At 61.8% G+C, this 112,796-nt stretch carries 113 protein-coding genes, 1 tRNA gene and 1 pseudogene (2 of these 115 cut by a window edge); 57 read left to right on the forward strand and 58 right to left on the reverse strand.

What is annotated here, in order from left to right:
• The 12 genes from VW35_RS14105 to VW35_RS14160 form a co-directional block, all read right to left on the reverse strand.
• A protein-coding gene (locus tag VW35_RS14105) for a coiled-coil domain-containing protein (protein WP_046143705.1) crosses the window boundary here: on the reverse strand, positions 1-621 show its beginning. The gene continues 1,080 nt to the left of window position 1, outside the view; only the first 621 of its 1,701 coding nucleotides appear in the window; the start codon lies at positions 619-621; the stop codon falls past the left edge of the window.
• A complete protein-coding gene (locus VW35_RS14110; RefSeq protein WP_046143706.1) occupies positions 618-1,736 on the reverse strand; it encodes a protein-glutamate methylesterase/protein-glutamine glutaminase in 1,119 nt (372 codons plus the stop codon). Before VW35_RS14110 ends, VW35_RS14105 begins: the two co-directional genes overlap by 4 nt.
• 10 nt (positions 1,737-1,746) lie before the next feature.
• Positions 1,747-2,625: a CheR family methyltransferase gene (locus VW35_RS14115; RefSeq protein ID WP_046143707.1), complete on the reverse strand. Its 879-nt coding sequence runs from the start codon at positions 2,623-2,625 to the stop codon at positions 1,747-1,749.
• Between the two features lie 60 nt (positions 2,626-2,685).
• On the reverse strand, positions 2,686-3,147 hold the full coding sequence (locus VW35_RS14120) for a chemotaxis protein CheW (RefSeq protein ID WP_046143708.1): 462 nt from the start codon (positions 3,145-3,147) through the stop codon (positions 2,686-2,688).
• 10 nt (positions 3,148-3,157) lie between these two features.
• Positions 3,158-4,957, reverse strand: coding sequence for a methyl-accepting chemotaxis protein (locus VW35_RS14125; RefSeq protein ID WP_046143709.1), 1,800 nt, complete (start codon positions 4,955-4,957; stop codon positions 3,158-3,160).
• 165 nt (positions 4,958-5,122) lie between these two features.
• Positions 5,123-7,444 (reverse strand): HAMP domain-containing methyl-accepting chemotaxis protein, encoded by a 2,322-nt coding sequence (locus VW35_RS14130; RefSeq protein WP_083982801.1) that lies wholly within the window; start codon positions 7,442-7,444, stop codon positions 5,123-5,125.
• Between the two features lie 98 nt (positions 7,445-7,542).
• Positions 7,543-9,621 carry a HAMP domain-containing methyl-accepting chemotaxis protein gene (locus tag VW35_RS14135; RefSeq protein ID WP_152662597.1) on the reverse strand — a complete coding sequence of 693 codons (2,079 nt, stop codon included), beginning with the start codon at positions 9,619-9,621 and terminating at the stop codon, positions 7,543-7,545.
• Positions 9,618-10,115 (reverse strand): chemotaxis protein CheW, encoded by a 498-nt coding sequence (locus VW35_RS14140; protein WP_046143710.1) that lies wholly within the window; start codon positions 10,113-10,115, stop codon positions 9,618-9,620. The genes VW35_RS14135 and VW35_RS14140 overlap by 4 nt, the downstream gene beginning before the upstream one ends.
• Positions 10,112-12,199, reverse strand: a complete 2,088-nt coding sequence (locus tag VW35_RS14145) for a chemotaxis protein CheA (RefSeq protein ID WP_046143711.1) — start codon at positions 12,197-12,199, stop codon at positions 10,112-10,114. Before VW35_RS14145 ends, VW35_RS14140 begins: the two co-directional genes overlap by 4 nt.
• On the reverse strand, positions 12,196-12,564 hold the full coding sequence (locus VW35_RS14150) for a response regulator (protein WP_046143712.1): 369 nt from the start codon (positions 12,562-12,564) through the stop codon (positions 12,196-12,198). The genes VW35_RS14145 and VW35_RS14150 overlap by 4 nt, the downstream gene beginning before the upstream one ends.
• Before the next feature lie 19 nt (positions 12,565-12,583).
• On the reverse strand, positions 12,584-12,895 hold the full coding sequence (locus VW35_RS14155; RefSeq protein WP_046143713.1) for an STAS domain-containing protein: 312 nt from the start codon (positions 12,893-12,895) through the stop codon (positions 12,584-12,586).
• 647 nt (positions 12,896-13,542) lie between these two features.
• Positions 13,543-14,601 (reverse strand): LacI family transcriptional regulator, encoded by a 1,059-nt coding sequence (locus tag VW35_RS14160; RefSeq protein WP_046143833.1) that lies wholly within the window; start codon positions 14,599-14,601, stop codon positions 13,543-13,545.
• Between the two features lie 316 nt (positions 14,602-14,917).
• Here VW35_RS14160 and VW35_RS14165 point away from each other — a divergent pair, with 316 nt between their 5' ends.
• The gene (locus tag VW35_RS14165; RefSeq protein ID WP_046143714.1) at positions 14,918-16,018 is read left to right on the forward strand and encodes a Gfo/Idh/MocA family protein; all 1,101 of its coding nucleotides are present in this window, start codon (positions 14,918-14,920) and stop codon (positions 16,016-16,018) included.
• Positions 16,019-16,170: 152 nt separating this feature from the next.
• Here VW35_RS14165 and VW35_RS14170 read toward each other — a convergent pair whose 3' ends face one another.
• Genes VW35_RS14170 through VW35_RS21025 form a run of 5 tightly spaced genes read right to left on the reverse strand, consistent with a single transcriptional unit; the run spans position 16,171 to position 20,211 of the window.
• Positions 16,171-16,983 carry a heme ABC transporter ATP-binding protein gene (locus VW35_RS14170; RefSeq protein WP_046143715.1) on the reverse strand — a complete coding sequence of 271 codons (813 nt, stop codon included), beginning with the start codon at positions 16,981-16,983 and terminating at the stop codon, positions 16,171-16,173.
• Between the two features lie 4 nt (positions 16,984-16,987).
• Positions 16,988-18,079: a FecCD family ABC transporter permease gene (locus VW35_RS14175; RefSeq protein WP_046143716.1), complete on the reverse strand. Its 1,092-nt coding sequence runs from the start codon at positions 18,077-18,079 to the stop codon at positions 16,988-16,990.
• 11 nt (positions 18,080-18,090) lie between these two features.
• Complete coding sequence (locus VW35_RS14180) at positions 18,091-18,966, reverse strand: heme/hemin ABC transporter substrate-binding protein (RefSeq protein WP_046143717.1); 876 nt, start codon at positions 18,964-18,966, stop codon at positions 18,091-18,093.
• 12 nt (positions 18,967-18,978) lie between these two features.
• Positions 18,979-20,046 carry a hemin-degrading factor gene (locus VW35_RS14185; protein ID WP_046143718.1) on the reverse strand — a complete coding sequence of 356 codons (1,068 nt, stop codon included), beginning with the start codon at positions 20,044-20,046 and terminating at the stop codon, positions 18,979-18,981.
• Between the two features lie 9 nt (positions 20,047-20,055).
• Positions 20,056-20,211, reverse strand: a complete 156-nt coding sequence (locus VW35_RS21025; RefSeq protein WP_083982803.1) for a hemin uptake protein HemP — start codon at positions 20,209-20,211, stop codon at positions 20,056-20,058.
• Positions 20,212-20,408: 197 nt separating this feature from the next.
• Between VW35_RS21025 and VW35_RS14190 the strand changes: the two genes are divergently transcribed.
• The 6 genes from VW35_RS14190 (at position 20,409) to VW35_RS14215 (ending at position 28,070) form a co-directional block, all read left to right on the forward strand.
• Complete coding sequence (locus VW35_RS14190; protein ID WP_046143719.1) at positions 20,409-22,562, forward strand: TonB-dependent receptor domain-containing protein; 2,154 nt, start codon at positions 20,409-20,411, stop codon at positions 22,560-22,562.
• A gap of 157 nt (positions 22,563-22,719) precedes the next feature.
• Positions 22,720-23,691 (forward strand): galactofuranose ABC transporter, galactofuranose-binding protein YtfQ, encoded by a 972-nt coding sequence (gene ytfQ, locus VW35_RS14195; RefSeq protein WP_046143720.1) that lies wholly within the window; start codon positions 22,720-22,722, stop codon positions 23,689-23,691.
• 139 nt (positions 23,692-23,830) lie between these two features.
• Positions 23,831-25,348, forward strand: a complete 1,518-nt coding sequence (locus tag VW35_RS14200; RefSeq protein ID WP_046143721.1) for a sugar ABC transporter ATP-binding protein — start codon at positions 23,831-23,833, stop codon at positions 25,346-25,348.
• A complete protein-coding gene (locus tag VW35_RS14205) occupies positions 25,345-26,349 on the forward strand; it encodes an ABC transporter permease (RefSeq protein ID WP_046143722.1) in 1,005 nt (334 codons plus the stop codon). Before VW35_RS14200 ends, VW35_RS14205 begins: the two co-directional genes overlap by 4 nt.
• Positions 26,346-27,320, forward strand: a complete 975-nt coding sequence (gene yjfF / locus VW35_RS14210) for a galactofuranose ABC transporter, permease protein YjfF (protein WP_046143723.1) — start codon at positions 26,346-26,348, stop codon at positions 27,318-27,320. The genes VW35_RS14205 and yjfF overlap by 4 nt, the downstream gene beginning before the upstream one ends.
• A gap of 15 nt (positions 27,321-27,335) precedes the next feature.
• Entirely contained in the window at positions 27,336-28,070 is a 735-nt protein-coding gene (locus VW35_RS14215) for a FadR/GntR family transcriptional regulator (RefSeq protein WP_046143724.1), read from the forward strand.
• Between the two features lie 65 nt (positions 28,071-28,135).
• Here the strand turns inward: VW35_RS14215 and VW35_RS14220 are convergent, their stop codons facing one another.
• From VW35_RS14220 to VW35_RS14230, 3 genes and pseudogenes are all read right to left on the reverse strand, one after another.
• Positions 28,136-29,074 (reverse strand): Gfo/Idh/MocA family protein, encoded by a 939-nt coding sequence (locus VW35_RS14220; protein WP_046143725.1) that lies wholly within the window; start codon positions 29,072-29,074, stop codon positions 28,136-28,138.
• Between the two features lie 89 nt (positions 29,075-29,163).
• A pseudogene (locus VW35_RS14225) lies at positions 29,164-29,516 on the reverse strand (VOC family protein).
• A 111-nt stretch (positions 29,517-29,627) separates the two neighbouring features.
• On the reverse strand, positions 29,628-30,884 hold the full coding sequence (locus tag VW35_RS14230) for a glycerate kinase type-2 family protein (RefSeq protein ID WP_046143726.1): 1,257 nt from the start codon (positions 30,882-30,884) through the stop codon (positions 29,628-29,630).
• Between the two features lie 121 nt (positions 30,885-31,005).
• On the opposite strand from VW35_RS14230, the gene VW35_RS14235 reads away from it, so the two are divergent.
• From VW35_RS14235 to VW35_RS14260, 6 genes are all read left to right on the forward strand, one after another.
• Positions 31,006-31,695 carry a DUF1045 domain-containing protein gene (locus VW35_RS14235; protein WP_046143727.1) on the forward strand — a complete coding sequence of 230 codons (690 nt, stop codon included), beginning with the start codon at positions 31,006-31,008 and terminating at the stop codon, positions 31,693-31,695.
• A 1-nt stretch (position 31,696) separates the two neighbouring features.
• Positions 31,697-32,833 carry an alpha-D-ribose 1-methylphosphonate 5-triphosphate diphosphatase gene (locus tag VW35_RS14240; protein WP_046143728.1) on the forward strand — a complete coding sequence of 379 codons (1,137 nt, stop codon included), beginning with the start codon at positions 31,697-31,699 and terminating at the stop codon, positions 32,831-32,833.
• Complete coding sequence (gene phnN / locus VW35_RS14245) at positions 32,830-33,396, forward strand: phosphonate metabolism protein/1,5-bisphosphokinase (PRPP-forming) PhnN (protein WP_046143729.1); 567 nt, start codon at positions 32,830-32,832, stop codon at positions 33,394-33,396. Before VW35_RS14240 ends, phnN begins: the two co-directional genes overlap by 4 nt.
• A gap of 58 nt (positions 33,397-33,454) precedes the next feature.
• On the forward strand, positions 33,455-33,604 hold the full coding sequence (locus VW35_RS21785) for a hypothetical protein (protein ID WP_046143730.1): 150 nt from the start codon (positions 33,455-33,457) through the stop codon (positions 33,602-33,604).
• Complete coding sequence (locus VW35_RS14255) at positions 33,591-33,788, forward strand: hypothetical protein (protein ID WP_046143731.1); 198 nt, start codon at positions 33,591-33,593, stop codon at positions 33,786-33,788. The genes VW35_RS21785 and VW35_RS14255 overlap by 14 nt, the downstream gene beginning before the upstream one ends.
• 144 nt (positions 33,789-33,932) lie before the next feature.
• A complete protein-coding gene (locus tag VW35_RS14260) occupies positions 33,933-34,211 on the forward strand; it encodes a hypothetical protein (protein ID WP_046143732.1) in 279 nt (92 codons plus the stop codon).
• Between the two features lie 32 nt (positions 34,212-34,243).
• Here the strand turns inward: VW35_RS14260 and VW35_RS21340 are convergent, their stop codons facing one another.
• Positions 34,244-34,525: a hypothetical protein gene (locus VW35_RS21340; protein WP_152662598.1), complete on the reverse strand. Its 282-nt coding sequence runs from the start codon at positions 34,523-34,525 to the stop codon at positions 34,244-34,246.
• On the opposite strand from VW35_RS21340, the gene VW35_RS21585 reads away from it, so the two are divergent.
• On the forward strand, positions 34,512-35,285 hold the full coding sequence (locus VW35_RS21585; protein ID WP_161796914.1) for a hypothetical protein: 774 nt from the start codon (positions 34,512-34,514) through the stop codon (positions 35,283-35,285). The two genes, VW35_RS21340 and VW35_RS21585, sit on opposite strands and share 14 nt — an antisense overlap.
• Before the next feature lie 172 nt (positions 35,286-35,457).
• Here the strand turns inward: VW35_RS21585 and VW35_RS14270 are convergent, their stop codons facing one another.
• The 6 genes from VW35_RS14270 to VW35_RS14295 form a co-directional block, all read right to left on the reverse strand.
• Positions 35,458-35,673 carry a hypothetical protein gene (locus VW35_RS14270; RefSeq protein ID WP_152662599.1) on the reverse strand — a complete coding sequence of 72 codons (216 nt, stop codon included), beginning with the start codon at positions 35,671-35,673 and terminating at the stop codon, positions 35,458-35,460.
• Between the two features lie 425 nt (positions 35,674-36,098).
• Positions 36,099-36,842 (reverse strand): FAD-binding oxidoreductase, encoded by a 744-nt coding sequence (locus tag VW35_RS14275; RefSeq protein WP_046143735.1) that lies wholly within the window; start codon positions 36,840-36,842, stop codon positions 36,099-36,101.
• Positions 36,835-37,440: a sulfite oxidase-like oxidoreductase gene (locus tag VW35_RS14280; RefSeq protein ID WP_046143736.1), complete on the reverse strand. Its 606-nt coding sequence runs from the start codon at positions 37,438-37,440 to the stop codon at positions 36,835-36,837. The genes VW35_RS14275 and VW35_RS14280 overlap by 8 nt, the downstream gene beginning before the upstream one ends.
• A gap of 82 nt (positions 37,441-37,522) precedes the next feature.
• Entirely contained in the window at positions 37,523-39,835 is a 2,313-nt protein-coding gene (locus VW35_RS14285) for a Tex family protein (protein ID WP_046143737.1), read from the reverse strand.
• A 140-nt stretch (positions 39,836-39,975) separates the two neighbouring features.
• On the reverse strand, positions 39,976-42,531 hold the full coding sequence (locus VW35_RS14290; RefSeq protein ID WP_046143738.1) for an ABC transporter permease: 2,556 nt from the start codon (positions 42,529-42,531) through the stop codon (positions 39,976-39,978).
• Positions 42,531-43,286 carry an ABC transporter ATP-binding protein gene (locus tag VW35_RS14295; protein WP_244465909.1) on the reverse strand — a complete coding sequence of 252 codons (756 nt, stop codon included), beginning with the start codon at positions 43,284-43,286 and terminating at the stop codon, positions 42,531-42,533. Before VW35_RS14295 ends, VW35_RS14290 begins: the two co-directional genes overlap by 1 nt.
• Before the next feature lie 138 nt (positions 43,287-43,424).
• Here VW35_RS14295 and VW35_RS14300 point away from each other — a divergent pair, with 138 nt between their 5' ends.
• Positions 43,425-43,943 (forward strand): lipocalin/fatty acid-binding family protein, encoded by a 519-nt coding sequence (locus tag VW35_RS14300; RefSeq protein WP_046143740.1) that lies wholly within the window; start codon positions 43,425-43,427, stop codon positions 43,941-43,943.
• Between the two features lie 72 nt (positions 43,944-44,015).
• Here the strand turns inward: VW35_RS14300 and VW35_RS14305 are convergent, their stop codons facing one another.
• The 5 genes from VW35_RS14305 to VW35_RS14325 form a co-directional block, all read right to left on the reverse strand.
• Positions 44,016-45,071, reverse strand: a complete 1,056-nt coding sequence (locus tag VW35_RS14305; protein ID WP_046143741.1) for an ABC transporter ATP-binding protein — start codon at positions 45,069-45,071, stop codon at positions 44,016-44,018.
• 10 nt (positions 45,072-45,081) lie between these two features.
• Positions 45,082-48,276: an alpha-mannosidase gene (locus tag VW35_RS14310; RefSeq protein ID WP_046143742.1), complete on the reverse strand. Its 3,195-nt coding sequence runs from the start codon at positions 48,274-48,276 to the stop codon at positions 45,082-45,084.
• A complete protein-coding gene (locus VW35_RS14315) occupies positions 48,273-49,085 on the reverse strand; it encodes a carbohydrate ABC transporter permease (protein ID WP_046143743.1) in 813 nt (270 codons plus the stop codon). Before VW35_RS14315 ends, VW35_RS14310 begins: the two co-directional genes overlap by 4 nt.
• Positions 49,085-49,975, reverse strand: a complete 891-nt coding sequence (locus VW35_RS14320; protein WP_046143744.1) for a carbohydrate ABC transporter permease — start codon at positions 49,973-49,975, stop codon at positions 49,085-49,087. The genes VW35_RS14315 and VW35_RS14320 overlap by 1 nt, the downstream gene beginning before the upstream one ends.
• A gap of 128 nt (positions 49,976-50,103) precedes the next feature.
• Complete coding sequence (locus VW35_RS14325) at positions 50,104-51,420, reverse strand: extracellular solute-binding protein (protein ID WP_046143745.1); 1,317 nt, start codon at positions 51,418-51,420, stop codon at positions 50,104-50,106.
• A gap of 276 nt (positions 51,421-51,696) precedes the next feature.
• On the opposite strand from VW35_RS14325, the gene VW35_RS14330 reads away from it, so the two are divergent.
• Positions 51,697-52,725: a LacI family transcriptional regulator gene (locus VW35_RS14330; RefSeq protein WP_046143746.1), complete on the forward strand. Its 1,029-nt coding sequence runs from the start codon at positions 51,697-51,699 to the stop codon at positions 52,723-52,725.
• Here the strand turns inward: VW35_RS14330 and VW35_RS14335 are convergent.
• The 5 genes from VW35_RS14335 to VW35_RS14355 form a co-directional block, all read right to left on the reverse strand.
• Positions 52,722-53,888 carry an OpgC family protein gene (locus VW35_RS14335; RefSeq protein ID WP_046143834.1) on the reverse strand — a complete coding sequence of 389 codons (1,167 nt, stop codon included), beginning with the start codon at positions 53,886-53,888 and terminating at the stop codon, positions 52,722-52,724. The genes VW35_RS14330 and VW35_RS14335 overlap by 4 nt on opposite strands.
• A 28-nt stretch (positions 53,889-53,916) precedes the next feature.
• On the reverse strand, positions 53,917-55,674 hold the full coding sequence (gene mdoH, locus VW35_RS14340) for a glucans biosynthesis glucosyltransferase MdoH (protein WP_046143747.1): 1,758 nt from the start codon (positions 55,672-55,674) through the stop codon (positions 53,917-53,919).
• Positions 55,675-55,817: 143 nt separating this feature from the next.
• Entirely contained in the window at positions 55,818-57,305 is a 1,488-nt protein-coding gene (locus tag VW35_RS14345) for an OpgD/OpgG family glucan biosynthesis protein (protein ID WP_210165916.1), read from the reverse strand.
• Between the two features lie 340 nt (positions 57,306-57,645).
• Complete coding sequence (gene gabD, locus VW35_RS14350; RefSeq protein WP_046143748.1) at positions 57,646-59,097, reverse strand: NADP-dependent succinate-semialdehyde dehydrogenase; 1,452 nt, start codon at positions 59,095-59,097, stop codon at positions 57,646-57,648.
• An 83-nt stretch (positions 59,098-59,180) separates the two neighbouring features.
• A tRNA-Ser gene (locus VW35_RS14355) sits at positions 59,181-59,270 on the reverse strand.
• Positions 59,271-59,489: 219 nt separating this feature from the next.
• Between VW35_RS14355 and VW35_RS14360 the strand changes: the two genes are divergently transcribed.
• From VW35_RS14360 to VW35_RS14370, 3 genes are read left to right on the forward strand one after another with little or no spacing between them, the layout of a single operon-like run.
• Positions 59,490-59,813, forward strand: coding sequence for a hypothetical protein (locus VW35_RS14360; protein ID WP_152662601.1), 324 nt, complete (start codon positions 59,490-59,492; stop codon positions 59,811-59,813).
• Positions 59,814-59,865: 52 nt separating this feature from the next.
• Positions 59,866-60,522, forward strand: a complete 657-nt coding sequence (gene msrA / locus VW35_RS14365) for a peptide-methionine (S)-S-oxide reductase MsrA (RefSeq protein WP_046143750.1) — start codon at positions 59,866-59,868, stop codon at positions 60,520-60,522.
• 58 nt (positions 60,523-60,580) lie between these two features.
• Positions 60,581-60,973 (forward strand): MmcQ/YjbR family DNA-binding protein, encoded by a 393-nt coding sequence (locus VW35_RS14370; RefSeq protein WP_052951746.1) that lies wholly within the window; start codon positions 60,581-60,583, stop codon positions 60,971-60,973.
• A gap of 3 nt (positions 60,974-60,976) precedes the next feature.
• Here VW35_RS14370 and VW35_RS14375 read toward each other — a convergent pair whose 3' ends face one another.
• Complete coding sequence (locus VW35_RS14375; RefSeq protein ID WP_046143751.1) at positions 60,977-61,879, reverse strand: S1C family serine protease; 903 nt, start codon at positions 61,877-61,879, stop codon at positions 60,977-60,979.
• Between the two features lie 193 nt (positions 61,880-62,072).
• Here VW35_RS14375 and VW35_RS14380 point away from each other — a divergent pair, with 193 nt between their 5' ends.
• Together VW35_RS14380 and VW35_RS14385 are read left to right on the forward strand one after the other, a co-directional pair.
• Positions 62,073-62,477 (forward strand): DUF4260 domain-containing protein, encoded by a 405-nt coding sequence (locus VW35_RS14380; RefSeq protein WP_052951758.1) that lies wholly within the window; start codon positions 62,073-62,075, stop codon positions 62,475-62,477.
• A 45-nt stretch (positions 62,478-62,522) separates the two neighbouring features.
• Positions 62,523-63,230, forward strand: coding sequence for a glutathione S-transferase (locus tag VW35_RS14385; protein ID WP_046143753.1), 708 nt, complete (start codon positions 62,523-62,525; stop codon positions 63,228-63,230).
• Positions 63,231-63,340: 110 nt separating this feature from the next.
• On the opposite strand, the gene VW35_RS14390 is transcribed toward VW35_RS14385, so the two are convergent.
• Entirely contained in the window at positions 63,341-64,060 is a 720-nt protein-coding gene (locus tag VW35_RS14390) for a TetR family transcriptional regulator C-terminal domain-containing protein (RefSeq protein ID WP_083982809.1), read from the reverse strand.
• Positions 64,061-64,186: 126 nt separating this feature from the next.
• Between VW35_RS14390 and aptA the strand changes: the two genes are divergently transcribed.
• The 10 genes from aptA to VW35_RS14440 all read left to right on the forward strand — a co-directional run bounded on the left by aptA (position 64,187) and on the right by VW35_RS14440 (position 75,425).
• Positions 64,187-65,512, forward strand: a complete 1,326-nt coding sequence (gene aptA / locus VW35_RS14395; RefSeq protein WP_483088783.1) for an omega-aminotransferase AptA — start codon at positions 64,187-64,189, stop codon at positions 65,510-65,512.
• 60 nt (positions 65,513-65,572) lie between these two features.
• Positions 65,573-67,069 (forward strand): CoA-acylating methylmalonate-semialdehyde dehydrogenase, encoded by a 1,497-nt coding sequence (locus VW35_RS14400; protein WP_046143754.1) that lies wholly within the window; start codon positions 65,573-65,575, stop codon positions 67,067-67,069.
• Positions 67,070-67,140: 71 nt separating this feature from the next.
• A complete protein-coding gene (locus VW35_RS14405; RefSeq protein WP_046143755.1) occupies positions 67,141-68,391 on the forward strand; it encodes a Zn-dependent hydrolase in 1,251 nt (416 codons plus the stop codon).
• A gap of 71 nt (positions 68,392-68,462) precedes the next feature.
• The gene (hydA, locus tag VW35_RS14410; protein WP_046143756.1) at positions 68,463-69,914 is read left to right on the forward strand and encodes a dihydropyrimidinase; all 1,452 of its coding nucleotides are present in this window, start codon (positions 68,463-68,465) and stop codon (positions 69,912-69,914) included.
• 137 nt (positions 69,915-70,051) lie between these two features.
• On the forward strand, positions 70,052-70,879 hold the full coding sequence (locus VW35_RS14415) for an ABC transporter ATP-binding protein (RefSeq protein WP_046143757.1): 828 nt from the start codon (positions 70,052-70,054) through the stop codon (positions 70,877-70,879).
• A 145-nt stretch (positions 70,880-71,024) separates the two neighbouring features.
• Positions 71,025-71,891: an ABC transporter permease gene (locus VW35_RS14420; RefSeq protein ID WP_046143758.1), complete on the forward strand. Its 867-nt coding sequence runs from the start codon at positions 71,025-71,027 to the stop codon at positions 71,889-71,891.
• Positions 71,888-73,021 (forward strand): ABC transporter permease, encoded by a 1,134-nt coding sequence (locus tag VW35_RS14425; RefSeq protein ID WP_046143759.1) that lies wholly within the window; start codon positions 71,888-71,890, stop codon positions 73,019-73,021. The genes VW35_RS14420 and VW35_RS14425 overlap by 4 nt, the downstream gene beginning before the upstream one ends.
• A gap of 27 nt (positions 73,022-73,048) precedes the next feature.
• A complete protein-coding gene (locus VW35_RS14430) occupies positions 73,049-74,029 on the forward strand; it encodes an ABC transporter substrate-binding protein (protein WP_046143760.1) in 981 nt (326 codons plus the stop codon).
• A 144-nt stretch (positions 74,030-74,173) separates the two neighbouring features.
• Positions 74,174-74,368: a hypothetical protein gene (locus VW35_RS14435; RefSeq protein ID WP_152662602.1), complete on the forward strand. Its 195-nt coding sequence runs from the start codon at positions 74,174-74,176 to the stop codon at positions 74,366-74,368.
• 160 nt (positions 74,369-74,528) lie between these two features.
• Positions 74,529-75,425 carry a hypothetical protein gene (locus VW35_RS14440; protein WP_052951747.1) on the forward strand — a complete coding sequence of 299 codons (897 nt, stop codon included), beginning with the start codon at positions 74,529-74,531 and terminating at the stop codon, positions 75,423-75,425.
• Positions 75,426-75,686: 261 nt separating this feature from the next.
• On the opposite strand, the gene fabB is transcribed toward VW35_RS14440, so the two are convergent.
• Both fabB and fabA read right to left on the reverse strand, forming a co-directional pair.
• Positions 75,687-76,913, reverse strand: coding sequence for a beta-ketoacyl-ACP synthase I (gene fabB, locus VW35_RS14445; RefSeq protein WP_046143762.1), 1,227 nt, complete (start codon positions 76,911-76,913; stop codon positions 75,687-75,689).
• Positions 76,914-76,999: 86 nt separating this feature from the next.
• Positions 77,000-77,530, reverse strand: a complete 531-nt coding sequence (gene fabA / locus VW35_RS14450) for a 3-hydroxyacyl-[acyl-carrier-protein] dehydratase FabA (protein WP_046143763.1) — start codon at positions 77,528-77,530, stop codon at positions 77,000-77,002.
• Between the two features lie 189 nt (positions 77,531-77,719).
• On the opposite strand from fabA, the gene irrA reads away from it, so the two are divergent.
• From irrA to VW35_RS14465, 3 genes are all read left to right on the forward strand, one after another.
• Positions 77,720-78,166 (forward strand): iron response transcriptional regulator IrrA, encoded by a 447-nt coding sequence (gene irrA, locus VW35_RS14455; RefSeq protein WP_046143764.1) that lies wholly within the window; start codon positions 77,720-77,722, stop codon positions 78,164-78,166.
• A gap of 209 nt (positions 78,167-78,375) precedes the next feature.
• Positions 78,376-79,206 carry an arylamine N-acetyltransferase family protein gene (locus VW35_RS14460; RefSeq protein WP_046143765.1) on the forward strand — a complete coding sequence of 277 codons (831 nt, stop codon included), beginning with the start codon at positions 78,376-78,378 and terminating at the stop codon, positions 79,204-79,206.
• 2 nt (positions 79,207-79,208) lie between these two features.
• Positions 79,209-79,796: a YdeI/OmpD-associated family protein gene (locus tag VW35_RS14465; RefSeq protein ID WP_046143766.1), complete on the forward strand. Its 588-nt coding sequence runs from the start codon at positions 79,209-79,211 to the stop codon at positions 79,794-79,796.
• A gap of 21 nt (positions 79,797-79,817) precedes the next feature.
• Here VW35_RS14465 and VW35_RS14470 read toward each other — a convergent pair whose 3' ends face one another.
• Positions 79,818-80,285, reverse strand: a complete 468-nt coding sequence (locus VW35_RS14470; RefSeq protein ID WP_161796915.1) for a MarR family winged helix-turn-helix transcriptional regulator — start codon at positions 80,283-80,285, stop codon at positions 79,818-79,820.
• 107 nt (positions 80,286-80,392) lie between these two features.
• Here VW35_RS14470 and VW35_RS14475 point away from each other — a divergent pair, with 107 nt between their 5' ends.
• The 4 genes from VW35_RS14475 to VW35_RS14490 are packed head-to-tail and all read left to right on the forward strand — an operon-like array spanning position 80,393 to position 84,120.
• Entirely contained in the window at positions 80,393-81,598 is a 1,206-nt protein-coding gene (locus tag VW35_RS14475; protein WP_083982811.1) for an HlyD family secretion protein, read from the forward strand.
• 1 nt (position 81,599) lies between these two features.
• Entirely contained in the window at positions 81,600-82,637 is a 1,038-nt protein-coding gene (locus VW35_RS14480) for an FUSC family protein (protein WP_046143768.1), read from the forward strand.
• A gap of 56 nt (positions 82,638-82,693) precedes the next feature.
• Entirely contained in the window at positions 82,694-83,233 is a 540-nt protein-coding gene (locus VW35_RS20690) for a DUF1697 domain-containing protein (protein ID WP_052951749.1), read from the forward strand.
• Positions 83,230-84,120 carry a ribokinase gene (locus VW35_RS14490; RefSeq protein WP_046143769.1) on the forward strand — a complete coding sequence of 297 codons (891 nt, stop codon included), beginning with the start codon at positions 83,230-83,232 and terminating at the stop codon, positions 84,118-84,120. The genes VW35_RS20690 and VW35_RS14490 overlap by 4 nt, the downstream gene beginning before the upstream one ends.
• Positions 84,121-84,238: 118 nt before the next feature.
• On the opposite strand, the gene truB is transcribed toward VW35_RS14490, so the two are convergent.
• The 4 genes from truB to VW35_RS14510 form a co-directional block, all read right to left on the reverse strand.
• Positions 84,239-85,147, reverse strand: coding sequence for a tRNA pseudouridine(55) synthase TruB (truB, locus tag VW35_RS14495; RefSeq protein WP_046143770.1), 909 nt, complete (start codon positions 85,145-85,147; stop codon positions 84,239-84,241).
• 2 nt (positions 85,148-85,149) lie between these two features.
• Complete coding sequence (gene rbfA / locus VW35_RS14500) at positions 85,150-85,557, reverse strand: 30S ribosome-binding factor RbfA (RefSeq protein ID WP_046143771.1); 408 nt, start codon at positions 85,555-85,557, stop codon at positions 85,150-85,152.
• A gap of 33 nt (positions 85,558-85,590) precedes the next feature.
• Positions 85,591-86,253, reverse strand: a complete 663-nt coding sequence (locus tag VW35_RS14505; protein WP_046143772.1) for a hypothetical protein — start codon at positions 86,251-86,253, stop codon at positions 85,591-85,593.
• A 400-nt stretch (positions 86,254-86,653) separates the two neighbouring features.
• Complete coding sequence (locus VW35_RS14510; protein ID WP_046143773.1) at positions 86,654-87,670, reverse strand: 2-hydroxyacid dehydrogenase; 1,017 nt, start codon at positions 87,668-87,670, stop codon at positions 86,654-86,656.
• Positions 87,671-87,775: 105 nt separating this feature from the next.
• Between VW35_RS14510 and VW35_RS14515 the strand changes: the two genes are divergently transcribed.
• Positions 87,776-88,348 (forward strand): SH3 domain-containing protein, encoded by a 573-nt coding sequence (locus VW35_RS14515; protein WP_052951750.1) that lies wholly within the window; start codon positions 87,776-87,778, stop codon positions 88,346-88,348.
• Between the two features lie 3 nt (positions 88,349-88,351).
• On the opposite strand, the gene VW35_RS14520 is transcribed toward VW35_RS14515, so the two are convergent.
• Positions 88,352-89,155 carry a siderophore ferric iron reductase gene (locus VW35_RS14520; protein ID WP_046143774.1) on the reverse strand — a complete coding sequence of 268 codons (804 nt, stop codon included), beginning with the start codon at positions 89,153-89,155 and terminating at the stop codon, positions 88,352-88,354.
• A gap of 170 nt (positions 89,156-89,325) precedes the next feature.
• Between VW35_RS14520 and VW35_RS14525 the strand changes: the two genes are divergently transcribed.
• The 7 genes from VW35_RS14525 to VW35_RS14555 all read left to right on the forward strand — a co-directional run bounded on the left by VW35_RS14525 (position 89,326) and on the right by VW35_RS14555 (position 95,104).
• Entirely contained in the window at positions 89,326-89,751 is a 426-nt protein-coding gene (locus VW35_RS14525) for a TadE/TadG family type IV pilus assembly protein (protein ID WP_244465910.1), read from the forward strand.
• Positions 89,748-91,379: a TadG family pilus assembly protein gene (locus tag VW35_RS14530; RefSeq protein WP_046143776.1), complete on the forward strand. Its 1,632-nt coding sequence runs from the start codon at positions 89,748-89,750 to the stop codon at positions 91,377-91,379. Before VW35_RS14525 ends, VW35_RS14530 begins: the two co-directional genes overlap by 4 nt.
• Positions 91,380-91,448: 69 nt before the next feature.
• Positions 91,449-91,814 (forward strand): GntR family transcriptional regulator, encoded by a 366-nt coding sequence (locus VW35_RS14535; RefSeq protein WP_046143777.1) that lies wholly within the window; start codon positions 91,449-91,451, stop codon positions 91,812-91,814.
• Entirely contained in the window at positions 91,811-92,704 is an 894-nt protein-coding gene (locus VW35_RS14540; protein WP_046143778.1) for an ABC transporter ATP-binding protein, read from the forward strand. The genes VW35_RS14535 and VW35_RS14540 overlap by 4 nt, the downstream gene beginning before the upstream one ends.
• On the forward strand, positions 92,701-93,600 hold the full coding sequence (locus VW35_RS14545) for a hypothetical protein (RefSeq protein WP_046143779.1): 900 nt from the start codon (positions 92,701-92,703) through the stop codon (positions 93,598-93,600). The genes VW35_RS14540 and VW35_RS14545 overlap by 4 nt, the downstream gene beginning before the upstream one ends.
• A gap of 75 nt (positions 93,601-93,675) precedes the next feature.
• Positions 93,676-94,269, forward strand: coding sequence for an NAD(P)H-dependent oxidoreductase (locus VW35_RS14550; protein WP_046143780.1), 594 nt, complete (start codon positions 93,676-93,678; stop codon positions 94,267-94,269).
• A gap of 25 nt (positions 94,270-94,294) precedes the next feature.
• On the forward strand, positions 94,295-95,104 hold the full coding sequence (locus VW35_RS14555; protein WP_046143781.1) for a glycosyltransferase family 32 protein: 810 nt from the start codon (positions 94,295-94,297) through the stop codon (positions 95,102-95,104).
• A 41-nt stretch (positions 95,105-95,145) separates the two neighbouring features.
• On the opposite strand, the gene VW35_RS14560 is transcribed toward VW35_RS14555, so the two are convergent.
• Both VW35_RS14560 and VW35_RS14565 read right to left on the reverse strand, forming a co-directional pair.
• Positions 95,146-96,048 (reverse strand): glycosyltransferase family 8 protein, encoded by a 903-nt coding sequence (locus tag VW35_RS14560; RefSeq protein ID WP_046143782.1) that lies wholly within the window; start codon positions 96,046-96,048, stop codon positions 95,146-95,148.
• Complete coding sequence (locus VW35_RS14565; protein ID WP_046143783.1) at positions 96,018-96,896, reverse strand: glycosyltransferase family 8 protein; 879 nt, start codon at positions 96,894-96,896, stop codon at positions 96,018-96,020. The genes VW35_RS14560 and VW35_RS14565 overlap by 31 nt, the downstream gene beginning before the upstream one ends.
• Before the next feature lie 138 nt (positions 96,897-97,034).
• Between VW35_RS14565 and VW35_RS20695 the strand changes: the two genes are divergently transcribed.
• Positions 97,035-98,084, forward strand: a complete 1,050-nt coding sequence (locus VW35_RS20695) for a DUF2793 domain-containing protein (protein WP_052951751.1) — start codon at positions 97,035-97,037, stop codon at positions 98,082-98,084.
• 4 nt (positions 98,085-98,088) lie between these two features.
• Here the strand turns inward: VW35_RS20695 and VW35_RS14575 are convergent, their stop codons facing one another.
• Positions 98,089-98,691: a hypothetical protein gene (locus VW35_RS14575; RefSeq protein WP_046143784.1), complete on the reverse strand. Its 603-nt coding sequence runs from the start codon at positions 98,689-98,691 to the stop codon at positions 98,089-98,091.
• Between the two features lie 127 nt (positions 98,692-98,818).
• On the opposite strand from VW35_RS14575, the gene VW35_RS14580 reads away from it, so the two are divergent.
• The gene (locus tag VW35_RS14580; RefSeq protein WP_046143785.1) at positions 98,819-99,709 is read left to right on the forward strand and encodes an NAD(P)/FAD-dependent oxidoreductase; all 891 of its coding nucleotides are present in this window, start codon (positions 98,819-98,821) and stop codon (positions 99,707-99,709) included.
• On the opposite strand, the gene VW35_RS14585 is transcribed toward VW35_RS14580, so the two are convergent.
• Positions 99,706-100,743, reverse strand: a complete 1,038-nt coding sequence (locus tag VW35_RS14585; protein ID WP_046143786.1) for an aldo/keto reductase — start codon at positions 100,741-100,743, stop codon at positions 99,706-99,708. The genes VW35_RS14580 and VW35_RS14585 overlap by 4 nt on opposite strands.
• Before the next feature lie 73 nt (positions 100,744-100,816).
• Between VW35_RS14585 and trhO the strand changes: the two genes are divergently transcribed.
• Positions 100,817-101,857 (forward strand): oxygen-dependent tRNA uridine(34) hydroxylase TrhO, encoded by a 1,041-nt coding sequence (gene trhO / locus VW35_RS14590; protein ID WP_200896901.1) that lies wholly within the window; start codon positions 100,817-100,819, stop codon positions 101,855-101,857.
• On the opposite strand, the gene VW35_RS14595 is transcribed toward trhO, so the two are convergent.
• On the reverse strand, positions 101,854-102,168 hold the full coding sequence (locus tag VW35_RS14595) for a HigA family addiction module antitoxin (RefSeq protein ID WP_046143787.1): 315 nt from the start codon (positions 102,166-102,168) through the stop codon (positions 101,854-101,856). The two genes, trhO and VW35_RS14595, sit on opposite strands and share 4 nt — an antisense overlap.
• Positions 102,140-102,424 carry a type II toxin-antitoxin system RelE/ParE family toxin gene (locus tag VW35_RS14600; protein ID WP_046143788.1) on the reverse strand — a complete coding sequence of 95 codons (285 nt, stop codon included), beginning with the start codon at positions 102,422-102,424 and terminating at the stop codon, positions 102,140-102,142. The genes VW35_RS14595 and VW35_RS14600 overlap by 29 nt, the downstream gene beginning before the upstream one ends.
• 138 nt (positions 102,425-102,562) lie before the next feature.
• Here VW35_RS14600 and VW35_RS14605 point away from each other — a divergent pair, with 138 nt between their 5' ends.
• Positions 102,563-103,492: a LysR family transcriptional regulator gene (locus VW35_RS14605; protein ID WP_046143789.1), complete on the forward strand. Its 930-nt coding sequence runs from the start codon at positions 102,563-102,565 to the stop codon at positions 103,490-103,492.
• Between the two features lie 22 nt (positions 103,493-103,514).
• Positions 103,515-105,128 carry a GMC family oxidoreductase gene (locus VW35_RS14610; protein ID WP_046143790.1) on the forward strand — a complete coding sequence of 538 codons (1,614 nt, stop codon included), beginning with the start codon at positions 103,515-103,517 and terminating at the stop codon, positions 105,126-105,128.
• Here VW35_RS14610 and VW35_RS20700 read toward each other — a convergent pair.
• Complete coding sequence (locus VW35_RS20700; RefSeq protein WP_052951752.1) at positions 105,125-105,937, reverse strand: LytTR family DNA-binding domain-containing protein; 813 nt, start codon at positions 105,935-105,937, stop codon at positions 105,125-105,127. The genes VW35_RS14610 and VW35_RS20700 overlap by 4 nt on opposite strands.
• 59 nt (positions 105,938-105,996) lie before the next feature.
• On the opposite strand from VW35_RS20700, the gene VW35_RS14620 reads away from it, so the two are divergent.
• Positions 105,997-106,491 (forward strand): DUF2306 domain-containing protein, encoded by a 495-nt coding sequence (locus VW35_RS14620; RefSeq protein ID WP_046143791.1) that lies wholly within the window; start codon positions 105,997-105,999, stop codon positions 106,489-106,491.
• Here the strand turns inward: VW35_RS14620 and mbfA are convergent.
• Positions 106,488-107,468 carry an iron exporter MbfA gene (gene mbfA / locus VW35_RS14625; RefSeq protein WP_046143792.1) on the reverse strand — a complete coding sequence of 327 codons (981 nt, stop codon included), beginning with the start codon at positions 107,466-107,468 and terminating at the stop codon, positions 106,488-106,490. The two genes, VW35_RS14620 and mbfA, sit on opposite strands and share 4 nt — an antisense overlap.
• A 147-nt stretch (positions 107,469-107,615) precedes the next feature.
• On the opposite strand from mbfA, the gene VW35_RS14630 reads away from it, so the two are divergent.
• Positions 107,616-107,843, forward strand: coding sequence for a hypothetical protein (locus VW35_RS14630; RefSeq protein ID WP_046143793.1), 228 nt, complete (start codon positions 107,616-107,618; stop codon positions 107,841-107,843).
• A gap of 2 nt (positions 107,844-107,845) precedes the next feature.
• On the opposite strand, the gene VW35_RS14635 is transcribed toward VW35_RS14630, so the two are convergent.
• Both VW35_RS14635 and VW35_RS14640 read right to left on the reverse strand, forming a co-directional pair.
• Positions 107,846-109,099, reverse strand: a complete 1,254-nt coding sequence (locus tag VW35_RS14635; RefSeq protein ID WP_046143794.1) for an NAD(P)/FAD-dependent oxidoreductase — start codon at positions 109,097-109,099, stop codon at positions 107,846-107,848.
• A gap of 16 nt (positions 109,100-109,115) precedes the next feature.
• On the reverse strand, positions 109,116-110,045 hold the full coding sequence (locus tag VW35_RS14640) for a LysR substrate-binding domain-containing protein (protein ID WP_046143795.1): 930 nt from the start codon (positions 110,043-110,045) through the stop codon (positions 109,116-109,118).
• Positions 110,046-110,156: 111 nt separating this feature from the next.
• On the opposite strand from VW35_RS14640, the gene VW35_RS21590 reads away from it, so the two are divergent.
• The 4 genes from VW35_RS21590 (at position 110,157) to VW35_RS14655 (ending at position 112,296) form a co-directional block, all read left to right on the forward strand.
• Positions 110,157-110,303, forward strand: a complete 147-nt coding sequence (locus tag VW35_RS21590; protein ID WP_161796917.1) for a hypothetical protein — start codon at positions 110,157-110,159, stop codon at positions 110,301-110,303.
• 55 nt (positions 110,304-110,358) lie between these two features.
• Positions 110,359-110,832 (forward strand): hypothetical protein, encoded by a 474-nt coding sequence (locus VW35_RS14645; protein WP_046143796.1) that lies wholly within the window; start codon positions 110,359-110,361, stop codon positions 110,830-110,832.
• A 273-nt stretch (positions 110,833-111,105) separates the two neighbouring features.
• Complete coding sequence (locus VW35_RS14650; RefSeq protein ID WP_046143797.1) at positions 111,106-111,708, forward strand: LysE family translocator; 603 nt, start codon at positions 111,106-111,108, stop codon at positions 111,706-111,708.
• 276 nt (positions 111,709-111,984) lie between these two features.
• Positions 111,985-112,296 carry a hypothetical protein gene (locus VW35_RS14655; RefSeq protein WP_152662606.1) on the forward strand — a complete coding sequence of 104 codons (312 nt, stop codon included), beginning with the start codon at positions 111,985-111,987 and terminating at the stop codon, positions 112,294-112,296.
• A 92-nt stretch (positions 112,297-112,388) separates the two neighbouring features.
• Here VW35_RS14655 and VW35_RS14660 read toward each other — a convergent pair whose 3' ends face one another.
• Positions 112,389-112,796, reverse strand: partial view of an extensin-like domain-containing protein gene (locus tag VW35_RS14660; RefSeq protein WP_052951753.1) — the final stretch only. Its footprint extends 507 nt past the window's final position; only the last 408 of its 915 coding nucleotides appear in the window; the start codon falls outside the window, past its right edge; it ends in the stop codon at positions 112,389-112,391.

The raw sequence follows: 112,796 nt of genomic DNA on the forward strand, positions 1-112,796 counted from the left end.
GCTTTCGACGGCCGATTGCCGCTGTGCATCGAGCGCTTCTAGCGTCTCGTCGAGATTTTCCGCCAGCTCGGATAAAGTATGGGCGTGGGCCGTATCGAAACGCGCGCGCTGGCTCACCGCACGCCCGACCTCAGTCGTCAGTTGCCGATAGACCTGGCTGAATTCCTGGATGGTCGAATGCGCCGAATCCGACAGGGTCGCGATATCGGTGGTGAAAACGTCGAAATCGTCGCTGTCCCCGACGATGCCAGCGGCGGTGACGCGGGCGTTGACCGAGACGATGCCGATCATCTTGACGGTGCGGCGCAACTGATCGATCGGGCCCGTTGCCGCCGCGACCACTTCGGCGAGACGAGCGAGATCGGCCTTTTCCTTGGCGAAATCTGCGGTCAGTTCGCGTGCCTTGCGCGCTACGGCGCGCAGCTGACTCGAAGCCTCGACGACCTCCTCGCCCTGGAGCGCGGTGGGCAGCGCCTCGAAGAGCCGGGTCAGCCTGTTGAGCATCGCCGCGCCTTCGGAAAGGCGCGAGCCGACGGAAACGAAGGCTTCCTCGATCTCCTGGCGCGGCTGGGCCAGCGCCAGGGATAGGGCCTTGACGGATGTGGCGTCGGAACCGGTCATGCGGCGCCTCCGGCTGCTCGCGGCGCATTGCGCCCGAAATTGATGATCTCCGTCGCCATGCGCGACAAGGGCAGGATGCGCCCGGCGGCACCGCGCTGGATGGCTTCCTTGGGCATGCCGAAAACGACCGAGCTTTCTTCGTCCTGCGCGACGGTGGGGCTGCCCATCTGGCGCATTTCGAGAAGGCCCCGGGCGCCATCGTCGCCCATGCCGGTGAGCAGCATGCCCAAGGCATTGCGGCCAGCCATCTGCGCGGTCGAACGGAACAGGATATCGACGGAGGGCCGATGACGCGACACGTGCGGTCCCTCGACGATTTTCACGGTATAGCGCGATCCGTTGCGCACGAGCTGCATGTGCACATTACCCGGCGCGATCAGGGCGCGGCCTGCCATGACGAGGTCGCCGTCCTCGGCTTCCTTGACCGTGATGGCACAGGTCGAATCGAGCCGGCGGGCAAAGGCGCCGGTGAATTTTTCAGGCATGTGCTGGACGATGAGGATGGCCGGGCTCGTTGCCGGCAATTCTTCGAGCACTTCGCGTAGGGCTTCTGTGCCGCCGGTCGAGGCCCCGATGGAAACAATTGGCTCGGTCACGGGCATGCGGGCAATGAGGCTGTCACGCCGCATGTCGCTCAGGGGTGGAATGATCGCATCGGCCGTGAGCTTGGCCTCGACCGTCATTACCGGCGCAGCTTTCTTCAGCCCCTTCATCTTGGCATGGGCCGCGGCCTTGGCCGCATCGCAGATGCGCATGCGCGATTCTTGCAGGAACTGCGCGGTGTCGACGCGCGGCTTGGTCACGACATCGACGGCACCAGCTTCCATACATTGCATCAGCGTATCCGAACCGGCTTGGGCAAGGCCCGAGCAGATCACCACAGGAATGGGGCGCTGGGCCATGATCTTCTTGAGAAAGGTCAGCCCGTCCATGCGCGGCATTTCGACGTCGAGAAAGATCACGTCAGGAACTTCGTGACGGATTTTTTCGACCGCGACATAGGGGTCGGCGGCCGTCGCCATGACTTCGAGGTCGGGGTCGGCCGAAATGATCTCGCTCAGCGTCGTTCGCACCGAGGCACTGTCATCCACGATGAGGACGCGGATTTTGCTCATTCTGTTATGCTCACACTCGCTGGAAGACGGCAGGCGCGACCTGCCGCACGGGTATCGACGTGCCGATCATGGACTCGGAATGACCAAGAAGTAGATAACCGCCCGGCCGGAGATGGCCGACAAGACGATTGATCACCTTGGCCTGGTCCGTCTTGTCGAAATAGATCAGCACATTGCGCAGCAGGACGATGTCGACATCCCGGTCGAACGGATATTTCTCCTCCATCAGGTTGAGGCGATGAAATTGCACCAGCCGGCGCAGTTCGGGCACGATCCGCACATCGGGACGCACGCCGTTCTTGCGCGCCCACATCAGATATTGCGCCTGCATGTTCTGCGGCACGGGCACGATCTGGTCAGCCGGATAGACGGCGCGCCGGCCCTGGTCGAGCACGTCGGTCGAAATATCGGTCCCGAGGATGGCGAAGCGGAAGTTGCGCATCTGCTTGACCATATCGGCCAGAACCATGGCGCAGGTATAAGCCTCCGCACCGGTCGAGGACGCCGCGCTCCAGATTTTTAGAAGCGGATTGCGCTCGCCCGAACGGGCCTCCAGCAATTCCGGCACCATTTTCGAACGCATCAGCTCGAAATGTTCGGGCTCGCGGAAGAAGTCGGTCTTGTTGGTCGTCACCACATTGATGAGATAGGGCAGCTCGGCCTTGATCCCATCCTTGCGGAAAATGTAGTCGCCATAAGCGTCGAAGGTCGGCAATTGCAGAGCGCGCAGACGCCGCCGCAGCCGCCCTTCCACCATCAGCCGCTTGGCCGGGGGCAGGCGAATGCCAGCCTCATTGCCGATCAGGGTTGCGATCTTGGCAAAATCGGCATGGCTGAGATGGTCTTCGCCATCCGCTTCAAGAACAGGGGCACGCGATACTAAAGCCACTCTAGTCTCCAACAGGGAGCGGGCCCGCGCCGAAACGATGTGCGGGCCGAAAAACGAGGTTCAGGCTGCCGAAAGAATGTCGGCGCCGCTGCCCAACAGCTTGTCGAGGTCGAGCACGGTGACGAAATTGCCGTTCCGACGCCCGATGCCCTCGATGCAGTGATCCTGCCAGCGGGCATTGAAGCTCGGGGGCGGGTCGAGCTCGTCGCTGTCGAGCACCGTTACCTCGAAGACGCGATCGGCACGAAGCCCGAGCGTCACCGGGCCCGTCGGGCTTTGCACACAGAGGACGACGATGCGCGTCGTCTCCGTGTCGCCCTTGGGATCCATGCCCAGCGTCAGCCGCAGGTCAAGCACGGGCACGCCCTGCCCGCGCACATCGATGATGCCGAGGAAATTCTCGGGCGCCCGCGGCAGGCGCGAAATGGCGCGCATGTCGAGGATTTCCTGAACTTTGGTGACCGGTGCGGCGAAGATTTCCTCCGCCACCCCCAAGGTCACATATTGGTTGAGGTCTGCCATGGTTTTTCCCTTAGGCTACGCGGGTGAAATCCGCGTCGATATCGTCGCCGCCGCCATCGAGCGACAGGTCGAACCCGCCCGAATTGGCCTTGGGCTTGGCGGCGGCCCGGTTCATGTGCGGGGCAGCAGCCATCACGGCACTCTTGAGGTCGCGGCGGGCCTTGGGCGCCGCAGCAAGATTGGCCGTGGCATTGGCGCTCAGACGGAAGTAGCTGATCGCGGCCTGGAGTTGCTCGGATTGGCTCGCCAGTTCCTCGGCCGTCGAGGACATTTCTTCGGCCGCAGAGGTATTCTGCTGGGTGACCTTATCGAGCTGCTGGATCGCGGTGTTGATTTGCGACGCACCGGCATTCTGCTCGCGGCTGCCGGCGGAGATTTCCTCGACAAGTTCGGCGGTGCGCTGGATGTCGGGCACGAGCTTGTTGAGCATTTCGCCGGCCGACTGCGCTGCCTTCACGGTCGTCCCGGAGAGGGTCGAAATTTCAGCCGCCGCAGCCTGGCTGCGCTCGGCGAGCTTGCGCACTTCCGAAGCCACGACCGCAAAGCCACGGCCATGTTCGCCGGCACGGGCAGCCTCGACCGCTGCGTCGAGGGCGAGAAGATCGGTCTGACGGGCGATTTCCTGGACGACGAGAATCTTATCGGCGATGGTTTCCATGGCGGTGACGGCATTGGCCACAGCCTGACCCGAAGCGATGGCATCGGCAGCAGACTGGCGAGCGATCTTTTCGGTCTGGGACGCATTGTCAGCCGACTGCTTGATCGTCGCAGCCATTTCTTCCATCGAAGCCGAGGCTTCTTCTGTGGATGACGCCTGTTCGGTCGCCCCCTGGCTCAGCTGTTCGGCCGTTGCCGACATTTCCTGGGCACCAGCCGAGACATTGTTGGCCGACGAAATGGCATCGGCGATCACGTCGCGGAGCTTTTCGACCATGCGTTCAAGCGCAATGCCGAGCGTATCCTTGTCCGACAGACGCTTGGGCTCGACCGTCAGGTCGCCATTGGCGATCTGGTCGGCGATTGTTGCGGAATTGCGCAGGTTGTCGGTCATCACGGTCAGCGAATTCGCCAGATCGCGGATTTCGTCGTTGGCCTTATGCTCGATCTTCTGGTTGAGATCGCCAATGCTGATGGCGTCGGCAAGGCCGATGGCGCGGCGGAGGCCGGTGCTGATGGTCAGCGAGATCCAGACGGCAACAACGATCGACAACACGAGGGTCAGCGCGGTTGCGGCCAGAAGCAGGTTGCGCGAGGTGTCGTATTGCACATTGGTGTCCTGGTCCATCTGGGCCAGCGTGCCGGTGATCTGGGCGTTGAGATCATCGAGCAGGGAGATCATCTCATTGTTGATCGAGGCGGATTCACCCATCGAAATCGTCGCAGCGCGGGCATTGGACTCGGTAGAGTTCTGCTTGCCGAGGGCAATGATCTGGTCCTGCAGCCCGATCCACTTGGGCAACAGCGCGCGGAACTGCTTGGCCTTATCGGCAACCACCGGATCGGGATCGGCTTCGAGCTTGTCGAGCAGCGGTTCGACCTGGCCGCGATTGGTTTGCACGTCCTCGATATAGTTCTGAATTTCCGAAGCATCGGTATTCAGGATGACGTTCTTTTCGGCCCGGATGGCAAGGAGAACGGCATTGGCGAGGTCGTTGGAGTCTTTGATATTGGCGGCTGGACCATCCACGAGACGGGTGATCGCATCATTGAGCGAACCCAGGTTGGAGATCGAGAAGGCCGTCATCAGGCCCGAAATGAGAATGACGGCGGCGAAAGCCAGGCCGAGCTTGAGTTTGATCGTAAATCTCATCTGAGATTATCCTTGTCCTCGAAAGGCGCTTCTGCGCCTTGAGCCGATTGGTGCCGGTGCGACGCGGCGAGTGACGCTGAATTTGGGGCCGGGCATGGGTCCGGCCTGGAGTTTGCAGATGCCTTTCGGCAGAGGACGCGAAGGACTTCTGGCCTTCGTGTGCCGTCAGGCGGCGCCGGCGCGGGAGAACTCGCTGTCGAGATCGTCCACGGCGCCTTCGAGATCGAGATCGAAGCCACCCGAGGCCATCTTGGGGCGATTGGCCATATGCGGCGCGGCAGCGACCACGGCGGCGCGGATATCGCGCTTGGCCGCTGCCGGTGCCGGCTTGCGGTTGGCGTTGACGGCCGGGGCCATCGCGCCGCTGCTGAGGCGGAAGTAGCTGATCGCCGATTGTAGCTGCTCGGACTGGCTCGCCAGCTCCTCGGCCGTCGAAGACATTTCTTCGGCCGCTGAAGTGTTCTGCTGGGTCACCTTATCGAGCTGCTGGATCGCGGTATTGATCTGCGCCGCGCCCACATTCTGTTCGCGGCTGCCGGCCGAGATTTCCTCGACGAGTTCGGCCGTGCGTTGGATATCGGGCACGAGCTTGTTGAGCATTTCGCCTGCCGACTGCGCCGCCTTTACGGTCGTCCCGGAGAGGGTCGAAATTTCAGCCGCTGCAGCCTGGCTCCGTTCGGCAAGCTTGCGCACTTCCGAGGCGACCACCGCAAAACCGCGGCCATGTTCACCGGCACGGGCAGCTTCCACCGCTGCGTTGAGCGCCAGAAGATCGGTCTGGCGCGCGATTTCCTGTACGACCATGATCTTCTGCGCGATCGTTTCCATGGCGGAAACCGCATGAGCCACAGCTTCACCAGAAGCGATCGCGTCGGCAGCCGACTGTCGGGCGATCTTCTCAGTCTGGCTCGCATTATCGGCAGACTGCTTGATGGTTGCAGCCATTTCTTCCATCGAAGCCGAAGCCTCTTCGGTGGACGACGCCTGTTCGGTCGCGCCCTGGCTCAGCTGTTCGGCGGTTGCCGACATTTCCTGAGCCCCGGCCGAAACATTGTTGGCCGAGGCGATGGCGTCCGCGATCACGTCTCGCAGCTTTTCCACCATGCGCTCGAGCGCGATACCCAGCGTATCCTTGTCGGAAAGACGCCGCGGCTCGACGGTCAGATCGCCGCCGGCAATCTGTTCGGCCACGGCTGCCGAAGCGCCGAGACCTTCGACCATGCGCGTCATCGCCTGGCCGAGCACGTCCTTGTCGGACAGGATTTTTGGTTTTGCCGAAAGGTCGCCATAGGCCACCTGATCGACGACCGTCGCCGAAGCCCGCAGGTTGTCGGTCATGACGTTGACGGTATCGACGAGGTCCTTGATCTCGTCATTGCTCTTGATTTCGACGCGCTGGTCGAGATCGCCGATCGAGACCGCCGAAACGACTTGCTTGACCTTGTTGAGACCGCGGGAAATGCCAAGCACGATCCAGGTTGCGGCAATTGCGGCGATCAAGGCGGACCCGACGAGGAGGCCGATCAGCAGCGTCAGGCTCGTCTGATAGAGGGTATTGGCACCGGCCGCCGCCTCCGAGAGCAGCGTACGATTATGATCGATCATGCCTTGGAGAATGGCATCGGCATCGGTGCGCAGAGCGGCTGCGATTCCGTTCTTTTCCGTAGCGTCCAGATCAGCGCGCGTCAGCGACATGGCGACCGCCTTATCCATGGCGTTGACCATATCCGAATAGGCCGCTTCGGCAGCTGCGACGAGATTGGCGTCGGCGGCTGGGACAGCGCGACGCAGGGCCGGCATCTCATCCTTGATCGCGGCAATGCCGGACACGTAATCGGCGTGCCATTTTTCCTGCAGTTCCGGATTCATGGATGCGAGCAGGATGTTGCGCTGCTGCCGGAAGATGTCCGTCATGGTCAGGAAGCTGTCAGAGGCTTTTTGATAGGCCGGGAAGGCACTGAGATCTCCGGCAGCGACCCGTGCAGCCATGGCACTCTTGAGTGCACCCATGGTCTCTTCGACGACGCCGAGGGAATCGCTGCCTTCGCTGCGGCTGATCGCCAATGCCTGAACGTCGCTATTGGCTTGGGCCGGGATCTCGACCGTCTTCACGGCCGTCCAGAGCTCGTCATACTTGGCGACAAAAGCCTCTAGACTGGCAGTGGTCTGTGGGTCGGTGATGTTGGCGCGCAGGGTATCGATCCCCGCGGTGACTTCGCCAGCATCCTCCTCGATCTTGCCGATATATTCCTCGATCGTTGCCGGATCGTCGCTGAGGATCAGGGCGCGCGTGCGAGACCCCATGCTTTCCATGCTCGTCTGCATCTGGGCCATGGTCAGGGAGTTGGCCGTGCGAACGTCTACGATGGTGTTGAGCGACGAGTTGAGCTGACCCAGGTTCTGGACCGCGATCAGCATGCTGCCGGCAGAAAGCGCAACGACGGTGGCAAAAGTTGCCGCGAGCTTGGCTTTGATGGTTAGTCTCATTGCAGGATTGCCCCTTCAGGCAAGGTTTTTACGCGTCGTTACGCTTGGGGTCTGGGAGGGATGCCGCGTCGTCCACCGCGGCATCCCGGCTTGCATTTTCAGGCAGCGTTGCGGCGGGAGAATTCGCCGTCGAGATCGTCGGCACCGCCGTCGAGATCGAGATCGAATCCACCGGCATTGGTCTTGGCGCGCGTCGTCGCGCTCATATGCGGCGACGAAGCCATGACTGCCGAGCGCAGGTCACGCTTGGCTGCATTTTTGGGCTGAATGCTGGCCATTGCCGCCATGGCATCCACCCGGAAGTAGCTGATCGCGGCCTGGAGCTGTTCGGCCTGGCTTGCCAGTTCTTCGGCGGTCGAGGACATTTCTTCGGCCGCAGAGGTGTTCTGCTGGGTGACCTTGTCGAGCTGCTGAATCGCGGTGTTGATCTGGGCTGCACCAGCATTCTGCTCGCGGCTGCCGGCCGAGATTTCCTCGACGAGTTCGGCCGTGCGCTGGATATCGGGCACGAGCTTGTTGAGCATTTCGCCGGCCGACTGCGCCGCCTTGACCGTCGTCCCGGAAAGGGTCGAGATTTCGGCGGCTGCCGCCTGGCTCCGTTCGGCGAGTTTTCTCACCTCGGAAGCCACAACCGCAAAACCCCGGCCGTGTTCGCCGGCGCGGGCGGCTTCCACCGCCGCATTGAGCGCCAGAAGATCGGTCTGGCGGGCGATTTCCTGCACCACCATGATCTTTTCAGCGATCGTCTGCATGGCCGAGACGGCGTTGTTGACGGCCTCGCCCGAGGCAATCGCGTCGGCAGCGGACTGACGGGCGATCTTTTCGGTCTGGCTCGCATTGTCGGCAGACTGCTTGATCGTCGCGGCCATTTCTTCCATCGAGGCCGAAGCCTCTTCGGTCGAGGATGCCTGTTCGGTGGCGCCCTGGCTCAACTGTTCGGCCGTTGCCGACATTTCCTGGCTGCCCGAGGCGACATTGCGTGTCGCTGCGGTCACTTCCGAGACGACATCGCGCAGCTTCTGCGTCATGGCATTGAGCGCCTTGATCAGATCGCCGACTTCATCGTCGCCCTTGACCGATGCGGTGGCGTTGAGATCGCCGCCCGACACTTCGTTGGCAAGGCGCACGGCGCTCAAAAGGGCCTTCGAAATCGAAAGCACGATCCAGGTGGCCGCAATGGCCGCAACGAGAGCGGAGCCGATCATCAGCGCGATCAGCATCATGCGGCTTTGTTCGTAAAGATTGATCGCTTCGGTATTGGCCTGCTGCATCTGCTCGTCATTGAGAGCAATGATCGAATTGAGCGCATCGACCGAGACCTGGCGGGCTTCGCGGGCTGCACCATTGGCAAGGGCTGTCGCAGCGAAGTCGCCGTTTTCGATAGCAGTTGCCTGGGCGCTCATGACGCCATTGAGCCAGCCATTAACCTGGTCGCGATATGTAGAGAAAGCCGCCCGTTCGCCTGCCGGCAGGCTCTTGCCCACCTCATCGATGGCGCTGAGGAGCCCCGCCTGGCGATCGGCGAGCGCCGCCACATAGCCCTTCTGCCGCTCCGGATCGCCCATATTGAGAACGACATTTCGGATATCGCGCGAGATTTCGAGCATCTGGGTATCGAGCCTCTTGAGGAGGCGATAGCTCGCAAAATCAGCGCTCGGCGAACCGTTCGCGACGTCGGCTTCAAGACGGCCCTCGATAGCGTGCAAAGTATCGAAGGCGCCCTTTTGGACAGCGCCCGCAGCCTCGATCTGCTCGCTCGCGACCATATTGGAATTGAGTTTTGCAAGACGCTGCACTTCGCCGTGCTGGACGAGATAATCGTCCCAGGCCTTGGCAAAGCCATCGACGCGCTGCTTGCCGGCCTCGCTCGAAAGATCGCGTAGCGTTGCGATCTCCCCGACGATCGCCGCCTTTTCAGTCTCGATCTGGCCAGAAAACTGCGCGAAACCTGCTTCGTCTGATGCAAGGATCAGGTTCTTTTCATCCCTTGCGACGCGCAGGGTGCGCGCATTGAGATCGGCGGCGATCTGGATGCGCTGAACATTGCCTTCGATGATGGCTTCCATCGATTGGCTGAGGGAGCCGAGGTTCTGGATTCCCATGAACATGCCCACGGCAGACATGGCGACAACCGCGACGAAAGTCGCCGCCAGCTTGGTCTTAATCGTTACTCTCACGATGCAGCCCTTTCTTCTGAAGCAGCTCCGGCCTGGCTTCTGCCAGCCGGTGTCTCGAAAATCTTTTCCATGTCCGGAATGATGATGAAGCCGCCATTGCGCTTGCCGATGCCCTTGACGAATTCGGGGCGCCAGCGCATGCCGACCTTGGGTGCCTCTTCGATCGAGGCGGCCTCGATATCGGTGACATCGTGCACCTTATCGGCCAGGATCCCGGCAATGGTCGGCTCGCCGTCGATATCGACTTCCATGACGACGATGCGCGTGTCCTCGTCTGGCTCCGGCCGTTCCATGCCGAACATCACCCGCAGGTCCGCCAGCGGCACTACGCGGCCACGTACGTTGATGAGACCGCCCACGAAGGAAGGCGCGCTCGGCACTTCGGTGATCGGCACGAGATCGAGGATTTCGCGAACCCGGCTCGCTTCGACGGCAAAGAGCTCGTCCTCGAGGCGGATGGTGAGCGCGGTCATGACGTCCTGGTTCTCGCTCATGCGGCTCTCCCGAGATTGCGTTCGACATAGGACTGGCCAGAGGCCACGAGGTGCGCCGTATCGAGGATCAGCGCCACCGTGCCATCGCCGAGAATGGTGGCGCCGGAGAAGGACTTGATGCCCGAATGCAGTTTCGAGAGCTGCTTGATGACGGTCTGGTTGTTGCCGATGATCTGATCGACCACGAGCCCGACCCGGCCCTCACCGGAAGAGACGATGACCACCTTTTCGTGCTCGTCGCCCTGGCCCTTGAGCCCAAAAACTTCGCGAAGGCGGAGATAGGGCACGAGCGAGCCGCGGATATCGAGAAAATTGCGGCCCTTGGCATTGGCTTCGACGCCCGCCGGCAATTCGACGCATTCCTCGACGGCGGCGAGCGGGATGGTGTAGCGCCCGCCCCCGACCCGGATCAGCATGCCATCGATGATGGCCAGGGTCAGCGGCAGCCGCAGGGTAAAGACCGAACCCTTGCCTGGCGTCGTTGCGACATCGATCGTGCCGCGAAGCCCGTCGATGGTGCGCTTGACGACGTCCATGCCGACACCTCGGCCGGAAAGGGCAGTGACTTCCTTGGCCGTCGAGAAGCCGGGCGCGAAGATCAGGTGATTCAGTTCCTGCTCGGTCAGCTTGGCCTCGGGCAGGATCAGCCCATTTTCCTCGGCCTTGGCGCGGATGCGCTCGTGATTGAGGCCGGCACCGTCGTCGATCACCGAGATGGCGACTTCTGCGCCTGAATACACGGCCGAGAGACGCACGGTGCCCTTGGGGTCCTTGCCTGCGGCCACGCGCTTTTCCGCGCTTTCGAGACCATGGTCGACCGAGTTGCGGATCAGGTGCACCAGGGGATCGGCGAGGCGCTCGATCACGGTCTTGTCGAGCTCGGTTTCTTCGCCGGTCGTGATGAATTCGATCTGCTTGCCCAGTTCATTGGACAGATCGTGCACGAGGCGGCGGAAGCGGGAGAAGATGGTCCCGATCGGCACCATGCGGATGCCCATGGTGGTGTCACGCAGTCCCGAAGACAGGCGCTCGAGCTCCTCGGCAATGGTCTTGAGGCCGGCATCGGAGGAGCTCGCCGCGATCTGGCTGAGGCGGGCCTGGGCAATGACGAGTTCGCCCACCCGGTCCATCAGTTCGTCGAGCCGTTCCGCCGGCACGCGGAGCGAGGTCGCCTGCGGCTTGTCCGCCTCCGCCTTTTCTGCGGGCTTGGTTTTCTTCGCTACCGGCGCGGGCTTGGCAACCGGGGCCACTTCGCTCGCCACGGCAGGAGCCGGCGCCGGGGGCTCGGCGACGAACGGGGCTTCGGGCATGACATCTTCGAGGCTGATCTCGACGCCTGCGCCCGAGGGAGCCTCCGCCGCCAGCGGCACGAGGGTCAGGTCCATATTGTCGCGCAGGAACAGGAAGACATCGTCGATCGCCGCCGTCGGATCGTCGGCCACGGCAAGATCGACCTGCCAGCCGAGATAGCTGACTTCGGGATCCATCACTTCGAGATCGGGAATGCGATCGGTGAGCGCGAGCACGTTCGTCGGCCCGATCTGGGCCAGTTCGGCCAGCAGCAGCTCCGGATTGGTGCCATAGATCAGCGCATCGGCAGGCAGATAGAAGGTCAGCCGCCAGCCCTTGGCCTGGCTCGTTGCTGTGGACGCTGCAGCGGGCGCTGCAACCGCGGGCTCGACAGGGGCCGGTTCGGCGTGAGCGCCGCTCGTGCCGCCATCGAGGCTAGCGCGCAGCGCCATCAGGATCGCCGCGCCGCCGTCGATAGGCGCATCGGGATTTTCGATCAGGAGATGAATGTGATCCTTGGCATCGAGCGCCACCCCGATCAGGGCGGCATTGGCCTCGCTCTCGCCCTTGCGCACCCGGTCGAAGGCCGTTTCGAAATCATGGACGAACTCGGCAACGGCGGTGAAGCCGAACATGGCGCCCGAACCCTTGATCGTATGAAGGGCGCGGAAGGTCGAGTTGATCAGGTCCGCATTGGAGGGATCCTGCTCGAGGTCCAGAAGGCCGGCTTCGAGCTGGTCGAGCAGCTCGCGCGCCTCCTGGCGGAATGTCTCGGTGGGGTCGGAGATGTTCATGCCCCTGTGACCTTCTTGATGACGGCCAGCAACTGGTCCTGCTTGAAGGGTTTGACGATCCAGCCGGTGGCGCCGGCTTCCTTGGCCTGGCGCTTGAGCTCCTCATCGGATTCGGTGGTGAGCAGGATGATCGGAATGCCCTTGCTCGAGGGGTGCTGGCGATATTTGCGGATGAACTCGATGCCGTTGAGCACCGGCATGTTGAGGTCGGTGATGACAGCATGGACCGTGTTGGCGGTCGCCTTGTCGTAGCCATCCTGGCCATTCACCGCCTCGATCACATCAAGACCGGCAGAGGTCAGCGTCATCGAAACCATCTGGCGAATGGAGGCGGAGTCATCAATGGTGAGAATTGTCTTGGTCATGCCGTCGCGTCCCGTCGTGTTAGGTGTGTGCGGTCCAAAAGTGCGCCGCCGGCTGCGCGGGGTTCAGGAAACCCGCGCCCTCGAGCACCGCTTGCAGCTTGGGGCCCGGCGCCCCCGCCAGGGTCAGGGCTTTGCCCGTGGCCGCAGCCTTTTTCCGCGCCGCTAGAATGGACTGCACGGTGGTCACGTCGGCCTGGGTGATGTCCTTGGTGTCGAGCGCGACAGCGGCATTGGCGGCTAGCGCCTCCTTAAGGCGGCCGAGCACGTCTTGAGCGGACTTGACCGAGACATCGCCGGTCAAAACAAGCGTGAAGATACTGGTCCCGGTCATGGTGACGACCGGGTCGGAGTAGATATCAGCGATGTCATAATGCTCTCAGGCGTTGGGGTGTTAACAACCGATAAACGGTACGAAGTATTCAGGCGGCGCGCGAACCCGTCCCAAAATTCTGCGACGATGTCTGCAGCCGTATTCCCATCCGGCCTTGCTAGGATAATTCCATTAATGGCTTAATCATTGGTTACAGCATCAAGATTTTTACTAATCTAGATAGCCATCTGTTAGTATAAACAATTATCCAATACTGGAATCTAGAAGAGGATCGGAGCAGCCCGATTCAGAATCCAGCCTGCGCCGTGCAGAATCAAAGCAAATAGACTCTGAGTCGATTCAGAGTCCTTTCCGCGCCAATACTGTTTGATTCATTGCCCGGCCTACTGCGTCCGGGTCTTGCGACGCCGTCAATCAATGCAATTTTATGGGACGACACGGCGTTCAGGAACGCATGGCGACTGCCTTTATTGCGCCGCATTCCACGCATCGAGCACCAGCTCCGTAAAATTACGGAAGAGGCCTCTTAAGCAGTCCGCAGCAGAAATGATCGATATCAGCCACTTAACCGCGGGACACGAACGAAATCCACTCAGAAGGCGGATTTCGCGTCGGATGCTTTCCCGTTTCGGATCATTGTCCGGTGGTCAGTCAACGTTCTTGTTCGCCCAGGAAAATTGCGGCTGAGCGATATAGTTGAGCCCGTCCGTTTCGCCGGCAATCCGCCGCAGCAGGATTTGTCCGAGCTGGCGGCCGGCATCGACGAAATCCTCCGGCACGGTTTCCGCCGCCGGCTGGAATTGCATGAACATCGATGATGATTGTTTGGTCACGACATGGGCAGTTTCGCCCACCTTGTGCCCGGCTTCATTGAGCCCGCCAAGAATAGCCAGCGCCGAGACTTCGGAAGCGCAGATATAGCCATCGGGCCCATCGGGGCGCTTGGAGCGCTTGATGACATAGTTGCGGATCGCGTCGGTCGGACTGGCCAGGTTGATGTCGGCCGCGAATTCATAGGCGATCCCGGCTTCGCGCGCCGCCCGCTCGATGCCGCTCTTGAGGTGATCAGTATAGGTCAGTGCGCTGTCGGGCAGCACGATCGAGACCTTCTTGCAGCCCAGCGACGCCAGCCGCAGCGTCGCCCCATAAGCGTAGCTTTCATTGTCATAGTCAACAAATGGGTGCGGCTCGGGCCAGTGGCTGCGGCCATGGCTGACAAAGGGAAAGTCGTTGTCGATGAGGAAGCGGATGCGCTCGTCGAAGCTCTCGGCTTTCGAGAAGATGATGCCGTCGGCCATGCGATTGCGCACGATATGGCGGATCGGCTCGATCGGCTGCACATTGCGAAAGAGCGGTGCAATGACGAGGTGATACGAGGTGTCGCGTAGTGACTCGCTGATCCCCGTCACCAGCGACGTGCCGAACCCATAGATCTGTTCGTCGGGCTCGAGAACGAGCGAAATGACGTTGGTGCGCCCGGTTTTGAGGCGAAGCGCCGCGCGGTCCGGCAGGTAACCGATCTCGGCGGCGATACGCTGGACGCGGTCGCGCGTCTCCTGGGCCAGTTCCGGCGCATTGTTGAGCGCGCGTGAAATGGTGGTGACCGCAAGGCCCGTCATCTGGGCAATGGTCTTGAGCGTCGGCTTGCCGGAAGGCTTCACGCCGCGCTTGTTGCGCCCGGCGGACGGCAAATCGTCTTGCGACACTTTTATCCCCTGACACGTCCTCTTGGGGACGCCCTTAAAGACGGGAACAACACCAGATTGGCCCGGATAGATCAAGAAAAAGCGCGCATCTCTGGGATGATCCGCATGTTCTTTGAAAAGAATACGACGCCATCGATCGTGCTGCACGCTCTGGACGAGCCTGATGTACGTATGTCACCATACCGAGGAAGAGTCTCGCCCCGTCCATTGCAAAGGTTTCCGGCAAGGACCGGAACATGGCGGAAGCGATCTCGGATGCTGCCAAAGGCGGCGGGAGTTGGAATTCGTGCCGATCGGCACGGCGTGAGGAGACAAGATGCGCAAGGTTGGCATCGGCATTATCGGCTTGGGCAATATTTCGGCGGCTTACCTGAAGGCGGCCAAGGATTTTCCGGTTCTCGACATCAAGGCAGTGGCGGATCTCAATCCGGCAGCGGCCAAGGCCCGCGCCGATGAGTTCGGCCTCAAGGCAGTCAGCATCGAGGAGATCTTTGCTGATCCCGAAATCGAGATCATCCTCAATCTTACCATCCCGAAAGCCCATGTGGAGGTCGGTCTACGCGCGATCGAGGCGGGCAAGCACGTTTATTCCGAAAAGCCGCTCGGGGTTGTCTTTGCCGAAGGCAAGAAGCTCATCGAGGCCGCCAAGGCGAAAAATCTTCGTGTCGGTTCAGCGCCCGATACATTCCTCGGCGGCTCCCACCAGACGGCCCGCCGCATCGTCGATGAAGGCAAGCTCGGCCAGGCTGTCGGCGGCACGGCTTATTTCATGTGCCCCGGCCACGAGCGCTGGCACCCCAATCCTGCCTTCTACTATGAAGAAGGCGGCGGCCCCATGCTCGACATGGGCCCCTATTACATCACCGATCTCGTCAATCTCCTCGGCCCTGTCGCCAAGGTCTCGGGCTTCGGCACCATGCTGCGCAATACGCGCACCATCACCTCCGAAGCGCGTAATGGCGAAGTCATCCCCGTCCACGTCGCGACCCACGTGTCCGGCACGCTGGTCTTTGCCAATGGCGCGGTCGTCCAGATTTCGATGAGCTTTGACGTTGCCGGACACAGGCACGTACCGCTCGAAATCTATGGCACCGACGCGACCCTGATCGTGCCCGATCCGAACCATTTTGGCGGTCAAGTCGAGATCATGGAAAAGGGCGGGCAATGGACTAATGTCGACACCGACCAGCCCTATGCCGATGGCAATTACCGCTCGATCGGTCTGGCCGACATGGCCCACGCTATCGTCGAAAACCGTCCCCACCGCGCCAATGGCGATCTGGCGCTCCATGTGCTCGAAGTCATGGAAGCGTTCGAAACCTCATCAAAGACCGGCCAGGTGGTCGAAATCACGACACCCGTCACCCGCCCCGCGCCTCTGGCGACCTCGATCGTCGATGGGAAGCTGGGGCGGTAAAACCAGCGTCCACCATCACCCCCTCCCTACACCTCCCCCAATCAAGGGTGAGGTGTAGGGCCGGCGCTTGGACCAGATTTCCCTCCAAAACTCGATGCGTACCTCACCCTAGATGGGGGAGGCTAGGGGGGTGGGCAACGCCTACGAAAGGGTTAGGCGACACTCGCTCTTGCAGCCATCTCCACCGACTGCGGCAAAACGAACCGCGTCCCCGCCCGCGGCGCCACGCCGACCCGCAGCGGCACATCGAACACTTGCTCCAGCACCGCATCGGTCAGCACCTTTTCCGGTCGCCCGCTCGCCACGACCCGCCCATCGCGCAACGCCAGAATCGCATCGGCATACAGCGCGGTCAGGTTGAGATCGTGCAGTACGGCGATGACGCCGCCGCCCAAGCGGGCGAAGCGCTTGGCGACGTCCATGATCATCAGCTGGTGTTTTATGTCGAGGCTCGAGACCGGCTCGTCGAGGAAGAGATACCTCGGCACGCCATCGATCACCGGCTCCCAGACCTGGCAGAGGACGCGCGCCAATTGCACGCGCTGCTGCTCGCCGCCCGAGAGTTCGCCATAAAAGCGCCCGCCAAAGCCGCCGAGATCGACGCGGTTGAGCGCTTCTTCGGGCAGGTGGTGCAGCGCGCGGCGATCGACACCTGGCCGCCCGGCGGTCAGCCCCATGGCGACAACTTCGCGCACAGTGAAGGGAAAAGGCAGGTTGGACGATTGCGGCAGGACGGCGCGGAGGCTCGCGATTTCTAGCGGGCTCATGCCGGCAATATCGCGGCCATCGATCGAGATGACGCCGGAATAGGCATGGTCTCGGCAAAGGGCTTTGAGCAGCGTCGACTTGCCCGAGCCATTCGGCCCGATGATTGCCGTCAGTTTTCCGGAAGACGCGCTCAGCGACACGTCGTGGAGGATTTGCCGCGTGCCGAGCTTTACCGAGACGCTATCGATGTCGATCATGGTGTTACCAGGCAAAGGCGCTGCGGCGATGCAGCAGGATCCAGAGGAAGAACGGCCCACCGAAGGCTGCCGTGACGATGCCGATCGGCAGTTCCGCCGGCGCAACCACGGTGCGGCTCAGGGCATCGCAAAAGAGCAAGAAGGTCGCGCCGAGGAGGGCGCTGGCGGGCAGCAGATAGCGATGATCCGGCCCGATCGCGAGCCGCAGAAGATGCGGCACGACGATGCCGACGAAACCAATGCCGCCGCTGACGGCGACGGAGGCGCCGGTCGCTGCAGCCACAGCGACAATGGTGATGCGCTTGAACCGCTGCACGGGCACGCCAAGATGGGACGCCGTCGCTTCGCCAAGCGTCATGGCATTGAGGCCCTTGGCGAGGAAACCGGCGAAGACCAGCGCTGCAAAAATGATCGGCCCGGCGGCAAGAACCTTGATCCAGGTGGCGCCGGCCAGCGACCCCATGCCCCAGAAAGTCAGGTCGCGGAGCTGGTTTTCGCTGGCGATATAGGTGAGCACACCGGAAAAAGCGCCGGCCAGCGCACCGATGGCGATGCCTGCAAGGAGCATGGTGGCGATCGCGGTCTGTCCGCCGCGCGTTGCGACGCGATAGAGGACGAAAGTGGTGACGAGCCCACCGCCAAAAGCTGCGGCCGGCAATGACCAGATGCCGAGCGCGGTCGTGAAGGGGGCCATTGCCGTGCCGCCGAGCACGATGATGACAACCGCCCCCAGTGCCGCGCCGCTCGACACGCCCACCAAGCCCGGATCGGCCAGCGGGTTGCGGAAAAGGCCCTGCATCAACAGGCCTGACACCGCCAAGCCCGCGCCGATGAGCACGCCGAGCACCATGCGCGGCAGGCGGATATTGACGATGACGGCATAGTCGCGCAGCGCATCGGCTCCCTCGGACCCCGAGATCAGGGCACCGAGAAAATTGCCCAGCGAGGCGCCCGAGGCGCCCGTGGTCATGGACAGGACCATGGCCGCAAGGAGCGCAAAGACCAGGGCGATGACGGTGATGCGGCCGATATGGCTGCGATCGCCGTCGGGCCGGGTCCGCGCGCCGCTTGCGGCAAGTGGCATGGTGCTGTCCATGGCAAGACCCCTTAGTGCGCGGCGGGACCATAAAGATGGTCGGCAAGCTCGGTGGCTGCAGCCGCGGTGCGCGGACCGAAGCCGAGGAGATAGGCGCCATCCATGCGATAGATCGCCTTGTTCTGCCCCGCTGGGGTCAGGGCGATCGCCGGATGTTCGAGGAGTTCCGTTTCCGTCGCGCCATGGTCGCCACCGCGATCCATGAGGAGGATCGCGTCAGGCGCTGCGGCGGTGATGGCCTCCTCGGAGAGCGGGCGATAACCTTCATATTCGGTGATGGCGTTTTCAGCGCCGGCCAGCGCGATGATGCCATTGGCCGCCGTGCCGGTGCCCGAAGCCTGGATCTGGCCGCCCTGATTGGAGAGGATGAACAGCACCTTCTTTGGTGTTTCCACCGCATCGGTGCGGGTCTTCAGCGCCGCAAATTCGCCCTCAAGCTTGGCCGCGAGCGCCTCGGCTTTGTCTTCAAGCCCCAGCGCATCGCCAACGGCCCGCACCTTTGTAAGAACGCCCTCAGCCGAATAGCCTTCCGGCACGGTCTGGTAGTCGACGCCGGCATGGGAGAGCACTTCGAGCGCCTCCGGCGGGCCGCTGCCTTCGATAACGAGCAAACCAGTCGGATTGACCGAAAGCACGCCTTCAGGCGCAAGAGCGCGCATATAGCCAACATCAGGCAGGCCCAAGGCCGCCTCGGGATAAAGCGCGGTCTGGTCGCGGGCGACCAGCGTGCCCTCGGCACCGAGCTCATAAATGATTTCGGTCAGCGAACCGCCGATCGACACCAGGCGGCTCGCATCGGCAAACTTGTGCAGTTCCGCGGCCGAAAGCGGCGCCACGGAAAGCGAAGCTGCAATTAGCACCGCAGCAAAAGAGGTAAAAATGCGCATGGTTGACAAATCTCAGGCAGCGTTGGGGGTGGAGAACAGCGGCAATTGCTCGACGACGGCGCGCCATTCGTCGCGCTCCCCATGGCCTTCGTGGCGCTTGCCAAAGAACTGGATGATCAGTTCGCGGTTCGCGTCATAGAGCTCGACCGAGGTGACATGGCCATCCTTGGTGGGCTTGCGCACCGCCCAGGCCGCAACGACATGGTCAAGCCGCAGGTGGAGGTGGAAGGTTTCGTCCATCACGTTGAGCCATGGCCCCATGGGCGAGACCTTATGGATCGGCCCCGAGTGGATCTGGATGCAGCCTTCATTGCCGGCAAAGACCATGATCGGCAGGTCTGTGCCCGCCACCTTGCGGAACATGCCTTCGACGGCAGCATGATCGAGCTGCCACGCCAGATCCTCACCCACGGTTTCGAGCGCATCAAGCCGGGGATAGTTGAGCTTTTTCAAGAGCCCGAAGAACTGGTGCGTGTCCGTCATCGCTTCCCAGCCCGCGCGAAGCTCGGAGAGCGGCGCGGGCGCGGGCGCGGGCGCGGCTTCCGGCGCGGATTTCACATAGGGCGTGACCTCGAGCGTATCGACCTGTTCGTCGTGGCGCAGTTCGCCGACGAGCTTGGTCCAGGCCGCAATATCGGTTGCGGGGCGCGCATGCACCTTGTGGACCGCATTGCCCGCACGATCGAAAAACTGCAGCGAGCGCTTGGTCGTGCCGTCTTCCATGGCTTTTTCCAAGGCATAGCCATGTACCCAGCGGCTCGGGAAAATGCGGAGGTCGATCTGCTCACCCAAGACGATCGAGGCATGGGCATTGACCGACACGCCTTCATAGACGCCGATCTTTTCGTGCACCGCGCTTTCATTGCGTGTAAGCGCCATGACTTCGCCAACGCCTGTCAGGCCATGAAGCAGCGTTGACATCTCGACCTTGAGGCGCGTTGCCGTATGGCCGACTTCAGCGGCCACCAACTGCCCTTCGCTGATCGAATGAATGCGCGCAAAATCGCGCTCGCGCATCTGTGGATTAAGTGCCCGCAGGCGGCGGATGTCTTCGGCGGTTTTGGATGTCGGTTCGGTCACAGCGCGGGCCTATTTGGTGAGAATGAGCTTGTCCTGCCGGGTGACGCGCAGCCGATAGATCATGCCCTTGTGCTCGATCTGCAGCTCGGATGCCCCATCCAGAATCTCGGCGCTCGAGACGATTTTGATGGGGGAAACAGCGGAATCGGAGCCACCTGGCGGCATGATTTATCCAACAACTTCATCGCCTTAGAGCATTCAGCACGAATGCTCCGGCAAGAGAATTAAACTTGACTCACATAGCCATATTAAATTATCGACGCAATAGGTGATTGAAAGAGTCATGAATTCTTTCAACCGGTCAGCCCGCCTCCCGCCAGCCAGCCGATCACAAAAAGACTTTTAAAAAACTGGAGACAGACATGGGGCTGGTCAGGTCACGCACGGCCGCGCTTTTGGGCGGCGTCGCGCTGGCGCTCGTCGCGCAGCAGGCGGCGCAGGCGCAGAACGTCAACGCAACGAATATCACTCTTCTCGAACGCCTGGTCATCGGTGCGGGGGCGCCGAAAGTTGCCATCAACACACCTCAGGCGGTGACGGTGCTCAATCAGGCCGATATCGACAAGGAACAGGCCGACACGACCGGTGCGCTCTTTGCCACCGTTCCCGGCGTTACCGTCGTCGGCAGCCAGCGCCAGTTCGGCGAGGCCTTCAATATCCGCGGCATCGGCACGACCGAAAACTCGTCGGACGGCTCGCGCGTCATCATCAACATCGATGGCGCACCGAAATTCAACGAGCAGTACCGCATGGGCTCGTTCTTTTCCGATCCGGAACTTTACAAGCAGGTCGAAGTGCTGCGCGGCCCGGCCTCGTCCACCCTTTATGGCGCAGGCGCCATTGGTGGCGTCATCAACTTCACCACCAAGGATGCGTCGGACTTTCTGCAGGACGGCAATTCCGGCGCCCTGCGCGTCAAAACCTCGCTCGACACCAATGGCTTGGGCACATTGACCTCGGCGGTGCTGGCCCAGCAGGTTACCGACACATTCGAAATTCTCGCCGCCGGCAATTGGCGCCGCCGCAACAATGTCGAGCTCGCCAAGGGTGGCGAACTCGCCGGCTCTGGCTTTGACACATTGTCCGGGCTCATCAAGGGCACGGCCCATTTCGGCGACAATAACGAGCAGGAACTCAGCCTCTCCTACCAGCGCTGGACCAGCGATGCGAAGGATCAGGCCTATGCCCAGACGGGCACCTCCTCGCTTTTCGGCGTCACCGATCGCGCGGTGCTCGACCAGACCGCGGTGCTGCATTGGGAAAACCCGGCGACCGACAATCCCTGGGTCGATCTCAAAGTCAATCTCAGCTATTCGGACACCCAGAACGACCAGACCAATCACCGCTACGCCCTCGGGGCGCCGCGGACCGTGATCGGGCCGGTCAATCCGGCCTTCCCTCAGAATGTGACGGCCGACAGCATCCTTCTCGATACGCGCTATGGCTACAAGACCTGGCAGCTCACTGCCGACAACACGATCGAATGGATCGGCGACGGGTTCGAAAACTATCTGACTACCGGTTTTGCCGCCTCGACGCAGGATCGTTCCGTGGTTCGCCCGGGCACTGCAGCGCCGCTCCCAGCGCATCCGCAGGGTACCGAGAACAAGCTCGGCATCTTTGCCCAGAACGAATTCATCTGGGCCGAGAAGCTGACCCTCATCGCCGGGGCTCGTGGAGACTTCCACTGGGTCAATTCAACGACTGGCGCCGCCAATATCGAAGGCAGCGCCTTCTCCCCGAAGCTCGCCGCCCATTATGAACTAACCGACAATATCGGTGTCTTCGGCTCCATCGCCCATACCGAGCGTCTGCCGACCATCGACGAGCTCTATTCCGTCGCTGCAGCCTCACCGGGCCGGTCTGCACCAAAATCAACGAGCCTTGGCCTTCTCAAGGAAGAAGCCAATACGATCGAAGCCGGCTTTTCGCTTTCGGGCAACGATCTACTGACGTCCGGCGACACCGCCGCGCTCAAGACCACGGCCTTTTATAGCGACCTGACCAATCTCATCGCGTCCAACACCGCCCGTCCATTCGGCGGCGCCACGGTTCCCTACTATGGCAATATCGGCAAGGCGCGCATTTATGGCGTCGAGGTCGAAGCCTCCTATGACGCGGAACTGCTCTATGCGAGCCTCGCCTATGGCATCACGGTGGGTGATAATCTCGTCAACAACACGCCGCTGACCACCGTGCCGCAAAACAATCTGGCGCTGACCCTGGGCATCCGCAATGTCGAACATGATCTCGACATGGGCGCCCGCCTGACCATTGCCGATCAGGGCCGCTACATCGTCGCCGCCGGTCCGTTCGGCGCCGATGGCCCGGCCGATGCCTATGCGACGGTCGACCTCTTCGCCTCGTGGAAACCCCAGACCGGCCCTCTCGCCGGCACCGAGTTGCAGCTTGGCATCGACAACCTCTTTAACGCCGATTACCGCCCGAACCTCTCGATTGATCGCTCTACCGGCCGCACTTTCAAGATTTCGGTCGCCAAGCAGTTCGACTGGTAAGCTTTTGAAAATCAGAGACTTACGAACTTTTCGGCGGCCTTCGGGCCGCCGTTTGCGCATCTGCTGCAAAGCCTCTTTACATATAATAGTACTTTATAATAGCGTCCCTCCATCGCCCGAAGCGAAAACGCCGGGCGGTCTTTTGGGAGGATCAATCGTGAGCATCATCACCAAGCTTGCCATCGCGGCAAGCCTCGCTACCGCCTTGTCTACCGCTGCCTTCGCGCAGGACCTGTCCGGCAAGGTCGTCGGCTTTTCGCAGATCGGCTCGGAATCGGGCTGGCGCGCTGCCGAAACCTCGGTCACCAAGCAGCAGGCCGAAGAACGCGGCGTCGATCTGAAGTTTGCCGACGCCCAGCAGAAGCAGGAAAACCAGATCAAGGCCATCCGTGGCTTCATCGCCCAGGGCGTTGACGCCATCCTCGTGGCGCCCGTCGTCGCCACCGGTTGGGACGATGTGCTCAAGGAAGCCAAGGACGCCGAAATCCCCGTCGTGCTGCTCGACCGCGGCGTCGATGCACCGGAAGATCTCTACTTGACCTCGGTTGCTTCCGACCAGGTCGAAGAAGGTCGCGTTGCCGGTAACTGGCTCGTTGGCGATGTCGGCACCGAGCCGTGCAATATCGTCGAACTTCAGGGCACCGTCGGCTCCACCCCGGCGATCAATCGCAAGAAGGGTTTTGAGGAAGCCATCGCCGGCCACGACAACCTCAAGATCACGCAGAGCCAGACCGGCGACTTCACCCGCTCCAAGGGAAAGGAAGTCATGGAAGCCTTCATCAAGGCGACCAATAACGGCGCCGATATCTGCGCTGTCTATGCCCACAATGACGACATGGCCGTCGGCGCCATCCAGGCGATCAAGGATGCTGGTCTCAAGCCCGGCACCGACATCAAGGTCGTCTCGATCGACGGCGTGCCCGATATCTTCACCGCCATCGCCGCCGGCGAAGCCAATGCCACGGTCGAACTGACCCCGAACATGGCCGGCCCCGCCTTCGACGCCCTCGCCAAGTTCTGGGCTGACGGCACGGAACCGGAAAAGTTCATCATCACCGAATCCAAGCTCTACACCTCGGCTGATGACCCACAGGGCGAATACGACCGCCGCAAGGGCCTGGGCTACTAAGGCCGTCCCGTTCCAACCACTGGCTGTCATCCCGGCGAAGGCCGGGACCCATCCTGAGATCTCAAGATGGGCCCCGGCTTAAAGCCGGGGTGACATCGTGGATGGGCGTCTACAATAATTCTCGGGGAGGGCAAGCGGCATGACCGACGGACAATACGCGCTCGAAGCGCGCGGGATCGTCAAGATTTTCGGCAATCACGTGGCGCTCGATAAGGTCGATTTCGGCCTCCGCCCCGGCGAAGTCCACGCGCTCCTTGGTGAAAACGGCGCCGGCAAATCGACGCTGATCAAGATTCTCACCGGCGCCTATCAGCCGACGCTGGGTGATGTGATCGTCGATGGTTCGCCCGTCACCCTCAACAATCCGCAGCACGCCCAGACCCATGGCATTGGCACGGTCTATCAGGAGGTCAATCTCCTCCCCAATCGCTCAGTCGCCGAAAACCTCTATCTCGGCCATCAGCCGACCTGGTTCGGCTTCGTCGATCGCCGCAAGATGGAGCGCGATGCACGCACCGTGCTCGCGCGCTATGGCCTCAACATCGACCCATCGAGCGAACTGGGCGCCCATTCCGTCGCCGTCCAGCAGATCGTCGCCATCGCTCGCGCCGTCGAACTCTCGGGCAAGGTTTTAATCCTCGACGAGCCTACTGCTTCGCTCGATCGCAACGAGGTCGAACGCCTTTTCGACATCATTCGCGATCTCAAGGCCCAGGGCCTTGCCGTCGTCTTCATCACCCACTTCCTCGACCAAGTTTTTGCCATTGCCGATCGCGTGACGATCCTCCGCAATGGCAAGCTGATCGACACCAAATCCCTCGACAATCTCACGCGCACCGACGTCGTCCGTCTGATGCTGGGCAAGGACATCGCCTTTTCCGGCGCCACCCAGCTCGAGGAAAATCGACCACTCGGCGAGGTGCTGCTCGACTTCAAGGGCTATGGCAAGAAGCGCAGCGTCATGCCCTTCAACCTCACCATCCACAAGGGTGAGGTTGTCGGCGTCGCCGGTCTTCTCGGCTCGGGTCGAACCGAAATGGCGCGCATCATGTTCGGCGCCGATTCCGCTGACGAAGGCACTGTCTCCGTCGCCGGCAAGCCCACCTCCATATCTAAGCCCACCGATGCCATCGCCCACGGCTTCGGCTTCTGCCCGGAAGACAGAAAAGCCGAAGGCATCTTTGGCGATCTTTCGGTGCGCGAAAACATCGTCATCGCCCTTCAAGGCAAGCTCGGCTGGTTCAGCGCCCTGACGCGCGACGAGCAAATGGAAATCGCCGGCCGCTATGGCGAATCCATGGATATCCGCGCCGCCTCGCTCGACATGCCCATAAAACTTTTGTCGGGCGGCAATCAGCAGAAGGCGATCCTCTCGCGCTGGCTCGCCACCGATCCAACCTTCCTCATTCTGGATGAGCCGACGCGCGGCATCGATGTCGGCGCCCATGCCGAAATCGTCCGCACCATCAATCGCCTGCGCGATGAGGGCCTGGCGCTTGTCGTCATCTCTTCCGAGCTCGACGAGGTCGTTGCCTATTCCTCGCGCATCGTCGTCATGCGCGATCGCGAACTCGTCGCCGAGCTCAATGGCGAAAACATCAATCCCGGGGTCATCGTGCAGGCCATCGCCAATCATAAAGACGGGGTGCAGACATGATCCGTCGCTCGCTCCTCAAACTCGCCAATCCCCAGCTCCTCGCGCTGATCGGCGTCTTGCTGATCAATTGGCTCCTCTTCCCCAATTTCTTCCGCGTCACCTGGCAAGATGGCCGCTTTTTCGGCTCCTTGATTGACGTTCTCAATCGCGGCGCCCCGGTCGCCATTCTCGCCGTCGGCATGGTTGGGGTCATCGCCACCAAGGGCGTTGATCTCTCGGTCGGCGCCGTCATGGCCGTGGCCGGTGCAGTCGCCGCCACCATGGTCGTCGCCGGCTATCCCGCGCCCATCGCGGTCGTCGCCGCCCTCGTCGTCGGCCTCCTTTGCGGTCTCTGGAATGGCATTCTTGTCGCCATTCTCGATATCCAGCCGATCATCGCGACGCTCGTCCTCATGGTCGCCGGCCGCGGCATCGCTCAGCTCATCACCGAAGGCTTTATCGTCACCTTCACCGATCCGGTGCTCATCTATATCGGCACCGGCTCCTTCCTCGGCTTCCCCATGGCCGCGGTGATCGCGCTTGTCCTCATGATCATCGTGACGCTCATCGTCAGGCGCACCGCCATCGGCCTCTTCATCGAGGCCGTCGGGGTCAATCGCGCCGCTGCCAGCCTTGCCGGCATCAGAAGCCGCATGCTGCTGCTGCTCGTCTATTCCCTCTCCGGCCTTTGCGCCGCCATTGCCGGCATCATCGTCGCCGGTGACATCCGCGGCGCCGATGCCAACAATGCCGGGCTCTGGCTCGAACTCGACGCCATTCTCGCCGTCGTCATCGGCGGCACCTCGCTTCTCGGCGGTCGCTTTTCGGTGCCGCTCGCCTTTGTCGGCGCGCTCATCATCCAGGCGATGAACACCGGCATTCTGGTCTCGGGCTTCCCGCCCGAATTCAATCTCATCGTCAAGGCGGGGCTGATCTTCATCGTCCTCGTCATCCAGTCCCCGCTCGCGAGCCGCCTCGCGCCACCCCGCATCAAACCCGTCGCCAAGGCAGCCGCGAAATGAACCGCTCGCTTCGACCCCTCGTCGCCACGGCGCTGATCTTTGCCATCGCCTATGCCCTGGCCGTCATGCAGTTTCCCTCGATGTTTTCGACCCGCGTGCTCGGAAACTTCCTCACCGACAATGCCTTCCTTGGCATCGCCGCGGTCGGCATGACTTTTGTCATTCTCTCGGGCGGTATCGATCTTTCGGTTGGCGCCGTCATTGGCTTCACCGGCGTGCTCGTTGCCGTGCTGATCTCCTGGGCCGGCGTTCACCCGCTCCTCGCCTTTGCCATAGCGATCGTGGTTGCCGGCGCTTTTGGCGCGATCATGGGCCTCGCCATCCATTACCTGCAGGTGCCCGCCTTCATCGTCACCCTCGCCGGCATGTTCCTCGCCCGTGGCGGCGCCTCGGTGATCACGCGCGATTCCGTACCGATCAACCACGAATTCTATGCGTGGATTTCCGACCTCACCATTCGCCTGCCCGGTGGCGGCCGCCTCAGCATTATCGGCCTCACCATGGTCGCGATCTTCATCATTGGCGCCCTCGTCGCCCATCGCACCAAGTTCGGCTCATATGTCTATGCGCTCGGCGGCAATCCGGTCTCGGCCTCGCTGATGGGCGTGCCGGTGGCCCGTACGACCGTCGCGATCTATGCGCTGTCTTCCGTCCTTGCCGCCCTCTCCGGCATTGTCTTCTCGCTCTATACCTCCGCTGGCTATCCGCTCGCGGCGGTGGGGGTCGAGCTCGACGCCATCAGCGCCGTCGTCATCGGCGGCACGCTGCTCACCGGCGGCTATGGCTTTGTTCTCGGCACCTTTATCGGCGTCATGCTGCTCGGCCTTGTGCAGACCTACATCATTTTCGACGGCACGCTGTCGAGCTGGTGGACCAAGATCGTCATCGGCATTCTCTTGTTCCTCTTCATCGTGCTACAGCGCCTGATCTTCGTCGCCTCTGCCCCCGGAGAGAAAACCTCGAAGGCCTAGTGTAAAGACGCCATCATGATAGAAGCTGGCAGCCTTATCCGGTCCCTTTCCGGCCGGCACGCTGCGCGCAATTTCCATACGTTCGTGATCAACGAAATCGGCCGGGCCATCATCAGTGGTGAGTTCCCGGTCGGCTCCGTTTTGGCCAGCGACGCCGTCATGATGGAAACCTATGGCGTCTCCCGCACGGTCCTCCGGGAAGCGCTGAAGACGCTCGAAGCCAAGGGGCTCGTGGAAGCCCGCCCCAAGGTCGGGACCCGCGTCTCCCCCAAAAGCCGCTGGAATTTCTTCGATTCGCAGGTCCTCGCCTGGCATTTCCACGCCCCGGCCGACCCGGTCTTTTACAGCAATCTCTTCGCCGTCCGCGCCGCGCTCGAACTCCCCGCCGTCGAAGGCGCCGCCCGCCACCGCACCGCCGAAGACGTCCGCATCATGAAATACTGGCTGCACCAGGCCGCCACCGCCGGCGACAGCGTGGAACAATTCGGCCTCGCGTGCCTCGAAATCCACGCCCAGATCGCCGAGGCCTCGCAGAACACGCTGCTGCGCGGCGTCGTCGGCGTCGTCGAACTGCTTCTGGCGCTGGCGCTGACCCGGCAGCCCGAAACGCTGCAGGCCTATTGCGCGCAAAGCATCGAGAATCTCGAAGCGGTTATTCAGGCGATTGAAGCGGGCAAGGTGGACATAGCTCGCGAGCGTTTAGCCGAAGGCATTGAGCTTGATCACAGACGGATCATTGCAGGCTCATAGCCGCCCCACCCCTCCCTCCCCATCAAGGGGAGGGTGTCAGATCGAGGTTTTGGCGGGTCTCGCGCCTACCACTCAAACGCCGGCCCAGTGACCCGCGCGCCGAGGAAAAACACATCAAACATCAGCCGCAGCGGCGCTGCATCGACATCGCTTTCGTGGGCATCGAGCAGGTCCGCGAACCGGTCATACATGGCTGAATATTCGAGATCGCCGTGCTCGAGCACGACGTCGCCATTGACGCGCAGCGTGCGCCCGCCGCGCTCGAGCTTGATCTCGTTGCCCTTGCCGGTCGTAAACCGGATGGTCCAGATCTCGCCGCTCTCTTCCAGCCAGTTGAACCCGCAGGAAAGATCCGGCTTATGCGCCTGGCTCGATTTGAAGACGATTTCCACATCGACCGGGGTCTGCCGGTTTTCCGGGAAAGTCAGCGTCGCCTTGTCGACAAAAACCGGGAAGGGCATGACCTTGGTGAAAATCGAAAAAGCGTTGATACCGGGATCGCAGACGCCGAACCCGCCCGGCTCCCAGACCCAATCCTGGCCCGGATGCCACTTGCGCACGCTTTCGCGCCAGTCGATGCGCGCCGAGGTGACCCCCTCTTCGGCAAGGATCACCTTGGCCCGGTCGACCGCCGCGTTAAACTGGCTGTGCCAGGTCTGATAGAGCACACTATCGAGGCGCTTGGCATGCGCGATCAGATCGTCGAGTTCGGAGATGGTCGTCGTCGGCGGCTTTTCCATCATCACGTCCTTGCCGGCGTCGAGCGCCTCGCGAACGTAGCTGTGGCGAATGCCGGGCGGGGTGCAGATGGAAACAAGGCTCACCTCGGGCATGGCCGCATAAAGCTCGCCCGGCGTCTTGAATACCGGCACGTTGCCATGGCCAATGCCGCGCGTCGAAACGGTCGCGGCCAGTTCGAAATCATCCGAAGCATCGATCACCGGCAGGTGCTGGTCCTGCGCGATCTTGCCGACACCGATCACCGCGATTTTGCGCTTGGCCATAAGCAGTCTCCAAAAGCCTTCGGCAGGCTATAGAGCAGAGCCTGCAAACGCCGCCAAGGCCCCGCCATGCAAAAGTATGATTTTAATCCCTACTGTTGCGCCGGAGGCTCCCAAAGCTCGATCTGGTTGCCTTCCGGATCATGGATACGGGCAAAGCGCCCGGTCTCGGGCGTGTCCCACTCGTCTGGCCGCGTCTCGACCGCAATATCGGCCGCCTTGAGTTGGGCGATCATCCCGTCGAGATCATCGACGCGAAAATTGATCATCCATTGCTTGTCGGCCGGGAAATAATCGGTGCTCTCTTTGAATGGCGCGAAGACCGTCATACCGGCCTCCTGGCCCCAAAAGCCCGGCACGCCGAGATGGGTCTCATACCAATCCGCCAGCGCCTTCGTATCCGCGCGCGGAAGAAGATCCCGCCAATGCCTAGCGCTTTTGCCATTCTCACCTCTCCCGACCTCTCGATGGTCGTCACCACCAGGCTCGTCCCGGTGGTCCATGCCGCTCCAAGATGGATTGCCCGGACAAGCCGGGCAATGACGGCGGCGATCAATCAGCGAATAAGAATCGCCCGGAAATCATTCACATTCGTGCCCGTCGGCCCGGTCACAAACAGGTCCCCGATCGCCTCAAACGCACCATAGGCGTCGTTATTCGCCAATGCCGCCAGCGGATCGACCCCCGCCGTCCGCATCCGCTGCGCCGAAGTCCCGTCGACAAAGGCCCCGGCATTGTCCTCGGACCCGTCGATCCCGTCGGTATCCCCCGCCATTGCCGTCACCCCCGCGACGCCATCGAGCGCAATAGCGAGCGACAGCAAAAACTCTCCATTCCGGCCTCCGCGCCCCTTGCCGCGCAGCGTCACCGTTGTTTCCCCGCCCGAAAGCAACACCACCGGCTTGGCAAAGGGCTGGTTGCGTTGCGCGATCTCCTTGGCGATCGCCGCATGCACCAGCGCCACATCCTTTGCTTCGCCTTCGATGGAATCGGACAAAATGGCCGCGGAAATCCCACGGCGTCGCGCATCATCGGCCGCCGCTGACAATGACAAAGCCGCCGAGGCGATGGTCACGACCGAATTTCCCACAAACCGTGGATCGTCCGAGCGCGGCGCAAGATTATCCTCGCCCGCCAGAACCTGTTTTACCGCCTCCGGCAGCTCCAGCCGATAAAGCGCCGCAAATTTTCGCGCCTCTGCCCTTGTGCCGGCGAGCGAGATCGTCGGTCCCGAGGCCACCAGCGCCGGATCGTCCCCCGGCACGTCCGACACGACGAGCGTTGCAACGCGTGCCGGTGCAGCCAGCGCCGCGAGCCGTCCGCCCTTGACGGTCGAAAACTGATTGCGAATGAGATTCATCACCCCGATCGGCGCGCCCGAGGCGAGAAGCGCCCGGTTGACTTCCCTCTCGTCCTCGAGCGTCAGACCCTCGGCCGGCGCCGGCAACAGTGCCGAACCGCCACCCGAAATCAGCGCCACGACGAGATCGTCCGCCGTCAATCCACCGACCAGTGCCTTGAGCCGCTTCGCTGCCTCGAAACCCGCCGCATCCGGCACGGGATGCGCGGCCTCGACGATCTCGATCCTTTCGCATGTCTCGGCATAACCGTAGCGCGTCACGACGAGCCCGGCATGGATGTCATGCGGCCAGGCTTTTTCGAAAGCCCGCGCCATCTGCGCCGACGCCTTGCCCGCGCCAATGACGATCGTCCGGCCCTTGGGCGCCTCGGGCAAATGCCGCTCGACCGCCAGGGCCGGCTGCGCCCGCTCCACCGCAAGCTCGAACAGCGATTGCAGAATTTTGCGATCCATTTGGCCCTCTCCCCGTTCTCCTCGGCGCCTTTGTGACGGGCGTGCCACGCATTGTCCAGCCTTGCCCTCGTGTCAAAACGCGGACACATAGAGGCGTTAGCGGCAGGCACCGGGAGTTTTCATGTCCGAACGATTCGCCATCTATTACGCCCCCTCTGCCACCAGTCCGCTCTGGGACCGTGCCTCGGCCTGGCTCGGGCGCGATCCGCTGACCGGGGAAAGCTTTGATGGCACCGTTGCCGGCATCGAGCGCAATCGCCTCCTCAATCTGACTCAGTCGGCAAGCCGTTACGCCTTTCATGCCACCATCAAGCCGCCCATGGCTCTGGCCCCGGGCATGACGCTCGACGATCTTCGCGCTGCCCTTGCCGGTTTTGCCGGACGACAGCAGCCGTTCGTCCTCGGTCAGTTGCAGGTCGCTTCGCTCGACGGCTTTCTGGCGCTAATCCCGGCTGAACCAAATGAAGCGCTTCAGGATTTTGCCGCTTACGTCGTTGAAGAGTTTGAGCCGTTCCGGGCTGAACTAACGCTCAAAGACCGCGCGGCCCGGCTCGCGCGCGGTTTGACGCCACGCCAGGAAGAATTGCTCGATTCTTATGGCTATCCCTACGTCTTCGACGAATTCCGCTTTCACATGACCCTGACCGACCGCCTCCCCGAAGAGGATCGCGCCGATATCCTGTCGGCGGCCCAGGCCTGGTTCGGCCCCGATCTGGTCGAACCGGTCAACTTCGACCGCCTCGTGCTCTTCCACGAGCCCGATAGCGGCGGACCGTTCAAGCGGCTCGAAGACTATAAGCTGGGGGCCTGACGTGTCCGAACTCGTTCTGTCCAATGCGCGGATCGTTCTTGCCGATGACGTCGTCAATGGCAGCGTGCTCGTCCGCGATGGCCTCATCGCCGATATCGACGCCACCAATCGCGGCAGCGGAGAAGATTTCGAAGGCGATTATCTGATCCCCGGCATTGTCGAACTTCACACCGATCACCTCGAAAACCACTACCGCCCCCGGCCCGGCGTCTTCTGGGATCCATTGGCCGCGCTCCACGCCCACGATGTGCAGATTGCCGGTTCTGGCATCACCACGGTTTTCGATGCCGTGCGCATCGGATCCGACCTCGACCTGCCCGACATGTTCGACCATGCCCAAAAGCTCGTCGACGCCATTCGCATCGGACCCGACCAGGGCTGGCTGCGCGCCGATCATTTCGTGCACCTGCGCTGCGAGCTGCCGACAAGCGATGTTCTCGATCACTTCGAGGCCTTTGCCGATCATCCGCAGACGCGCCTCGCATCGGTGATGGATCATACGCCCGGCCAGCGCCAGTTCCGTTCGCTCGAAGATTACAAGCGCTTTTATGCCAAGCATATGGGCCGCACCGAAAGCGAGATGCAGGCCTATCTCGATGCGCGGCAGGCCGAGCACGATCTTTATTCGGCTAAGAACCGCGCCGCCATCGTCGCGGGCGCGCACAAGCTCGGTCTCGCGCTCGCGAGCCACGATGACGTGACCCTCGCCCATATCGAGCAGGCTGCCGACGAGGGCATTGCCATCGCCGAATTTCCAACGACGCTCGAAGCTGCGGCAGCCGCGCACGATGCGGGCCTTGCCGTCTTGATGGGCGCCCCCAATGTCGTGCGCGGAAAATCCCATTCCGGCAATGTTTCGGCAAGCGATCTGGTCGCGGCGGGGCTGCTCGATATTCTCAGCTCCGATTACGTACCCTTTGCACTGCTCCAGGCCGTCTTCCTTCTGCCCCAGCGCATCGACGATATCGGCCTGCCCGATGCCGTGGCGACCGTCACCCGCAACCCCGCCAAAGCTGCAGGTCTTGTGGACCGTGGCGAGATCGCCATTGGCAAGCGGGCCGATCTGGTGCGAGTTTCCAATCATGCGCGCGTTCCAGGGGTGCGCGCGGTCTGGAAAGAGGGAGCCCGCATCAGTTGAGCGATCGTCCGCCGGGGCTTCTGGTTCTCGTCATCGGCCCCTCCGGGGTCGGCAAGGACACGCTGATCACCGGCGCCCGCCAGGCGCTCGATGCCGACAAGCGTTTTAGTTTCGTGCGGCGCCTCGTCACCCGGCCCACCGACATCGATCTTGAAGACCATCTTTCGATCGATCCGGACGAATTCGACGAGGCCGAAGCCAATGGCCGGCTTGCCCTCACCTGGGAGGCCCATGGCCTCAAATACGGATTGCCGATGAGCGTCGATACCGATCTGACGCTCGGCCGCATCGTCGTCGCCAATGTCTCGCGCCATGTCGTGCGCGACGCGATCGCCAAATATCCTACCTGCCGGGTCGTCATGATCACGGCCGAAATATCCTTGCGTGCCCAGCGCCTCGCCCAGCGTGGCCGGGAAAATCGCGACCAGATCGCGGCGCGCCTCGCCCGCGACGGGGCCGCCCTGCCCGCTGACGTGTCCCCTGTCGTCATCGACAATTCCAAATCCATCGGCATCGGGGTCACCGCATTCGTCATGACGCTGCGCGCCCTCGCGGAAGAGTGAACTCTTTCCCTTCGCCTGCGTTGGACAAGCGCAGTTTTCTAAAGCGTCAGGAGTTCCGATGAGCCGAAATGGACTTTACTCCCTGGTGGCCGTGCTCGCGCTCGCCGTCATCGGCTTTGCCATCTATACCTATCAGCAGCAGCAATCCCAACCGGGCCTCGAAGTGCGCATCGATCAGCAGGGAGTGTCGATCGATGGAAACGGCTAAGGACAATCGCCGCAGCGCCATTGTCGAGGCGCTCTCCCACGAATTGCAGCGCCAGGCCGATACCGGCGCGCAGCGCATCGACGTCGAAGCGCTTGCGGACGCGGTCGAGCGCGCGCTTCACCCCATGCCGGTCGAAGCCGAAGGCCGCCGTCCGGACGAGCTCAATTCGAGCAATGACGGCTGAAGAGCGCATATCAGTAGTCTGACCAGGGGGCCTGCGGGAAAACCGCTAGGCCCCTCGTAGTTTTGCGCGCTGCGTCAAAAACACGCCGCCAACCCCCTGTCGCCGACAATCGCTTCTGTCCTCTCACCGGTCAGGAGCCAGACCTTGGCGAGCTATGTTCGCGTTACCCCTGAACAGATCCCGCTCGGGCAAACGGCCCTCTTGCTGTTTGTCCATCAGGACCAGTTGTGTGCCGGTGTCGTGCAGCATCGATGCGACGGGCGCATCGAGCGGCGCATTCCCGAAAACCCTTCTCCGCACGATCTCGTCCTCGGCATCTGCAAGCTCATGGCAGACATGCCCGATGATGCCGACCTGCTCGTGGTCCTCGATCCTCTGGCCTACTGGCCCGAAGCCTTTCCCAAGCTGCGAAACCGCTGGTAATTAAATAAATCAATCTTCAAATATATCCAAATTTAATTAGTAATATTCCGATAACCGACAAATCGATCCAAAACCCAAATACGTACAAGCACGAATATTATAAACTCAATGAAATCGCGAAACTTCTTCTCATGACAACGCAACAGGTCGTTGTTCCAGAAGGAGATAAGAATGACCAAAAAATCTAAGTTGGCCTGCGCATTTTTCATTGCCGCTGCTTTGATGTCCAGCAGTGCAATTGCGGACGATTTGCTTGGCGGCTTGCTTGGGGACAGCTCCTCGGGCGATTCGAGCTCCAGCGTGCTTGGCGTCATCGGCGGGTCCGATTCCGGCGCTCTCGTCACCCTGGGCAGTGGCAGCGCCGGGGATAGCGGCCTCGTCAATGTCGGGCTCGGCGGTGGCGGCGGCAACCTCGTCGATGCCAATGTCGGCGGCGGCTCCAATCCAATCGTCGATTCCAATGTCAGCCTCGGCGGCAGCAATGGCCTGCTCGATGTGAACGCCAATGTCGGCGGCATCGTCGATGCCAATGTCAATGTCGGGGGGTCCGGCGGCCTGCTTGGCGTCGATGTCAATATCGGCGGCGGTGGCGGCAACAACGGCAACAACGGGAACAACGGCAACAACGGCAATAATGGAAACAACGGGAACAACGGCGGAAACAATAACGGCAATAACGGAAACAACGGTGGCAATGGCGGCAACGGCAACAACGGCAACAATGGCAGCAACGGCTTCAACCGCTCGGGCGGCTCGGGCTCCATCGGTACCTTTGTGACCACCGCCGCCTGCGCCGGCACCAATCCTAACCAGCTGGTCAACCTCTTCGAATCGACCCGCATCCGCAACTGGAACCGCGCCACCAATATCCAGCTCGTTCCCGTCCCCGTCTGCGCTGAAGTGCGCAAGCAGATCAGCAACTGGCTCGCGACCAATGGCGATTATCACCGTCTCGTCGGTGCCGTCTCCGGCGATGCGCTGATCAATGCAGCCCTCAGCCGCACCAAGTACCGGCCGGGCAATGTGCTCGGCGTGCAGTCCACTGGTTCGACCCTGACCGTCTACGTCTTCTGATCTCGCCCCGGATCAGATGTCGAGGAACCGGCTGCTCCCAGGCAGCCGGTTTTTTTTCGTGCCGTCCGAAGGAGACGATTTTCCAATAAAAATCCCCGCTCGCGCGGGGATGAATTGGGCCAGGCTGGAGTGTAGCGAGCGTCCAGAACAGGCGGACACAGGCTCTAAAGCGCTAAAGCTGCGGTCCGCTCTGGACGGCGTCACGCACCGCCTGGTGCGCCAGCTCGATCGTCGGGAAGTGTTGGCCATCGACGACGAAGGCAGGCAGCTTGACGGCGAGAAAGCGGAAACCGCCATCTGCCGGCACCACCACGCCCTGCGGCTCGCCTGACACTTCGATCACTGTCGGCCGATGCGTCTCGGCCCTCTTGAAACTGTTTTCCTGCATCTGCGGATGCTCCACTTGCGCGGCAAAATGGAAAACACTGGCGACGGACAAATCCGCGCCGGTGAGGCCAATTCGCTGCGGGTCTTATCGAAACTGTGAGACGGGGATGTGACGGAGGTCACATTCGTTTCGAGTGACAGGACCCTTGCCAGCGTTTGGCATCGTTTCGGCGGGTTACTACGGTCGAACACACGGCATGGATGGTAATGGTCGTCGATGTCGTCATCGTCATTCCTCCCGCAGGTGTTGAACGCATTACTGACTGCCCTTTGCGGCGCAGTGAGGGCAAGATAGGCGAGCGCAGACGCTTTTGCCAGTAGGGCCCTGTGCGCAAAGGGCAAAAAAAGCGAAAAACCGTGCTCGACTTTCGTCTAGCCGCGAAACCGCTTGAGGCGGGAGCCGAACTGGCCAACGCTAGCGCTTGCCTAGCCGTAGCGTTCGGTGCGGATGATTTCGGCAGGCAAACCTGCCTCGACAGCGCGGTCGGCGGCGACGTTGACGAAGGCATTGCTGCCGCAGATGAACACATGCTTCGGCGCCGCGCCGAATGTTCTGATCGTTTCGGAGATGATCGGTCCATCGATACGGCGGCCATAGTCGCTGGCACGACTTGGCGTGTCGCGCGTCAGGGCGAGGCGCAGGGTGAAATTTGGCCACTCGCGCTCGATGGCCAGAAGTTCATCGAGGAAAGGCGCTTCGGCCGCGGTGCGGGCGGAGAATAAGAGAACCACGCGGGCTTCGGATTTTTCCCGAAAGCCTTGGCGGACCATGGCCAGCAGCGGCACAACACCCGAGCCACCGCCGACAAGGAGAAGCGGGCCGCCATTGGCCGGGCTCCAGACGAAATGCCCGCCAAGAGGCCCGCGCAGCTCGATATCGTCGCCGGCTTGCGCCACATCGTGAAAGAACGGGGAAACCTCGCCATCGTCCAGCCGGTCGATGGCAAGCTCGATCTCGGGCCCAGTATCGGGCGCCGAAGCGATCGAGTAGCTGCGCTGAGCCGTATAACCGTCGGGCGCCGTGAGGCGCACGTCGACATGCTGGCCGGCGCGATGGGTGAAAGGCTCGGGCGGCAGGAAGAAGAAGCTCGAAAGCGTCTTGGTACGCGGGACGATGCGCGTGATCCGGGCTTCCTGCCAGCGAATCTCGCGGTTGATGGTGTCAATCATCGGTATAGCGCTGCTCTTTCCACGGGTCGCCATAGATGTGATAGCCGCGCAATTCCCAGAAGCCAGCTTCGTCCCGCTCGGTGAATTGGAGGCCGTTGATCCATTTGGCCGACTTCCAGAAATAAAGATGCGGCACGAGGAGGCGGGCGGGGCCGCCATGGTCGCGCTCGAGCGGCTTGCCGCCATATTTGAGCGCAATCATCGCCTTGCCGGTGAGGAGATCGTCGGCCGGCACATTGGTCGAATAGCCATCATAGGAATGCGCAAGGAGAAATTTCGTCGGCGGCTCGATGAAGGCATCGGCCAGTAGATCGTCGATGAGGACGCCTTCCCAGGTGGTGTCGAGCAGCGACCAGGTGGTGACGCAGTGGATGTCCCTCACCATCTTGGTCATGGGCAGCGCATTGAACTCGGCCCAGGTCCAGGTTTTGACCGGGCGCGGTCCCACCTTGAGGGTGAACTTCCAGCTTTCGGTGGCAATATGGGGCGTCGGGCCGGCGGTGAGCACGGGAAAGTAATCGACGAGGTGCTGTCCGGGCGGGACGCGATCTCTTTGCTCGGGTTCGCGGGGGCGTCCGGTAAAACCGCGTGTTGCCATGATCGTTTCCTCGGGCGTGAAGCTGGAGGCAGTAGAAACCAGCGCGGCGTTTCAAGCAATCCGCGCTGGATGCACGAACTCTCTACTTCTTTTTCATGGCAGCGCTGAGCAGCGCCCCGAAGGCGCCCTGGTCGTTCGATTGAGGGCGCTCATTGCCCCGCTGTTGTGGCCTGCCGGCAGGACGCTGGGGTTCGCGCTGTTGAGGGCGCGTTTCGCGGGCCGAGGCGCCGCCATCGCGGCGCATGGTGAGGCCGATGCGTTTGCGGGGGACGTCGACTTCGACGACGGTGACTTTCACCACATCGCCGGCCTTGACCACTTCATGTGGGTCTTTGACGAATTTGTCGGCGAGCTGGGAGACGTGGACCAAGCCGTCCTGATGCACACCGATATCGACGAAAGCGCCGAAGGCGGCAACGTTGGTGACCGTGCCTTCAAGCTGCATGCCGGGTTTCAAGTCCTTGATGTCATCAATGCCGTCCGCAAAGGTCGCCGTCTTGAAGGCGGGGCGGGGATCGCGGCCGGGCTTTTCGAGTTCGCCGATAATGTCTCGCACCGTCGGAAGGCCAAAACGCTCGTCGACGAAGACGCGCGGGTCGAGCGCCCGCAGCGCCGTCGGGTCGCTCATCAAGGCGCGGACATCGCGGCCGCAGGCGGCAACGATCTTGCGGGCGACCCCATAAGCTTCGGGGTGAACCGAGGATGCATCGAGCGGCTCGGCGCCATCGGGAATGCGGAGGAAACCCGCGGCCTGTTCAAAAGTGCGCTGGCCGAGGCGGGCGACCGACAGCAGTTCTTTTCGCGTCTTGAAAGGGCCATTGGCGTCGCGATGGGCGACGATGGCTTCGGCGATGGAAGCGCCAAGGCCGGAGACGCGCGCAAGGAGTGGCGCCGAGGCAGTGTTGAGATCGACGCCGACGGCGTTCACCGCATCTTCGACGACGCTGTCGAGGGATTTCGCGAGCCGGTACTGATCGACGTCATGCTGGTATTGACCGACGCCGATGCTTTTCGGCTCGATCTTGACCAGTTCTGCCAGCGGGTCCTGCAGCCGCCGGGCGATTGAAACGGCACCGCGAAGCGACACGTCGAGCCCGGGAAATTCGGCGGCGGCAGCGGCGGAGGCGGAATAGACCGAAGCGCCGGCTTCCGAGACGATGACCTTGAGCGGCTTTGGCGCCGGCATATTGGCCAACATGTCGGCGACGAGCTTTTCGGTTTCGCGCGAGCCGGTGCCATTGCCGATGGCGATCAGTTCGACATTGTGGGCGCGGATCAGTGCCGCAAGCTCGGTCTGGGTGCCGCGGACATCATTGCGCGGCGGGAAGGGATAGACCGTCGAGGTGGTCAGCACCTTACCGGTGCCATCGACCACGGCGACCTTGACCCCGGTGCGGATGCCGGGATCGAGACCCATGGTGGCGCGGGAGCCGGCAGGAGCCGCAAGCAGCAGGTCTTTCAAATTCCGGGCAAAGACGCTGATGGCTTCTTCGTCGGCGCGTTCGCGCAGATCGCGCATCAGGTCGAGCGAGAGATGGACATAAAGCTTGGTACGCCAGGCCCAGCCAGCGACTTCGAGGAGCCACTTGTCGCCCGGAAGACTGCCGCCGACCTGATATGCCGAGGCGACCATGCGGACGGCGGGCTTTACAATTGAAGTGTCGTCGGCGTCGACTTCGATATCGACCGAGAGAACTTCCTCGTTGCGCCCGCGCAGCATGGCCAGTGCCCGGTGGCTGGGGGCCGTGGCCCAGCGCTCGGTATGGTCGAAATAGTCGGAGAATTTGGCCCCGGCTTCTTCCTTGCCCTTGATGACCTTTGCACGGAGCGTGGCGCGGTCCTTCATATAGGTGCGGAGGCGCCCCACCAGATCGGCGTTTTCGGCCATTTGTTCGACGATGATGTCGCGTGCGCCGTCGAGCGCGGCTTTTACGTCGGGAACATCGTCGGTGAGATATTTCGCTGCGAGGTCGGCAGGAACAAGCTTGCGGTCAGTGAGGATCGCGTCCGCCAAGGGGCCCAGACCCCGCTCGCGGGCGATTTCCGCCTTGGTGCGGCGCTTGGGCTTGAAAGGCAGATAGATGTCTTCGAGCTCGGCCTTGGTCGGCGCGGCGGCAATGGCGGCGGCGAGGTCGGGCGTCAACTTGCCCTGTTCGGTGATGGATTTGAGGATCGCATCACGGCGGCCGTCGAGTTCGCGGAGATAGGCAAGGCGCTCTTCGAGCGTGCGCAGCTGGGTATCGTCGAGCCCGCCGGTCACTTCCTTGCGGTAGCGCGCGATGAACGGAACGGTCGCGCCGCCATCGAGCAATTCGATCGCCGCCTTGGCCTGATCGGGCTTGGCGCCGATTTCCTGGGCGATACGGGTGGCAAGGTTTTGGTTGGGAAGCGCCATGGGTCAGCCAAGTTGAGTCGAATTGGTGCGACCATAATGGGGAATTTGGCCAAAACCCAAACGGAGGTCAGGCGGGGTGTGGAAAGCGTGGGTAACCCATCGCGAGAAACCTCCCCCTTAAAGGGGGAGGACGCGTCGGGTCAGACGCTCGACATTTCGCGCAGGAGCAAAGCGGGGCGGATCGAGAGTACGCGGAGGAGCGTTGTGGCGCCGAGGATCGCCGTCACTGCGATGAGGCCGGCGACGACGAGGCCGATGGTCGTGGCGTCAACGGTAAAGGCGACGTTGAGGAGGACCTGGGTAAGCAGCCATGCCGTAAAGATGCCCGAGGGAATGGCGATGAGCGCAGCAAACAGCGAAAGCAGCAGGAATTGGAGGAGGGCGGCGACGAGGATTTCACCACGCCTCGACCCCAAAACCTTATAGAGCACCGCATCGGATTCGCGCTGGCGCCGGCCTGCGGCGAGGCTGCCAATGAGGATGAGAAGACCATTCAGCACGGCGATGCCGCCAACGCTCGCGACAGCAAAGGAAAGCTGGCTCAGCGCTTCGGTGATGCGGGTCAGGGTCGCGCCGATTTCGATGAATTTGATGTCGAGGAATTCACTGGCGAGGAACCGCTCGACGTCTTCTTCGCGGCCCGGTGTGGCAGTGACGGCAGCAAGGAGCGTCGAGGGATAGGCATCGAGCGCGCCGGGCGAGAAGGTGACGAGGAAGTCGATGCCGCCCTGCCAGGCATAATCGCGGAAATTGCTGACTTTTGCGGTGATCGTCTCGCCAAAGATCTCAAAGGTGATCTCATCGCCGAGTTTGACCCCGAGGCCCTGGCGCAGGTTCTGGTGGAGCGAGACGAGGGGTTCGCCGGAATAATCCTGTGGCCACCAGGTGCCTTCGACAAGGCGCGAGGCGGGCGGCAGGATGGCGCGATAGGTCATCGGGATTTCGCCCGAAAGGAGAAACGAAGCTTCCGGACCATTGGCCGAAAGGGTGTCGACCGGCGTGCCGGCGACAGCCGTGACCGCACCGCGCAGCATGGGCGTCGAGGTAACCAGCGCAATGCCGTGTTCGGGGCCGACATCGGCCTGCAAAGCTTCCATTTCGTCGGGAAAGAGATCGGAGGCGACGAGGGTCGGCGCATCGAACACCGAGGCGCCCAAAAACTCGTTGCGGAGGTTGATGGCAAGAACCTGAACGACCACAAGGATAACCATGGCAAGGCCGACCGCGGTGACGACGGCTGATGAATTGCCCGCCGAGCCGATAATCGCACGCAGGCTTTGCCGCAGGGGCCGCCAGCGCGGCGAGGGCAAGCGTGAGAGCCCGGCAAGCGCAACGCGGCTGCCAAGCTGCAGAAGCAGCGCCGCGCCGGTGGCGGAGCCGATAAAGGCAAGGACCAGCAGCCAGTCGCCCGTCAGGATGACGGCGAGCCAGAAGAACAAAAGCACGGCCACGGCAAGCGGCAGGAGTTCGGCGGAGCGGATAAAGCGCCTCCAATCGATCCGCGGCGCGCCAAGCCCCTTGGAGCGGAAGAGGCTTGCGGGCGACACCATCTGCGCCTGGACCAGAGGCAGATAGGAAAAGGCAAAAGCGGTGAGAAGGCCCACGGCGGCAGCAACGAGAATGGCCAAGACGTCGATGTTGCGCGTCAGCGGAATGCCAATGGCGGTGCCAACGGCAGGAAGCACGAAAAGGCCGATGGTGACACCGACGACAACGCCGATGCCAACGCCGATGAGGCCAAGGGCCAGCACCTGGACGAGAAAATGCACGAGGACGCGCCAGCGGGCGGCGCCAAGGCTACGAAGGACGGCGATCACGCCGGCGCGCTCGGCGATATAGGCCGACATGACGCTCCAGACGCTGACGCCGCCGATCAGGAGGGAGCCGAGGCCGACGACGAGGAGGAAGCCGGTAAAGAGCTCGTAATAGCGCAGCATCGGACCGAGACCATCGAGCGCAGAGCGGACTTCCCAGCCGGAATCGCCGAGTTCGCCGACGAGGCGGGCGCGTTCGCCTTCGGTGTCGCTGCTCGTCAGAAGCAGTTTGTAGCGGAAATTGGTGCCGAGGCCGGGCAGCGGAGACGTCCGGTCGGAGACGTGGGCAAAACCATCGGTGCTGAGGAGAGTCGCAAGACCCAGGCGAAAGCCGCGCACGGGACCATCCGGAAAGCCGGTAAGCCCGCCGCGGACTTCGAAATCGGTGCCGCCGATGGTGATGGTGTCGCCGGTTTTGAGGCCCAGTTGGTCGAGCATCACCGGATCGACAAGGGCGCCGAACATGCCGTTGCGTTCTTCGAGCGCGGCAAAGGGCGCGATCTGGGCTTCGGCATTATCGGTGTAGACACCGCCAAGCAGCGGATAGTTCGGACCCGCCGCGACAAGATCGACAAAGGCTTCGCCCGTCGCGGATTCGGCTCCGAGATTGGTTTCGATGGTGCTCGCGAGCGTGCCGGCCCCTTCGAAAATGGCAATTTCGCTCGCCGTTGCCGGGCGGTCCGAGCGGGTAAATTCGAGGTCGCCGCCCATGAGCAAGGCCGCGTTCTGGTCGACGGCGCGGGTAATGGCCGACGACACCGAGGAGACGCCGGCGATCAGCGCCGTGCCGACGGCAAGGCAGATGATGAGGAGGGAAAAGCGGGCCCAATCACCCGCCATTTCCTTAAGACCCACACGGGCCGCGGCAAGGAAGGCGCGCATCAGGGCTGGCCCGTGGTTTCGGTCAGCTGACCCTGTTCCATGGTAAACTTGCGGTCGGTGCGCTCGGCCAGATGCGGGTCATGGGTGATCATGACGATGGCAGTGCCGTTCTGGCGGGCAAGATCGAACATCAATTCGACAACGACGGCGCCGGTCTTCTGGTCGAGATTGCCGGTGGGTTCGTCGGCAAGAAGGAGCTTTGGCTTGGTAACAAGCGCGCGAGCAAGGCCGACGCGCTGCTGCTCGCCGCCCGAGAGCGCGGCGGGGCGATGGTCGAGCCGCTTGCCCAAACCGACGGCATCGAGCGCAGCGGCCGCTTCCTTGCGTACTTCGGCGAGCGGCAGATCTGGCCGGGCGATTTCGAGCGCGAGGCCGACATTGTCGAGTGCGGTCAGGGATGGAATGAGGTGGAAACTCTGGAAGACGATGCCGAGCGTCTGGCGGCGGAAGACAGCCATGGCGTCTTCGTCGCGCCTAGTGATGTCCGTACCCGCAATCGTGATCGAGCCCGCACTGGCGCGCTCAAGGCCCGCAAGCAGCATCAAAAGCGAGGTTTTCCCACTGCCCGAGGGTCCGACGATGGCGACGACCTCGGCCGGACGGACGGTCAGATCGACACCCCGCAAAATGTTGAGCGGCTTGCCGGCGACTTCTACACTATAGTCGACTTTGGACGCCGTGATGAGGGGAAGAACCGGCGGGTGTGGCGCTTGCGCTTTGTCCATGGATAGCGGGGACTGTTCGGGAGCCTGCACGCTGCCTCCGGCGTTCTTGGTTTATTGTGCGTTAATGCCGTATCTTTGCGAGATCATATTAAACTGGCATTGTTGGATGAAATACTAAAGATGCTTGCCCACAGGGCAGGTTTTGGGACGAGAGGGTACGACGTGGTAATGGGCGGAAAGACGATTGCTGGTCTGGCTGTGGCACTGATCGGCTTGATGGGAATGGCTGCGCCGGCATTTGCCGGTCCGACCGAGGAAGCGCTGCTGTCCTCTTATGTCGGCAGCTGGCGCGGGGAAAGCACGCTCGAGGGTGGCGAAAAGCCCGAACCCTTCCGCTGCCGCTTGTCGGTCAGCCCGGGCAATGCCGGCAAGATCAACTATACCGGCCGCTGCACGCTCGTGAACATGAACCTCTCCGTCAGCGGCACCATCGCCTATCAGGATGCCAGCAAGCAGTATGAAGCGGTGATGACTTCCAATGCCGGTTTTTCGGGCATCGCGGTCGGCCGCCAGCGCGGCAACCAGATCGGCTTCGATCTCGTCGAACGGCAGAAGGATCGCGGCGGAAACGACGTCGAGATCGGCTCGCGCCTGTTCCTGATCGGCAATTCGATCACCGTCGAATTCCAGGTCGAGTTCAACAATTCAGGCGACGTACTCACCGCCAGCGTGCCGTTCGCGCGCTAAACCGGACCGGGGCCGTGCCCAACCATCTTTCCCGCGAGAGTGACCAACCTCACGGTTGGTCCTCGAACCGGATTACCGGATCACGCGTCCCTCGCCATCGAAGAGATGCACCTGCCCTTCGGGCAGCGCGATGTGCATCGGCTGATGCAGTTGCAGGCCCGGCGCGCCGTCGAGCTTGATCGTCACAGTCTCGCCGTTGGGCAGTTCGACATAGGCCAGCGCATATTCGCCGAATTGTTCGATGACCGCGAGCGTGCCACTCAGATGCGCGGTTTCGGGGGTCGCCAGATTGAGGTGTTCGGGCCGTGCGCCGATGGTTCTGACCTTCGACACATCCACGCCGCTCAATGTTAACGCAATGTTACCCGGAAGGCGCAGCTGAGTGCCCTCGGGCGCCACCTTGATAAAGTTCATCCGCTGGCTGGCAATGAACCCGGCAACGAAGGTGTTGACCGGGTTTCGATAGAGTTCGAGCGGCGAACCCACCTGCTCGATATTGCCGGCATTGAGCACCACGATCCGGTCCGCCAGCGTCATCGCCTCGACCTGGTCATGGGTGACGTAAATCATTGTGGCATCAAGCGTATCGTGCAGCCGCGCGATCTCGACCCGCGTTTGCGCACGGAGCGATGCGTCCAGATTCGACAGCGGCTCGTCGAACAAAAACACTTTTGGATTGCGCACGATCGCGCGTCCGATGGCCACGCGCTGCCTCTGCCCACCGCTCAGGGCCTTAGGCATGCGATCAAGATAAGGCTCGATCTGCAAAATCCGCGCAGCTTCCCTAACCCTTTGATCTACCTCTTCTTTGGGTGTCTTCTTGAGCTTGAGGCCAAAGGCCATGTTCTCATAAACCGTCATATGCGGATAAAGCGCATAAGACTGAAACACCATGGCGATGCCACGCTGGGGCGAGGGCACGTCGTTGACCACCCGCCCCTCGATCGAAATCTCGCCGCCCGTAATCGGTTCGAGCCCCGCAATCATGCGCAGAAGAGTCGATTTTCCGCAGCCCGAAGGCCCGACGAAAACCACGAATTCCCCGCTTTTGATGTCGAGATCGACCCCATGGACCACTTCGAGCGATCCATAGGATTTTCTAACCTGGCGGAGCGTGACATCGGCCATGAAAACCTCCTCAGACGTCCAGCAGAAGCGTTACGATTTCGAAGGGGCGCAGCTTCAAGGTGACGCTATTGTCCTTGATTGGCAAAGGCTTGCTGGGCCCCTCTTCCATCAGGTTGACCGTCCGCACGCTCTTGACCTTGACCCCAAACCGTATCGTCGCCTCGGCGCGGATATTGGCGTGCTCGAAGACGCGCAGCACCAAGGCATCGGATTTTTCGGCCTTTTTCACCGTTTCGATGGTAACGTTATCCACGTCCACTTGGGCGAAGCTAAACTGGGCGAGTTCACCAGCCTTCGCCGCCGAAGGCGTCAGATTGCCGATGACGGCGAGGGGGTTATTGAAGCGTTCGGCCGCGCGATGCACCTGGGCCAGATCCGCGACACCTTCATGGATGAAGAGCGCATAGCGGATGCGATGTTCGCCCAGATCGGCATCGGGCGCCGGGAAGGTCGAACCACGCACCAGTGTCAGGCGCACCGATTGCTCGTGGCAATCATAGGCGTATTTGCTGTCATTGATCAGCGCCGCGCCGAAGTCACTTTCCGAGATATCGACCCAGCGATGCATCGAGGCCTCGAAGCGGGCGCGGTCCCAGGTGGTGTTGCGATGGGTCGGCCGCTTGACGTGACCGAACTGGATTTCCGAGCGGATTTCGGAGGTGTTGAGATCGAACGGGAACTGGGCCTTGATGACCTGCGCCCGCTCCTGCCAGTCGATAAAGGTGTCGAACTCGACCTGACGTGCACCGGCGGCAAGCGAAATCACCTGTATGATCAATGACTTCTGGTATTTTCGCTCGACCCGGATAGCCGCGCGGTGCGGCCCGGTTTCCACAACCGAGATCTTGGTCGGGCAATCTGCCAGCGGCCAGAACTGCTCTTCGAAATAGCGGTCGATATCCCAGGCGTCCCATTCCATGGGCTTATCTTCATAGGCAACGAGCCGGTTGGCCGTCTTGCCCGGCGTTAGCACATCGCGCTGCCGCTTCTTGTCGAAAATACCGGAAATCTCGCCTAATTTGTCGAAGTCGACGCGGATCATCTCGTTTTCGAGATGCTTTTCGGAGACCGAGACGCTGCTGGTCATGACCAGCGGCCCTGCCACGACCTGCGCCGCGGTCCAGCCAAGCGCGGCGATATTGCGCACCGGCGCCACAGCTTCCGTGCTGCCATCTGCACGGGTGATAGTCTGGATCGGCGTCGAGCCGCTTGCCGTCGCAAGACTATTGCCATCGGCCACCTGACCGAGGCTCACCAGCTCCGCGCGGTTCTGGCTCGTGAAATTGAGCACCCGAAGCTGATCCGTGCCAGGCTTGGCGAAAGCCTGTGCTGCCGCATGCCACGGCCCGTTCTGCGAGGCGAGGGTCGAGAAGATTTGGGCATATTCAGCGTCGCTATCGACATAGACTTCCGGAATGGACGTGCCCGGCAGGATGTCGTGGAACTGGTTGATCAGCACCAGCTCCCAAAATTCGGCAAGCGTTTCAGAGGGATAGGCATGGCCCGCCTGCGTTAAAGCCATGACGCCGACAAATTCGAGTTCCCGCAGACGCCGCTCGGCATTGCGGTTGTTCGCCTTGTTCTTGGCAACCGAGGTCAGCGTGCCGCGGTGATACTGCAGGTAAAGTTCGCCATTCCAGGTCGGGAATTTGGTCGGATTGGCGTCCATCGCCTTGCCCAGGCGATCAAGGAAGGGGACGATCCCTTCGAGCTTCACCTTTGGCGCACCGGGAATGCCGCGTTCAAGCCGCGTGCCGCGCTCGATCATGGCGCGGGTCGGCCCGCCACCGCCGTCGCCATAGCCATAGGACATGACGACTTCATTGTATGCGGCCTTGGGCTCGTATCGCTTCCACGCGCCCATGGTCTCGGAGACCGAAAGATCGCCGTTATAGGTCGTAAAAATCTGTTCGCTGTCATACCTTTGCGCAGTGATGAGCTGCGCCTTGGTCACTGTTCCGTCGATGCCGCGCCAGAAGAACGTGTCATAGGGATGCCGGTCGGTATCGTTCCAGGAAAGCTTCGAGGTCACGAAATATTCGAGCCCGGATTTCTCCATGATCTGCGGCAGGTTGGCCGAATAACCGAACGTGTCCGGCAGCCAGACCGTCTTCGGCGTCACCTTGAAATGCTCGATATGGAAGCGACGCCCGCGCATGATCTGGCGGACCAACGACTCGCCTGAAGCGATATTGACGTCCGGCTCCACCCACATGGCGCCTTCGATTTCGAACTGCCCGGACTTCACCCTCTTGAGCATGCGCTCCCAGATTTCGGGGTAGTCCTTCTTCAAGAAGTCGAAGAGCACCGACTGGTTGTACATGAAGACGAACTGCGGATATTCCTCCATCAGGGCAAGTACGGTCGCGAAGCTGCGCCCGGTCTTGTCGCGGGTATGCATCACGCGCCAGAGCCAGCCAACATCGAGATGGGTGGAGCCCACCGCTGTAATTTGCGGCTGCACTTCGGTATCGACGAGATCGTAGATTTCCTTGGCGATTTTTTCAGCCGCGGGCAGGCTCGCCTCGAATTCCGGCGTATGCCCATCGCGCCGATCAAGCGCGCGCAGAGCGCGATCGACGATATTCAAAATCGCCTGTCGCCGTGGATCGTTCTGATAGAGGCGAACCGCCACATCAAGCGGGGTCTGCAGGTCATAGTAAAGCTTCTCGGCGCGCTCATTGCGCACGAAGAAATCGACCTCGAACCCGACCAGAGGGCGATCGAAGAAGGTAAAGGCGTTGACGAGAATGATATGCTTGTTGCCCGGCTTGGCATTGCGCTCGATCACCAGTTCGGTGTGATTGCCATCGATCGCCTGGGCAATCTTGCCGTCGAGATAAGCGAGACATTGCGGATCCGTCGCGCCTGGCCGATCCTGCCACTGGCTGGTGAAATGCGCGACGAAAACCTTACCCTTGGCTTCCTCGGGCACAGTGATTTCAGCGGCAAACCAGGTGTGTTCCTGATGCTTGGCCCAGACCGAATGCCGGCCGAACTTTTCCCAAGTCCGCCAGTCGGCCTTCAGCGCCTCTGCAGCCGAAAAGCCATCGGCGCGCTGCACGTGCCACTGGAACGGCACATTGGCGAGCGGGGTACGGATCTTCTTTTCAAGGTCCTTGCATAGACGGAGGAGTTTTCCCTCCATCTTGAGGTCGTCGTCGAGAAGACCGAGTTTTGTCGATTGGGGGTTGGAATAGGTCATCCTTTGACTCCGACACCGGCGAACCCTGTGTTCATGTTCCGCCGCAACAAGAAATAGACGGCGATGGCAGGCGCCGCATAGAGAATGGAAAAGGCCGTCAGGAAGCCATAGTTGATGGCGCCTTGTTGGCCGAACGCTGCATAGAGCCCCACCGACATCGGAAAGGCATCCTGCACGCGCGCAAAGATCAGCGGCAGCAGGAACTCGTTCCAGGCTCCCGTGAAGCTGAAGAACCAGACCACCGCGATCCCCGCGCGCGACATGGGCAATACGATTTTCGTGACGATCTGAAGAAGGCTCGCGCCTTCCACATAGGCCGCTTCTTCAAGCTCGATCGGCACCGTGTCAAAGAAATTCTTGAGGAGCAGCAGCGTGAAAGGCAAATTGAGAATGGTCAGCGCGATGATAACGCCAAGCTGATTGAGGAGGCCCGAGCGCTGCGCCGCAAAGTAGAGCGGCACGAGCACGCCTGCCGATGGCAACATGCGCAGAAGGACGAGCGTCCAGAGAAAGGCATTGCGTCCCGGAATACGCAGGCGTGATAGCGGATAGGCCGCTGAAATCCCAACGACGACCGAAAGCGTCGCCGTGCCCGCCGCGATGATGATCGAATTGAAAAACTGCCGCCCGGCATTGCCGCTCACCGCGAGCCCAAAGTTGTCGAAGCCGAAGGCTTTCGGGATTTCGAGCTGACCGGTCGAGAGCGGATTGAAGGCGTTTAGTATCAGCCAGGAAAAGGGGCTGACCCAGATCACGGCCATGAAAGTCAACGCAATGGCGGTCAGGCGCGAGGTGCCGGTATTGTCCATTATTTCGGCTCCCGCAGAAGACGAAGATAGAAGAGTGACAGGAAGCCGACGATCAGCAGCATGGCGACCGAGATCGCCGAGCCAAAGCCCAGATTGCCGCGCGAAAAGCTCTGATTGTAGAGGAAGACGGCGAGCGTTTCCGTCTGCCGCCCCGGCCCGCCGCCAGTCATCGCAAAGATCAGCGGGAAGTATGTAAAGGTCCAGATGGTGATGAAGAGCATATTGGTCGCGATATGCGGCCGGATGATCGGCAATTGCACCAGCCATATGCGCTGGAACGGGGTTGCGCCATCGACCTTGGCTGCTTCCACGACTTCACGGCTGACCGAATCGAGCGCAGCGGAAAACAGCAGGTAGGACCAAGCCGTGCCCTTCCAGATATTGGCGATGGTCACGACCGGCAGGGCGTAACTGTTGATGAAATTGATCGGCGGGAAGCCGAGCGGCACGACGATCAATTGGTTGATGAGGCCCGTCTGGCTTGTCGTCGCCGACCAAAGAAACGCCGCAACGATATCGGGCAAAAGCCAGCCAAGCATGATGCAGACTTCGACCACCGTGCGCAGTGTCGATTGCGTGCCGCGCAGCGTCGCCGCAAGCAGGAACCCCAGCACCGATTGGCCGACAATGGCCGAGAAGAAAACGAAGATAACCGTGGTCCAGAGCGATTCAAGAAAACCCCGGCGGGTAAAAAGCCGCTCGAAATTCTCAAGCCCGACCCAGCTCCACTCGACGCTCTTGCGACCGACGAGCGCGAGATCGGTGAACGAAAAGGCAAAGGCCCAGGCGGTAAAATAAAGCAGCGCGCAGATCAGGACGATGGCGGGCAACATGCCGATGATCAGCACGGTCAGATTGCCGGTGAGCCAAGGATTAACCTGATTTTTCATGGATTTTTCTCACTGGCAGAAAGCCGGTCGCGCATCCCGCGTCAGCCCCATGGGGCCACAATCGAGAATAAACCCCCGTCACGGCGGCACCCGGAGGACATTTGGGCGCCGCCGCGTCGGGAGGAACCTTACTCGTAAGTGATCACGTTCTCTTCGCCGAACTCGTCGACCAGAGCATCGTGGTAAGTCTGAATGGCTTCCTCGACCGATACGCCGTCCAGAATATCAGATGTTGCCTGCTGGATAAGGGCAGAGACAGTCTGATAGCCGGGAACGGTATCGCGGCCCGTCGTATCGGCTGCCAGTTTGGTCGCTTCGGCAAGGAAGGGGTCGGCGGTATATTCCGGAGACTCAGAGATATCGGTACGGACCGCCATGCGGTGATTGGCGAGCGTCCAGGCCTTGAAGTTGGCTTCGTCGAAAATCGCCGTCACGAGCTTGAAGGCCATATCCTTGTCGGCCGCATTGGCATTGATGCCAAGCGTCCATCCGCCCGAAATATTGGTCGTGGTCTTGGCGCCCGGCTCGCCCGAACCCGGCCATGGCGTCCAGGCGACCTGTGCGTCTCGGTCTTCGCGGCTCGGCGGGTTGTTGCAATCCCACAGGCACGCATCTTCCCATGAGCCGGAGGCGAGAATGCCTAGCTGATCGTCGGCAAGCGCCTGACGAACCGCAGCGGAAATGTCAGTCGCGTAGTTCAGGTCTGCCGGGTTGAGTTCCTTTTCCACATAGACCTGGTGATAAAGATCGAACGTGCGGCGAAGCGCCGGGCTGTCGCCGATCCACTGATTGGTTTCGCGGTTGAGGAGGCGATTGCGATCGCCCTCGGGCACATCGGCACCGAGCAGAGCCATGTAGACGCCCTGCATGGTGGTCGCTTCGCCCTGCTTAATGCCGGCGGGAAGCTGGAAGGGGTATTGCACCCCGGCTTCCTTGAGCTTGGTCGCGGCATCGAGAACATCTGCCCAGGTCTTGGGCTGCCACGGCGTCGGGATGCCGGCCTTTTCGAAATTGGACAGATCGTACCAGAGCATGCGCACGTCGGTGTCGGTGGGCAGCGCATAGACTTCGCCCTGATAGGACGCGACTTCGAGAAGGCCGGGCAGATAATATTGGAACTGGTCCCAGCCCCCGAGTTGCTCCTTGAGCGGATGGAGATAACCGGCCGAAGCCAGTTCGCTCACCATGAAGCTATCGATCAGATTGACGTCCGCTGCGGTGCCGGCGCTGAGATCGAGCGCGATGCGCTGGTCATAGCCTTGGCCCGGAAGCTTGATGGCGTTGACGGTTTCGCCCGTCTCGGCTTCGAATTTTTCGATGCCTGCCTCAATCAGGGCCGCAAAGGATTCCATGTACATGACCGACACTTCGGCACGTGCCGGAATGGCGGATGCGGCCATGAGCGACATGGCAGCCACCGTCGTCAGAAAACCCGTCCTGAGCATCAACTCCTCCTTTGCTGCTCTTGCCGCCCGGAAGGTGCGGCCCGGATTGGAAACTCCTCGTTCCGATCCGCCGACAGGTAAGCACAGGGTGTGCAACGTTGCAATTGTATTTCATCATTCGTCACCCATACTGACCCTTCGCATTTTTTGCATATAGATTTCCGCTGCTTACAAAATCCATATCGATTTCGCTGGCATCGCTTGGTTAATAAAACGTTGCAAATAATTTGGCATTGGTTTGAGCGCGGTGACGTGTAAAATTGAGCAGCCCCCACCATGAGCCAGACTATCTTGACCAAACCAGCCGCAGGCGGAAGACGCGTTACGCTCAAGACGATCGCCGAGATGACCGGGCTCAGCCTCTCGACGGTTTCCCTATCGCTGCGCGGCGGCACGACCCTAAAGCAGGAGACGCGGGACAAGGTCAACGAGGCGGCCAAGGCGCTTGGTTATGTGCCGGATCGCGCCGGTGTGCGTCTGCGTACGGGCAAGACCAATGTCATTGCGCTCGTGCTCGATGGCGCCGAGGATTCGATCGATTTTGCACGCAACATGATCCAGGGGATCGGACAGGCTATCCAGGGAACGCGCTACCACCTGACGGTCATTCCCGAATTCGAGCGGCATCTCAACACTAGCACAATCGACAATATTCTGACCAATCGCACCGCGGACGGCGTCATCATCACCCATACCGGGCCGCGCGATCCGCGCGTGCAGATGATGATCGACGCCGATTTCCCCTTTGTCAGCCACGGCCGCACGGAGTTTTACACGCCGCACGCCTATCACGACTTTCATTCCGAAGAATTCGCCGCGATGGCGGTGCAGCGCCTCGCCGAGAAAGGCTGCAAGAGCGTGCTCCTGGTTATCGGCGATGACCGGACCACCAATTACCACAACATCGTCACGAGCTTCCGCAGGGCCGCAGCGCGAGCCGGCATCGAGGCGCGCGTGCTCGAAGGCACAGTCAAGATGACCCCGGCCGAGATGCGTCGCAAGGGCATCGAACTTGCCGGTGAAGAGGGCCGGCCCGAGGGCATCATCAGCGACAGCGAAACACGCACCATTGCCCTTGTGGGCGGCCTTGCCGAAGGCGGCGTCAAGCTCGGGCGTGACATGCAACTGATCTACAAGCAGACCTCAGGCATCCTGCCGACGCTCTTTCCGGACATGGACAGTATCCGCGAGGATGTGTTTGCCGCAGGGGGCGAACTCACGCGGCTGCTGTTGCAGCGGATCGAAGGCGTGCCTGTCGCCGAGCTCCAGACCCTTGCCGAACCGCAGCCCCACTGGCGCAGCTAGCCGGCCTTGGCCTTGAGGGCCGCACGCATGGCGACAGTGTGATTGAGCGCATAGGCCAGGCCCAACTGCACAAGCAACCCGAAAGCCAGCAGGAAGCCGTCGCTGACGTCGTTTCCGGGATTGGCGAATTTTATGGCCTGGAAAAGCAGGCTCAGCGCCGTACCCGTCGCAAAGACCGCAAGCCCCTGGCGGCCCATCGCCCGCAATGGCGCTGCCCAGCGCGAGGCAGCGACGCGTTGCATGGCAGGGATCGATGCCAGAACGTAAAACAGCGCCAAGGCGTGCAGAAGTCTCGGCAGGCTTAAAAAGGTCTTGTCGAAGGAATGGATATGAAACGGCGCCCCGGCCTTCCACAACAGATGGAGGCCGTAATTACCGGCCTGACCGACCGGTGGAACTTTGACCCAAAGCACAACGAGAATGAGAAAGGCGAGCGCTGCGAGAAAGGCCAAAGGATTGGTGGGGAAGAAACGCTTGCCCTGCTTCATGCCCATGCCGGCGATGAGCCCGATGACGAATATCAGCTGCCAGGAAAGCGGGTTGAAGAACCAGCCGCCTGAATTGGGGTAATTGGGGAAGTTGAGACGGAACAGCCCGGCCGCGCCCCAGACGAGAAGCGACCCAGCCAGCAGCCAATAGGGCTTTTTCAGCCCCACCATGATCAGGGCCGGCGTGGCTAGGAGCAGCGTCAGGTAAAGCGGCAGAATATTGAGATAGCCGAACTGATGCGTCAGGAGCGGGATGCCGATCAGCACGCCCAGGGGCTCGCGTGAGAGCGGCCTCAAATTATTGGTCAGCAGCAGCTCATAAAGGCCGAACCAATGGGCCGCCGCGGCGAACGTTCCGAGGAAAATGAAGGTCAGCGTCAGATGGACGAAATAGAGCTGCCGGGCGCGCGCCCATGGCCGGGCGATCGAGAGCCACAGCGGCATCTTCTTGAGGAATGAACCGGAATAAGCGAGCCCGGCCGCGACCCCGGACATGAAGACAAAAGCCTCCGCCGCGTCGGAAAAGCCGTAATTTCGGTTGGTGAAGAGCTCGTAGACCGTACCCGGCACGTGGTTGATGAAGATCATCACCAGAGACAGGCCGCGGAACATGTCGAGGCGCTCGTCCCGGGCGCCAGGCGGCAATGGCGCAGGACCGGCGATAATCGCACGCATAAATGAAATGCGCTCCCAAAGGAGCGGCTTACGCTGGAGCATGGACGCCTGTTTCAACACGGCCAGACATTAGCACGGGCTCGGTGGCCCGCCAGCTTGAAAGGATGGCGTTTGCTTCCGTGATGATCGGGCTCGGCGCCCGTTCGCTCGGCACGCTGAACAGCCATTGGCTGACGGGGCTGTCGCCGCCACGCGAGGTTGCCCAGATCACGAGCGGGGCAGCCAGCGCCGGCGCAGCAACGGGGAGCAACCAAGGGAGAAAGGCCGGACCGACGAAAGCCATGAAGGCGATGGCGCCGATTGCAGTGACGACAATCCACCAGCTCGCCGCAAAAGCGGTGTTGAGCGAAACCGCGCGCGCATCGCGCTCGGTGGCGGGCCATCCCCCGTCGAACCCAAAGAGGATCTGGAATACCGCACGGCTCTGGAAGGCGAGAAGCACCGGCGCGATGATCGTCGACAGGATGATCTCGCCGAGGACCGACGGGATGATCCGCCAATTGCCGAAGCGGCGATTGTTGCCGTCGAGGGCGCCGCGAATGGCGATTGCGATCTTGGGAAGGAGCAGCGTGGTCAGGACCCCGATGCCAATGAGCCAGGGCGTGACACCCCAGCGCTCGCCACCGCTGTCGGGTAGGACGCTCGCGATCAGGCTCGCCGCCAGAAGCAGCAGCCAGAGCGGCGAGGCGAGATAAGCCATGATGCCCTGAACAAAGGTAAAGCGGCTCCAGAACTTGAGCCCGGGCGCCGCAATAAGGCGGCGATGCTGCAGGTTACCCTGGCACCAGCGGCGATCGCGCTTGGCATATTCGATCAGATTTTCCGGACCCTGCTCGAAGGAGCCACCAAGCTCAGGATCAACTTCGACCTTCCAGCCGCCGCGGGCGAGAAGGGCGGCTTCCACATAATCGTGGCTGAGGATGTGTCCGCCGTAGGGCGGCTTGCCCGAGAGGACCGGCAGGCCGCAGCAGGAGGCAAATGCCCGGACGCGGACGATAGCGTTATGGCCCCAGTAGGGTCCATCTTCGCCCTGCATCATGGCTGCGCCACGGGAAAAGTATTTCGAGAAATAGGCGGATGAATAAGCCATCATCCGTCCGAAAAGGGTCCGCGCGCCGATGACGACTGGAACGGATTGCAGCAGGCCCAGGCGCGGATCGTCATCCATGCGTTGCGCCATAGTCAGGATCGTATCGGCTTCCATCAGGCTATCCGCATCAAGAATGAGCGCATAGTCATAGGCGCCGCCGGAGCGGGCGATGAAATCCTCGATATTGCCTGCCTTGCGGCCGACATTTCTTTCGCGCCGGCGATAAAAAATCCGGCCGGGCGCTTCCGGTTCGACGATAAGGCGCTCGAATTCACTCGCTTCTTCCGCCGCAACCTCGAGCGAGGTAGTGTCGGAAAGGATGGCGAAGTGGAATTGCGATGCAAAGCCGCGCGCAACGATCTGCCGGTTCATGGCGGCAATGCGCGAAAAGGTCTCCAGCGGATCCTCGTTATAGATCGGTACGAGGATCGCGGTCTTGCCTTGCGGCATGGGCCGCTTTTTCGGCGCGCGCGGGGCGGGCGACAGCGCGCCCAGCAGCCCGATCGTGCCGCCCCACACCAGCCAGAAGCCGGTCAGAACAAGCAGGATCGTCCGCACCCAGTCGATCAGGACCGGTCGGTTGCCGCCGACGAGATCGAGAAAGGCGATACCGGCTGTCAGGCTCACAGCCGCGGCAAAACTCAGCGTGAGCAGCCGGAGCCACCACGCCTGCCCATTGGTCACCCGTTTTTCCATACGAGGGGTGCCCTAGCTTCTTTGCCAAACAAGAAGGAAAGCGCGAAAGAACGCGCCGAAGGCGATAGGACGTTCGAGCGTCTGCTTGGGCATATGCAGAGGCGCATCTGGTAGGCCATCTAGGGGCTGAAAGGGCTGGTGTTTCATGCCTGTTCTCCACGCCACTGATAAAGCCAAGCTTCCGTCAACGGCTCTCCGCCTGAGCCGATGCTTGCTCTCAGCTCAATCAGTGTCTGACCCTCGGTTTCCACGTCCAGCACAAGACGCCAAAGTCCGTTGGCATCTATACGTGAGAAGGTCGACGATGTGATTTCACCTGCCGATGCGGTTGCATCGACTTCGAAGACTGTTTCCGGCGAGAGGTCCGCCAGACGTCCGCCATCAAAGTCGATGACGAACTTGCGCAGGCTGGCGACATTTTCGACGCCAGATACGCCCCCCTGGCCGATGCGGGTTTCAACCACATGGGCCAATTCGGAATTATTGTCCGGAACGAGGTCCCCCCAGATCAGACGATAGCCGTATTCGCGGGCTTCGCCTGCCTTGGGGGGCTCGTTTGGAATCCAGAACGCTGCAATGTTGTCATCGGTTTCCGACTTGGCCGGAATTTCGATGAGCCGGACCTGTCCCTGCCCCCAATCGCCCTTCGGTTCGACGCGCATGGAGGGACGGCGTTCGTAATGTGCTCCGGCGTCCTGATAATTTTCGAAATCGCGATTGCGCTGATAAAGCCCAAAGGCGCGAATGTTGGCATCCCAGAAGAACGAATTGCCGAGCTGGGGCGTGTTGTTGAGCTGCCGCCACTGCGGCAGGCCCGCTTCGGGTTCCACCACGAGGCCGCTGCAATCGTGTACCTGCGGACGGAAATCGTCGAACTGGTGGCGATTGGTTTCGGCAAAAAGGAACATCGAGGTCAGCGGCGCGATGCCGACCTCGCCGATATCGGAGCGAAAATAAAGCCGCGCCGTCACATCCATGATGGTTTCCTGCTGCTCTGCATTGGCAGGCGAGATCAAGAAACGATAAGCGCCAGTGACGCTCTGGCTTTCGAGCGCCGCGTAAACGGTCAACGGGCCATCGCCAGAGGGACGCTCGACATAGAATTCGGAAAAGCGCGGAAATTCTTCCGGGCCTTCGCGCCAGGAATTGATCAGCAGGCCACGGGCACTCGAGCCATAGATATTGCCGCGACCCAGCGCGCGGAAATAGCTTGCGCCAAGGAACGCGACCAATTCGTCCGCAACTTCGGGCCGGTTGACAGGATAGTTGATACGAAAGCCCGCGATGCCGGGAAACTCGGCGCTCTCGATTGCCTTGCGCTCTTCGGCGTCATCGAAATGATAGATGAAGTCGTCACTATCGAAAGCGAATGGGTGAGCATCACCATAGGTGATCTCGTAGACGGAAACGGTTTCCTTGAAGAGCCAGCCGGGCGGAAACGCCTGGATCTGAAAGCCATGGCCATCGTCACGCCAGCGCGCTTTCTTGGTATCGAACTGGACGCGCCGGTACCCATCATAGTTGAGACCGGTATAGACCGCCGAGTCGACCAGGACGGGACTTTGATAGGGTTGTGCCGCCAAGTCCTTCATGCGCGCCGAAAAGCTCTCGAAGTCGAAAGCGCCGGACATCGGCTCGATAGCAAAGACAGGGCGGGTCAACGATGTGGAGGATAGCAGAGCGAAAGATGCCGCAGCGCCCGCTAAAAAGGCGCGACGAGACAAAATGGTGGGGTGAGCTAAGGACATGGGTGACGCTACAGGTTCTTCGCTATCCATCAATTTCCGGCAACGCCGCCAAGACGGTAAAGTTGTCGCATAGAGCCCATGCGCGGTACGCATAGCGCTGCCTATATGCCGTTGCCCGTAAATTCCGGGTTTTTGCCGTCTGAGGATGCCGGCCCGTACGACCTAAAGCGCAAATCGGGCGAAAGCCGGGCACGGAATTGTGATCGCGATGAAAAACGGTTCGTTAACTGATCCCGCCGAGCGAAACGTATTTGATTTCAAGGTAATCATCGATGCCGTAGCGCGAGCCCTCGCGGCCGAGACCCGAAGACTTGACGCCCCCGAATGGCGCCTCTGCGGTCGAGATAAGGCCAGTATTGACCCCGACCATGCCATATTCGAGCGCTTCGGCGACCCGCCATACCCGGCTCAGATCGTTGGCGTAGAAATAAGCGGCCAGGCCGAACTCGGTGTCATTGGCCTGGGCGATGACATCGGCTTCGTCGACAAAGCGGAACAGGGGGGCGACCGGGCCAAAGGTTTCCTCACGCGCCATCAGCGCTTCCGGCGGCACGTCGGCCAGTATCGTCGGCTCGAAGAAAGTGCCGCCGAGTGTGTGCGGCTTGCCGCCGCGCAAGATTTTGGCGCCCTTTTCGACAGCATCGGCTATGTGCTGCTCGACCTTTTCGAGCGCAGCTTTATCGATGAGCGGACCAAGATTGATGCCTTCATCAAAGCCGTGGCCCGTCTTGAGCGTAGCCACCGCGGCCCCGAGCTTTTCGGCAAACGCGTCATAGACCTTATCATGCACATAAAGCCGATTGGCGCAGACGCAGGTCTGTCCGTTGTTGCGAAACTTGGCGATGAGGGCACCATCGACGGCCGCGTCGAGATCGGCGTCATCGAAAACGATAAAGGGCGCGTTGCCGCCAAGCTCTAGGCCGAGCTTCTTGATGGTCGGCGCGCTCTGCCGGTAGAGCTCGGCGCCGACTTCGGTCGAACCGGTAAAGGTGAGCTTGCGCACAATGGGATTGGCCGTCATCTCGCCGCCGATCTCGCGGGCCGAGCCCGTGATGACGCTGAAAAGACCCGGCGGCAGGCCGGCGCGTTCCGCGAGGACGGCAAGAGCGATAGCCGAAAACGGGGTCTGGGACGCGGGTTTCAAAACCATGGCGCAGCCCGAAGCCAGCGCTGGTCCGGCCTTGCGCGTGATCATCGCACTGGGGAAATTCCACGGCGTGATGGCGGCGACAACGCCGATCGGCTGCTTCATCACCATGATGCGCGCATCGGGCCGATGACCCGGGATGAGATCGCCATAGACCCGGCGGGCCTCCTCGGCGAACCATTCGATAAAGCTCGCGCCGTAGGCGATTTCACCGATGGCTTCGGCAAGCGGCTTGCCTTGCTCCCGGGTCAGGATCCGGCCGAGATCTTCCTTGTTCTCGATCATCAGATCGAACCAGCGGCGGAGGATGTTCGAGCGTTCCTTGGCGGTGCGCGCAGCCCAGCTTTTCTGCGCTTTTTCGGCAAAACCGATCGCAGTTCGCGTTTCCGCAACGCCGAGCTTGGGGACATAACCGATGGATTCACCGGTCGCCGGATCGGTCACCGCGATGCCGGTACCATTGGCCTCGGTCCAAGTTTCACCAACCAGGGCCGCCTGACGAAACAGGCTCGGATCCTTAAGCTGCATGCTGTTCCCCTTCGCAAAGGATAATAACACCGCAACGGCCCCATGTGGTTCCGCTGGCAAGTGCCATCTTGGAAAGGAATAAATGGCGGAGAGAAAGGGATTCGAACCCTTGAGACGGTTCCCCGCCTACACACTTTCCAGGCGTGCGCCTTCGACCACTCGGCCATCTCTCCGCATCGCCGTGGCCGGTTCGTTGCCGAACTGCCGAGCCACCACCGGGGCCTTGCGAGCGTGGCGCACTATACTGATGAACTTCCCTGGCGCAAGCACGAGTTCCGTTTATCATCGAGGTTTTTGAACAAGCGTGCCCGGCTTGTGAACAAGCGCTGCCAATGGCACAAGGGAAACGCGCTGGGCGGAACGGTGGCCGCCCCTCGGCCAAGGACGGGTGAATGCGGATAGCCTTGCGAATAATCGGCACCTGGTTGATCGGCCTGGCGCTGGTGCTGCTTGTGATCGATGGCACCAAATCCCTGGCAGCCAACGAAATTGTCATGACGAGCCTTGGCGACATCTGGATGCAGATCCACGCGCAAAGCCTTGAGGGCATGCGGGCTTTTCTTGATAGCCGGTTTTTTGCGAGCCTTCTCGATACGGTGCTCAATGCGCTGTTGACCTATCCGGCCTTCGCCGTCATCGGCGTGCCGGGCATCGTTCTGGCGATCCTGGGGCGGAGGACGCGGCGCGAGCGTTTTTTGCGGACCGAAGAGATCTGACCTAAAAATCGGGGACCGGAGTTCCCATATTACGCGGCGAAAGGAGACTTCCATGTTCTTCCGCACCAAGCCGACTTCCATTCCCACCGCTGACGAGGCCCTGCCGGGCCGGTCGACGGAAATGCCTGTCGCGCCTCAACATTTCGTCAATGGCGAAAGCCTCAAGGGGCCCTATCCCGAGGGCGCAGAAACCGTCTATTTCGGTCTCGGCTGCTTCTGGGGCGCCGAGCGGCTTTTCTGGAAGCTGCCGGGCGTGATCGTCACGGCTGTCGGGTATCAGGGTGGCCATACGCCGAATGCCTCCTATGAAGAGGTCTGCTCGGGCCGGACGGGGCATACCGAGAGCGTCAAGGTCGTTTATGACCCCAAGCGTATCTCATTGGAAACGCTGCTGAAAACCTTCTGGGAAGAGCACGATCCGACCCAGGGCATGCGTCAGGGCAATGACGTGGGGACGCAATATCGGTCCGCCATCTATACGACGACGCCGGAACAGGCGGAAATCGCGGCCCGCAGCAAGCAAGCTTACCAAAATGCCTTGCGCGAAAAGGGATTAGGCCCGATCACGACAGAAATCGCACCTGCTGGTCCGTTCTATTATGCCGAAACCTATCACCAGCAATATCTGGCCAAGAACCCCAATGGCTATTGCGGGCTGAATGGTACCGGCGTGTCTTGCCCGATCGGGCTGGGCGTTGCAGCCGAGTGACAATCCTGACGGCGTAGCGGTTATCCGCTGCGCCGTTTCTGTTAGCAGTTCGTTAACATTGAACATCCCCTATCCCACGATCATGACACGGACGGGCTTTGAAGCCTTCGTCAGCCGCTTGCCGGCGGTTTTTGTCGTGCGGCAATGGCGCGACGATTCGGTTGCCAAGGTCGGGGATAAGATTTTTGCGCTGCTCGATCGCGACCCGGGCGAGGTCTGGTGCAAGGTGTCGGACATGTCCTTCGATCTTTTGACCGAACTGCCCGGCATCCGACCCGCGCCCTATTTCGCTCGTGCAGGGTGGGTGGCGATTTCACACGAGAGCCCGCTAGCCGGTGATGAAGTCGAAGCCTATGTCGTCGAGGCGCATCGGCTAATCGCGGCCAAGTTGAGCAAAAAGCGGCGCCTGGCCTTGGGCATCGACCACCTGCCGATCCACGCGCCGCTTTGAATTCTATTGAAGCTGAGGCTTCAGAAGGAAATCGTTGCGGTCTGCGGTCTTGACCCGAACCCACGACTCCCGGCCCGAACGGACGATGCGCAGCGAAAATTCCGAACCCGGCGGAGCCTTGGCCCAAAGCTTGCGATAAAAATCGCCGAGGCTCTCGACTTCTTCGCCGTCGAGTTCGGAAATGATGTCACCGCTCTTGAGCCCAGCTTCATCTGCGGGGCCGCCATCGGAAACGTTCATCACCACGACGCCATTGTTGCGTTCGGCCGAAAAGACGCCCAGCCACGGCCGGGCTTCGCGCTTGGGACGGCCGGTCGTGACCATGTCATCAAGAACGGGTTTGAGGAGATCGATCGGCACGATCATGTTGATATCGGTGGTGTCGCCGGCATGCAGCATCTGGAGGCGCAACGAGCCGATGCCGATGAGAGCATCGTTTTCGTCGAGCAGCGCTGCCCCGCCCCAGGATGGATGGAAGGGCGCGGTAAAAAGCGCTTCTTCAAGCATATATTCCCAATAGCCGGCAAATTCCTGCTTGGCGACGATCTCGTTGAGCACCTCTTCGCCCTGCCCATCGATGATGCGACCGATATCCTTCACCCGCGCGCCGGCGGAACTGCCGAGGCGCAGGGGCGGCAGGTCGAGATCGCCAAGGGCCTGAACGAGGCCGAAGCCGGTTTCCTGATCAAAGCCGACGACATGGGCAGGCACGACGCGTTCGTCGTGGGTCGTCAGCCAGACTTCTTCAGCTTCGGTGATGAGATAGCCGATGGTGACGACCAGACCCTGATCGTTGATCACGGCGCCGCTGCCTTCGCGCAGCGTGCCGAGGGTCGAGGCCGTAAAGGCCGTTTCCGGAATGTGGGTTCGCAGCGCGACGACGGAGTGGCGCGGATTGGTGGACATGTCTTATCCCCCTGATGTGTTCTTTATCCATTAGATAGGCCCGAACGGGTCTGGCGCAAGCATGGCTCCAACTCTCGCCACGTGCAGAGCAGAACGCCTATTCAATCCTGAATAGCTGATCGCCAAAACTACCCAATCCAATTCACCTCCATGGGGAGGTATCGTTCTTCTCGTGAACAAGAAGGACATTATCATGACCACCATCGCGACCCGCCGCCCAGCCCTTTCCCTGACGACGCCCATTTTCCTCCAACGCCTGGAAGGCCTCGCGGCGATGGGTTTCGGCATAGTTGCTTACGCGTTCCTCGATCAATCCTGGCTGGTTTTCGCTCTTTTGTTTCTGTCTCCCGATCTTTTCATGCTGGGCTATCTTCGATCGATCCGGACGGGTGCGGCGCTCTATAATCTCGGACATAGCTATGCAGCACCGGCGCTGCTGGCCCTTGGCGGGCTTTTCGCTGGCGAGATCTTTTATGGGCTGGCAGCCATCTGGGTCGCCCATATCGGTTTTGACCGTATGCTCGGCTATGGGCTCAAGCTCGATGGCGGCTTCGATCAGACCCATCTCGGACCGATCGGCAAGGCCAAGGCGCGCTGAGCGCCTTCGCGGAACGCCAAGCCCCATGGCGGCATTTTGGCTTGCATGACTTACGAACTTTATTATTGGACCGGTATTCAGGGCCGGGGCGAATATGTGCGGCTGGCGCTCGAAGAAGCAGGCGCGGCCTATACCGACATGGCGCGGGTCGAAGGCGATGGAGTGATCGAGGCCCTCGCCGAAGCCATCGACACACCGAGCTTTGCGCCTCCGGTGCTCAAGCATGGCGATGTGGTGGTGGGGCAGACCAGCGCCATTCTATTCTATCTTGGCGGTACCCTCGATCTGGCGCCGCTAGACGAACGGCTCAAGCTCTGGACACACCAGACTCAGCTGACCATCGCGGACTTCGTTCTTGAGGGACACGACGTGCATCATCCGCTCGGGGCGGGAAAATATTACGAAGAGCAGAAGCCGGAAGCGCTGCGGCGTGCAAAGGAGTTTCGTGACGAGCGAGTGCCGAAGTTTCTTAAATGGTTCGAGACGATCCTGGCGCGCAATCCGGCCGGGCCGGAATTTTTGGCCGGCGATCGGCTGAGCTATGCCGACCTGTCGCTGTTTCAGGTGATGGAGGGGCTGCATTATGCCTTCCCCAAACTAATGGGTCGGATCGGCCGGGAGTTTGAACGGGTGGAGGACCTGCGCGAGCGCGTGCGGGCGCGGCCGAATATTTCTGCGTATCTGCGGAGCGAGCGGCGGCTGGCGCCGAATGAGAACGATCTGTTCCGGCATTATCCGGAGTTGGATGGGTAGGGACGCTTCAATGGCCCTCATGGGGGCAAGTCACCGCGCTTCCCTCGGGTCAAGCACGAGGGAAGAACGGCGGTCTTGAAAGCGTCTGGGCAGGCGTGCGAGGTTCGGTGCTATCCCTTCGCCTTCGGCGTCAGGCCGTGCAAGAAGAGCTGTTCGAGGTATCGTGCCGCATCTTCGAACCGCCCTTCCCCGCCGCGGCCCTTGCCCAAAATCGCCCGCACCTGCACGTCGAAATCGGCATAGTGCTGGGTGGTGGCCCAGATCGAAAAGATCAGGTGATAGGGGTCGGTGCGGGAAATCTTGCCTTGGTCCATCCAGGCCATCAGCACCTGGGCTTTCTCATCGACCAGTGCCTTCAGATCCACTTCCAGCATATCGATGATATGGGGGGCGCCGCGCAGCATTTCGTTGGCGAAAAGCCGGCTTTGGCGGGGGAAATCGCGCGCCATTTCGAGTTTTCGCCGGATATAGGAGCGGATTTCGACGAAGGGGTCGCCGTCGGCGCGCATTTCCTCGAGCGGGGCAAGCCAGGTGACGAGGAGTTCGGACATCAGGCGCCGGTGGATCTCTTCCTTTTTCGGGAAGTAATAGAGCAGGTTAGGTTTGCTCATGCCGGCCACTTCGGCGATCTGGTCGATGGTGGCGCCGCGAAAGCCGTGGACGGAGAAAACTTCGAGCGCGGCCTCGAGAATGATGTCCTGCTTTTCCCGCTGAATGCGCGTTTGCGGACGCGGCTTTGCAGGGGCTGTGGCGACTTTGGCGTTCGCCTTGTGCTGGCGCTTCGCCTGGGTCTTCGAAGCCTCGACCGTTTTCACCTTTTTGGGCGCCATTTTCGTCTTGCGGGAATGAACAGGAGTGCTAACATTTTTCCAACTGGTCAAAAATCTTGGTCGCATAAACGCTTCGTCTGCGCCAGCGCAAAATGACCGGACAACATCCAAGGGAGCGCCTTCGCCGTGTCCACCTCAACCGTCGTGCCGAACGATCTCAGTGCGTTCTGGATGCCGTTTACGGCGAACCGGCAATTCAAGAAGGCGCCGCGCATGTTCGTCGCGGCCAAGGACATGCATTATACGACCTCGGACGGCCGGCAGGTGCTCGACGGCACGGCGGGACTGTGGTGCGTCAATGCCGGCCACGCGCGGCCGAAAATCGTCGAGGCGATCGCTAACCAGGCGGCCGAACTCGACTATGCGCCGGCCTTCCAGATGGGGCATCCCAAGGCGTTTGAACTCGCCAACCGCATCATCGACATCGCCCCCAAGGGGCTCGACCACGTACTTTTCACCAATTCCGGTTCGGAATCGGTGGAAACGGCGCTGAAAGTGGCGCTCGCCTATCAGAAGGTGAAGGGGCAAGGCTCACGCACCCGCCTGATCGGCCGCGAGCGCGGCTATCACGGGGTCAATTTCGGCGGCATTTCGGTGGGCGGGATCGTCACCAATCGCAAAATGTTCGGCACGCTGCTCACCGGCGTCGACCATATGCCCCATACCCATAACATCGCCAAAAACGCGTTCTCAAAGGGCCTGCCCCCGCATGGGGTCGATCTCGCCGACGAACTCGAGCGCATTGTTACCCTTCATGACGCCTCGACCATCGCGGCCGTGATCGTCGAGCCGGTGGCCGGATCGACCGGCGTGCTCATTCCGCCGCCGGGCTATCTCAAGCGCCTGCGCGAAATCACCAAGAAGCATGGCATTCTGCTGATTTTTGACGAAGTCATCACCGGCTATGGACGCCTCGGGACGGCATTTGGCGCCGATTATTTCGACGTCGTGCCCGATATCATGGTGACGGCCAAGGGCCTGACCAATGGCGTCATCCCGATGGGTGCGGTGCTGGTTTCGGCCGAGATCCACGATGCCTTCATGGATGGGCCGGAACACGTCATCGAATTTTTCCACGGCTACACCTATTCGGGCAATCCTGTGGCCTCGGCGGCGGGCCTTGCGGCCCTTGCCACCTATAAGGAAGAAGGGCTTTTCGAACGCGGCGCGGCGCTGGCGCCCAAATGGGAAGAGGCGCTGCACAGCTTGAAGGGCCTGCCGCATGTGATCGACATCCGCAATATCGGCATGGTGGGCGCCATCGAACTGCAGCCGATTGACGGGCAGCCGACCAAGCGGGCATTTTCGGCCTTCCTCAAGGCGTTCGAGCAGGGGCTACTGATCCGCACAACGGGCGATATCATCGCGCTGTCGCCGCCGCTGATCATTTCGGAAAGCCAGATCGACGAGATCGTCACCAAGCTTGGCGGCATCCTCAAAACGCTTGAGTGAAATGGAACAAATATTCTACAGATAGAAATATAGAATTTTTGTTCCCAGGGAGGATCGCGCATGCAGATCATCGAGAATGCCGTAGGCGGCAAGCGCTACACATCGACTTCGACGCGGCGCGTTCCGGTCTTCAATCCGGCAACCGGCGAGCAGAGCGCAGAGCTGCCGCTGTCGACGCTGAGCGAACTGAACGAGGCCGTGGCTTCAGCCAAGAAGGCGCAGGTGGCCTGGGGCAACACGCCGCCAATGAAGCGGGCGCGCGTCATGTTCAAGTTCAAGGCGCTGCTCGATCAATATGCCGACGATCTCGCCCGCGAGATTTCCAAGGAACACGGCAAGGTGCATGACGATGCCTTGGGAGAAGTGGCGCGCGGCATCGATTGCGTCGACTTTGCCTGCGGCATTCCGCATCTCCTCAAGGGCGAATTTTCGCGCAATGTCGGGCCCTCGATCGACTCTTATTCCGATCGTCAGCCGCTCGGCGTCGTCGCCGGCATTACCCCGTTCAACTTCCCGGCCATGGTGCCGATGTGGATGTATCCGGCCGCGATCGCTTGCGGCAATGCGTTTATCCTCAAGCCATCCGAGCGCGACCCGTCTGCGCCCATGCTGGCCTGGAACCTCTTTATGGAAGCCGGGCTCCCCGAAGGCATTCTCAACGTCGTTCATGGCGACAAGGAAATGGTCGACGGGATCTTAGATCACCCCGACATTAAGGCCGTCAGCTTCGTCGGGTCGACGCCGATTGCGGAATATGTCTACCAGCGCGGGACGCAGGCGGGTAAGCGCGTGCAGGCGCTCGGCGGCGCCAAGAACCACATGATCATCATGCCCGATGCCGATCTCGACCAGGCGGCCGACGCGCTGATGGGCGCGGGCTATGGCTCGGCCGGCGAGCGCTGCATGGCGATTTCGGTGGCGGTGCCGGTAGGCAAGGCGACGGCGGATGCGCTGGTCGCAAAACTCAAGCCGCGCGTCGAAAGCCTCAAGATCGGTCCGGCGACCGACAAGGACGCGGAAATGGGTCCGGTGGTCACCAAGATGCACCGGGACAAGATTCTTGGTTACATTGATTCCGGTGTCGAACAGGGCGCCTCGCTCGTCGTCGACGGCCGCGGGTTCAAGCTGCAGGGCTATGAGAACGGCTACTATGTGGGGGGTACGCTCTTCGACAATGTCGAGCCGGAGATGAAGATCTATAAGGAAGAGATCTTTGGGCCCGTGCTTTCCGTCGTACGCCGCGACAGTTTCAAGGACGCGGTCGACCTGATCCACGGGCATGAATATGCCAATGGCACGGCGATCTTTACCCGCGACGGCGATGCGGCGCGGGAATTTGCCGACAAGATTGAAGTTGGGATGGTGGGCATCAACGTGCCGATCCCGGTGCCGGTGGCGTATCACAGCTTTGGCGGCTGGAAGCGGAGCCTTTTTGGCGACCATTCGATCTATGGGCCCGAAGGCATCCACTTCTATACGCGGCTCAAAACCGTCACCACCCGCTGGCCAGCCGGCATCAAGGGCGGGGCGGAGTTCACCTTCCCGAGCTTGAAGTAATATCCTGGCCCTGCCCTCGCTGCGCGACGGCGGGGCCTTTTCTTTGACCACCCTAGACGAATGAGCAAACGATGACCTCTCCCGGCGAAAACCTTCGGATTAACGGCGACCGGCTCTGGGAGAGCTTGATGGACATGGCCAAGATCGGGCCGGGGATCGCGGGCGGTAACAACCGGCAGACGCTGACCGATAGCGACAAGGAAGGGCGCGAACTGTTCCAGCGCTGGTGCGAAGATGCGGGGCTCAGCATGGGCGTCGATAAGATGGGCACCATGTTCATGACGCGCGCCGGGACGGACCCGGATGCGCTGCCTGTTTATATCGGCTCGCACCTCGATACGCAGCCGACAGGCGGCAAGTATGATGGCGTGCTGGGGGTTCTGGCTGGACTCGAAGTCGTGCGCTCGATGAATGACCTGGGGATCAAGACCAGGCACCCGATCGTCGTCACCAATTGGACCAATGAGGAAGGCGCGCGGTTTGCGCCGGCCATGCTCGCTTCCGGCGTCTTCGCGGGCGTCCACACCATGGACTATGCGTACAACCGCAAGGACATGGACGGAAAGCTCTTCGGCGATGAGCTCAAACGCATCGGCTGGGTGGGCGAGGAAGAAGTGGGCGCGCGCAAAATGCACGCCTATTTCGAATATCACATCGAGCAGGGGCCGATCCTTGAGGCCGAAAAGAAGCAGATCGGCGTCGTCACCCATTGCCAGGGGCTGTGGTGGCTTGAATTCACGCTGACCGGCAAGGAGGCGCATACCGGCTCGACGCCGATGACCATGCGCGTCAATGCCGGGCTCGCCATGGCGCGCATCATGGAAATGGTGCAGGCCGTGGCGATGGGCGAGCAGCCGGGTGCAGTGGCGGGCGTGGGCCAGGTGAAGTTCTCGCCCAATTCGCGGAATGTGTTGCCGGGAACGGCGGTGTTCACGGTGGATATGCGCACGCCGAGCCAGGAAAAGCTCGATCGCATGCGCGCGACGATCGAGGCCAAGGCCGCCGAGATTTGTTCCGAGCTCGGGGTCGGGTGTTCCGTGGAAGCCGTGGGACACTTTGACCCGGTGACCTTTGATCCGACGCTGGTCGGCCGCGTGCGCTCAGCGGCGGAGAAGCTGGGGTATTCGCACATGAACATCATTTCCGGCGCCGGGCACGATGCCTGCTGGGCGGCGAAGGTCGCGCCATCGACCATGATCATGTGCCCCTGCGTCGGCGGCTTGAGCCACAACGAGGCGGAAGAGATTTCAATGGAATGGGCGGCAGCGGGCTGCGACGTGCTGTTCCATGCCGTGGTGGAGACGGCGGAGATCGTCGAATAACGAAACAACAGACCTGCCGAAAGCGCTGAGGGGTGCGCGGCGGGTCTTCAAGACTGCAAGGGAACGAAGATATGAGCAAGGTTATCAAGGGCGGGACGGTCGTTACGGCCGACTTGAGCTATGTCGCCGACGTCAAGATCGAGGGCGACGTCATCGTCGAGATCGGGCAGAACCTGTCGGGCGATGAGATTCTGGATGCGACCGGTTGCTACGTCATGCCCGGCGGCATCGATCCGCATACCCATCTCGAAATGCCCTTCATGGGGACCTATTCCGCCGACGATTTTGAGAGCGGCTCGCGCGCCGGCCTTGCCGGGGGCACGACGATGGTCGTCGATTTCTGCCTGCCCAATCCGGATCAGAGCCTTCTTGAGGCGCTCAAGATGTGGGACAACAAGACCGGCAAGGCGAGCGCGGATTATTCGTTCCATATGGCGATCACCTGGTGGGGCGAGCAGGTGTTCAATGAGATGGCCGAGGTGGTCGATCGCGGCATTACCTCGTTCAAGCATTTCATGGCCTATAAGGGCTCGCTGATGGTCAACGACGACGAGATGTTCGCTTCGTTCCAGCGCTGCGCGGCGCTCGGCGCACTGCCCCTCGTCCATGCCGAAAATGGCGATGTGGTTGCGGCGATGACCGCGAAGCTTCTCGCCGAAGGCAATAATGGGCCGGAGGGTCACGCCTATTCCCGCCCGCCGGAAGTGGAAGGCGAAGCGACCAATCGCGCCATCATGATCGCCGATATGGCCGGCGTGCCGCTTTATGTGGTGCACGTCTCCTGCGAACAGGCGCATGAAGCCATCCGCCGGGCGCGTCAGAAGGGGATGCGCGTTTATGGCGAACCGCTGGTGCAGCATCTCACCCTCGATGAGACCGAATACTTTAATGCCGACTGGGATCATGCGGCGCGGCGCGTGATGTCGCCGCCGTTCAGGAACAAGGCGCATCAGGATTCGCTCTGGGCCGGGCTACAGGCGGGGTCGCTCTCCTGCGTCGCGACGGACCATTGCGCCTTCACCACCGCGCAAAAGCGGAACGGGGTCGGCAATTTTGCGAAAATCCCCAATGGGACGGGCGGACTCGAGGATCGTCTGCCGGTGCTCTGGACGGCTGGGGTCAATACCGGGCGGCTGACGCCGAACGAGTTCGTGGCGGTGACGTCGACCAACATCGCCAAGATTTTGAACATGTACCCGAAAAAGGGTGCGGTGATGGTCGGGGCGGATGCGGACCTCATCGTCTGGGACCCGAAGCGCAAGAAGACCATTACGGCGAAAAGCCAGCAATCGGTCATCGACTACAACGTGTTCGAAGGTTTTGAGGTGACGGGGATGCCGCGCTTCGTGTTGAGCCGGGGCAAGGTGTCCATCATCGAGAACGAGGTGAAGGCCGAGCCTGGCCACGGCAAGTTCGTGGCGCGCGAAGCCAAGAACCCGGTGAACCGGGCGCTGAGCCAATGGAAGGAGATCGTTGCGCCACGAAAAGTGGAGCGTGCGGGCATTCCGGCGACGGGCGTTTGACGGCAGCATGATGAAAATGCAGGCACATCGCCGCGACACTGGCCGGAAATCCACCGAATTGGTGGATAGGCGGTACGCGGCATGCGCCTTGCATCAGGCATTGCAGGCCCATCCATAGGCTGAGAAAGGCACCACCCTTGTCCGTCACGACCACCACATCAACGACAGGCACGGGTGCTGCACTCGCTGTCGTCCAGGCCCAAAACCTCGGCCTCACTTTTCCCACCGCCGATGGCGATGTCGTTGCTTTGTCCGACGTCAACCTGACCATCGAAAAGGGTGACTTCGTTTCATTCATCGGGCCGTCGGGCTGTGGCAAGACGACGTTTTTGCGCACCATTGCCGATCTCGAACAGCCGACCTCGGGCACGCTGCGCATCAACGGCCAGACGCCGGAAAACGCACGAAAAGACCGGGCCTATGGCTATGTGTTCCAGGCACCAGCACTCTATCCCTGGCGGACGATCGAGAAGAACGTGGCGCTGCCGCTCGAAATCATGGGGCATTCGCAGGCCCAGCAGACCGAGCGGATCAAGCGGACGCTCGATCTCGTCAATCTTTCCGGGTTCGAAAAGAAATATCCCTGGCAGCTTTCGGGCGGCATGCAGCAGCGAGCCTCCATTGCGCGCGCCTTGGCTTTCGATGCCGATCTCCTGCTTATGGATGAGCCCTTCGGGGCGCTCGACGAAATCGTGCGCGACCATCTCAATTCTGAGCTGCTGAAGCTCTGGGACAGGACCAAAAAAACGATCTGCTTTGTGACGCATTCGATTCCCGAGGCGGTGTATCTCTCGACCAAGATCGTCGTCATGTCGCCGCGGCCGGGGCGGGTGACGGATGTCATCGAGAGCAATCTGCCGCGCGAGCGACCGCTCGATATTCGCGAGACGCCGGAGTTTCTGGCGATAGCGGCGCGGGTCAGGGATGGTTTGAGGGCCGGGCATAGTTATGAGGAGGTGGTGTGATGTTTTGGGCACCTCAGGGTTACCCCCTCCCAGCCTCCCCCTTGCAGGGGGCGGGACCGGCCGGTGAGCTGGGCGCCAATGCGGCAGAGCCACTGGAGCAGCCCCTCCCCCTTAGAGGGGGAGGTAGGGTGGGGGTGTTGCCACGGTGAACCGCATCCTCCCAATCCTCACCATTCTTCTCGCCATCCTCGCCTTCTGGTATGCCGCTGCCATCTGGATGAATGCGCCGTGGCAGAACACGCTCAATGGTCGCGCAGACCTGACGGACGTGCCCTTCCTGACCTTCGCCCAGCAGACCTGGGGTCAGGACAAGCCGGTTTTGCCGGCGCCGCACCAGGTGTTTGCGGAAATCTGGAATGCGACGATGGGGCTCGAGTTTACCTCGCGCCGATCCTTGGCGCTTCATGCCTGGATCACGTTGTCGGCGACGCTTTTGGGCTTTGTGTTCGGGACGGCGCTTGGCGTGGGTCTGGCCGTCGCCATCATTCACAATGATGCTTCCGACCGGTCGCTGATGCCCTGGATCATTGCGAGCCAGACCATTCCTATTTTGGCGGTGGCGCCGATGGTGGTGGTGGGGCTTGGGGCCGTCGGAGTGACGGGGCTGGTGCCCAAGGCGCTGATTTCGATGTATCTGTCGTTCTTTCCGGTCGTCGTCGGCATGGTCAAGGGCTTGCGCTCACCCGAGCGCATTCAGCTCGATCTGATGCGGACTTATGACGCCAATCCCTGGCAGGTCTTTTGGAAGCTGCGCTGGCCCTCCGCCCTGCCCTTTCTTTTTGCCTCGATGAAGGTCGGCATCGCGATTTCGCTGATCGGGGCGGTGGTGGCCGAGCTCTCCAATGCCGCCGGGGGTGGCCTCGGGGTCCGGCTGCTCACGGGCTCCTACAATGGCCAGACAGTGCAGATCTGGGCAGCGCTCTTTATCGCAGCGGGCCTGGCAGCGGTGCTGGTGGCGATCGTCGGGATGGCCGAGCGCGCGGTCAATGCGCCCAATGGGGTGCGGGCATGATTTTTCGGCATCGCATCCTTGCCACTCTGGGGACGCTGTCTGCGCTGCTGGCTATCGTAACGCCAGAGGTGGTGCTGGCGGACGGCGCGGCTGCTCCGGCTGGGCGCCTCCTCCTGTTGCCCATCATTGGCCTTGTTCTCGCTGGCGGAATCGGGCTTTTGACCCGCTGGACGCTGTGGCAGCCGCTGGTCAGCCTGGTGCTGCTCTTTGGTTCGGCGCTCATGCTGCCCGGCGCGGTGGCTGGCTTTGCCGGGGCTATTGGCGGGCCGGCTTACTGGCAGAGCCTTATCGCATTCTGGCTGCTGACCTGGAATTTTGCCGAGCGGCTTTCGGCGGCCATTCGCGATGGGCGATTGCCCGAGACGGGTACAGGCGTCATCATTCCCATTACCTTCGGGCTGACGCTGCTGATCCTCTGGGAAGCGATTACACGCGGCGCCAATGTGCCACCCGTGTTGCTTCCCGCCCCGTCGGCGATCGGGACACAATTGGCCAATTCGGCGCCGATCCTCTGGGCCGATTTCGTCCAGACTTTTATCAAGTCGGTCATTCCCGGCTACGTCATCGGCTGCCTTGCCGGGCTGGTCGTTGCCATAGCCGTTGATCGCTCGCCCTTCCTGAAAGCCGGGCTCCTGCCGATCGGCAATTTCATGTCGGCGCTGCCGATCATCGGCATCGCGCCCATCATGGTCATGTGGTTCGGCTTTGATTGGCAGAGCAAAGCCGCCGTCGTCGTCGCGATGACGTTTTTCCCCATGCTGGTCAACACGGTGGCGGGGCTCAATGCGGCCTCCTCCATCGAGCGCGACCTGATGCGCACCTATGCTGCCTCCTATTGGCAGACGCTGCTTAAACTGCGCCTCCCCGCTGCGGGGCCGTTTATTTTCAATGCCCTCAAGATCAACTCGACTCTGGCCTTGATCGGCGCAATCGTAGCGGAATTCTTCGGGACGCCTGTTGTGGGGATGGGCTTCCGAATTTCGACCGGGGTGGGGCGTCTTGCCATCGACCTGGTCTGGGCGGAGATCGCGGTTGCCGCGGTCGCGGGGTCTGCCTTCTACGGGGTGCTCGCCCTCATCGAAAGGGGCGTCACCTTCTGGCATCCGTCGGTCCGTGGTGGACGGGCGTAAGGGAAAACAGGGAAAAGGGAACGACACATGAAAACTCTTCTTACGGGCCTTCTTGCAGGCACCATGGCGCTGGCCGCTCTGCCAAGCGCCTTTGCGGCCGATGCACTCACACTGCAATTGAAGTGGGTGACCCAAGCGCAGTTCGCTGGCTATCTCGTCGCCAAGGAAAAGGGCTTTTACGACGAGGAAGATATCGATCTGACCATCCTGCCCGGCGGGCCGAACATCGCGCCGGAACAGGTGATCGCCGGGGGCGGCGCCGACATCATCGTCACCTGGATGGCGGCCGGTCTTGCCGCGCGCGATACCGGCGTGCCGCTCGTCAACATTGCCCAGCCGTTCAAGCGCTCGGGCCTGATGATGATCTGCCCCAAGGAAAACAACATCAACACCGTCGCCGACTTCCCGGGCCATACGCTGGGCGTCTGGTTCTTCGGCAACGAGTATCCGTTCTTTGCCTGGATGAACAAGGAAGGCATCAAGACCGATGGCTCGCCCGAAGGCGTCACCGTTTTGCAGCAGAGCTTCGACATCCAGCCGATGATCCAGGGCCAGGCGGACTGTATCTCGGTGATGACCTATAACGAATATGGCCAGGCGCTCGACGCCGGCTATGGCCCGGATAACCTGACCATCTTCAACTATACCGAGATGGGCAATGACCTCTTGGAAGACGGGCTTTATGTCATGGAAGACACGCTCGACGATCCGGCCAAGGTCGATGCCTATACCCGCTTTGTCCGCGCCTCGATGAAGGGTTGGCAGTATGCGCTCGACAACCCCGAGGAAGCCGCGCAGATCGTCGTCGACAGCGACGAAACCGGCGCTGCGACCCTCGAGCACCAGCTCTATATGGTGGGCGAAGTATCAAAACTCGTCGACGCCAATGATGCCGCGCTCGACATGACGACCTATGACCGCACGGTCAAGGCGCTCCTTGACCAGCAGATCATCAAGGCCGAGCCGGAAGGCGCCTACACCACCGTCGTCACCGACGCGCTGAAGTAGTTTTTGGGCCTTGCGACTGGCGGGCGGGGAGCGATCCCTGCCCGCTTTTGTTTGGGTGGATGCGTGGGGAGCGCCGGTCCAAATCCCAAAAATCTTGAAATTGCCATCGATCATCGGCACAAGGCGCAAAACCGAGGAGAGCCCATGCCGACAGATCCGCTTACCCTGATGGGTTTTGGCATTGGCGCCGTGGTCATCGCCTGGCTCGTCTTCTCGGTGGTCAAAAAAGTGGTCGGGATCGCCATCGTGCTGGCGCTCGCGGCCGGCGCCTGGTTCCTCTATGCCAACCCGCAATACCTCGCGCCCATCGTGGCCTATGTGCGCCAGTTTACCGGCTGAACGCCTCGCCGGAACGAATCGGTTCGCTCTCAGTTGTGTGAACACACGTAACTTACGGAGGGCTCACTCATGAATTCCATCATCTATCTCGTCGGTCTCGTGGTCATCGTCATGGCCATCCTGTCGTTCATCGGCCTCGCCTGAGCCGGGGGCAGACACCATGACCATCGTTCAACCGACCGAAGTTGCGGTCGTCGACGCTTCTGCCGCGCGTGACAGCGCCAGCTATGTCGACTGGTCCGCGATCATCGCCGGCATCATCTTTGCCTGCGCCATCTCGCTGCTTTTCATCGCCTTCGGCTCGGCCGTCGGCCTCAACTTCGTCGATTTCAATGCCCGTGAAGGCGCCCCGGGCGTCTTGGTCGGCATTGCCGCAGCCAGCTGGTTCCTATGGGTCCAGGTTTCGAGCCTGATGGCTGGCGGCTATCTCGCCGGACGCCTGCGCCGCCGCCATTTCGACGCGACGGAAGACGAAAGCGATGTGCGCGATGGCGCCCATGGCCTGATCGTCTGGGCCGGCGCAACCGTGCTCGGTGCCATCATCGCCGTCGGCGGTGTGGGTGCTGCAGCCAATATGGCCGGTTCGGCGCTGGCAACTGCCACGACCGCGACGTCCAATGTGGCCGAGGGCGCTGCCGATGCGATCGACCCCAATGCCTATTTCACCGACCAGCTCTTCCGCTCGGCCCAGCCTGCCGCTGGCGATACGGAAGCAGCGCGCGGCGAAGCGGCCCGCATCTTCGCCCAGGCAGCGCTTGGTGACGGCACCGTGCCGGAAGCCGACCGCACCTATCTCGCCCAGGTCGTTGCTGCCAATACCGGCCTCACGCCGGAAGAATCGGCGGCCCGCGTCGACCAGGTGATCGTCGGCATCGACGGCGCCAAGCAGCAGGCCGTGGAAGCGGCGCGTATCGCCCGCAATACGGCGATCATCGCGGCCTTCCTTATTGCTGCAACGACGCTGGTTTCGGCCATCGGCGCCTATTGGGCAGCCCAGAAGGGCGGCAACCACCGCGACGACAATACGGTCCTCGCCGACGTTTTCCGTCGGTTCTGATCAGACGGGGAAAGGAAACACACCATGTTCAAAGGTCTTGCCCTCTGGCTCCTCGGCGTACCGATCTGGCTGATCATCATCATCTTCCTCGTCACCTGACGGGAAAAAGAAGCGGGGCCGAAAGGCCCCGTTTTTTTTGCGCCCTTAGCCGTCATTGCCGGGCTTGTCCCGGCAATCCATCTTCGGAGCCGGTTAGTATCGTGGACCACCGGGACAAACCCGGTGGTGACGTTGGTCAGAAATCAATGGAGCTGTTCGCCGTCAGGCGTCAGGATGCTTGAAGACCAGCGCAGCGTTGGTGCCGCCGAAGCCGAAGGAGTTCGACAGGACATAGCCGAGGTCGACGTCGTCGCGGCGCTGGCGGAGGATTGGCATGTCGGCAAAGGCCGGGTCGAGGACTTCGATATTGGCGCTTTCGGCGATGAAGCGGTGCTTCATCATCAGGATAGAATAGATCGATTCGTGCACGCCGGTGGCGCCCTGGCTGTGACCGGTCAGCGACTTGGTAGCCGAGATGGGCGGGCACTTGTCCTCGTTGCCGAAGACGGCGCGGAGCGCTTCGATTTCCTTGAGATCGCCGACCGGGGTCGAGGTGGCATGGGGATTGATGTAGTCGATCGGAGCCTTGATGTTCTTGAGGGCCATGCGCATGCAGCGCTCGGCGCCTTCACCCGAGGGTGCGACCATGTCGAGACCGTCGGAGGTCGCGCCATAACCAACGACTTCGGCCCAGATTTTCGCGCCGCGGGCCTTGGCGTGTTCGAGCTCTTCGAGCACCAGCACACCGGCGCCGCCGGAGATGACGAAGCCGTCGCGGGCCGCGTCGTAGCAGCGCGAGGCTTTTTCGGGCGTGTCGTTATAATTGGAACTCATCGCACCCATGGCGTCGAAGAGATCGGACAGCGTCCAGTCGAGGTCTTCGTGGCCGCCGGCAAAGACGATGTCCTGCTTGCCGAGCATGATCTGTTCCATGGCATTGCCGATGCAATGCTTGGAGGTCGCGCAGGCCGCGGTGATCGTGTAGTTGACGCCCTTGATGGCAAAGGCGGTCGCGAGCGTAGCTGATGCCGTCGAGCCCATGGCCTTGGGTACGGCGAGCGGCCCGATGCGCTTGGGCGATTTCTTTTCGCGCGTGACATCGGCGGCTTCGACGATGGTGCGCGTGGACGCGCCGCCCGAACCCATGACGATGCCGGTCATCGGGTTGGAGATATCGGACGCTTCGAGCCCTGCATCGGCGATCGCCTGCTGCATGGCGAGATAATTCCAGGCCGCGCCCTTGCCCATGAAGCGGGTGACACGGCGATCCAGAATTTCAAAGGGATCAAGGCGCGGATCGCCCTTGACCTGCGAGCGGAAACCCAGTTCGGCATAGTCTTCGGCAAAAACGATGCCGGGCTTGGCCGTACGCAGGCTGGTCGTCACTTCGTCGAGCGAGTTGCCGATCGAAGAGATGATACCCATGCCGGTTACCACTACTCGTCTCATGTCATCCTCGCTTCTCGTCGCATGGGTGCCATTGGGGCCTGGCGCCTCATATATAGTTCGGAACGGTTCGGCATTAAGACCGAAGATCAGGCGCTTTTTTGTTCGTGCAGTTGTGCATCTGTAAAAAGGCCAACGCGCAGGTCCTTGGCTTCGTAGATCAATTTCCCGTCAGCCTTGACCCAGCCGTCGGCGATTCCGAGCGTCAGACGCGAGCGCATGACGCGCTTGATGTCGATGCCGTATTCCACGAGCTTGACGTCATTGGTCACCTGGCCGGTGAACTTGATCTCGCCACCAAGGGCGCGACCGCGGCCGGGCTGGCCGATCCAACCGAGGAAAAAGCCCGTCATTTGCCAGACGGCATCTAGGCCGAGGCAGCCGGGCATGACGGGATCGCCGATAAAGTGGCACTGGAAGAACCAGAGGTCGGGATTGACGTCGAGTTCCGCCGTCACCGAGCCCTTGTTGAAGGCGCCGCCGGTGTCGTCGATATGGGTGATGCGGTTGAACATCAGCATGGGCGGTGCAGGCAGGCGCGCGTCCATCTGGCCGGGCAATTCGCCCCGGCCGTGCGCCAGCAGCTCTTCATAACCAAAAGCGTGTTGTCGGTCCGCCATTAACCCTTCCCCACTTTGCTCAAGCCTTGTCTCGTATAGGGGCGCGAATGGGGGGTCAAGCCAACCCAGAGGCCTAGCCACACAAGCCATGAGGGCCGATGACGGTTGCGCGACTTGTTTCAAGCGCTTGCCGCCATTATAAGAAGGTCCAGGAATTACCGGACTTTATAGACGAGCACCACTGGCCCTATGCCCGACCACGACCTTGCCGACCGGTCCAACCCGTCCCGCACGCCCTGCCTGACGGCGGTGTTGCGCATGGCTGGCCTCCGGCCGACGCGCCAGCGCGTTGCCCTTGCCGAGCTGCTTTTTGGTGGCCCGCACCGCCACGTCAGTGCAGAACAATTGCACACGGAAGCCAATGCTGCCGATGTGAACGTGTCGCTCGCAACGATCTACAACACGCTGCACCAGTTTCATGAAGCCGGGCTGCTGCGCGAAGTGGCGATCGATGCTTCGCGGTCCTATTTCGATACTGACACGTCGGACCATCACCATTTCTTCATCGAAGACGAACAGCGGATGATCGACATCCCGGCCTCTTCGGTAGAGTTCAAGGCACTGCCGCAGCCGCCGCAGGGGATGGAAGTCTCCCATGTCGACGTGGTCATCCGCGTCCGCAAGGCGCAGGGATAATTTTCCAGACGAAGGTCGTCGCGAGCTTCGGGGCCAGGCCCGGGGCTGTCCTTGCGGCTTTGCTTTTGAGCGACGTTCTTCCGGATGACGCCCGAGGGTGACGGCGGCCGGGAAGCGAGAAATCGTCGTCAGACAAAAATGTCTTCCGTGACAAAGCGGTGTCCGTTCCCCATATAGTGGGGCCAAGGAAACAGCGACAAAGGTGGTCGATGCCCGAAAAGGTCAATATCAACGCCTATTTCGAGCGAATCGGATTTGCCGGTTCCATCGCCCCAACCCTACAGACCCTGGACCTGCTGCACGCCCTTCACCCGGCGGCGATCCCTTTTGAAAATCTCAGTCCGCTGATGGGCGAGGGCGTTTTGCTCGATCAGCGGAGCCTTGAAAAGAAGTTGCTGGCCGAACGGCGGGGCGGCTATTGCTTCGAGCAGAACTATCTCTTCATGCGCGTTCTGGCCGATCTCGAATACGAGGTCCGTCCGCTTTTGGCGCGTGTCGTCTGGACCAATCCCGAGGGCCGGGACCGGCCGCCGAGCCACATGCTGGTGCTCGTCGACCTCAAGGGCGTCAAATATATCGCCGATGTGGGTTTTGGCGGGCTGACGCTGACCACGCCGCTACGGCTGCGCGCCGATGTCGAGCAGGAAACGCCCCACGAGGTGTTTCGCCTGATCGGCGGCGACCCCGACTGGACGCTCGAGGCCAAGATCGGGGACGAGTGGCGGGCGGTTTACGCCTTCACGACCGAGCCGGTCAAGGAAGACGATATCTGGGATATCAACCGCGATATCGCGAGCAACCCAACTAGCCTTTTTACCTTCGAATTGCGCGTTGCGCTTTCCCCCAGCGGCAAGCGGCTCAAACTTCACAACCGAATTTTTACCGTGCAGCCGACGGGCGGGACGGCTGAAAAACGCGAACTGACATCGGTTGCCGACATTCGCGCGGTGCTGGCCGATGAATTTGGGCTGGCCGTGCCCGAGAATGGCAAGCTCGACGCCAAGCTGGCCGCCCTGCTGCCGGCGCAGCCGGAGGCCTAGCCTTGGCGCCGGTGCTCGTCCAGGAGGATCGGATCCGGGAATTCGAGGATTTTCGAGCCTTCTACGACTGGCTGGCGGAACACCACGATACGGCAGAAGAAGTCTGGATCCGCATCTTCAAGAAAAACAGCGGGCGGCAAACGATCAGCCCGGTCGAGGCGATCGATGCGGTGCTGTGCTGGGGCTGGATCGACGCGATCAAGAAAAGCTGGGACGAGATCAGCTTCGTGCAGCGCTATTGTCCGCGCCGGCCCAAATCAGTCTGGAGCCAGATCAACCGGGACAATGTCGCGCGCCTCATCGAAGCGGGGCTGATGACCGAGCATGGTCTCAAACATGTCGACCTTGCCAAGGCAGATGGGCGCTGGGACGCCGCCTACAAGACGACGATGGACGCACCGGAAGATCTTCTCGCGGCCATCACGCTCAATCCAGAGGCCCTCAAGACTTATGAGCGGCTGTCTTCCCAGAACCGCTTCGCGCTGACTTTTCGCGTCCATAGCCTCAAGACTGCAGCGGGACGGGCCAAGAAGATCGCCGGTTTCGTCGACATGCTCGCCCGCGGCGAGACCATCTATCCGCAGAAATAGGCTTTCTCCGAAACTGAAAGACTACTCGCCCTTCTTTTCCGCCAGTTCGTCTTCCAACCGCTCGTTGCGCTGGCGGAGCGCCCCGACGATGTCGGAAAGAAAGCGCTCGACCACTTCGAGGTCGGCGGGCGAATAGCGATCGAGCACGGCCTCGCGCAATCGCTGGGCCCGGCTCGAGAGCAGAATAGAGCTGACCTTTTCGGCCGCGGGGCCGACCTTGAGGAGCGTACCGCGCCGATCCGTCGGGTGCTGGGCTCGCAGAACGTAATTTTCCCTTTCGAGCCGATTGATCAGGATGGCCGTGGCGCCCGAGGTCATGCCGAGCTGGCGGGCGAGCGCGGTCGGCGTCGCCTTGCCTTCCTGATCGCGGATGAAGCCGATGGCCATCAGATCGGAAAGGTTGAGCCCGACCGCTGCCGAAAAGGCCCGATAGCCGCGGCTCATCTCATCGTTGAGATCGCGGATCAGCGCATCGATCTGGTCATGCATCAGGCTCATTCCTCATATGAGTTGCTATTTTGGAAAGATACTTTCTTGCAAAGCGATATCGAAGGTTCTACCTAGTCTCAACGCCAAGACAACCAACAGAACCCCAAATGGCCCAGCTTTCTCCTATGACCGAGGGCGACATTCAAGCCGCCAATGCCAGCCGCGCCGACGCACGCATCGCGATCGTCCCGCGCGAAACCTTGCCCGAGGCGGACACAATCAGGCCGGCCAAACCTGCAAAATCCACGCGCAGCCGCAAGAAAGCGCGGCGAATCGGCATAGGCCTGTTCATTGCGCTTGGCGGCGCCATCGCCTGGTATCCGCTCTCCGACCACAACGCGCCGTTTGCTTCGGGCGGTTCCGTCATGGGCAATGTCACCCAGATCGCTGCCCGTGTCGCGGGCCCGGTTGCCGAAGTGCTTGTTGCCGACAATTCGAGCGTCAAGGCGGGCGAGCCGCTCTTCCGCATCGACGAGACGACGTTCCACATGGATGTGGCCCAGGCCGAGGCGCAGCTCGACCTTACCTCGACCAATATCTCTTCGGCCAGCGCGGCCATTCCGGCGACGGAAGCCAAGCTCAGCCAGGCCCAGGTGGCATTGACGACCGCAGAGGATGCCGTGACACGCGCCCGCCAGATGCATGAGCGGGGCCTTCTCACCGATGCACAACTCACCCAGGCCGAGGGCAATTTCCAGACTGCAGAACTCAATGTCGCCGCCGCCAAGGCCGAATTGACCCGCGTCACCACCGCGGCCGGTCCGCTCGACGACACCAATCCCAATTATCGCGCCGCCAAGGCTGGCGTCGAAAAAGCCCGGTTCGCCCTCGAGAGCACCACCGTCGTCGCCCCGACGGACGGACATGTGTCCAATCTTCTCCTGACCCAGGGGCAGTTTGTCGCGGCCGGTTCGCCGGTCATGACCTTTGTTTCGGGCGACCGCGGCTCGGTTGTCGTCGACTTCCGCGAGAACCAGCTCGTCAATGTCGCGCCGGGCGACAAGGCCTATGTGGTTTTCGAAGCGGCTCCCGGCCGCCGGTTCGACGCGACGGTCGATTCCATTGCCTGGGGCATTTCGAGCGGCCGCACGTCCAATGGCGGCCTCGCGCAATCCTCGACCGACACACGCTGGTTTCCGCCGGCCCGCAAAATCCCGGTGCGCCTCAGCATCGACGATCCGGCGGCCCTTCCCGCCAATGTCCGGCTCGGCTCGGAAGCGGCGGCGCTGGTCCTGCCCGATGATGGGAGCCTCGTGTCGGCGATCGCCACCTTCATGCTGTCGCTTTCGAGCGTGATTTCCGGTTTCAACTAAGATGGAACAGCTTTCGCGGGTCGATCCCAACGAAGATCCCTATCTCGCTTTGCGCACCATGCTGGGCGTGGCGCTCTGCTTTGCCCTTGCCGAGCCATTGGGCATGACGCAGCCGATGCTGCCCATTGCCATCGGCATGAGCCTTCTCTCCGGCCAACGCGGCGCGCTGACGGCGCGTACCTTTGCCGGGCCCTTGATGCTGCCGGTCGTTGCGATCGTCTTTTCGTGGCTCGCCGCGGTTACGGTCAACGAACCGCTGATCTTTCTTTTCATGAACGTTCTGCTGGCTGCAGGCGGCATTGCGCTCATGCTGTTCCGCGGCTCGCGCGCAGGCATGCTCCTCACCGTCTTTCCGGCGATGATGTCGCTCTCGGCGCTCTATAATGAATATGCCCTCGCCACAATTCGCGACAGCATGGTTTCAGGCGGCCTGCTTGTCGGCGCAGCGGCGGTTCTCACTAATCTTCTGTTTCCCCCGCGGACCAAGCGCGTCCACATCGAAAGTCCCAAGCCGCATGTGTCGAGAAACCCGAGCGTCGAACTCGCCATTCGCGTCGGCGTTTATCTCGCAACGCTCATCGCGACCTATGCGACCAACAATATCAGCCTCCTCATCGCGCCGATCATGATGGTCTTTGTCTGCGCCGAGCCCGATCATGGGGGCCGTATGGAACAGGTGGTCGATCGCGGCGGCGGCACCATTGTCGGTGCAATGGTCGGTGTTGCGGCGCTCGCGCTCTACAATCTCGTGCCGCAGTTCATCGTGCTGCTACTGCTTCTCTCTGCCATCACCTATGGGCTCATCGACCGCATGACCACGGGCGCAGCGCGGCCGCAATACTACCAATATGTCTGCTCGGTTGCTCTCGTCATCGTCCTTTCCTCGATCTATGGCGCCAATTCGGCCCTCGAGGTGGTGGTGCAGCGCGTCAGCATCACGGTTGGCATCATGCTTGCGGGCATCGTGCTGCTCTCGCTGCTCGAAGAGATGTTCGTGCCGCGCGACGACACGCCGGAAGACGCCGCCGTGCGCCTTTGAAAGCGCGGCGGCTGGTGCTACCTATCGCCTTGGCGCGTGATCGCGGGGAGGCGGACATGGATTTGGACATAGCTTTTTTGCGCGGCATCAACCTTGGCAAGCGGCAGATGAAAATGGCCGAACTCAAGGATTGCCTCGAAAAGGCGGGATTCGAAGCGGTCAAGACGATCCTTGCGAGCGGCAATGTGCGCTTTGCCGCCAAGGGAGCGCCGGCAAAAACCAAGGCAATGCTCGAAAAGACGCTCGAAGACAGTTTCGGCTTCAAGGTCGGGGTCGTGCTGCGCACCGAGGACGAGATCGAAAAGATGCTCGACAAGCATCCGTTCGACAAACTCGACCCCAAGGCCGATGTCACGCGGCATGTCGTTTTGTTCGACGCAGCGCTGCCCAAGGGCCTTGCGGTCGAGGACAAGCCCGGCCACACCGAAATCCTGCGCATCGATCAGCGGGAAATCTATATTGCCGGCTATCGTCAGGCCAATGGCCGCTATACGGAAGGCGTCGAAGAGGTGTTGAAGCCGCTCCGTGCCAAGCTGGGCAAGGACAACCTCGACACCATGCGCAACTGGAACACCATCGAAAAGGTCCTCAAGTGATCGTTGTTTTCGGCTCAACCAATCTCGATCAGGTCGGCACCGTTTCGCGCCTGCCAAAGCCCGGCGAAACCGTGGCGGGCGGCACATTTTCCATGGCCCCGGGGGGCAAGGGCGCCAATCAGGCGCTGGCGGCCCGGCGGGCGGGCGCCGAGGTGCTGCACGTCTCGGCCGTGGGCGACGATGCCTTTGCCGATATGGCGCTCGCGCTTCTCGATAAGGGTGGCGTCGACCTCAGCGAGATGCGCAAGGCGCAGGCGGCAACGGGCATTGCCATGATTTTCGTCGACGCGGAGGGCGAGAATGTCATCGCCATCCTGCCGGGCGCCAATGGCACGATGAGCCCCGATGATGCCGAGCGGACGCTGGGCCGCCTGACGGCAAAGGACACGATGCTGGTGCAGCAGGAAATTCCGCAAGCGGCAACCCGCCGGGCGCTCGAAATGGCGCGTGCCAGGGGTGCCCGGAGCGTTCTCAATACCGCCCCGTTCCTCGACGATACGCCGGACCTGGCTCCGCTCGCCGATATCGTCGTCGCCAACGAGACCGAATTCGCGCTGCTTTCCGGCCGCCCCATCGACGAACTCGAAGCGGCCATGGACGCGTGGGTGGCAGAGACCGGCCGCACCATCGTCGTCACGCTCGGGCCCGATGGCGCGCGCGCCGCGTCGCCCCAAGGCAAGTTCGCCGTGCCGGCCCACAAGGTGACGCCGGTCGATACGGTTGGGGCGGGCGATACGTTCTGCGGATATCTGGCCGCCAGCCTCGATGGAGGCATGACACTTGAACAGGCGATGCGCCGCGCGGCGGTGGCGGGTAGCCTTGCCTGTCTCAATCCAGGGGCTCAGCCGGCCATTCCGATGGCCAAGGATGTAGACGCGCTGGTTTGAGGACAAGCCAACCCAGCACGTTTTGCCGCTCACCACCGGGCTTGTCTCGGGTGGTCCATGCGTAGGCAAGATGGATTGCCGGGCCGAGCCCGGCAATGAGGGCTATCGAGAAATAGCCCTAGTTGAAAACGCGGCGCGGCTTGAACTGGCCGAATTCGACCGAGCCTGTGGCCAAAACCTTGCCCTTGAAGCTGACCCAGCATTCGTCGAGCTGGGCTGGTGCGCCGGCTCCGGTAAGGAGGATGGCGTTGCCATTGCCCACGGCGCCGGCCTGGCCGGCATCAAGACGGATCTCGGGGAGATCGACGAGGCCGGCCGATACGGGAGCCAGCAGCGCGTCGCGCGCGTCGCCGGCTTCAAGAGCCTCGAGTTGTTCGATGGTGACGGCGTCTTCATCGGAAAAGGGGCCGACGGCGGCTCGGTGGAGGCTGCCGACATGGCCGCGCGTGCCGAGCGCCTCGGCGATGTCGCGAGCCAGCGAGCGCACATAGGTGCCCTTGCCGCAGGTGACTTCCAACACGGACTCTTCGGCTCCATGCGCGATCACTTCAAGCGCATCGATCTCGATCGGGCGGGGCGCGAGTTCCACCGTTTCGCCGGCACGGGCCAAGTCATAGGCGCGCTCGCCATCGATCTTGAGCGCGGAATAGATCGGCGGGCGCTGCATGATGAGGCCGGTGAACTGCGGCAAGAGGGCTTCGAGCGCGGCGCGGTCGGGGCGGACATCGGACGTTGCGATCACTTCGCCTTCGCGATCGTCGGTAGTCGTCGCGCTGCCCCAGAGAATGGAGAAACGGTAGACCTTGGTGCCATCCTGCACCTGCGGCACGGCCTTGGTTGCTTCGCCAAGGGCAATGGGGAGAATGCCCGTCGCCAAGGGATCGAGCGTGCCGGCATGACCCGCCTTGGCCGCCGAAAACAGCCAGCGCACCTTGCCCACCGCCTGGGTGGAGGTGAAGTCATAAGGCTTGTTGAGCACCACCCAGCCGGAGATGGGGCGCTTCTTGGACTTTTTCTGTTCGGTCACGCTCAGTCTTGCCCGTCTTCGTCGTCATCGAGATCGCGGCGGACGCGATCGGAGCGCAGGAGAGCATCGATGCGGCCGGCTTCTTCAAAGGTGTCGTCGACGAAGAAACGGACGTCGGGCGCATATTTCATGTTGATGCGCGGCGCGATGCGGCCACGGATGAATTTCTGGTGGCGGTTGAGCGCGGCGACGATCTCTTCGGCATGGACGCCGCCGAGCGGCATCACATAGGCATTGGCGATCTTGAGATCGGGCGTCATCCGCACTTCGGGCACGGTCACGACCGAGCCGGCCAGGGCTTCATCCTCGATTTCACCGCGCGCAAAAATATCCGCCAGGGCATGGCGCACCAGTTCGCCCACGCGCAGCATCCGCTGGCTCGGGCCCAAGGGCTTTTGGTCTTTTTTCATGGGCAAGCGGCTTAGGCTTTTAGGGCCTTGCCGTCAATCCGCCTTGCTCAGCGTGACCCCGGCCTGCAATTCGCGGGCGCGGGCTTCGACAACGCTTGTCTTGACCGGCCAGGTCTGCGGATCGCGCGGGTCAAAACTCTTGCCGCGCCACTCCTGATAGATGATGGCAACGCCCTTATCGGAGCGGCGGAAGCTTGCCACCATCACTTCGCCGAGCCCGGCAAAGGTCGAGTATTGATCGAGATAAGCGCCGCAGACAAAGCCGAGCGGAGCCAGATTATCACCCTCGTCCGGACCGAGCTGGAAAAAGCCGGTGAGTTCGGGCTTGCAGCTGTTGGCATGGAGCACCATCAGGGCGGCGCGATAATCGGCGAGGGTTCGCTCCTGTTCGTCGCGGCTGATGCGCGCGCCATAAAGCGTCGTCCAAAGCGCTTCGCTCTCGCCCTTGGGATAGATTTCAAGAAGCGCCTGACCGTCCTCGGCCAAATACGTCATTTCCACGCGCTCGCGCACCGGTTCGGCATCGGCGCCGATCCAATCGGGCCGCGGCAGGAAGAGCCGATGGTCGAGCGCATCAAGCACGAGCTTGCCGTCCTCTTCGACGACAGGCGGTTCGCTGCGGATCTGCGCCGAAGCGGGCGCCACCGCGGAAGCGGCGAGACAAACAGCGAGCAAAGCGATCTTGAACTGCGTCACGGGGCACTCCTTAGCCCAAAGACATGGTGCAGAAATCGGCCAAGCCCTCAAAGCCGACAGGTTGACCAGACGATTAGAAAGGAAGCTTTGCCGACGCAAGGTGGCGCGGGCGAGAAGCGACGGTTGGGGTCTGGGCTGAAGGAAAGTTGCAACACATGGCGGCGCCGGGGAATCGTGGCTCATGGCACTCCCTCCCGGCCGCCCCCATCAAGGGGGAGGCTGGTAGGGGGTGACCACCGGTTTTAAGGTCGTACCAGCCAAGTCACACCACCCACCATGCTGCCCCCGGGTTTGATCCGAAGGCCGGTGCGGGCGCCACCGCAGTTTCGCCTTTGGCGACAGGCCCTCGGGTCAAGCCTCAAGGACGCTCAGTGATAGGGATGGCGGGGACGCACCCGCCCTACCCCCGCGCCCGCGCCACCGGCGTGTCGGGCAGGAGCCGGTGGGGCGGCTGGTGACCGTCCATGAAGGTGCGGATATTGACGATGACGGTCTCGCCCATTTCGATGCGCGCTTCGAGCGTTGCCGAAGCCATATGGCCGGTCAAAACGACGCGATTGACCTCTGCCAGGACCAGAAGCCGGGGATTGATGCCGTGGCGATTGTCGAAGACATCGAGGGCGGCTCCGGCAAGGCGCCCGGATTCGATCCGCTCGATGAGGGCGATTTCGTCGACCAGTTCGGGCCGGCTGACATTGACCACATAAGCGCCGGGCTTGAGCCGGTCGAGACGCGCGGCCGAAAGGATATTGGCGGTGTCGCGCGTTAGCGGTGTGTGGAGCGAAACGAGGTCCACCGCTTCGATCATGGCATCGAGATCGGGCCAGTAGGTCGCCCCGAGCGGCTCTTCGACCGCAGGGGGGCGGCGATTGCGGGAATAATAATGGATGGTGAGCCCGAAGGCGCGGGCGCGCTGGGCGACAGCCGTGCCGATGCGGCCCATGCCGACAATGCCAAGCGCCTTGCCGCGCAGGCGATGACCGAGCATGGACGTGGGCGACCAGCCGGCCCAGGCACGATCGCGCAGCAGCAGCTGGGTGCCTTCGACGAGCCGCCGCGGCAGCGCCAGCATCAGCGCCATGGCCATATCGGCGGTGTCTTCGGTCAAAACGCTCGGCGTATTGGTGACAGTCAGTCCAGCCGCCCAGGCCGCCTCGAGATCGATATTGTCGACGCCATTGCCAAACTGGGCGATGAGCCGCACGGAGGGCGGCAAGCGGCGGATGAGATCGGCATCGATCCGGTCGGTAATGGTCGAGACCAGCACATCCTTGCCCTGGATGCCGGAAAGGATATCCTCGGCGGTCAGGGTTTGGTCCGACTCATTGACGTCGGTTTCGAACAGCGTCGCCATGCGGGCTTCGATGGTCTCCGGCAGGCGACGAGTGACCAGTATCTTCGGTTTGCTCGATGTCATGCGGACCTTGCGACCGGGCCTTGGGAACAGGCGCAAGCCTATCCTTTATCGACCATTAAGGATCATGGCGTAGTGATAGGGCAATTCCAATCCGTCTGCAAAGTCATGTTCATTTCGCACGCCAGTTCGGGCCGTGCCCGTTTCTTTTTCCCGCGTTTTCTGGCCGTCCTGCCGATCGTCCTCGCCAGTTTCGGCCTCGGCGCGCCAGCAGTTTTCGCCCAGGCCGAATCGGTTTCGGGTCTCAAGCTGCCGCGCTTCGTGACCACGCGCTCCAACCCCATCAATGTTCGGGTCGGGCCGGGCACCAAATACGATATCGCCTGGAACTATACCGTTGCCGGCGTGCCGGTCGAAATCATCCAGGAATTCGACACCTGGCGAAAGATCCGTGACATGGACGGCACCGAGGGCTGGGTGCACCAGAGCCTTCTGGTCGGCACGCGCGCGGGCTATGTCACGCCCCTCGTTGCCAATGGCGAAGTGGCCATGCAGGCCGACCGGACGGACGATTCCGCGGTGCGGGCGCGTCTCGCGCCGGGCGTGCGCGTCAATATCTCGGAATGCGATGGCACCTGGTGTGCGGTCTCGGCAGGCCAGCCGGGCGAACGCGCCAACTATTCCGGCTTCGTGCGCCAGGAAGAAATCTGGGGTGTTTATCCCGATGAAGTCTTTGACTGAAGCCTAGAGCGCCGCGCTGCGCTCGGCTTCGGCCTCTTCCCATTGCCGCTTGCGGCGCAGGGCATCGTCCTGCTTGGGGCAGGAGGCGCAATAGGTGTCGGGAAAGGCGAGATAGTCGAGGCAGCAGCCTTTTCGCGCCGTCACCATCACGCGCGTGCCATCGCCGAGCGTAATGGCCTCGAGATCGCCTTGGCCGGTGAGGCCCATGGCCGCGAGCCAGAGATCGCTGACCCGCTTCTGCTCATCCGGCGCGAGCCCGGGCACATAGTGCCGCAGCCGAACCATGAGGCCGAGCATGCGATCGGCAAGCAGCCGGAGCGCGGGTATGCGCTTGAGTTTCGTCACCCCATTGATTTCGGCCAGCACGCCATCGGCGATAGAGCGCAATTCAGCGCCGGTGCGGGCGAGCATGGTTTCGAGGTCGCCGGTGAACTGCAGGCCGGGCGGCAGGCGAAAGCCGTTGACGTCGATGCCCTTGACCGCTTGCGAGAGGGCACGAAGATCGGGAACGGCGCCATGGACATGGACGGCAATGACGGCAAGATAGGCTGGCTGCCACATCAGGTTGGTCCAGAGGCGGACCGCATAGAATGGCTGGCCGGCATGGGGGTAGGTCGCTTCGAGGCGCGCATAAAGGGTTTCGAGCAAGGCGCGGTTGTCGGCGCCGACGGCATGCCAGCCGGGCAGCGCCGCCCCCGGCGCGCCATCCATGAAGCCGGTGACCGAGCGCGCCGTCAGCAAGAGGCGGCTCAGCGCCACGTCCTCGTCATTGAGCGCAAACAGGAAATTTCGGGCAGTGCCGGCCAAGGAAAACTCCGAAAAGCTCTCCTCTCCTATACGGCCCTGCTCCCGAAGAAAAGCTGAGACGCGTAAGCAATTGACCGATCGGGGCTCGGGAATAGGCCGCAAGGGCGGGTTCACCGCCGCCTGACCCCCATGCGCGATGATCGGGCACCGCAATGGTCCCGAGGATGGTCATGACAGCCCTCCGCGCCTTTGGTCGCGCCACCGGCGGCGGAGCGGCCATCGAATTCGCCATCCTGTCGCCGGTCTATATGCTGATGCTGGCCGGCATGGTGGCCTATGGGCTCTATTTCGGCGCCGCCCATTCCCTGCAGCAATTGGCCGCCGACGCGGCGCGGATCGCCATTTCCGGGCTCGACGAGAACGAACGCAACGTGCTTGTCGGGCGCTATCTCGATCTGCATGCGCACGAATATCTGCTGATCGACCGGCAGCACCTGACCTATGCCATCGGCGACGATCCGGTCGATCCGACCCAATACCGGGTGCTGCTGCGCTACGATACGATCGAGCTGCCGATCTGGAACCTTTATCCGCCCCTGCCGACGCCCGGCCGCTATCTCAGCCACGGCGCGACGATCCGCGAGGGCGGGATATGAACCTCTGGCGGGACGAGAGCGGCAATATGGCGATACTTTTTGCCGTCGCCTTTTCGCTTTTCGGCGTGATCGGCGCCATCTCGATCGATGTGGCGACGCTCTATCACGCGCGGCGCATGCTGCAATCGACCGTCGATCTGGCAGCCATTACGGCCGCCGCCGCTCCGCGCGATGCCGTGGCTCTGGCGCGGAAAGTTTTTCTCGATGCCGGCTACGACATTTCGAGCGGGCTCGTCGTCGAGGCCGGCCGCTATGAAGGAGACAAGAGGCGGCCGCCGGAGGATCGCTTCATCCCCAACGGCACACCGCTCAATGCCGTGCGCGTCTCCTTCCAGCACGTCGGCTCCTACGAGTTCGGCCGCGCCTTTACGACATCGGCGCCGGTGATTTCCGCGCAAGGCACGGCATCGGTGACCCCGGAGGTGCAATTCTCGCTCGGCTCCAGGCTCGCCAGCCTCAATGGCGGCGTCGTCAACGGAGCGCTCGGGAGCCTTCTTGGCACGACGATCTCGCTCTCTGCGCTTGATTATTCCGGACTTGCCAGTGCCGATGTCGATGTCTTCCGCTTTCTCGATGCGCTGGCGCAACGGCTTCATGTCACGGCGGGGAGTTACGATACGCTTTTGCGAAGCGAGGCGCGGGCGGGCGATATCGCGGCTGCGCTTTCCAGCGTTGCGACCGGCGCGCAGAAACTCTTGCTCGACACTGTCGCACGGGCGGGGCCAGGCAATATCGTGCCGCTCGCAAAACTCTTCAACCTCGACCGCTATGCGCGCCTCGGCATAGGCAGCGGGGCGGCCGTGCTCAGCCTCAAGACTTCTGCGCTCGATATTCTATCGGCGGCTGCGGCGGTGGCCGATGGCAGCAAGCAAGTCTCCCTCGGGCTCGGCGGCAATCTGCCGGGGATCGCGGCGCTGACCGTCGAGCTGGCCATCGGTGAGCCGGCACAGGGCAGCGGCTGGCTTTCGATTGGACATGCCGGCGATGTCGTACGCACGAGCCAGGCGCGGCTGCGCATCGATGCACAGTTTCTCGGCGGCCTCGTCCTCCAGAACGCATTGCTCCGCCTGCCGCTCTGGCTCGATCTTGCCAATGCCGAGGCCGTCATCACGGCCGCCACCTGCCCCGATAGCGCCAATCCGCACGGCACGGCCGATATCGCGGTCGTTCCCGGCCCGCTGACCCTTGCCGTCGGGCAGGTCGGCAATGCGCAGATGCGCGATTTCGCTGCCCCCCTGCCGCTCGCCCCGACCCGCATTCTCGACGCGGTGCTGCTCAAGATCAGCGCATCGGGGCAGGTACGCGTCATGCAGACCACACCGATCCCTCTGCATTTCTCATCCGACAATATCGGGCAGGCCCGCCGGAAGACAGCGCGAACCAGCACCATGGTGACCTCGTTGACCCAATCGCTGGTCAACTCGCTCAGCCTCAACATTTCGGTACTTGGGCTCGGCATTGCGCCCGACACGGTCCTCATCCAGGCGGTCAAGACGCTGATCTCCCCCCTCGCCGTGCCGCTTGATGCCGTCGTCAACGCGCTTCTCTCCGCGCTAGGGCTTGGCGTCGGCGAAGCCGATCTCAGGGTTTATGGCGTCGCCTGCAAGACGCCGGTGCTAGTCGGCTAGAACAAATTCTCCACCTTGACCCACCGTTTTAGTGTGCTACACATATAGCACACTATATAGGCACGACACATGGACGATTTTCACACGAGCCAGCCGATCTTCGTGCAGATACGGCAGCGGCTGATCGAGATGATCTTGCGCGGGTCGGTCAAGGAGGGCGATCCGCTGCCCTCCGTCCGGCAGATCGCGGCGGAGCTTTCGGTCAATCCGCTGACGGTCACCAAGGCGTTCGAGGCCCTGGTCGATATCGGCGTGGTGGAAAAACGAAGGGGTCTCGGCATGTTCGTCACCACGGGAGCGCGCGAGACGCTTCTTGCCAATGAACGCGACAAATTCCTCAAGGAGGATTGGCCGCGCATCATCGCCCAGATCAGGGCGCTCGAACTTGATCCCAATTCTCTTCTCGCCCCTCTCGCATCGGAGCCAAAGCCATGAGTGAGACCATTATCGACCCCGTCGTCACTGCCCGCGGCCTCCGCAAGAAATTCGGCGGAAAGGAAATCCTGCACGGGCTCGATTTCGATATTCCGGCCGGCCGCATCTATGGCCTTGTGGGCCACAATGGCGCGGGCAAGACGACAACGCTCAACGCCATGCTTGGCCTGACGAGCTATGAAGGCACGATCCGCGTGCTCGGCGAAGACCCCTTCGCGCGGCGGGCGCACCTGATGGAAAACGTCGCCTTCATTTCCGACGTCGCGAGCCTGCCGCGCTTCTTGCGCGTGCGGGAACTTTTCGCGCTGCTCTCCAACATTCACCCCAACTTTTCGACCGATAAGGCGCGCAGCTTTCTCGAAGGCACCGATATCCGGCCGGAAATGAAGATCCGTACCCTCTCGAAGGGCATGATGGCGCAGCTCCATCTCGCCGTGGTCATGGCGATCGACGCCAAGCTCCTCGTTCTTGACGAGCCGACGCTCGGGCTCGACATCACCTATCGCAAGCGCTTCTACCGGCGGCTGCTCGAAGATTACATGACCGAGGAGCGGACGCTGATCATCACCACCCATCAGGTGGACGAGATCGAGTTCATGCTCTCCGACATCATGTTCATCCGCGATGGCGATCTGATCCTCCATATGCAGATGGAGACGGTGAACGAGAAATTTTCCCAGCTCGTTGCCAATGAGGCAGAAACGCACGCCGCAGCCCGCGCGCTCGGGCCGGTTTACGAGGAAACGCGGTTTGGCCAGACCGTCTTCATTTTCGACGGGGTACCGCGCGAAAAACTCGAGCCGCTCGGCAAGGTCTCGACCCCGACGCTGAGCGATCTGTTCGTCGCGCTGATGCAGCGTCCGACTGCCAATCCGGAGACCGCCCGATGAAGGCTTTTGCAGCGCTCGTCCATCGCGAGTTCATCGAACACCGCGGCGCTTTCTTCATTGGCCCACTGCTCCTCGTTGCCGTCGTTGTCGCCATGACGGTGCTCGCCTTCACCGTCGGGCGCGTCGATGTGCGGATAACCGGCTCGATGGCGACCATGCTGCCTGGCGTCGTGCTGTTCTGGCCGGCCATGGTGCTGGGCGTCGCCTGGGGCCTCTATCTTCTTGCCGTGCTGTTCTTTTATTGCGCCGATGGCTTTGCCGCAGACAAGCGCAACAATTCCATGTTGTTCTGGAAGTCGATGCCGGTCAGCGATTTCCGCATGCTGCTGGCCAAGCTGGCTGCCGCGATAACCATCCTGCCGGGCGCCGTTTATGCGGTGGTGCTGCTGTCGATGGCGCTGATGCTGGCGACGGCCCAGATCGCCATGATGATCAATGGCACCGCGGCGATGTCGAGCCTTCTGGGTCTCGTCACCATCTTCTGGAATGTGGCACTGATCGAACTCGTCCAGCTTCTCGTCTCGCTCCTCTGGTACCTGCCGTTCATGGCGCTGGTCGGCGCCATGGCGGTTGTCGTCGGGCGTTGGGCAATCCCGCTTTCGCTGCTCTTGCCGACCTTGGCGGCAACGGTCGAATGGGTGACTCTGGGGGGTCTCCACCCGTTCGAGACACGCACCTGGCATTACCTCTCCTATCGCGCCACGATGCGGGAAGCTGGCATGGTCGATACCTGGATCGCCGATGGTCCTATGGGTGTCGATGTCAATTCGGGCGTGGCTTACGCACTCGATCTCATCAGCCGCATCGATTGGCTGCAGGTGGGCATCGGTATCGCCTTCGCGCTCGGCGTGCTTTACCTCGCGAGCGAATACCGGCGGCGCGCCGCGGCGAATTGACCGACACGCCCGGCTTACCCAAAGTGCCGCCGTCCGACTTTTCCCGGGCGGCGGTCTGGTTTTGAGGGGGCTTTCGTGCGAATTCACCTGGTGCAGTGCCATCCGCTTCCCGATAGCCTCAACGCCCATCTGGCAGGCTGCATCGCCCAATGGCTCGGTGAGCGCGGACACGCGGTGGATCGGCTCGATCTTTATGCGCTTGGTTTTTCGCCGGCGCTGACAATCGAAGAGCGCCGCGCCTATGCCGCCGATCCGCTGACCCTCCCGGATGTGGCACTTCTCCAGGAGCGGCTGAAGGCCGCAGAGCACCTGATCCTTGTTTTCCCCACCTGGTGGTTTTCGATGCCGGCCATGCTCAAGGGCTGGTTCGATCGCGTCTGGGCGCCGGGATTTGCCTATGCCCAAGGCACGCCCATCACCCCGCTCCTCACCAATCTGAAGTCCGTCACGGTGGTGACGACGCTTGGCTCGCCCTGGTGGATCGATCGGCTGGTCATGCTTCGTCCGGTTCGGAAAATTCTCAAGACCGCGCTGGTACGGGTCTGTGCACCGCAGGCCAAATTCGCAATGCTCGCACTTTACGAGGCGGAAAGCGTCACAGCCGAGCGTCTTTCTGGCTTCGAAGCCCAAATCGGCAAACTTCTTGCCAAAAGCGTCGGGCAATCCTAGGGAGCGCCAAAGGACTTTTGGCGCCATGACTCTTCCCACTATTGTCAGCTTCTGGCACGGCCCGATGAGCTGGCTCGAAATATTGTGCATCACCTCTTTCGCGCGGCAGGGACACAGGGTCGAGGTTTATTCCTATGAGCCGATCGGGAACCTGCCCGATGGCGCCCAGTGGTGCGATGCCGCTGCCGTATTGCCGCAGGAAAAGCTGGTTTTTTACAAGGGGCGCGGCACGCCGGGCGTTTTCTCCGACCATTTCCGCTATGCCGCCCTGCGCGCCGGGCTTGGCATCTATGCCGACCTCGACATCTATTGCGTGCGGCCGATCGTGGACCTGCCGGATTATCTCTTTGCCTGGGAACGGCCCGGCTCGGTCAATGGCGCAGTGCTCTACATGCGGCCCGATGCACCCCTGCTGGCCGATCTTCTCACCGTCTTCGAAACGGAAAAGCGGCCGCTGTTCGAGCCACATCTGCCGCCGTTGCGCCGCGTCGAGGTGGCGATCCGCCGGCTCGTCGGGGATCGGGTCACCCCGGAACATATGCAATATGGCGCGACCGGGCCGATGGCGCTCACTCATTTCGTCGGCAAGCACGGGCTGACCAACGCGGTGCGGCCTTCGGCAGTGTTTTATCCCGTGCCCTATGAGGGCATTCCGGCACTGATGAAAGCCGGATCGACACTCGAAGCGGCGATCAAGCCCGAAACGCTCGGCGTGCACCTCTGGCGCAGCCAGCTGACGGATCGCGGCCGGGCCGGATTGCCGCTGCCGGAAACCGGAAGTGCGCTGGCAAAGCTTTGTGCGAAGGAAGGCCTCGATCCGGCAAGCGTGGGCTGACTTGCGCTTGAGCCGAAACAGGGCGCGAGCGCAATCGTCTCCTACCGCCCGAGCCCCAGCTTCTTCTTCCACCACCGCTTCCAGCGGTGCCGGGCAAACCGGTAGAACAACTCATTGGTCATCACATGCCGGTAGACCCGGGCAAAGGCCACCGAGCCAAAGGTGTGCGCGAAAACGCTCCAGGGCTTTGTTTCGCCGGTATAGTGGACGATCGCCGGGTCGATGCCGTCATGCGCGGGGCGGGCGTCGACGACATTCCAGCGCCAGGGCAGCTTCAGCCAACGCCTCTTGAAGATCAGATTGAGCAGGTCCTGATCATAGTAGATGCGCTGCATCACCCCGCTCGCATGCGCCGCTTCCATGCGCCCGACGATATCGGCTTCGCGCCATTGCGCGACATCGATCAGCACCAGCCCGGCGTTGAAATAGGGGTCGGCAGGATCGAAAATATCGCGATTCTTCAGGAGATCGCGCTGTCCGGTGATCAAGGCGCCGGCAGGGTCGCGGACTGCGCCGATGGCATTGCCTTCAAGATCGAGATCGAAGAGGGCACCGATGTCGTCGCGCACCAGCATGTCGCAATCGAGATAGAGCACGCGGGTGACATCCGGCCCGACCAGCCGGTCAATAAGAAGCCGCGCATAGACGATGTTTGAGAGCCGCTTGTTTTCCGGCATGCGGGCCGCGATGTCGCGGAACATCTCGGACTGGTCCAGATCGTAAAAGCGCAGCTCGACCGGAAATTCATCGCGGATTTTTTCAAGGTCTGCCCGATGCTCTGCCGTCAGCGTTCGGTGCATCAAGTGAAAAACCAGCTCCGGGCGGCGATGGGTGAAGAGGCAAACCGAGCGCATGGTGGCATAGGCCGGCGCCCAGAAATTATCGTCGAAGGTCAAGGCGACATGCATGGCCATCAGCGCGCCAGCCGCAGTTTCTTGAGCCACCAGCGGCGCCAGCGATGCCGCATGAAGCGATAAAAGAGCTCGTTGGTCATCACGTGCCGATACCAGCGCGAATAGGCCGAAGATCGGAGCATGCCGGCAAAAAGCCCCCAGGGCTTGGTTTCGCGCGTATAGTGCAGAATAGCCGGGTCGAGCGCTTCATGGGCGAGGTGGGCGTCGATCGTGTTCCAGCGCCAGGGCAGTTTTTGCCAGCGATCGCGGAAGACGAGATTGAGCATGTCCTGGTCATAGTAGAGCCTTTCGATCCAGCCCTTGGCCGCGATCACCGCGATCTCGGCCTTGACGTTGATCTCGCGCCACTGAACGAGATCGACCAGCATCATGCCTGAATTGAAGTAGGAATCGGCGGTATCGAAGATGCCGATATTCTGGCGCATGTCGCGCCTTCCCATGATGAAGGGCTGGAGCGAATCCTGCACCGCGCCGAGCGGTTTCCCGCCAAGGTCCATCCCGTAAAGCTGCTCGATCGGGGCGCGCACCAGCATGTCGCTATCAAGATAGAGCACACGCGTGAGCTCGGCCGGCAGGAGGTCTGCCATGAGCAGGCGCGCATAGACGATGCGGGGCCAGCGGGCGCCGGTGGGCAAGCCGGCGACGACGAAATCGAAAAGCTCGGAATCGGCCAGCGGATACCAGCGAAGGCTGGCGCCGAATTCGCGCACGATACCCTCGATGTCATGACGATGCTCGTCGGTGACCGGCATGTGGAGGAGATGGAAGACCAGGTCCTTTCGCCGATGCGTCGTGAGGCAAACCGAGCGCATGACCGTAAAGGCGGGCGCCCAGAAATTGTCGTCGAAGGCGAGGACGATGTGGATGGGATCGGTCATTGCCTTGTCTCGGGACCTTTGTGCATCCGCCTCTCTTATAGGCTCGGCGGGCAAAGAAAAGAGGCCAATCTGTCCCGCTTGTCCCCGGGGTTCGGCAGCCGGGCGACACTGGCGCCACCTTCCCCCAAGGAGATAAAGATGGACAGCACGCCCCGCCTCGCCCTGCCGCAGATCATCAGCGGCCAGGCCCTCAAGCATATTACCCACAATGAAGCCCTGCAGCGGCTCGACCTCCTCGTGCAGGCGAGCGTCGAAGCCGCCACGATCACCGCCCCACCGGCAAGCCCGATGGAGGCCGAAGCCTGGATCGTGCCGGCGGGCGCGACCGGCGCCTGGGCCGGGCATGCAAGCGAAATCGCTGCCTGGCAGGCCGGCGCCTGGATGTTTTACGATCCGGCCGCCGGCTGGCTGATTTTCGAGAAGGCGACCGGCACGCTGAAGGTTTTTTCGGGCACAGCCTGGATCGCGATTGCCGCCATCGGCTCCGGCCTGCCGCAGCTCGGCATCAATGCCAGCGCCGACACGACCAACCGCCTCGCCGTTTCGAGCCCCGCAACGCTCCTTACCCATGCCGGCGCCGGCCATCAGCTCAAGCTCAACAAGGCGGCCGCTTCCGACACCGCCAGCCTTCTCTTTCAGGCCAACTTTTCGGGCCGGGCCGAAATGGGGCTGATGGGCGACAATGCCTGGCGCATCAAGGTCAGTGCAGACGGCAGCGCCTGGATCAACGCACTCACCCTTGCCAACGATGGCAGTGCCACCTTTGCCGGTGCCGTCAAACCCGCAACCGACAATGCCCAGACGCTCGGCGCCAGCGGAGCGCGCTGGAGCGCGGTTTGGTCGGCCACCGGCACGATCCAGACCTCGGACGCGCGCTTCAAGACCGAGATCGCGCCGACCGATCTGGGGCTCGATTTCATCCTTGCTCTAAAACCCGTGCGCTATCGCTGGCGGGAAACGGAAAACGAGACGGCGGTGCATTATGGTCTTCTCGCCCAGGATGTACTTGCCGCGGTCGAAGCGGCCGGTGTGCCGGACTTCGGCGGCCATGTGCTGGTCGACCCCGAGGACGGGGACAGCCAGCAGGCGCTGCGCTATTCAAGCTTCATCGCGCCGCTGATCGCCGCAGTCCAGACGTTGAACGCGCGAATCGCGAGCCTCGAAACGGGTCTCTCGGTCCCTCGATAACCCTTCAATAGGCCCAGGTGAGCGCTGCAGCCTCTTCGGCATCGAAGTGCAGCGTCACCAGCACATCATTGGTCTCGTCCGTCAAGCCATCGGTGAATTGGCGCTGCAGCAGCTTGATGGTCTTGGCGTTTTCGTCGAAATCCTTGAGCACATAGTCGAAGCAATCGATCGTGGCATTGCTTCGTCCGGCAGCGATTTCGTCCTTGAGCCGGGCGAGTTCGCGCCCGCCCACGGATGAGCCATCGCTACGCCGCTCGGCGCGCACGGTCGGCACCCAATCCGCGCCGGTCTCGCAAATATAGCGTCCATCCTCGAAGGTGCCGCTATCGGTGAACATGACGTTGTAGTCTTGGTTCCAGGCATTGCCGATCTCGAAGGTGGCGCCGGCCTTGGTCACGTCAAGATAGATATCGGTCAAGACGCAGGTCCCCTGATCCTCGAGATAGCACCAGCGCTCCGATGCCATCATCAGGGTGCCGATATCGGCAATGGGCACAAGCTTGCCCACTTTGAGGCGGCTCAGGACGTCCTCGGTTTGCGCGTCGAACGCCAGGACCGGCGAAAGCCCTCCCAGGGCAAAGACGAAACAGGCGATCAAGCGACGCATGGCTTCCTCCCACGGACTGGTCGATGCCGGTCAGTCTAGGCCAAACTCCATCGGGGCGAAACCTTCGCTTGACACCATGCCAAATACGTAACATCTAAAGTTACGTGACCGGCTACGGAGATGGATCATGCAGGATGTCGTCATTATCGGAGGCAGTTTTGCCGGGCTTTCGGCCGCCCTGCAGCTCGGGCGTGCTCGCCGCAAGGTCACCGTGCTCGATACGGGGAGCCCGCGCAATCGCTTCGCCAGCCACGCCCACGGCATCTTGGGCCATGACGGCAAGCCGCCGGCGGAAATCCTCGCGGAGGGGCGCGCACAGCTCGAAATCTATCGCAGCGTCGAGTTTCGCACTGCGGCGGCGCAGACGATCGGCGGCGAAAAGGACGATTTTATCATAGCGCTCGCCGATGGCGGACTGATCCGCACCCGCCGCATCATCCTCACGCACGGCATAACCGACATCATGCCCGATATGCCGGGCTTCGCCGCATGCTGGGGCAAGTCGGTGCTTCATTGTCCCTATTGCCACGGCTTCGAGGTCGCCGACCGCCGCCTCGGCGTTCTTTATTTCGCGCCCATCTCGGCCCATGTCGCGGCGATGTTGACCGACTGGACCGGCGATCTCACCGTTTTTGCCGACGGCTTGCCGATCGAACCCGATTTTCGTGCCTGGATGGTGCGCAAGGGCGTAAAACTCGTCGAGCCCAAGGTGGCGGGCGTTGTACAACAGAACGGCCAGCTGTCCGCGATTGCCCTGGCCGATGGGCAGGAGATCGGGCTCGACGCGCTCTTTGCCGGGCCGCGGCAGAGGCCGTCAGCCGACTTTCATATCCAGCTCGCCCTCCAGATGGACCCGACGCCGATCGGCGAAGTGATCCATGTCAACGAGATGTTCGAAACGTCCGTGCCCGGCATTTATGCCGCCGGCGATGTCGGCAGCATGCGCCAGAACGTGCCCAATGCCATGGCGGGCGGCAATCTTGCCAGTGTCGCCTGCCACAATTCACTGCTCGACTAGCGCAGCCACCCCTGCGGGCGAGGGTGCAGTTCCATCTGGCCCTCGCGCGTCGCCTCGTCGATGGCAAGCACCTCTTCAGGGGTCAGTTCGAGATTGTCGAGCACCCCCAGATTATCCTTGAGCTGATCGAGCGTGCGCACCCCGATCAGCGCCGAAGTAACTTCAGTGCGCCGCAGGACCCAGGACAGTGCCAATTGCACCATGGATTGGCCGCGGGCACGGGCGATCGCTTCGAGCTTATCGACCGCCTCGAGCACGCGCGGCTCGACATGGCTCGCGCGCAGCGACCCATTGGGATTTTCGCCCCGCGTGCCGGTCTTGTTGCCGCTTGAATACTTGCCTGAGAGGACGCCCTGGGCCAGCGGCGAGAAGGCGATGATGCCAATGCCAAGTTCGCCGCAGGCATCGATCGTCCCGTCGTTCTCGATCCAGCGGTTGAGCACGGAATAGCTCGGCTGGTGGATGGTGGTTGCAACACCCATGTCTTTGAGGATGCAATGGGCTTCGCGCGTTTCCTTTTCGGGATAGGAAGAGATGCCGACATAGAGCGCCTTGCCCGATTTCACCGCATGGGCCAACGCGCCCATGGTTTCCTCGAGCGGCGTATCCGGATCGAAACGGTGCGAATAGAAAATATCGACATAGTCGAGACCCATGCGCTTGAGCGACTGGTCGAGGCTCGCGAGGAGATATTTGCGGCTCCCCCATTCGCCATAGGGGCCTGGCCACATATTGTATCCCGCCTTTGTCGAGATGATCATCTCATCCCGATAGGGGCGAAAATCGCGTGCCAGCACATTGCCGAAAAGTTCTTCCGATGAACCCGCCGGCGGCCCATAATTGTTGGCAAGGTCGAAATGAGTGATGCCCTGATCGAACGCATAACCCAGAATTTCCATGGCGCCGGGATAATCCCGCGTGCCACCGAAATTCTGCCAGAGGCCGAGGCTGACGACCGGCAGTTTCAGCCCCGACCGGCCAGACCGGCGATACTTCATGGTGTCGTAGCGTGCGTTATCGGCCCGATAGGTCATCTCGAAAACTCCTCCCGATGTCTTGCTTGCAAGTGCCCGTGACGCCGGGACCAGCCGGTGATATGAGCGCGCCATGACCGCGCCCCATCCGAAATCTGCCGCCAGTGTGCAACAGGACAATCATCCATACAAGGTGATGGCGATCTACAAGTTCGCCTCCCTGCCCGATGCCGAAGCGCTCAAGGCGCCGCTCGCTGCCTTTTGTTGCAGCGGCGGCATCAAGGGCACGCTGATCCTGGCGCCCGAAGGCATCAACGGCACCGTTGCCGGTTCACCGGACGCCATCGACGCTCTTGCCGAATTTCTTTTTGTCTCCGGCCCGTTCGGCGATCGTTTGGTAGGGGCGGAGACAAAATACTCCTTTGCCGAAGAGGCCCCGTTCCTGCGCATGAAGGTACGGCTCAAGCCCGAAATCGTGACGCTGCGCGCGCCGGAGGCCGATCCTTCCAAACGTGTTGGCACCTATGTCGAACCGGAGGACTGGAACGAGCTTATTGATCGCAACGACGTCGTCCTTGTCGATACGCGCAACGACTATGAGGTTGGCCTCGGCACCTTCCAGCGCGCGCTTGATCCCAAGACCGCAAGCTTTGTCGAGTTCAAGGACTATGTGGCCAAGAACCTCGATTCGGCGCGGGACAAGAAAGTCGCCATGTTCTGCACCGGCGGCATCCGCTGCGAAAAGGCTTCTTCTTATCTTCTGAGCCAGGGCTTTGAAGAGGTTTTTCACCTCAAGGGCGGCATCCTGAAATATCTCGAGGTGACGCCGAAGGAGGAGAGCCGCTTTGCCGGGGAGTGTTTCGTCTTCGACGAACGCGTGTCGGTCGGCCACGGCCTCGAACTCGGCAGTGCTACGCTCTGCCGCGCCTGCCGCCATCCGCTGACGGAAGCCGATCGAGACCATAAGGATTTTGCCGAAGGTCTCTCCTGCCCCTATTGCGCCGGCGACACCGCCAAGCACGAGGCCGCCGCCGAACGCCAGCACCAGATGGACCTCGCCAAAAAACGCGGCACAGCCCACCTCGGCGACGCGGTCAAGGAAATCGCGGCACGGGCGAAAGCGGAGAAGATCGCGCGCGCCGAGGAGTCGCGGGCTCGAAATAGCGAGGGCTAAGCTGCGCGCGGCGCGATCGCCTCAAGGTCCTTGCCGATTTCCCGACGGCGCTGCATCAGGTCGAATTCTGTCTGCAATGACAGGAAAAAACCTTCAGACAAGCCGAAATAGCGCGCCAGTCGCAAGTCGGTGTCGGCGGTGACACCGCGTTGACCAAGAACGATCTCGTTGATCCGCCGCGGCGGTACGCGGATCGCACGCGCGAGCCCGTTCTGGCTCAAGCTCATGGGTTTGAGAAAATCTTCGAGCAGAATTTCACCCGGGTGCGGGTTGGGCAAAAGCTCATCCATGATAGTCGACGATTTCGACATTGCTCGGTCCTCCTTCGTCCCAGACGAAACAGATGCGCCATTGGTTGTTGATGCCGATGCTCCACCGCCCGGCACGATCGCCCTTCAAGCTCTCCAGACGATTGCCCGGTGGAATGCGAAGGTCGCCAATTACTCTGGCTGCGTTGACCAGACGCAATTTGCGCAACGCCACCGATTGAATGTCGGACGGCAGCTTTCGGCTGCGCCGCCCGTTCCAGATCAACTCGGTTTCGGCATCGGCAAAACTCCGGATCATACACGAATATAACGCTAAGCGTTATATAACGTTAGGCGTTATATAACGCAATCCGTTATGCGCCATTCAACGCATAGACTCTTTCAATGCGAGGGCTGATATTCCGGCTTATTGACCAGCCTTCTATAAGCCAATCCGATGGACCTCGATCAGCTTCGCACTTTTGACCGCATCGTTCGCGAGCAGAGTTTTACCAAGGCGGCGGCCTATCTCAATATCACCCAGGCGACGGCCTCGATGCGCATGCGGGCGCTGGAGCAGCTTTTGGGCGTCTCGCTTTTCGTGCGGGGCCGTACCGTCAGCCTGACCGATCAGGGCATGACTTTCCTGCCCTTTGCGCGCCGCATGATCGGCACGGCGCAGGAAGCACGCGAAGCGCTGCGGCGTGTCGAGCGCGGGCGGATCACGATTGCTTCGCTCCGCAGTCTTGTTTCGCCGCTGGTCACCGAAAGCCTCCTGCGCTTTCAGGAAAAATACCCTTCCGTCGATGTGGTGGTGAACGAGGGGCGGCAGGCGCAGATCGCCGAAATGCTGCATGAGCGCCAGTCCGAACTCGGCATTCTCTGTTGGCCCAATCTCGAACCGCTGGCCGTCGATCTCGTGCCGCTCCTGACCATGCGCGAGCGCGTGCCGCTGGTCGTCGCCCCTGAAATTGCCGCCAAACTCCCGGTGAGGCCGACGCTGGCCAGCATTCTCGATCACGTGCCGCGGGTCATTTCGCTCCGCTGGTGGCAGGTCGAGCCCGAAGGCGCATCGGCCTTTACCCGCATGGCCCAGACCAGCGTCGAACTGCCGACCGGGCCGGCACGGCGCCTCGCAATCAAGGGCGAAGGCACCGGCTTTTTCGTCCAATCGGCCATTGCCGACGATCTTGAAGCCGGGCGGCTGGTCGAAATCCAGCCCGTCGATGCCGAACCGCTCCACCGCGACACGGCCATGGTCGTCCGCTCGCTCGCCGCGCTCGATCGCCCAATGCTCGTCGACTTCATCCGTGAAATCGCCGGCGAATGCGCGCGAGTGGGCACAATCCTCGATAGCCGACTAGAAGACCTGCTTCCCGCCGCATAATCTCCAGGCAAGAGGAGATATTATGCCCACATACGACTTCGTCATTGCCGGCGGCGGCTCGGCTGCGTCGGTTGCCGCCTGGCGGCTGGTCCGGGATTTCGGTTTTCGCGTCCTGATGCTCGAGCGCGGCCGGGCGCGGACCAATCGCATCATGGCCATGCCCGCCGGCTATATGAAATATCTCGGGCAGGACACATTCCTTGAGATGCACAAGACCGTGCCGCAGCCCCAGCTCGGCGGCCGCGCACCGATCGTGCCGGTGGCCAAGGTTTTAGGCGGCGGTTCGTCGGTCAATGCCATGGTCTATATGCGCGGCCAGAAAGAGGATTACGACGGTTGGGCCCAAAGCTTTGGCAATGATCCATCATGGTCCTATGACGGCATACTGCCCCACTTTACCGGCATCGAGGACAATGCCCGGCTTCATGATCGCTTCCACGGCGCAGGTGGCCCGCTGCGCGTCTCCGATCCCGGCTACACGACGCAGACGACGCATGATTTCATCGCCGCTGCAGAGGCGCTGGGCCACAAGCCGAACCCCGATTTCAACGGCGCGACGCAATTCGGCGTCGGCATCATGCAGCACACCTATGCGCAATGGGGCCGCTATAAGGAGCGCTCGGACGCCGTCAAAGCCTTCCTCGATCCGCTCAAGGGCGACGAGCGGCTAACGATCATTTCCGAAGCGCGCGTCGACAAGATCCTCATCGAAAACGGCCGCGCCACCGGCGTCAGCTATACTAAAAACGGCGAAAGCCACACGATCCGCGCCGAGCGCGAAGTGCTTATCGGCGCCGGCACCTATAACAGCGCCAAGCTGATGATGCTCTCCGGCATCGGCCCGGCCGACCATTTGCGCCAGCATGGCATTGGCGTCGTCGCCGATGTCGCGGGCGTCGGGCAGAACCTGCAGGACCATCACGAAGTTCCGGTTATCGCGACGACCAAAGGAAAATCCGGCTATTTTGGGCAGGACCGCGGCTGGAACATGATCCGAAACGGCCTCCAATATCTCCTCACCAATACCGGCCCCGTGACCACCACCGGCATCGAAGCCTGCATGTTCTTCGATCCCGACGGCGGCCCTCGCCCGACCATCCAGCTTTATTGCGCCCCGATCGTCTATCTCGATCGCGACGTCTCGGCGGCAAAACCCACCTATGGCGTCACCTTCACCTCCTGCCTTCTCCGCCCCAAGGCCCGCGGCAGCGTCACGCTGCGCTCGGCCAACCCAGCCGATCAGCCGGTGGTCGATTGCAACTTCTTCGGTCACCCCGACGACCTTCGCCTCACCATCGCTGCCCTGCACGAGGCGCGAAAACTGCTGAAGTCGTCGCCGCTCGTGGAAAAGATCGATACCGAACTGCTCCCCGGACAGGCGGTGATGGATGATCCCGAAGCGCTGGAAAAATATTGCGGGCAGACGGTCAAAACCAACTACCACCCCGTCGGCACGCTGCGCATGGGCCGGGCGGATGATCCGACAGCGGTGGTCGACAGCGAGTTGCGCGTGCGCGGGGTCGAAGGCCTGCGGGTCATCGACTGCTCGATCATGCCGCAGATCGTCTCGGGCAATACCAATGCGCCGGCCATGGCGATCGGGTCGAAGGCGGCAAGCATTTTGGCGGAGCGCTAAGCCAGCAACCCTGCCGCCTTCACCGCATCCACAAACGTCCGGCTCACCGGCACCACCGTGCCGGTGTGAAGCTCCAGCACCGGCTTGCCGCTCTGCCGAAATCCCCGGCGCACGGCAGCAAGCGCGACCCAGTGCGAGCGATGCACCTGCAGTCCCGGCTCGGGCGCAGTCTCGCGGATAGCGTCGGAAAGGCGCATCAGCACTAGCGTGGTGCCTTTGTCGGTGGTCACATCGACATAGTGGTCGGACACGGCAATATGCAGCAGCCGCCCGCGTTGCGGCCGCGGCAAACGATCGAGCAAAATGGGCTCGGCCGGCACAGTCGGCGCCTCAACCACCACACTCGCTTCTTTCGGCCGCATGCCGACCAAGGCGCTCGCCAGCGTCACCACCGAAGCAATGGCGGTGCAATAAATCAGCAATGTCAGAAGCCCGACGGGCGTGTCCGGCCCAAACGCCAGAAGATTGACCACCGCAACCACCGCCATGATCGGTGGCCCGGCCAATGCACCGCCGATCAGCGCAGCGGCGGAGAGGGGAAACCACCTCTTGAGCCAGCGCTCGGCCAGCCCCGCCACCAGCGTGCCCATGGCCCCGGTGCCGATAATGACGGCGATCCAATAAAGTACCCTTGGCACCAGCGGCACGGCCTCATAGGTCCCGAACGGACCGACGAGCCCGGCGATAAGCCCCATGAGCGCGAGCAGCATCCAGCTCCGCCCGTCGCGCATCAGGGCCTGCATCTGGCGAAGCGTGGATTGCAGGACGGTGTCGTTCACGAAGCGGGCATGCAGCTCAAGGATTGGCATTTGCAGGAGACAATCTATCCGCCCAAGGCTTGGCGGCATAGCCACGACAGATATTTGCCATGACCCTTGCCCCGCTGCTCTCCGCTGATTTCGCCATCCAGATCCATGCATTCACCGCGAGCCTCGCCGTGCCGATCGGCGGCTTCGTGCTCTGGCGCAAGAAGGGCACGGCGCTCCACAAGCTGCTCGGGCCAGTCTGGGTGATCCTGATGTTCATCGCCGCCACCAGCGCGCTTTTCATTCACGAAATCCGGCTGATCGGGCCGTTCAGCCCGATCCACCTGTTTACGATCTTCACCTTTGTCGCGCTGTTCAACGGCCTCCGCGCCATCATCGTCCACCACGATGTCGCGCGGCATCGCGGCAGTATGCAGGCGCTCTATGTCGGCGCACTCTTGCTTGCTGGCGCCTTCACGCTTTTACCCGGACGGCGCATGAACGCGGTTCTCTTCGGGCCCGATGCTGGCTGGACCCCATCACTCCTCGCGATCGGCTGCATCCTCGCCGTCGCTGCCTTCCTCTGGCTGCGCTGGCGTCGTCCGGCTTTGGCCTAGGCCATGCCGATGAAGACGCCGGCGCCGAACACCAGCGCGCCGCCGATGACGACCTGCAAGACCGCGCGCCAGAACGGGGTCTGCATATAGCGCTTCTGGATATAGGCAATCGCCCAGAGTTCGAGCACGACGACGGCGGCTGCGATGCCGGTCGCGGTCCAGAAATCGTGGATGAGATAGGGCATGGCGTGCCCAAGCCCACCCACCGCCGTCATGATACCAGCTGCCAGGCCGCGCTTGATGGGCGAACCGCGCCCGGTCAGCTTGCCATCGTCCGATGCGGCTTCCGTAAAGCCCATGGAAATGCCGGCGCCGATCGCGGCAGCAAGGCCAACGAGAAAGGTCTGGTGCGTGTCGCCGGTCGCAAAGGCGGCGGCAAAAACAGGGGCGAGGGTCGAAACCGATCCATCCATCAGCCCCGCCAGACCCGGCTGCACATAGGTCAGAAGGAACTGGCGATGCGCCTCGTCCTTCTCGGTGTCGCGCCCGTCCTCGCCGAGGAGCGTTTCGTCGAGCTTGGTCGCCGTTGCCGCATGGCCGCGTTCGGACCGTGCGAGATCGCCCAGAAGCTTGCGGATGCCGACATCGTTGGTTTGCTTGGCCGCTTCGAGATAGAAGTGATAGGCGCTTTCTTCCATCTCCCAGACCTGCTGGCGCGCCTGTTCGAGCGTCAGGGTCTTGAGCAGCCAGACCGGCTTGCGGTTGAGGAATCCGCGCACATGCTCGCGCCGGATCGGCACGAGCCGCTTGCCGAAGCGATCGACATAAATATCGAGCAAGCGGCGGCGATGGTCGTCTTCCTCGGCCGACATGGCTTCCAAAAGAGAGGCCGAGCCCGGATAGGTGTCGCCAAGCCGCGCCGCCAGTTCGGAATAGATGCGCCCATCCTCTTCCTCGGCGGCAATGGCCAGCGACAGGATTTCGCGTTCGGAAAGGCTGGTGAAAGCACGCCGATTGTCCGGCCAAAGGGTAAACATGAGCGCCCCAACATTAGAATGATTCCAAACAATGATTAGAACGCTTCTAAATTTTCAGCAAGCGGCAAAAACCGCGCGATTAACCCTCTTTGCGACCGGCCGCCGCCGGCCGTTGCGCCCCGGCGTGGCCATGCCCATGTCAATGCCATGACCGAAGATCAGGACATTCGCGAACACGCCAATCTCGAAACGCAGCGCACGCGCTCAAACGTCTATGCGTTCCGCAAGGTCAAGTGGGGCGACCCGCGGCAAGCGTTCAAGGGATCGCGCGGCTTGGCCCGGCTACCGCGCAAGCGCTCCGGCTTGTCCGGCTTTTGGACATTTCTGATTTTTGGCGCGCTCGCCGCCATGGCGATCGCGCTTTTGCTGCGTTAGCGCTACCCGTGCAAAAACCGCCCCATCCGGAACGGGTTGACGTCGATCGCCGTCTTCTGCCCGGTCATCATCTGCGCCAAAAGCTCTCCCGTCGCTGGCCCGAGCGTAAAACCGTGATGGGCGTGTCCCACGCCGACAAACAACCCTTCATGCTTCGGCGCCTTTGAAATGATCGGCATCATGTCCGGCGTACAGGGCCGCGCGCCCTTCCAGGGCTGCGGATCGACCCGTTCGCCGAGCGGAAACACTTCTTTGGCCGCCGCTTCCGCCTTGCTGATCTGCACCGGTGTCGGCGCGGCGTCGCGCAGCGCAAATTCCGCGCCGGTCGTCAGGCGAATGCCCTGCGCCATCGGCGCCAGCACATAGCCGATTTCCGCATCGAGCAGCAGATGGTCGAGTTTCGCGCCCGGCTGCGGCTTATAATGCATATGGTAGCCGCGCTTGACGAAAAGCGGCAGGCGATAGCCGAGCCGATCGAGCACTTCCGGCGCCCACGGCCCTAGCGCCACCACGGCTTGCTTGGCCGAATGCAGCGTTCCGCCGATGCGGGTCTGCCACATATCGCCCGATTGGGTCAGCCCATCGGCCTCGCCCGAAACAAACGTGCCGCCCAGTTTCTGAAACAGCGCAAAATAGCTTGCGACCAGCGCGCCAGGGTCCCGCACCGTCCAGGGGTCGGTCCAGTGAATGCCACCCACCAGTCCGCCGATCAGATCCGGCTCCAGCGCCTTCAGCCCCGCCCAATCGACCACCTCATGATGGATATTGAATTTTTCCCGGTCGCCCTCGGCCTTGGCCGCTTCGCGCTGCAGTTTTTCTGCCGTGCGGAAAACCAGATACCAACCATCTTTGGAGATAAGCTTTTCCGCCTCTGGCCCGACTTCCTTGATCAGCGCCTCATGCGTCTCGATCGAGCGGCCGATCAGCGGGGCATAGCTTTGCACCACCTGCCGGTAATGCTCGGGCGAAGATGCCCACCAATATTTGAGCAGTGGCGGGGCGATGCGCGGCAGGGCAAGCGGTTCGTATCGCGCCGCTGTCGAAAGATGCAGCCCCACCTGCATCAGCGTCGTCAAATCGCGCGGAAACGGGTGCGGGCGCACGCCCTCGCGCTGGATGATCCCGGCATTGCCATAAGACGTCTCGCGGCCTGGCTGGTTCTTGTCGATCAGGGTCACGCTGCGCCCGCGCTTGAGGAGGTGGATGCCCGTCGCGATGCCGACGATACCGGCTCCAAGGATCAAGACGTCTTGCATATGCTCTCCTTTGCCCTCAGGGGGCCGCACGAACCTGGCCCTGCTGCTGGGCCAGATAGCCGCCGACACTGGCCGGAACTTCCTCATCCAGCCAGTCGCGGAACAGTTTTAGCTTTTTCGATTCCCGCCGGCCCCGGGCCGTGGCGAGATAATAACCGTGAACGCCCTCGACCGGCGCCGCGAAGGGCCGCACCAGCCGCCCGTCGCAGACCGGATCGGCGCTCATCATGTCGGCCGCGAGCAGAAGCCCTTGCCCGGAAATGGCTGCATCGAAGGCGAGGGAAGCATCCGAGTAGACCGGGCCGGACAGTTTTGTTCCCGGGTCGCGGCCGGCATGCTTGAGCCATAAGGGCCAGTCGAGCATGCTGGTCTGATCGGCGATCACGGGAATGTTCGCCAAGTCCGACATGTCCGGATGGGCGCGCAAAAATTCTGGCGCGCAGACGGGCTGATAGGCCTTTCCGCCGATCAGCGTCACCGCCACCCCCGGCCAGTTGCCATCGCCAAAGCGAATGCCGCAATCAAGGTCCGGCCGCGTCAGGTCCAGCATGGCGCCGGTGACCGTCAGCCGCACCTCGAGTCCCGGGTGGCGCGAAGAGAATTTGTTGACCCGCCAGATCAGCCAGCGCGACGCAAAGACCGAGCCCACGGTGACGTTGAGCACGCCCTCATGGGCCCCGGTCAGCGTTGCGAGCCCATCGCGCAGCGACGCAAAACCGGCGGAAAGCTGGGGCAGGATGTCGAGCAGTTCCGGCACGGGTTTGAGGCCCTGCGGCGTACGGGCAAAGAGCTCCATGCCCAACCGCTCCTCGGCCCGGCGCAAGTGCTGGCTGACCGCCCCGACCGTTACCCCAAGCTCTTCGGCCGCCGGAGCGAGTGCACCGGCCCGCGCCACGATCTCGATGGCGCGCAGGGCGTTGAGCGGGATGGGAAAGGGACTGCTCATATAGATTTTCTATACCGGCGGAAAAACCTTGTCCATTGCGACCGAGCGGCGCCGGGCGCAGATTAGGGGCACCTCATCCCGCCCCTAACTTTCAACTCAAGGAGACAGGCCATGACCCGCCTGATCGAACTCTTGCGCCTTGCCCTTGCCTGGCTCAACGCGCCCGTTGCCGTCCTGGCAGTGGAACCAGATCTGACACCCAGGGATTGGGCAGACCTGCCCCCTCATCATCCCCGGGCCGATGGCACGCCGTGCTGAAGCCATAATCGGGCTGACAATGGGGGAAAATTCTTCACGAGCTCGGAGTGCCGTTTTGCCCCGCCTTTCCCTCGCCCTTTCCCTGCTCGCCGTCCTCGCTCCTGCCGCCTATGCGCAGGACGCAGCGCCGGCGGCCAAGCCCAATATCACCGTCGATCCGCGCGCTATCGTCGATTCCATGCCGCAGCAGGGCACGCTGCTAACCGGGCTTTACGCCACCCAGGCCACGATCGAACTCTGTTCGGTAGAAGCCAGCGAGCCTGCGACGACCGCGATGAACGCGCATCGCCGCCAGCTCGAAACCGAGCTGCGCATGGATGAGCCCACCGCCGCCGCTGCCTATGCTGCCATCAAGTCCGATGTCGAAAAGGCGGGCGTCGATTGCGCCGAAGGTAGCAGCGACCGCCAGCAGGCCGCCCAGGTCATCGCCATCTATTCCGGCGCCGGCGCGCCCCCCGCCCAGCCGGCTTCGCCGATGGACCCGGCAGCGTCAGCCCCAGCGGCAACTCCTGCCACACCGGCGCAGTGATTTCTCAAGACCACGATTGACCAATACGTACCTTCCACGGCGGCCACGATCGGTCGCCGTGGCGTTTACTTGACCCGACCCGACGACTGTTCGTGTTCGCTGGTGGCACCGTTTTCCGGCTGAGCCGAAGCACTTTCCACCAATCGGCTTGAAATTCCCGGCCTGCTTCTCATTCAGTTGAATGATGCCGGCTGACCTTATCTTGGCCAAGTTTGGGTTCCCACTGTGACCGCGGGCCCAGGCATCATGCTCCTCGCTTTGACGTCTCCAGAAATGCGATCCATCGCCTTGGCCTATGCGATGATGCTTATCGTGCCGGGATCGAGCCTCCTGATCGTGGTTCAGGCGGGGCTAGCGACGCAGCGCAGCCATGGCGTCTGGACGGCACTCGGGGTGGCGACCGGCGCGAGCCTATTGGCGACCATGCTCGCCTTTTCAGCGACATACTTCCTGATCTCAAGCGCGGTCGTCGAAGTGGGGCGGCTGGTTTGCATCTTGGTCTTGCTGCTCGCTGGCATTCGAGCCCTCAACAGTCGCCATTCGCAAGCCGACACGATCCTAGGCCGGTCTGGGGCAATTGGTCTGGTCCCTTTCGGCATGGGTCTGGCAACTGCCATGGCCAATCCGATCAGCCTTGCATTCTTTGCCAGTTCTGCCCTCTCGCTGCCGCGTCCCGCCGATGTGGCCAGCCTGGCATCGCTGCCGCTCCTCGTTTTTGTGATGGCTTTCAGCTGGTATGGCAGTGTCGGATTCTTGTTGGCCAAACCACACTTCAGCGCGGTCCATCGCAGGATTTTTCGGAGTTTTTCCATCGGTAGCGGCTTGGCGCTGGTGCTCCTGGCTTGTGCGATGGCGATCTCGATCCGGCCAATCTAGCGCTCAAGGTTCGCAACATACGGCGGGACGCTCACGCCCAAAAATCATTCATATGAATGATGTTGCCCGGTCCTCGAAGCGGCATCCTTCTTTAAGGCAGTCGACAGAGGCGGTGACGGTTTGCCATTTGACGAGCGGGTTTTGAGCCATGCATTGACCATCCTGCTGGGATTGCGGCTAAATCTGCTTCTCAGAAACGCTTTGCACCGTTGAACCATGCCCTACCGCCTCTCGCGCCGCATGTCATCGACCGGATCAACCCCAGAGCGTGGCACCATGAGCGTACTTGATCAGATCTACGAAGCCGCCTTTGTGCCGGACCAGTGGCCCGATGTCCTTGGCAGGATTGCCGAGCTTAGCAGTTCCTATTCCGGCGCCCTCCTGATCATCGACCCGAAACTGCCCCCGATGTTTGCGTCAACGCCAAACATCGCCGACTCCTTGGCCGAATTTGCGAAAACGCCGCACTGGTATACCAACGCACCGGCGCACAGACTGCGCAAGCTCGGCTATCCGGGTGGAAGCGATAGCCAGATCTTCAGTGCAAACATGCACACCGTCAAAGCCTCCCTCAAATACCATTTCTAACGAACCTGACCCGCGGCGTCTCCTAACGGCGCGCCTTGGGCACCTGGGCCTGACGAGGCTTTTGCCAGCCTCTCAGGCCCTTTTTGCCAGCCTCACTCGCAAATCTGCGCCGTGCAGGTCTGTCCGTGGCATCCGAGATCGAGATGCAGGTGATCCTCGTGGTCGGCATTTGCCTCGGGGCCCAACACGGTCGTAAAAATCCCGCAGGCCGCGCCATGGGATTGGCGCAGTAATTTACCTTCAGGCGCCGTGGCCGGTTGCCACTGGTCCTTGACCGAAATGCTCTCGCCGTTTTCGAGCGTAAAGCCCACGAGGTCGATGGCATTGGCAAAGCCATGCTCCGAGGTAAAGCCTTCATCCCCACCAACGCGGTCGCGGCACATATAGGATGTGCCGGTCGTCAGTTCGGCGATCGGACTATCCATCGCGGCCCTGGAATAGGCGTCGACATCGGCGGTCCATTCGGCGAGTGCGCCCGCCATTTCGCAATTGGTGGTGAC

Origin of the sequence: Devosia soli, assembly GCF_000970455.1 — a bacterium.
GTDB lineage: Bacteria > Pseudomonadota > Alphaproteobacteria > Rhizobiales > Devosiaceae > Devosia > Devosia soli.

Excerpts from the sequence above, each read along its gene's own strand:
- VW35_RS14110 (WP_046143706.1), bottom strand. The coding sequence starts at position 1,736 with ATGAGCAAAATCCGCGTCCTCATCGTGGATGACAGTGCCTCGGTGCGA.
- VW35_RS14120 (WP_046143708.1), bottom strand. The coding sequence starts at position 3,147 with ATGGCAGACCTCAACCAATATGTGACCTTGGGGGTGGCGGAGGAAATC.
- VW35_RS14125 (WP_046143709.1), bottom strand. The coding sequence starts at position 4,957 with ATGAGATTTACGATCAAACTCAAGCTCGGCCTGGCTTTCGCCGCCGTC.
- VW35_RS14130 (WP_083982801.1), bottom strand. The coding sequence starts at position 7,444 with ATGAGACTAACCATCAAAGCCAAGCTCGCGGCAACTTTTGCCACCGTC.
- VW35_RS14140 (WP_046143710.1), bottom strand. The coding sequence starts at position 10,115 with ATGAGCGAGAACCAGGACGTCATGACCGCGCTCACCATCCGCCTCGAG.
- VW35_RS14145 (WP_046143711.1), bottom strand. The coding sequence starts at position 12,199 with ATGAACATCTCCGACCCCACCGAGACATTCCGCCAGGAGGCGCGCGAG.
- VW35_RS14150 (WP_046143712.1), bottom strand. The coding sequence starts at position 12,564 with ATGACCAAGACAATTCTCACCATTGATGACTCCGCCTCCATTCGCCAG.
- VW35_RS14155 (WP_046143713.1), bottom strand. The coding sequence starts at position 12,895 with ATGACCGGGACCAGTATCTTCACGCTTGTTTTGACCGGCGATGTCTCG.
- VW35_RS14165 (WP_046143714.1), top strand. The coding sequence starts at position 14,918 with ATGCGCAAGGTTGGCATCGGCATTATCGGCTTGGGCAATATTTCGGCG.
- VW35_RS14170 (WP_046143715.1), bottom strand. The coding sequence starts at position 16,983 with ATGATCGACATCGATAGCGTCTCGGTAAAGCTCGGCACGCGGCAAATC.
- VW35_RS14175 (WP_046143716.1), bottom strand. The coding sequence starts at position 18,079 with ATGGACAGCACCATGCCACTTGCCGCAAGCGGCGCGCGGACCCGGCCC.
- VW35_RS14180 (WP_046143717.1), bottom strand. The coding sequence starts at position 18,966 with ATGCGCATTTTTACCTCTTTTGCTGCGGTGCTAATTGCAGCTTCGCTT.
- VW35_RS21025 (WP_083982803.1), bottom strand. The coding sequence starts at position 20,211 with ATGCCGCCAGGTGGCTCCGATTCCGCTGTTTCCCCCATCAAAATCGTC.
- VW35_RS14190 (WP_046143719.1), top strand. The coding sequence starts at position 20,409 with ATGGGGCTGGTCAGGTCACGCACGGCCGCGCTTTTGGGCGGCGTCGCG.
- VW35_RS14200 (WP_046143721.1), top strand. The coding sequence starts at position 23,831 with ATGACCGACGGACAATACGCGCTCGAAGCGCGCGGGATCGTCAAGATT.
- VW35_RS14205 (WP_046143722.1), top strand. The coding sequence starts at position 25,345 with ATGATCCGTCGCTCGCTCCTCAAACTCGCCAATCCCCAGCTCCTCGCG.
- yjfF (WP_046143723.1), top strand. The coding sequence starts at position 26,346 with ATGAACCGCTCGCTTCGACCCCTCGTCGCCACGGCGCTGATCTTTGCC.
- VW35_RS14215 (WP_046143724.1), top strand. The coding sequence starts at position 27,336 with ATGATAGAAGCTGGCAGCCTTATCCGGTCCCTTTCCGGCCGGCACGCT.
- VW35_RS14220 (WP_046143725.1), bottom strand. The coding sequence starts at position 29,074 with ATGGCCAAGCGCAAAATCGCGGTGATCGGTGTCGGCAAGATCGCGCAG.
- VW35_RS14230 (WP_046143726.1), bottom strand. The coding sequence starts at position 30,884 with ATGGATCGCAAAATTCTGCAATCGCTGTTCGAGCTTGCGGTGGAGCGG.
- VW35_RS14235 (WP_046143727.1), top strand. The coding sequence starts at position 31,006 with ATGTCCGAACGATTCGCCATCTATTACGCCCCCTCTGCCACCAGTCCG.
- VW35_RS21785 (WP_046143730.1), top strand. The coding sequence starts at position 33,455 with ATGAGCCGAAATGGACTTTACTCCCTGGTGGCCGTGCTCGCGCTCGCC.
- VW35_RS14255 (WP_046143731.1), top strand. The coding sequence starts at position 33,591 with ATGGAAACGGCTAAGGACAATCGCCGCAGCGCCATTGTCGAGGCGCTC.
- VW35_RS21340 (WP_152662598.1), bottom strand. The coding sequence starts at position 34,525 with ATGACGCCAAGCACGCTGGAGCTCGAATCGCCCGAGGAGCTGTCCCCA.
- VW35_RS14270 (WP_152662599.1), bottom strand. The coding sequence starts at position 35,673 with ATGCAGGAAAACAGTTTCAAGAGGGCCGAGACGCATCGGCCGACAGTG.
- VW35_RS14275 (WP_046143735.1), bottom strand. The coding sequence starts at position 36,842 with ATGATTGACACCATCAACCGCGAGATTCGCTGGCAGGAAGCCCGGATC.
- VW35_RS14280 (WP_046143736.1), bottom strand. The coding sequence starts at position 37,440 with ATGGCAACACGCGGTTTTACCGGACGCCCCCGCGAACCCGAGCAAAGA.
- VW35_RS14285 (WP_046143737.1), bottom strand. The coding sequence starts at position 39,835 with ATGGCGCTTCCCAACCAAAACCTTGCCACCCGTATCGCCCAGGAAATC.
- VW35_RS14290 (WP_046143738.1), bottom strand. The coding sequence starts at position 42,531 with ATGCGCGCCTTCCTTGCCGCGGCCCGTGTGGGTCTTAAGGAAATGGCG.
- VW35_RS14300 (WP_046143740.1), top strand. The coding sequence starts at position 43,425 with ATGGGCGGAAAGACGATTGCTGGTCTGGCTGTGGCACTGATCGGCTTG.
- VW35_RS14305 (WP_046143741.1), bottom strand. The coding sequence starts at position 45,071 with ATGGCCGATGTCACGCTCCGCCAGGTTAGAAAATCCTATGGATCGCTC.
- VW35_RS14310 (WP_046143742.1), bottom strand. The coding sequence starts at position 48,276 with ATGACCTATTCCAACCCCCAATCGACAAAACTCGGTCTTCTCGACGAC.
- VW35_RS14315 (WP_046143743.1), bottom strand. The coding sequence starts at position 49,085 with ATGGACAATACCGGCACCTCGCGCCTGACCGCCATTGCGTTGACTTTC.
- VW35_RS14320 (WP_046143744.1), bottom strand. The coding sequence starts at position 49,975 with ATGAAAAATCAGGTTAATCCTTGGCTCACCGGCAATCTGACCGTGCTG.
- VW35_RS14325 (WP_046143745.1), bottom strand. The coding sequence starts at position 51,420 with ATGCTCAGGACGGGTTTTCTGACGACGGTGGCTGCCATGTCGCTCATG.
- VW35_RS14330 (WP_046143746.1), top strand. The coding sequence starts at position 51,697 with ATGAGCCAGACTATCTTGACCAAACCAGCCGCAGGCGGAAGACGCGTT.
- VW35_RS14335 (WP_046143834.1), bottom strand. The coding sequence starts at position 53,888 with ATGCGTGCGATTATCGCCGGTCCTGCGCCATTGCCGCCTGGCGCCCGG.
- mdoH (WP_046143747.1), bottom strand. The coding sequence starts at position 55,674 with ATGGAAAAACGGGTGACCAATGGGCAGGCGTGGTGGCTCCGGCTGCTC.
- VW35_RS14345 (WP_210165916.1), bottom strand. The coding sequence starts at position 57,305 with ATGTCCGGCGCTTTCGACTTCGAGAGCTTTTCGGCGCGCATGAAGGAC.
- gabD (WP_046143748.1), bottom strand. The coding sequence starts at position 59,097 with ATGCAGCTTAAGGATCCGAGCCTGTTTCGTCAGGCGGCCCTGGTTGGT.
- VW35_RS14360 (WP_152662601.1), top strand. The coding sequence starts at position 59,490 with ATGCGGATAGCCTTGCGAATAATCGGCACCTGGTTGATCGGCCTGGCG.
- msrA (WP_046143750.1), top strand. The coding sequence starts at position 59,866 with ATGTTCTTCCGCACCAAGCCGACTTCCATTCCCACCGCTGACGAGGCC.
- VW35_RS14375 (WP_046143751.1), bottom strand. The coding sequence starts at position 61,879 with ATGTCCACCAATCCGCGCCACTCCGTCGTCGCGCTGCGAACCCACATT.
- VW35_RS14380 (WP_052951758.1), top strand. The coding sequence starts at position 62,073 with ATGACCACCATCGCGACCCGCCGCCCAGCCCTTTCCCTGACGACGCCC.
- VW35_RS14385 (WP_046143753.1), top strand. The coding sequence starts at position 62,523 with ATGACTTACGAACTTTATTATTGGACCGGTATTCAGGGCCGGGGCGAA.
- VW35_RS14390 (WP_083982809.1), bottom strand. The coding sequence starts at position 64,060 with ATGGCGCCCAAAAAGGTGAAAACGGTCGAGGCTTCGAAGACCCAGGCG.
- VW35_RS14400 (WP_046143754.1), top strand. The coding sequence starts at position 65,573 with ATGCAGATCATCGAGAATGCCGTAGGCGGCAAGCGCTACACATCGACT.
- VW35_RS14405 (WP_046143755.1), top strand. The coding sequence starts at position 67,141 with ATGACCTCTCCCGGCGAAAACCTTCGGATTAACGGCGACCGGCTCTGG.
- hydA (WP_046143756.1), top strand. The coding sequence starts at position 68,463 with ATGAGCAAGGTTATCAAGGGCGGGACGGTCGTTACGGCCGACTTGAGC.
- VW35_RS14425 (WP_046143759.1), top strand. The coding sequence starts at position 71,888 with ATGATTTTTCGGCATCGCATCCTTGCCACTCTGGGGACGCTGTCTGCG.
- VW35_RS14430 (WP_046143760.1), top strand. The coding sequence starts at position 73,049 with ATGAAAACTCTTCTTACGGGCCTTCTTGCAGGCACCATGGCGCTGGCC.
- VW35_RS14435 (WP_152662602.1), top strand. The coding sequence starts at position 74,174 with ATGCCGACAGATCCGCTTACCCTGATGGGTTTTGGCATTGGCGCCGTG.
- VW35_RS14440 (WP_052951747.1), top strand. The coding sequence starts at position 74,529 with ATGACCATCGTTCAACCGACCGAAGTTGCGGTCGTCGACGCTTCTGCC.
- fabB (WP_046143762.1), bottom strand. The coding sequence starts at position 76,913 with ATGAGACGAGTAGTGGTAACCGGCATGGGTATCATCTCTTCGATCGGC.
- fabA (WP_046143763.1), bottom strand. The coding sequence starts at position 77,530 with ATGGCGGACCGACAACACGCTTTTGGTTATGAAGAGCTGCTGGCGCAC.
- irrA (WP_046143764.1), top strand. The coding sequence starts at position 77,720 with ATGCCCGACCACGACCTTGCCGACCGGTCCAACCCGTCCCGCACGCCC.
- VW35_RS14460 (WP_046143765.1), top strand. The coding sequence starts at position 78,376 with ATGCCCGAAAAGGTCAATATCAACGCCTATTTCGAGCGAATCGGATTT.
- VW35_RS14470 (WP_161796915.1), bottom strand. The coding sequence starts at position 80,285 with ATGCATGACCAGATCGATGCGCTGATCCGCGATCTCAACGATGAGATG.
- VW35_RS14475 (WP_083982811.1), top strand. The coding sequence starts at position 80,393 with ATGGCCCAGCTTTCTCCTATGACCGAGGGCGACATTCAAGCCGCCAAT.
- VW35_RS14480 (WP_046143768.1), top strand. The coding sequence starts at position 81,600 with ATGGAACAGCTTTCGCGGGTCGATCCCAACGAAGATCCCTATCTCGCT.
- VW35_RS20690 (WP_052951749.1), top strand. The coding sequence starts at position 82,694 with ATGGATTTGGACATAGCTTTTTTGCGCGGCATCAACCTTGGCAAGCGG.
- rbfA (WP_046143771.1), bottom strand. The coding sequence starts at position 85,557 with ATGAAAAAAGACCAAAAGCCCTTGGGCCCGAGCCAGCGGATGCTGCGC.
- VW35_RS14510 (WP_046143773.1), bottom strand. The coding sequence starts at position 87,670 with ATGACATCGAGCAAACCGAAGATACTGGTCACTCGTCGCCTGCCGGAG.
- VW35_RS14515 (WP_052951750.1), top strand. The coding sequence starts at position 87,776 with ATGTTCATTTCGCACGCCAGTTCGGGCCGTGCCCGTTTCTTTTTCCCG.
- VW35_RS14525 (WP_244465910.1), top strand. The coding sequence starts at position 89,326 with ATGACAGCCCTCCGCGCCTTTGGTCGCGCCACCGGCGGCGGAGCGGCC.
- VW35_RS14530 (WP_046143776.1), top strand. The coding sequence starts at position 89,748 with ATGAACCTCTGGCGGGACGAGAGCGGCAATATGGCGATACTTTTTGCC.
- VW35_RS14535 (WP_046143777.1), top strand. The coding sequence starts at position 91,449 with ATGGACGATTTTCACACGAGCCAGCCGATCTTCGTGCAGATACGGCAG.
- VW35_RS14540 (WP_046143778.1), top strand. The coding sequence starts at position 91,811 with ATGAGTGAGACCATTATCGACCCCGTCGTCACTGCCCGCGGCCTCCGC.
- VW35_RS14545 (WP_046143779.1), top strand. The coding sequence starts at position 92,701 with ATGAAGGCTTTTGCAGCGCTCGTCCATCGCGAGTTCATCGAACACCGC.
- VW35_RS14555 (WP_046143781.1), top strand. The coding sequence starts at position 94,295 with ATGACTCTTCCCACTATTGTCAGCTTCTGGCACGGCCCGATGAGCTGG.
- VW35_RS14565 (WP_046143783.1), bottom strand. The coding sequence starts at position 96,896 with ATGACCGATCCCATCCACATCGTCCTCGCCTTCGACGACAATTTCTGG.
- VW35_RS20695 (WP_052951751.1), top strand. The coding sequence starts at position 97,035 with ATGGACAGCACGCCCCGCCTCGCCCTGCCGCAGATCATCAGCGGCCAG.
- VW35_RS14575 (WP_046143784.1), bottom strand. The coding sequence starts at position 98,691 with ATGCGTCGCTTGATCGCCTGTTTCGTCTTTGCCCTGGGAGGGCTTTCG.
- VW35_RS14580 (WP_046143785.1), top strand. The coding sequence starts at position 98,819 with ATGCAGGATGTCGTCATTATCGGAGGCAGTTTTGCCGGGCTTTCGGCC.
- VW35_RS14585 (WP_046143786.1), bottom strand. The coding sequence starts at position 100,743 with ATGACCTATCGGGCCGATAACGCACGCTACGACACCATGAAGTATCGC.
- trhO (WP_200896901.1), top strand. The coding sequence starts at position 100,817 with ATGACCGCGCCCCATCCGAAATCTGCCGCCAGTGTGCAACAGGACAAT.
- VW35_RS14595 (WP_046143787.1), bottom strand. The coding sequence starts at position 102,168 with ATGTCGAAATCGTCGACTATCATGGATGAGCTTTTGCCCAACCCGCAC.
- VW35_RS14600 (WP_046143788.1), bottom strand. The coding sequence starts at position 102,424 with ATGATCCGGAGTTTTGCCGATGCCGAAACCGAGTTGATCTGGAACGGG.
- VW35_RS14605 (WP_046143789.1), top strand. The coding sequence starts at position 102,563 with ATGGACCTCGATCAGCTTCGCACTTTTGACCGCATCGTTCGCGAGCAG.
- VW35_RS14610 (WP_046143790.1), top strand. The coding sequence starts at position 103,515 with ATGCCCACATACGACTTCGTCATTGCCGGCGGCGGCTCGGCTGCGTCG.
- VW35_RS20700 (WP_052951752.1), bottom strand. The coding sequence starts at position 105,937 with ATGCCAATCCTTGAGCTGCATGCCCGCTTCGTGAACGACACCGTCCTG.
- VW35_RS14620 (WP_046143791.1), top strand. The coding sequence starts at position 105,997 with ATGACCCTTGCCCCGCTGCTCTCCGCTGATTTCGCCATCCAGATCCAT.
- mbfA (WP_046143792.1), bottom strand. The coding sequence starts at position 107,468 with ATGTTTACCCTTTGGCCGGACAATCGGCGTGCTTTCACCAGCCTTTCC.
- VW35_RS14630 (WP_046143793.1), top strand. The coding sequence starts at position 107,616 with ATGACCGAAGATCAGGACATTCGCGAACACGCCAATCTCGAAACGCAG.
- VW35_RS14635 (WP_046143794.1), bottom strand. The coding sequence starts at position 109,099 with ATGCAAGACGTCTTGATCCTTGGAGCCGGTATCGTCGGCATCGCGACG.
- VW35_RS14640 (WP_046143795.1), bottom strand. The coding sequence starts at position 110,045 with ATGAGCAGTCCCTTTCCCATCCCGCTCAACGCCCTGCGCGCCATCGAG.
- VW35_RS21590 (WP_161796917.1), top strand. The coding sequence starts at position 110,157 with ATGACCCGCCTGATCGAACTCTTGCGCCTTGCCCTTGCCTGGCTCAAC.
- VW35_RS14650 (WP_046143797.1), top strand. The coding sequence starts at position 111,106 with ATGCGATCCATCGCCTTGGCCTATGCGATGATGCTTATCGTGCCGGGA.
- VW35_RS14655 (WP_152662606.1), top strand. The coding sequence starts at position 111,985 with ATGAGCGTACTTGATCAGATCTACGAAGCCGCCTTTGTGCCGGACCAG.